Consider the following 114,894-nt stretch of genomic DNA (forward strand, 5'->3'; position numbering starts at 1 on the left):
CGCCTCGAAATCGCGGAACGGCTGATAGAGATCGATCGTGAGGCCGAGGCCGGCGCACAGCCGCCGAACCTCCGACGGCGTCCGCCGGGACGCGATCAGGTCGTTCTCGAAGATTTCGACGCCGTGGAAACCGGCCGCGGCGGCCGCGGCGAGCTTGTCCTCCAGCGTGCCGGAAAGGCAGACGGTCGCGATGGCGGTGTCACCGGGCATGGGCGGGTTTCCCTTCCAGCGCTTCGAAATGCCGGAGCATCCGGTCCGCGTCCGGTTCCGCGCCGGTGAACAGGCGGAACGAATCCGCAGCCTGGAAGACCACCATCCCGCCGCCGTGCAGCGTCCGGCAACCCCGCTCCCGCGCCTGCTTGAGCAGCGTGGTCTCCAGCGGCCGGTAGACGATGTCGGCCACCCACATCCCCGGGCGCAGCGACTCGGCGGGAACGGGCGATCCCGGATACGCGGCCATCCCGGTCGGCGTGGCGTGGACGAGGCCGTCGGCGACACGGACGTCGTCGAGGGAACCGGTCAGGGCCCGGCCGTCGCCGAACCGCCGTCGCAGCGCGGTGACCAGGGTTCCGGCACGCGCGGCGTCGACGTCGTGGACGATCAGCCGCCCGGCTCCCAAGGAAAGCAGGGCGTGGGCCACTGCCGCGCCCGCCCCGCCCGCGCCGAGGAGCACGACCGTGTCCATTTCGGCGTCCGGGAGGCCCTGGATGAGGTTGCGGGCGAAACCGGTCGCGTCGGTGTTGTGCCCGGTCGCCAGTCCTTCGCGGAACACCACCGTGTTCACCGCGCCGAGCGCCGCGGCGTCCGGAGCGACCTCGTCGAGGTACGGCATCACCTGTTGTTTCACCGGATGGGTGATGTTGAGACCGTCGAAGCCCGCGATCCGCGCGGCGGCCAGCACCTCGCCGATCGGCAGCCTCAGCACGTCGAGGTCGAGCCGCCGGTAGAGATAGCGCAGCCCGAGCTCGTCGGCCTCCTGTTCGTGCAGCGCCGGGCTCAGCGACGGCCCGATACCGGTACCGGCCAGGCCGATGAGGTAGCTGGTCACCAAGATCCTCCGTTAATGTACGAACTAGTGAGTTCACTGTAGCGCGGACCGGTCGGCACGAGAAGGGCTGCGCTAGAGTGGGGCCTCCACCAGCGGTTCGGAGGGAGTCAGGTGGCCGCACCGTCGTCCGAGGTCGAGCGCCAGCGCGACAAGGAACGCACCCGCGCCGAAATCCTCGCGGTGGCCACCAGGGAGTTCGCCGACAAGGGCTACGCCGGCGCCAGAGTGGACGAGATCGCCGCTCGCACGAGCACCACGAAGCGGATGATCTATTACTACTTCGGCGGCAAGGAGCAGCTCTACGTCGCCGCGCTCGAACGGGCGTACGCGACCATCCGCGCCCTCGAACAGGACCTCGACGTCGACCACCTCGAACCCGAGGACGCGATCCGCCAGCTCGCCGAGCTCACCTTCGACCACCATGAGGCGAACCCGGACTTCATCCGGCTCGTGAGCATCGAGAACATCCACCACGGCGAGCACATCGCCCGCTCGGAAGCCTTGTCCGGCATGGCCAATCCGGCCCTCGACGTGCTCACCCGCATCCTCGGCCGCGGCCGCGAAGCCGGCCGGTTCCGCGACGACGTCGACGCGCTCGACGTGCACATGGTGATCAGCTCGTTCTGCGTGTTCCGCCTCGCGAACCGGCATACCTTCTCGGCGATCTTCGGCCGCGACATGCTCGATCCGGCGCGCCGTGAGCACTATCGCCTGATGCTGGGCGACCTGGTGATCGAGTACCTGACGGCCTGAACCCCCGGCACTTGACAACCCGGGCATCGTCTCGCACGCTGTATTAACTAACTAGATCGTACATTACTCGATCGTACCCTGGAGCGTCGACGTGGCCTCTCCCTCCCCTGTCACGCAAGGCATGCCCCGTAAGGCCGCATTGGCGGCCTGGATCGGCAGTGCCTTGGAGTACTACGACTTCTTCATCTACGGAACCGCCGCCGCACTGGTGTTCAACAAGGTCTTCTTCCCCGCTTCCTCCCCCGCCACCGGAACGCTGCTCGCGCTGGCCACCTTCGGCGTCGGCTACCTCGCCCGTCCGGTCGGCGCGTTCGTGCTCGGGCACGTCGGCGACCGGCTGGGCCGCAAAAAGGTCCTGGTGTTCACGCTGGTGCTGATGGGTGTCACGACTTTCCTGGTCGGCTGCTTGCCCACGTACGCCTCCGTCGGCGTGCTCGCGCCGGTCCTGCTGGTGATACTTCGCCTCCTGCAAGGACTTTCGGCCGCCGGTGAGCAGGCGGGCGCCAATTCGATGTCGCTGGAGCACGCGCCGTCCCACCGGCGCGGTTACTACACGAGCTTCACCCTCAGCGGCACCCAAGCCGGCCAGATCCTGGCCACCGCGGTGTTCCTGCCGATCGCCGCGCTCCCCCAGGAGCAGCTGCTCACCTGGGGCTGGCGGATCCCGTTCTGGTGCAGCGCCGTCGTGGTGGTGGTCGGCTTCGTGATCCGCCGCAAGATCGACGAGACCCCGGTGTTCCAACAGAACCGGGCCGACGTCGCCAAACTGCCGGTCGCCGTGCTGTTCCGGACGCACTGGAAGGACGTGCTCCGCGTGGTCGTCGCGGCCACCATCGCCTCCGTCAGCACGATCTTCACCGTCTACGCGCTGAGCTACGCGGTCAACACGGTCGGACTGGAACGCGGGCCGATCCTGTGGGTCGGCGTACTGGCCAATGTCGCCGCGCTGCTCGCGATCCCTTTCCTGGCCGGGCTTTCCGACCGGATCGGCCGCAAACCGGTGTTCATCGCGGGCTGCCTCGCCTGCGCGGTGCTGATCTTCCCCTATCTGTGGTCCATTTCGGACGGTTCCTATCCGCTGATCCTCACTCTCGGCATCTTGCTCTTCGGTGTCGCCTACAGCGCCGTCAACGGGGTGTGGCCGTCGTTCTACGGTGAGATGTTCAGCGCCAGGGTCCGCCTTTCGGGGATGGCGATCGGCACGCAGATCGGGTTCGCCGTCGCCGGGTTCGCCCCGAGCGTGGTCGCCGCCATCGGTTCGGGGAAGGACGACTGGCTCGGCGTCGCCGTCTTCACCGCCGCCGTCTGCCTGCTCAGCGCCGCGGCCGCGCTCACCGCGCGCGAAACACATCGCGTCCCGACCGAGGACCTCGGTGTGCCGCACGTTCGGTGGGTGAAAGAGCCCACTTCGGCGACGCGTGGCGGGTGAATCCCCGCGGCCGGGGCGGCCGGAATCGATGGCGGATCCTCCCCCCGAGCCAGGCGCGCGACCGATGACGTACGCGTACGACCCCGAGATCACCCGGCCGTCCCGCTGTTGCCCAAGCCGGACCTCACCGACCCGCCCGGCACGCGGGAACAGCTGAAGGCGGTGTTCGCCGAGCGGCAGGGTTCGCACCACGCCACCCTTTGCTTAATCCTCGTCAGAACCCTGGCCAGCCTCGCCGCAGGAACACGAACGCGGCCTCCAGCGCGGCGGCGGGATCCGCCTCGACCCCGGCCAGATCCGGGACCTCCAGGACGTAGCGCGCCAGCAACCGCACGGAGAAGTCGTCCTGGCCCGATTCCTCGGCGATGACCTTCGTCAGCGCGTCCTCGCAGCCCGTCCACAGTGTCCTGGCGTAGGCGCGCAGCGCCGGGGTGGCGACCACCAGGCCGGCGACACGACGCGTCTGCGCGTCCGGATTCGGATCGAACGGGCCGCGGGTCGCGAGGAAGTCGCGCAACGCCTCGAGGATCGAGGTGCCCTCCGCCCGGTCACGCACCGCGGCGGCCAAGGCCGCTTCGCGTTCGTCACCGTGGCCGAGGATCAGCGCCTCCTTGCCCCCCGGGAAGTGCGCGAACAGCGTCGACACGGCCGTGTCCGCGGCGTCCGCGATCTCGGCGACGGTGACGTTGTCGAAGCCCCGTTTCAGGAACAGTTCTCGCGCCGCCGCCGACAGGGCCTGGCGTGTCGCCGCCTTCTTGCGTTCGCGCCTGCCCGGCTCGGTCGCTCCCATGCGTCCACCTTACATCGAAGTCACTCCGAATTCGTATTGAGTGTATCTTCGGAATGACTTCGACTTTCCGGGAGAGTGCCGTGAGCCATTGGGACGTCCACCACCTGCCGCGTGCCGACGGCAAGACCTTCCTGGTCACCGGCGGCAACGCGGGGATCGGCTATTTCGTCGCCGAACAGCTCGCCGGAACCGGCGCCACCGTGCTCCTCGGCAGCCGGGACACCACCAAGGCGGAGACGGCGATCGCTTCGATCCGTTCCTTGGTGCCGGACGCGAAACTCGGGCACCTGCGGCTCGATCTTTCCGACCTCAAGTCCTCTGTGGACACTCTCGGGATCGAACGGCTGGAAGCCGTCGTCTGCAACGCGGGTGTGCTCCTGGAAGACCAGCCGAGACAGGAGACCGCCGACGGCCTCGAACTGACCTTCGCCACCAACCATCTCGGGCATTTCGTGCTGGTACACCGGCTGATGCCCCTGCTCGAAGCAGCGGAAGCCGGTCGCGTCGTCACCACGGGCAGCTTCGTGGGCAAGTCCGCGGAACTCGACCTCGACGATCTCCAGAGCAAGCGGGATTACCAGCCCAAGCGCACTTATGCGCGTTCGAAGCTGGCGCAGATGTTGTTCGCCTTCGAGCTCGACAGGCGGCTGCGCGAGGCCGGGAGCACGGTCTTGAGCGTCGTCGACCATCCGGGCGGCGCGCTCGATTCCCTGACCCCGCCGAGGCCGGTGCACCCCGAGCCCGCCGGGCGGAAGTTCCCGGCCGGGCTTCTGTTGCAGGGCAAGGAAGCCGGCGCTTGGCCCGCGGTACGCGCGGTACTCGATCCTTCGGTGCGCGGCGGTGAGATGTTCGGGCCCCGCGTGTTCGGCCTGCGTGGTGAGCCGAGGCGGGAACCGGTCCGCGGGAAGCTCGCCGACTCCGCGCTCGCCGCCCGGTTGTGGGCGGCGAGCGCGGAGCTCACCCGGTGACGTCGGCGGAGTCCGGTTCGGACCGGCCACGGGACCGCAGGCCCAGCAGCAGGTCGATCACCAGGAACGCCAGCAGGCTGATGCCGAACAGCGGCACGAACCAGCCGATCGCGGCGGCGGCCACGAGGAGCCCCACCAGCAGTGCGGGCGGCGCCTTGCGCCACTGACCGCGCGGGATGGGCCGCCCGAAGGTCAGCCCGGTTGCGCGGGTCGGCCTGCGCCGCCACCACATGCGGTAGCCGAGCACGACCAGCGTGACCAGACCGGCGCCCAGCAGGAGCAGCACGATCTGGTTGGGCCAGCCGAAGAGCACGCCCATATGCGCGTCGATCCCCCAGCGGGCGAGCTTGGCCATCAGCGGATAGTCGCCGAACCGCACTTCGCCCAGGATCTGGCCGGTGGTCCCGTCGACCGCGACGGCGTCGACCTGCGTCGGCCAGCCACGCTCGATTTCCGCCACCTGCCACGGAGCGCCGGGTTCGGTGGGCAGCCCGATCTCCACCGAGGGTGCGTCGATCCCGGCGGCACGGGCCGACGCGAGCATCGCGTCCACACTGTCGGGCTTCGCGGCGGGCGCTTCACCGTGACCCGCGTGCCCGGTGTGTCCGGCGTGCTCGCCGGCGCCCGTCACCTTCAACGCCGGAGTGGCCCAGCCGAGGGACTCACGCAGCGCCGAGACGTTCTCTCCCGCATAGGTCGACCACGTCAGGCCTGTCGCGGAAAGGAACAGCGCGCCGAGCAGCACCCACAGGCCGACGGATCCGTGGCGCCGCACCGACTTCCCGCGCGCGGACTCGGCCTTCTCATTCCGGCGGGCGCGGCGGCGGCTCACCCACAGTACGAGACCGCCCAGCGCGACCACCCACAACCAGGAGGCGGCCAGTTCGCTGTAGAGCCGTCCGGGTTCACCGAGCAGCAGGTTGCGGTGCAACTGGTCGAGCGTCGTCCGGAACGGCAAGGCACCGCTGGAGCCGTACGCGACGAGATCCCCGCGCACCTGCGCGGTGGCGGGGTCGACGAAGATCGCGCGTCGTTCGGATTCACCGAGCCCGTCCTCGGCGAACAGCACGCGAGTGGTGTCGCCCGGCTCGGGGGCGGGCCGGACGGCGACCAGGGCACCGCCGGGGTTCGCGGCTTGAGCCGCTTTGACCTGGTCGGCCAGTGAGACCTGGTTCAGTCCGACGGGTGCCCGGAGCTGATCGGCGTAGATCCAGGACTCCATCTGCGGAGTCGCCGCGTACAGAACGCCGGTGAGCGCGGCGATGAGGACGAACGGTCCGACGAGAACGCCGGCGTAGAAGTGGAGACGGAGGAACAGTCCGCGCCAGCCGGACGCGCGTGGCGGGCTGGTGGTCGATTCGATTCGCGTTGCCATGGGGAACTCCTCAGGCGTCGGTGGGGAGGCGTGCGCCTGCGCCGCGCGCCGGAGTGGTCACGGCACGCGTGCTGAGCCCTACCGCGACATGGGTCTCGGCAGGGTTTCGGGGATCAGGCGAACGTCACCGGCGGACCGCGCCGCGAAAGCACATCTCGCAGGAGCGCCTCGGTCGCGGGGAACTTCACCGCGAGCGGGACGTGGATGCGCAGCGGTGCCGTCGCGGGCCGCGGTGACAGACGGCGCGGAAGGACCGCGGCGATCAGTGCCGCGAGCGCGAACAGGACACGCTCGGCGCCCGCGAGCACCATCGCCACCACGAGCGTCGCGGCGGCGTGCCCGGCCGCCATGGCCGGGCCGTTGCCGGGGGTTTCGGCGTGCTGGGCGTGCGACTGCCAGGTCAGGAAGGTCAGACAGGCGTGCATCGCCAGTTGCCCGCCCGCCACCAGGCAAAGGATGGCGAGCGGACCGCGACGACGACCCGCGAACGCGTACGCCACCCAGCTCAGCAGGAGGACGAGCAGCACGACCACGCCCAAGTCGGGGACGCGTCCGCTGGTCCCGGCGTGGGCGCCGGTCGCCAAAGTGCCGGTCAGGACCCCCACGGCCCCGCCGCGGAGGCGCCTGGCCGGGCCCCGGGCCGAGGTCGGCGTGCGCACGGAGGCAGAGTAGAGCGCGAGAGGGCCTGCTGTCTCTCCTTGCTATCGTCACCCCGGTGTTCCGCAGCCTGCCCTTCCTCCGGCTCTGGACCGGGAACACCGCCTCCGGGCTGGCGACCTGGGCCCTGCCGTTCATCCTCGGGCTCGCGGTGCTGGAACGGTCGCTTTCGGCAGTGGACCTCGGCATCGTGCTCGCCGCGCGGACCGCGGGGTTCCTCGTGGCCGTACCGGTGGCGGGCGTACTGGCCGACCGGTACTCACGGCGCGGGGTCGTGCTCTGGGCGGGTCTCGTCGCCGGCCTCGCCACTCCCCTGATCGCCGTCGGAATGGGCCGATCGGTTCTGGTGACGGCCGTCGCGGCCGCCGTCGTCGGCGTCGGGCAGGGCGCGTGCCGTCCGGCGTTCCAGGCGCTGACCGCCGAAGTGATCGCCGAAGATCGCCGCCAGCAGGCCAACGCCGCGATGACGCTCGCCGTGCGGGTCACGACCTTGGTCGCGCCCGGGCTCACCGCCTTGCTCTCGCAGTTCGCCTCGACGTCGGCCCTGGTGATCGGGACCGGCGTGCTGTGGCTCGGCGCGGCGCTGATCCCGCCGCCAGGCTCTTTCGTGCCCGCCCCGGCCACGTCCAGGGTCCGCTTCTTCGGCGAATTCGCCGACGGCCTCCGTGAGGCCCGCCGTCACCCGTGGTTCCTGGCCGGGCTCGGCGCACTGACCGCCGTGATCGCGACCGGCTATTCCGCCACCGGCGTGGTGCTGCCCTTGGTCAGCCGCGACCGCTACGACACCGAAGCGGTCCTGGCCGCCGGGCTCACCGCGTACACGGTCGGCGCCCTCGTGGGCGCGGTCGTCATCGCGCGCCGGCGGCCGAAACGGCAGGGTTGGGCGGCGCTCATCGGGCTCGGCTGCTACGGCTTCGCCCCACTGAGCCTGCTGTTCCCGGTGCATCCCGCTTTCGTCGTCGCCGCCTACGCCGTCGCGGGGCTGGGCATCGAACTGTTCAACGTCCCGTGGTTCACCGCGACCCAGCGGGAGGTCGAGCCGGGGAAGCTCGCGCGGGTGTCCTCTTTGGACTTCCTGTTCTCCTATGGCCTGGCGCCCGCCGGGCTCGCGCTCATCGCCCCCGCGATCGACCTGTTCGGGGCGGCACCGGTGCTGGCGACATGCGCGGTCGTCTGCTTCGCCGCACCGGCGGCCGCTGCTCTGGTTCCCTCTTCGCGGGATTTCCGGACCGCCGCACCGATCAAGAGTGTCTAGTTCTTGCGCTCACTTGCGGTAATGTTTCAGCCATGACGCGTCGTCTTGCCGAAGTCGCCCGCAAGGTCGGGGTCAGTGAAGCCACGGTCAGCCGGGTGCTCAACGGCCGGTCCGGGGTCTCCGCCAGCACCCGGGCCGCCGTCCTCACCGCACTGGACGTGATGGGGTACGAACGGCCGACCCAGCTGCGCGGGGATCGAGCCCGCCTGGTCGGACTGGTCCTTCCCGAACTCCAGAACCCCATCTTCCCGGCGCTGGCCGAAATCATGGGCAACGCACTCGCCCAGCAGGGGTTCACCCCGGTCCTGTGCACCCGCACCGCGGGCGGCGTCTCCGAAGCGGAGTACGTCGAACTGCTGTTGCAACAGCAGGTTTCCGGTGTCGTGTTCGCCGGCGGGCTCTACGCCCAGGCCGACGCGGTGCACTCCCACTACCACCATCTCGCCGAGCGCCGCCTGCCGACGGTGCTGATCAACGCCGCCGTCGACCACCTCGGGCTGCCGCAGATCTCGTGCGACGACGCGGTCGCCGTCGAGCAGGTCGTCGGGCACCTGAGCTCACTCGGCCACGAGAAGATCGGCCTCGTCCTCGGCCCGAACGACCACGTGCCGTCGCAGCGCAAACTCGAGGCCTTCCGCTCCTACGCGGCGAAACTCGGGCTCCCGGTCTTGGACGAGCTCGTCGAACACGGCATGTTCTCCATCGAAGGCGGGCATGCGGCCGCGGCCAGGCTGTACCCGCGCGGCGCGACGGCCGTTCTGTGTGCGAGCGACCTCCTGGCACTGGGCGCGATCCGCGCGGCCCGGAGGCAGGGTCTGTCGGTCCCCGAAGACATCTCAGTGGTCGGCTACGACGATTCGGCCCTGATGAACTGCACCGATCCGCCACTGACCACGACCCGCCAGCCGATCGAGGCGATGGGCCGCGCCGTGGTGGAATTGCTGGTCAAGCGCATAAACGGCGGGGAGGTCGCGGCCGAGGAACTGCTGTTCGCCCCCGAACTCGTCGTCCGCGGCTCCACCGCCCGCCGCAATTAGCCGGCCACTTGCGGGGCCAATGAGCCCTCGAGTACGTGAAGGCCCCCTTCATTGCGCTAGACGCAATGAAGGGGGCCTTCACGTACTCGGGGAACTTGACGGCACGACCTGTCGCAAAGTTGCAAGTTCTCATCCAGTTATTGCGTTGATCCGGGGCTTCACTTTAGAGTGACCGCAATCACGTGACAGCCGTCGCGATCCCGAGATGAGGCTTGAAGATGAGCAGCACTTGGTCCCCCACCGTGCGCCGCCGGATGTTCTGCCTGCTCCTCGCGGGTGGACTCACCCTGGGGGTGGCCGCCTGCGGTTCCGGTTCCGGTGAAGGCGCGGGAGGCAAGGTCAAGATCACCGTGACCGGCCAGCCCCCGACGAGTCAGCCGTTCGAGCGCGGCGTGTTCGACGCAGACGTCAAGGAGTTCGAGGAGTCCCACCCGGACATCGACATCGAGCCCCACGAAGGGTTCATGGATCCGAAGACGTTCTCCGCCAAGCTCGCCGGCGGCCAGCTCGAAGACGTCTACTACGTCTACTTCACCGACCCTGCGCAGATCATCGCGCGCCGCCAGGCCGCCGACATCACCGAAGCGGCCAAGGGCCTGAAGAACTTCGGCGACATCAAACCGGAATTACTGGACAACTTCCGGGATGCCGACGGCAAGCTCTACGGCCTGCCGACGATGAACTACAGCATGGGCCTGGTCTACAGCCGCCCGCTGTTCCAGAAGGCCGGGCTGGACCCGAACAAGCCGCCGCAGACCTGGGACCAGGTCCGCGAAGCCGCGAAGAAGATCGCCGCGCTGGGCAACGGCACGGTCGGGTACGCCGACTACAGCAAGAACAACCAGGGCGGCTGGCACCTGACCGCCTGGCTCTACTCGATGGGCAGTGAGGTCGCCCGCAAGGACGGCGACAACTGGGTCGCCGCGTTCGACAACGACAAGGCCAAGGCCGCCCTGAACCAGCTGCGCGCCATGCGGTGGGAAGACGACACCATGGGCAGCAAGCAACTCCTTGAAGCACAGGACGTCCAACGCATGATGGGCGCCGGCCAGCTCGGCATGTACATGGCGGCCCCGGACAACGTCCCGGTGCTGGTCAAGCAGTTCAACGGCAAGTACGAGGACTACGGCGTCGCCGGGATGCCGGGCGGGCAGGGCACGCTGCTCGGCGGCGAGGGCTACATGATCAACCCCAAGGCCTCGCCGGAGAAGATCAAGGCCGGCCTGGAATGGGTCCGCTGGAAGTACCTCAACCCGGAGCGCTTCGAGAAGCACGTCCAGCAGTACGTCGACGGCAAACAGCCGGTGGGGCTTCCCGCCGAGCCGACCCCGGACGTCTGGCAGGGCGCGATCCGTGACCAGCAGCTCGCGATCAAGGCCAAGCACGCCAACGTTCCCGCCGAGAACTACCAGTCCTATGTGGACTCAAGCTCGCGGATCAAGGGCAGTATCGAACCGCCGAACGCGCAGCAGGTCTACGCCATTCTCGACAGTGTGATGCAGGCGGTGCTCACCGATCGGAACGCGGATATCGATCAGCAGCTGTCGTCGGCCGTGTCGAAGGTCAACAGTGTCCTCGCCCAGGTCAAGTAGCGTCCTCGACTGGCCCGCGACGACGTCGTCGCGGGCCCGTCGCCCGGTCGCTTCGGCCGCCGGACGCCGCCGGACCCGGTTGCGCCGCAAGCTCAAGGAGAATCTCACCGCGTACGGCCTGTTGTGCGCCGCGCTCGTGGTGTTCGCGCTGTTCTCCTGGTATCCGATCGTGCGCGGGGTACTGCTGAGCTTTCAGCAGGTCGACTTCGTCAACCCGCCGACGTGGGTCGGTTTCGACAACTTCAGCCGCCTGTTCGAAGACCCGCTGTTCGGCGTCGCCTGGCGTAACACGCTGTTGTTCACCGTGCTCGCCCTGGTCTTCGGGTTCGTGGTGCCGTTCGCGACCGCGGTGCTGCTCAACGAGCTACGCCACGCCAAGGCGTTCTTCCGGCTCGCGGTCTACCTGCCGGTGATGCTGCCGCCGGTGGTCACCGCACTGATGTGGAAATGGTTCTACGACCCGGGCGCCGGTCTGTTCAACTCCGCGCTCGGCGCCGTGGGCCTGCCCGGCGGCCCATGGCTCGATTCGAGCGACACGTCGATGCTGTCGCTGGTGTTCGTGTCGACGTGGGCGAACATGGGCAGCACCACGCTGATCTACCTCGCCGCGCTCGGCACCATCCCCGGTGAGCTCTACGAGGCGGCGGAACTGGACGGCGCCGGACTGTGGAAACGCCTGATCCACGTCACGCTGCCGCAGACCCGGTTCGTGTTGCTGGTGCTGCTGTTGCTGCAGGTCGTCGCGACCATGCAGGTGTTCACCGAGCCGTACGTGATGACCGGCGGCGGCCCGGACGACTCGACCGTCACCGTGCTCCTGCTGCTGTACCGCTACGCCTTCGTCTACAACGACTTCGGCTCGGCCAGCGCGTTGAGCCTGCTGCTGTTCGCCGCGCTCGGGGTGTTCTCCGCGTTGTACGTGCGCCTGACCCGGAAGGCGGATCAGTCATGAGGACGCTCGTCTCCCCCAGCACGCTCCGCAGTCCCGGCGGCAAGATCGGGTATGCCGTGATCTTCGGCTGCACCCTGCTCCTGTTCGTCATCGCGTTCCTGTTCCCGCTGTACTGGGCGGTGACCGGCGCGATGAAGTCACCGCAGGAACTGGCGCAGACCCCGGCGACGTTCATCCCGGACGAATGGCATCCGGGGACCTTCGCCGACGCGTGGGACCAGCTGAGTCTCGGCAAGTACTTCCTCAACACCGTCGTCGTGGCGGGCGGCGCCTGGCTGGCCCAGCTGGCCATCGACGTCCCCGCGGCGTTCGCGTTGTCGAAGCTGAGGCCGAAGTTCGGCAACGTCGTGCTCGGGCTGATGCTCGTGACGTTGATGCTCCCGGCGGCGGCGCTGCTGGTGCCCACCTACGTGACGATCACCGACCTGCCGCTGCTGAACGTCAATCTGATCAACTCGCCGACGGCGGTCTGGCTGCCCGCCGCGGCGAACGCGTTCAACATCTACCTGCTGAAACGGTTCTTCGACCAGATCCCGGACGAGCTGATCGAGGCCGCGCGGCTCGACGGCGCGGGACCGGTGCGCACGCTGTGGCGCATCATCCTGCCGATCTCCCGGCCGATCCTCGCCGTGGTCTCGATCCTCGCGGTGGTGGCCGCGTGGAAGGACTTCATCTGGCCGCTGCTGGTGTTCCCGGACACCGAGAAGCAGACGCTGTCGGTGATGCTGCAGCGGGTGGCCATCGACATGCCGCTGAACGTGCTCGTCGCGGGCATGGTGCTGGCCAGTCTGCCGATGGTGGCGCTGTTCCTGGCCTTCCAGCGGCACATTCTCGCCGGGCTCACGGCCGGCAGCGTCAAAGGCTGAATTCTTCGCCGCATTCGGGGTATCCACGAACGACTGAGGAGGGCACTTCCGTGACCGCATTGGGGCAGTCCGCCGGATGGTGGCGGAGCGCGGCGATCTACCAGGTCTACATCCGCAGTTTCGCCGATGGGAACGGCGACGGCGTCGGCGATCTCGCCGGGGTCCGCGCGCGGCTGGACTATCTTGCCGAGCTGGGGATCGACGCGATCTGGTTCACCCCGTGGTATCCGTCGCCGATGGACGACGGCGGCTACGACGTCGCCGACTTCCGGGACATCGACCCGCTCTTCGGCACCCTCGCCGAAGCGGAGGACCTGATCGCCGCGGCCCACGCCAAAGGGATCCGCGTGATCATCGACATCGTGCCGAACCACTGCTCCGACGAGCACCGCTGGTTCGCCGACGCACTCGCGGCGGAGCCGGGATCACCGGAACGGCAACGGTTCTGGTTCCGGCCGGGTCGCGGACCGGACGGCTCCGAGCCGCCGAACAACTGGCAGTCGCGCTTCGGCGGCTCCGCGTGGACCCGGGTTCCGGACGGCGAGTGGTACCTGCATCTCTACAGCTCGCGCCAGCCGGACTTCAACTGGGACAACCAGGACATCCGGGCCGATTTCGAGGACGTGCTGCGGTTCTGGTTCGACCGCGGGGTCGACGGCTTCCGCATCGACGTCGCCGACGGGCTGGTGAAGGACCCGCGCCTGCCCGACGTCGATCCCGGCGACGAGACGCCGTTCTCCGATCAGGAGGGGCTGCACGAGATCTACCGGTCGTGGCGCAAGATCGCCGACAGCTACCCGGGCGACCGGGTGATGGTCGGCGAGATGTGGCTGCCGGCCATGTCGCGGGCCGCGCGGTACCTGCGCCGCGACGAACTGCATGCGGCGTTCAACTTCGATTTCCTGGTGTGCCCGTGGGATTCCACCCGCTTCCGGGGCGTGATCGAGCGGACGCTGGCGGCGCACGAGGAGGTCGGCGCGCCCGCGGCCTGGGTGCTCTCGAACCACGACGTCACCCGGCATGTGACCCGGTACGGCCGCGAAGGCGACACCGGCTTCGCGTTCGCCGACCGGCTGCACGGAACCCCGGTGGACCGCGAACTCGGGACCCGGCGGGCGCGGGCGGCGGCGTTGCTGACCATGGCACTGCCCGGTGGTCTGTACGTCTATCAGGGGGAGGAGCTCGGCCTGTGGGAGATCGAGGACATCCCGGACGGGCTGCGCCAGGATCCGGTGTGGGCCCGCACGAACGGCGCCGATCCCGGCCGTGACGGCTGCCGCGTCCCGCTCCCCTGGTCCGGTGACGCGCCGCCGTTCGGTTTCGGCACCGGCGGGACGTGGCTGCCCCAGCCTGCGGAATGGCGCTCCAGCACGGTGGAGGTGCAGGCGGCCGAACCGGCGTCGATGCTCCGGCTCTACCGCTCCGGTCTGCGCCTGCGGACCGAACTTCCCGCGCTCGGCCCCGGCGAGCTGGAATGGCTGGCACTGGGCGACGGCGTGCTGGCGTTCACCCGGGAGCCGGGTTTCACCTTCGTGCTGAACTTCTCGGACAAGCCGGTGGCGTTGCCGCCGCACCGCGAAGTGCTCATGGCCAGCGGTCCCGTCGAGGGTGAACTCCCGACGGACACGGCGGTGTGGCTGCGCACCTGATCACCGACGGGCCGTGACCCGGCCGATCCGGCCGCGCATCCGTGCGCGGCCCGCCGGGTCACGCCACCGGAGGTGCCTGTCGAGCACCTCGCGGAGCACACCGCCGAGGACGAGGCCGTGGGTGGCGGTCTCGACGCAGGGGTGGTCGCGGAGCCAGTCGAACAGCTCCGACGATCGTCCTCCCGGCAGCACCGACCGGAGGAGGTCTTCGGTGGTGTGCTCCGCTTGCGCGCACACGTACAACGCCCACCGGTGTGCCTCCGTCGGCGGATCACCGGCCAGATGCGCGTAAACGGTGTCCACCACGTAGCGCTCCGCGTCGGACCGCGGTGACCTGCTCACCTCGGCGGCCAACGAGAGCGCGAACGGGTTGCCCGCCGCGAAGTCCACAATGGACTTCCGCAGGACCGCGCCGACACCCCGTGCTTCGAGCAGCGCCAAGGACTCGTTCTCGCTCAAGGCTTCGAGCTTCCGGATCCGGATCCTCCCGGACCACACCGGATCGACCAGCAGCTTGGCGTCCGGCCCCGTCCGGCAGGCGATCACGACCGTGGCGTCTTCGGGCAGGCGGCGCAGGACACCCGCCGGGTCGTCGAGCCCGTCGAACAGCCGCACGGGTTTGCCCATGGCCGCCGCGTCGCCGGCGAACTTCCGCAGCAAGGTCGACTTCCCGATGCCGGGCGGTCCGGTGAGGAAGAGGACCTCGGCACCGTTGGCCGGATCTCTCGTGAGCAGCCGCCGGAATTCCGCGCGTTCGCGCTCGCGGCCGACGAACAGCGGCGCCGGGTCGCGGAGCCTGGGCGCCGGATCGTCCTCGGCGCGTAGCACCTTCTCGTGCAGCGCCCGCAGTTTCGGCCCCGGCCGGACTCCGAGTTCTTCGTCGAACAGTTCGTGGATCGAGCGGTAGAGTTCGAGCGCCTCGGCCCGGCGCCCGCCGCGATGAAGGGCGAGAAGATAGATCTCGTACAGCGGCTCCTCGAGCCGGTTCCGCTCGATCAGCACGGGTACTTCGGCCATCACCTCGTCGTGTTCCCCGAGTTCGAGGCGCAGCCGGAGCAACTCCTGGGTCGCGGTCAGTTTCAGTCGCTCCAGGCGCGAGCGCTCCTGTTCGGCCGCTTCGCCGGGGACGCCGGCCAGCGCCGTTCCGGTCCAGAGGCCGAGCGCGCGTTCCAGCAGCTTCGCCGCCGTGTCCACGTTGTGCGCCTGCCGAGCACTCTCGATCAGCCCGGCGAATTCGACGGCGTCCACCTCGAAACGATCGGGGTCCAGCCGGTAGCCGCCGGACCGCGAAACGATCGCCGAGCCAAGACCCTGCAAGGAGAGCAGCCGCCGGAGGCGGGAGATGTAGGTGCGGATGACCGCCTCGCCGGTGGCCGGCGCCCGCTCGCCCCAGAGCCCGTCGATCAGCTCACCGGTGCGGACGAAGCTGCCCGCGTTGGCCAGCAACAGCATCAAGACCGCCTGCTGCTGCGGCGAGCCGAGGTCGAGGCGGGTACCGCCGCTGGTGAAACCGGGCGGGCCGAGCACGGTGAAGCGGTACCGGGCTTCCTGCGGAAGGCTGGACATGAGCGGAAAGGTAGGCGAGCCCGCGCGACGGCCGCGAGCGTCGGACGACGCCATCGGCGTACGTCGTCCACCCATGACGTACAGGGGTGACGTCATCCGACGGTCGCCGCCGTCGGGGCGGGATTCCTACGGTTGCGGCATGTCTGAAACCACGTACACCGCCGTCGCCACTTCGACCGCGGAAGGCCGCAACGGCGGCCGGGCGACCTCCGACGACGGAGTGCTCGACGTCGGCCTCGCCGTCCCCAAGGCCTTCGGCGGCTCCGGCGACGGCACGAACCCCGAGCAGCTGTTCGCCGCGGGCTGGGCGTCGTGCTTCGTCGGCGCCGTCCGCCGCGTCGCGGGCGTCAAGAAGGTGAAGCTGGAGGACCTCGCCGTCGTCGCCGAGGTGACGCTGCATCACGACACCGAAGCGGGCGAATTCCACCTGAGCGCCGCACTGCACCTGGAGGCCACCGGCATCGATCAGGCCACCGCCGACGAGCTGGTCCAGGGCGCGCACCAGGTATGCCCGTACTCCAAGGCGACGCGGGGGAACGTGGAGGTCACCCTCGACGCGACGGTCGCCTGACCCATCGCTCTCGTGAGTGGTAAAGACGGTTCTAACCGTCCTTACCACTCACGAGGCCCAAGGCTTTCTTGAGTTCCGCCCGCGAACTCACCCCGAGCTTGGGGAAGATCCGGTGCAGATGCGTGCCGACCGTCCGGTGCGACAGGTAGAGCCGCTGCCCGATCTCCCGGTTCGTCAGGCCCTCCGCGGCCAGCTGCACGATGCTCAGCTCGTGCGGGGTCAGCTTCTCCCGCGCGTCGGGGCCGCGGTGGGGGCTCGACTCCCCCGCGCTCCGCAGTTCACGGCGCGCGCGTTCGGCCCATGCGGTCATGCCGAGCGCGTCGAACGTCTCCCGCGCGGTGCGCAGATGCGCCCGCGAGTCCACGGCGCGCCGCTGCCGCCGCAGCCATTCGCCGTAAGCCAGGTGCAGCCGCCCGCGTTCGGCGGGCCAGCCGTCCAGCTCCGCCCCCAGCGCGGTCTCGAACAGCTCGTCACCCGGTTCCAGGACGGCGCGGGCGAAGCGCAAGCCGATGTGCAGCGCGGGCGCCGGCGTCTTCAGCGCAAGCTGTTCCATCTCCGCGACGATCTCGCGCAACGCGTCGACCTGACCGGCCCGGACCGCCACCTCGGCGAGTTCCGCGATGAAGTAGACGCGCAGCGCCGGCTGGCAGGCGGGATCGGCGGGGTCGAACAGGCGCCGCAGGTCGGCGAACGCGTCGTCGAAGCGGCCCTCGCTCGACGCGGCGATCCCCTTGGCGAGTTGCACGGTCGCCAGCACCGGTCGGGCACCGGCGGCGAGCGCGGTCCGTTCGGCCTCGACGGCCAGCGCCTTGGCCTGTTTGTGGTCACCACGCAGTGCGGCGATCTCGGCCTGGACCGCGGTGGCGAGGCCGTACATGAACGGCTGCCCGGTCTCCTTGGCGAATTGGGCGGCTTCCGCCGCGACCGGCACGGCCGCGGCGAGGTCGCCGAGCCGGACCCGGCTCCACGCCAGCACCGCCAGCGCTCGTGGCAACAGACCGAGCCTGCCTTGTGCCCGCAGCCCCGGCGCCGCGGCCGCCGAGAACCGGGCCGCCAGATCGACCGCACCGATCTGGAGCGACGCGCTGCCGAGAAACCGGTCGACCTCGGGGTCGGCACCGGTGGCGGCGGCGAGTTCGCGCAGCTCGCGGAGGACCGACCCGGCCCGGTCGAACGGCGCCACGTAGGCGGCGACGGCGACCAGGCGCGGATCCGAGTCCTCGACCGGGAGCCGGTCCGCGACGCCCAGCAGCGTTCGCCGCGTGTCCTCGCCGGGCTCGGCCCAGAAACAGCGCATGGCGGCACCCCACAGGATCCGCATCGCCGGATCCGGCTGACCGTCCTCCGCGACCGACTCGGCCAGCCGTGCCAGTTCCGCGATCCGCGACAGGTCCTCGCGGACACCGTCCTCGAACCCGCTGAGCAACCAGCTCGCCGTCGCTCGTTGCCGTGGCGTCAGCTCTCCCGCGCGGGCGTCCCGGACGAGTCGTTCCGCCGTCTCGCGGCCACCGGATTCGACGGCCAGCTCGGCCGCGCGCAGCAACCGGTCCGCCCGTCGTTCCGGATCGGCGCTCACCAGCGCCGCTTGCTCCAGCGCGGCGACGGCGGCCGTCGCTCCGCCGCGATGCCGGGCGCGATCGGCGGCGTGTTCCAGTTCGCGGGCCACCTCCTCGTCGGCACCGGTCGCGGCGGCCGCCCGATGCCAGGCGCTGCGATCCGGCTGCCCACGGAAGACCTCGGCGAGGCTCAGGTGCGCGCGGCGCCGTTCCTCGGCGGACACCGAGGCGGGGATGGCCGACCGCATCAGCGGATGCCGGAAAGTGACGACGCGGGCTTCGAGGTCGATCAACCGGGTTTCGACGGCGGGTGCCAACACCGACGGTTCGAGGACCTCGCCAACGAGCGAGCCTGCCGCCGCGAGGGTCTCGGCGAGCGAGCCTGCCTCGTTGAGGGCGGCGACCAGCGAAGTCGTCCGAGCCGGTTCCGGCAGCCCGGCGAACCGGGCCCCGAACGTTCGCTCGAGCCGTTCGGTCAGCGGCAGCACGGGTTCGGGCGCCTCGGTCACGGCCGACGGCAGCTCGGTCAGGGCCAGCGGATTCCCGGCGGCCTCGGCGAGCACCCGGGACCGGGCCGTCGAAGAAAGACCCGGGGCGACGGAGTCGACCAACTCGGCCGACACGTCGCCGGGAAGGCGTCCCAGGTCCATTGAGGACAGTCCCGCGTCTCGCAGCGGCGACGGCTCCCCGTCCCGGACGGTCGCGATCAGCACGATCGGCTCCGTCTCGATCCGCCTGGCGACGAACGCGAGCGCGTCGGCGCTCTCACGGTCCATCCAGTGGACGTCCTCGGCGACGATCAGCAACGGCTTGGCCGCCGCTTCGTCCGAAAGCAGCGTCAACGCGGCGAGCCCGACCAGATACGCGTTGGGCTCGCCCGCTTCGGCGAGCCCCAGCGCCGCCCAGAGCGCGGAACGCTGCGGCGCGGGCAGAGTGTCGGCACCGGCCCGCACCGGACGGAGCAGCTGGTGCAGCGCGGCGTACGCGAAGTTCCGTTCGGCCTCGGCGCCGGTCGCGCGCAACACCCGCAGGCCACCGAGGGCCGCGGCGGCCACCGCCTCCGCCACGAGGGCGGACTTGCCGACGCCCGGTTCGCCCTGGACGAGAACACCGCCGCAGCCCGCGGCGGGCCCGTCGACGAGCTCGGACAGATCCTTCAGTTCGGCTTCCCGTCCGAAAAGCGGCATGGTGCGGCATTCCTCCCGTCGGCCGTGGGCGGCCGCCCGTCCGACGATACCCAAACGGTCCGGTTAGGACTCCCGGCGCCGTCCACAGGATGTAGACGGCGTGTCGACACGATCCGCCTAGCGTCGGTCGCATGCACAAGGCTTCCCGGTTCGCCCTTGCCCTGGCGCTCACCGGTCTCTCCGTGGGGCTCGTCCCCGCGACCGCGAACGCCACCCCTGGCCGCGGCGTCAGCGCGGTGACGCTCTTCGACCACGTGGTCGGCGACACCCAGTACGTGCTGAAGGAGATCACCCTGGCGCCCGGCGGCAGCACGGGCTGGCATTTTCACCCCGGTCCGGTGTCCGGCGTGGTCGAACGCGGCGTCCTGAGCCACCACGACGCGACCTGCGCGAGCGACGGCGTCTATCGCGCCGGGCAGGCGATCACCGAGGAGAGCGGCCCCGGCTACGTCCACATCGGACGGAACCTGGGCACCGGACCGGTCGTGCTCGAGGTGCTCTACCGGGTGCCCGTGGGCCAGGCCCTGGCCGTCGACGTGCCCGACCCCGGCTGTTCGTTCGACTGAATCCCCGAAGGAAAGTGATGAGACGCAAGAAGTTGTTCCTGGCGGCGGCACCGCTGGCCGCCCTGCTGCCGCTGGTGCTGACCTCGGTCACCCAGACGGCGCCCGCCGAAGCGGCGGCGACGTCGTGCGCGGCGGTCCCGGTTTCGGCGCCCGACGGCGCGCGAATCGAGTCCGTCCGGGCCGAGCCGAAGCCCGGCGGGACGGTCACGTTCCCGCCCACCCCGTTCTCGGCCCCCGCCGCGATCACGGACGTGCCCGCGTACTGCGAAATCACCGTCACGCTGACCCACGGCAAGGCGGGCGACCACGTCAAGGTCGCCGTCGCGCTGCCCCGGACCGGGTGGACCGGCAGGCTCCAGGCGGTCGGCGGCAGCGCCTACACCGCCGGTGACTTCGGTGCCCCACTGGTCCAGGCCGTCAAGGACGGCTACAGCGGCGTGACGACCGACGCCGGTGTCCCGTTGACCTTCCTCGACACCTCGTGGGCACTCACGCCCCAAGGCGAGATCGACAAGACCCTGGTGACGAACTTCGCCACCCGTTCCGTGCACGAAGCCGCTCTCGTCGGCAAGGACGTGACACAGAAGTTCTACCAGCGCGAAGTCGCCTACTCGTACTGGAACGGCTGCTCGACCGGTGGCCGTCAGGGCTACTCGGAAGCGCAGCGGTACCCGGGAGACTTCGACGGCGTCCTGGCGAACGCTCCCGCCGTGCACTGGGCGGAGTTCGCGGTCGCGACCCTCTGGCCGCGCGTCGTGATGAACCAGGAGAAGACCTTCCCGGCGGCCTGCGTCTTCACCGCTTTCCAGCAGGCGGCGATCAAGGCCTGTGACGGCCGGGACGGGGTCACCAACGGCATCGTGGACCGGCCCGACGAATGCGGTTACGACCCTCGATCGCTCATCGGCACGAAGGTGCTCTGCGGCGACAGGGAGGTCATCGTCACCGCGGCGGACGCCGAAGTCGTCCGCAAGATCTGGGCCGGACCGACCGACGAGCACGGGCGACGGCTCTGGGCGGGTCTCCCCAAGGGCGCGGACTTCGGCCCGGTGACGAACGCTCCCGGTTTCCCGGTGGCCGTGGGGTGGGTTCGGACGTTCCTGAAGAAGCAGCCCGGATTCGACACCGAGAAGATCACCTATCGCCAGTTCGCCGACCTGTTCCGCCAGTCGGTGCGGGAGTACGACGACGTCATCGGGACCTCGGACGCCGATCTGTCGGCGTTCCGCCGGGCAGGCGGCAAGCTGATCACCTTCGTCGGCTCCGACGACCAGCTGATCCCACCGGGCGGCACGCTGCAGTACCGCCGCGAGGTCGAGCGCGAGATGGGCGGCCCGAAGCGGGTCAACGACTTCTACCGGCTGTTCCTCGCGCCGGGTGTCGCGCACTGCTCCGGCGGCGCGGGCGCCGCACCGACGAACGCGCTGGGCGCGCTCGTCGACTGGGTCGAACGCGGCAAGGCGCCGTCGACCCTGTCCGCGGCGAACGGCGACAAGACCCTCACCCGCGATCTCTGCCCGTATCCGCAGGTCTCGCGCTACCGCGGCCACGGTGATCCCGCGGTGGCCACCAGCTACCGCTGCACCGGCCACTGAGGCCACCCACACCAGTGCCCGTCGTGCCGTCGCCCCCTCCGGCACGACGGGCACTTCCCCACACTGTGAGAAGTTCCGGCGTTCCCTTTGCCATACCCCTCAAAAGTACGGTATTGACGACAATGGACACCGGATCGCGAGCCGGTGCCACCTCTCTCCCGGCAGCGACTGAACCGTTGCACCGCAACGAAAACGCCTGCCGGATCCGCACGGACCACCGCCATATCACCCCACGTTCCAGCCGGGCGATATGACCCAAATGGTATGTACCAGTTGCGTGATCCGCCTCGTACGGTCGGGGACGAATCCCCCTCCCCCGCCCGTTTCGAGGAAAGCGTTGAAATGAACAGAAAGATCTTAGCCGCCACAGCCGCGGCCATAGCCGGGGCAGGCCTGGTCACCGCCATCGCCCTCACCCCCAACGCGAGCGCCGGTCAGCAGGCCACCGCCGGTGACCGGTCCCAGTCCGAAATGCTGGAAGCGATGGCCCGCGACCTGAAGATCAGCCCGGAACAGGCCAAGCTCCGCCTCGCGAGCGAACAGCGCGCCGCGGTCGCCGACAACACGCTGAAGAAGCAGCTCGGCACGTCGTACGCCGGATCATGGCTGGACGGTTCCGGGACCACGCTGACCGTCGCGGTCACCGACGCCGCCGTGGGCGACCTCGTGCGTGCCGCGGGCGCCACCCCGAAGACCGTCGCCCGCAGTGCCGCCGAGCTCGACGCGGCGAAGCTGCGGCTCGACGCCAAGTCCGCCAAGGCACCGAAGACCGTGCCGGGCTGGTTCACCGACGTCACCACCAACTCGATCGTCGTGCTCGCCAACGCCGGCGGCGAAGGCGCCGCGAAGTCGTGGGCGGCCGAGGCCGGTGTCCCGTCCGACCTGGTCCGGGTCGAGGCCAGCACCGAACAGCCGCGCCCGCTGATCGACATCATCGGCGGCAACGCCTACACCTTCGGCTCGGGCCGCTGCTCCATCGGTTTCGCGGTCGACGGCGGCTTCGTGACCGCCGGGCACTGCGGCAGGACCGGCACCCGCACCTCGAACCCCAGCGGCTCCGTCGCCGGCTCCAGCTTCCCCGGCAACGACTACGCCTGGGTCCGCGCGGACGCGGGCAACACCCCGCGCCCGCTGGTGAACCGGTACCCCGGCACCGTTCCGGTCGCCGGCTCGACGGAGGCCCCGGTCAACTCCTCGGTGTGCCGCTCCGGCTCCACCACCGGCTGGCGCTGCGGCACCATCCTCCAGAAGAACACCTCGGTCACCTACCCCGAAGGCACCATCACCGGCCTGACCCGGACCAACGCCTGCGCAGAGCCCGGTGACTCCGGCGGTTCGTGGCTCACCGGCGATCAGGCACAGGGCGTCACCTCCGGTGGCTCCGGCAACTGCACCTCCGGCGGCACCATCTACTTCCAGCCGATCTCGGAGATCTTGAGCGTCTACAACCTGCGGCTGACGGTCAGCGGCAACCCGCCGTCCAGCACCACCACGACGCCGACCACGCCCACTACCCCGACCACCCCGACCAGCCCGACGACGTCGAACCCGCCGGGCGGCACCTGGGCGCCGTACACGTACTACGGCTCCGGCGCGACCGCCAGCTACGGCGGCAGCAACTACCGGGTCATCCAGCCGCACACCTCCATGCCCGGCTGGGAACCGCCGAACGTGCCCGCGCTTTGGGAACTCGCCTGACCTGGACCGCCCCCGGCGACCTCACCTCGCCGGGGGCGGCTCCTCCCCCCGACGACGGCGCGCTGACGGCGGATCTCGAATCCCTCGTCCCCCGCGCCCGCCGCGGTGACCCCGCGGCGACGAGCGAGCTGATGAACATCGTCCAGCCGGTGGTCGCGGACTACTGCCGGAGCAGGATGAACGGAACGGACGCGCGCGAGATCGCCGCGGACGACGTCGCGCAGGAGACCTGCCTCGCCGTCCTCACCGCACTGCCCACCGCGCGGACGTCCGGCGGTTCCTTTCTCGCCGCCGTCCTGGGGATCGCCGCCCGGAAGGTCGCCGCTGCCTTCCGGAGGCGAGCCCGGGACCGGTCGGAACCCACGCCCGACCCGCCCGACCACGCGACGCCCGAACCCAACGAACCCGAATGGCGGGCCCTGGCGGCCGACGGTCACGACCGGTTGACACGGCTGATGAGCACCCTGCCCGATCTCCAGCAGGAAATCCTCCGGCTGCGGATCACGGTCGGCCTGACGGCGCCCGAAGCCGGCGCGGTCCTGCGGGTGAGCCCCGGCCTGGTCCGGGTCGCCCAGCATCGCGCCCTGCACAAACTCCGCACGATCATCAGCGAGGACGACCTGTGATCAGCCCCCTGATCGGTCCTGGGGACGGCCACACCTGGCCGGTGGAGATCGATGTCCGGCATCTGCGGCTCCTCGACGCGATCGCGTCGGCGGGCAGCATGGCGAAGGCCGCGACCGCGCTCGGCCTCTCCCAGCCCGCGTTGAGCACACAGCTCCACCGCGTCGAGCGGGCGCTGGAACGGACGGTGTTCGAACGCGACCGGCACGGCGTGCGGCCCACCGCGCTGGGCGAGGTGCTGCTGGACCACGCGCGCCGGGTACTGGCCGCGGCGGACGACCTCGAACTGGCGATCCGCCGGTTCCACAGCGCGCCTTCCGGGGAACCGCTCCGGATCGGCGCGCTTCCGACCGTCTTCGCCGAGGCGCTGAGCGGTGTGGTCGCCGCGGCTGCCCCTGGCCGTCCGGTCGAACTACTGACGCTGACCAACCGGACGGAGGTGTTCTCGGCTCTGCGCGACGGCACGGTGGAATTGGCGCTGTACGTGGACCACCCCGGGCAGGAGATCGTTCCGCCCGACGGCGTCCACCTGCTTCCCGTCGGCACGGAGCCGGTCTTCGTGGCCGTGTCCCCGGAGCATCCCGCCGCCGCACGCGGCGAGGTGTCCCTGGCCGACCTCGACGGCTCGGTCTGGCTGCTGCCGTCGGACGAGACCGACGAGTTCCCCGAGCACCTGGCCGACCAGTGCGCCCGCGCCGGCCTCGGGGCGATCACCGTCCGCAAGCTGGACCCGATGGTGGTGCGCCGGACCGTCCAGCACGAACCTCGCGCGGTGGCACCCACCCGCTCCCTGGATTCCGGTTCCGCGATTCCAGGACCGGTGGTGGCGCTGCGCGGTGTGCCGCTGCGGACGCGGCATCTGCTGCTGTGGCGGGACGGCTCGTCCATCGACGTCCCCGCTGTCCGAAGTGGACTGATGCACGCGATCGCCGAGCCCGGCGTGATCCGGCATCGGCTTCCCGCATGGGCGGCGGCCAACCCAGGTTGGCTGGGCACCTGAGCGGATTCAGCGCTGGATGCAGTCGAGACCGACGCCGAAGGCCGTGAGCACGTACTGACAGATGTGCGTCGCGTGCTCTTCGTCGGTCTCAAGGCAGCTCACCGGCACACCCAGCAGATCGACCGCGCAGGACGCGTAGAACCGGTTCGGGCTGCCGGGCACCGGGTCCGCGATGGCGGGCGAGGCGGTGACGGCGCCCACGAACGTGACCGCGGCCGCCAAGGCGGCGATTCGAGTCTTCATCGTGCACTCCCTTCCGTCGATGTCCCCGGGTCCGGCCGGTTCACTGGGTGATCACCGGAAAGTGTCACGGTGACGTACACCGATGACGTCGTCCGACGGGCGCCGCGGCCCCTTCGGCCGTCCTAGCGTGAATTCATGCCCGCACTTGGGAAAGCCGCTCTCACCGCCGCCGTTCTGCTCACCGCCGCCTGTAGTGCTCCCCCGCCCGCTCCGCCGGTCGCCGCTCCCCCTGCCGCCGCGGCCGCCGCCGGCTGGTCGCCCGCTCCCGTGGTGCCGCTGCCGTCGCAGCCTCCGCCGTCGCTGGTCGTGGACGAGCCGCTGCCCGAGCAGCTCGCGATGGGCCTGGTCGTGCTGCGGTACCGAGCGGAAAACCTCCGGATCGTCCCGGTGTACGGCCCCGCCGCACTGGACGTCTCACCCCGGATCGGCCATATCCACGTGACCGTCGACGACGCGGCGTGGCACTGGGCGGACGGCAGCGGGGAACCGCTGATCATCCAGTCGCTGCCCCCGGGACCGCACAAGGTGTGGATCGGTCTCGCCGACCCGACGCACAAGATCCTCGACCAGAAGACGGTGAACTTCGTCGTTCCCGACCACGGCGGACACCACTGAGGAGACGCTTCCAGGCCCCTGGATCGGTACTGCTTGCTCGGCCGCTCCGGCTGCGCGTCAGCCGAGTCGCGCTCGGAACGGGCGGCTTGAGTCTCATCGCCGAAGGTGCGCGACCGGGTCGTGCGCACCACCAGCGTCGAGCCCCGGGGTGAAGGTCGGGCAGGATACGCGCCCGCGGTGCGGAACTGGCGACTTGACCCGCTGGTGCGTCCTGGGTCTGTCGCCGTTTCGTGGCGACGGTGCTGGGTTGCGGAGGGCCTCATGCCGCCGCTCGGTGTCGCCGGTTGTCGGCAACGGGCCGCCAGTGACCATGTCGCGTGGCCGACCCATCCCGCCGCCATCCGTGGCCGTCGCCGTTTTGCGGCAACGGGGCAGGGTCACCTGGAACGTCGCCGATTCGCGGCAATGGGTCGAAGGCGTTGCGAAGCGACCTTCCCCTTACTGCTCGGCGTCGCCGATGACCATGCCGCATGGCAGCCCGCTCCCGCCGCCATCTGTGACCCGTCGCCGTTTTCCGGCAACGACCCACGGCCGGTCCCCGGCGCAACCCGACCACATACGTCGCCAAACCCAGCTCGTCGCCGTTTTGGGGCAACAGACCGCAGGCGTTACGAAGCGACCTTCACCTCACCGCCGATGAACGTCGCCCTCTCTCCCTCCGCTGCGCTCGTCGCCGTTTCGCGGCAACGACCCACACTTGCCATGCCGGCCGATGACACGCGGTATAGGCCGTTATACGGCGCTATTCGCGAGATCGCCGGCAGGCCCAAGGCGTGCAGCAGGACCACGGACCCCCGGCCCCGTCTCCCGAACGGCGAGCATCACGCCCGCAAGTGTGCCCGGTCCGGCGCGACGGCGTGCTGAAGTGGCTCCCCGAGCACGAACCGCCGCAGCTCCCGCGCGACGAGTTCGCCCATCCGAGCCCGTTCGGCGCCCAGCGCGCCCGCCAGATGCGGGGTGAGCACCACGTTCGGCAACGTGTACAGCGGCGAGTCCGGCTCGGGCGGTTCGGGCCAGGTGACGTCGAGGATCGCCGTGAGATCGGGGCGCTCGCGCAGCACGGGGACGACCGACGGTTCGTCGACGACGGCGCCCCGAGCGGTGTTGATCAGGGTCGCGCCGACGCCCATCCTGGCCACCAGCTCCCCATTGACCAGCCCTTCGGTCTCCGGGAGCAGCGGCGCGTGCAGGCTGACCACGGGACACGTGGCGAACAGTTCGTCCAGGCCCACCAGTCGCACGCCGAGACCGTCGGCCGTCGCCGGGTCGACGACGGGGTCGCTGGCGAGCACATCCACGTCGAAACCGCGCAGATGCGACGCGACGAGAGCACCGATCTCGCCCAGGCCGAGCAGCCCGACCCGCGACCGGTAGGCACCCGCGACCCTCGGATCCGGCGGATAGGCCCGCCGCTCCCGGATCTCCCGGGAGATCCGGTGCACCTGCTTGAGTCCTAACAGGACCTGGGCGAGGGTGAACTCGGCGACCGGGACGGCGTTCGCGGCCGCGGCCGACACGATCGGCAGCTCGCGCGCCCAGAACTCGGGTGTGGTCAGCGGCCGGACCGAGCCGGCGGCGACGAGCACGGCCCGCAGGTCCCGCGCGTGTCCCAGGAGGACGGAGTCCAGCACCGGGGCGCCCCAGCCGGACAGCAGGATTTCGACGCCGTCCAGTGCCGCCGGGTCCTCCGCCAGCCGCTCACGGGTGAGCGGCTCACGCAGGTCCACGAGCGTTTCGATCTCCTTCAGCACCGCCTCGGGATAAACGTCGTCGCGGCGGCGTTCCTCCATCACGAGAAGTGCCGTCGGCCGGTGTCGCAGCTGGATCATTCCTACCTCCGCGGCGACCATACATCGGATGCTTGACCCGGTCCACGCGCGGCGACTCCACCGCACAGGCAAACCGTGCTGATTGAGATTCGTAATCATCGGACCATTGACCGGACCCCGGGAAAGCGCTTACCGTCCCCTGCGAAGTAGACAGCGTGGTCCACAGTGAACAGGAGATGCGATGCGGAAATCGCGGTGGATCGGCGTGGGACTCACCGTCTCAGCGCTGGTCCTTTCGGGCTGCTCGGCAGGCCCCGCCGGAACGAACGTCGCGCAGGACACCAAGGCACCCTTGGAACTGTGGACCCGGACGACCCCCGGCGGCGCCGGCGAGCAGGCCACCAAACGGCTCGCGGAGGCCTTCGAGAAGGCCACGGGGTTCAAGGTGCAGGTCACCGCGATCTTCGACGACTTCGAGACGAAGCTGGCCCAGCGCGCCGCCCAGCGCGACCTGCCGGACATCGTGATGAACGACGTCACGCAGCTGGGCACGCTGAAGAGCCAGGGCCTCGTCCGCGAGGTCGAACCGGGCAAGATCAAGCACACCGCGGAGCTCACCGAGCAGGCGCTGAAGTCGAACCAGACCGCGGACGGCAAGCTGTACGGCCTGCCCTACAGCGCGCAGGCCTCGGCGCTGCTCATCCGCAAGGACTGGCGGGAGAAGCTCGGCAAGAGCGTCCCGCAGAGCTGGGCCGAACTGGCGGACCTCGCCAAGGCCTTCACCACCGGCGACCCCGACGGCAACGGCAAGGCCGACACCGCGGGCCTGAACGCGACGCTGTCGACCAAGCGGGGCTATGCCTCCTGGTACTTCTCGAACTTCCTCTGGGCCGGGGGCGGCGACTTCATCTCCGAGACCGGCGGCGGCAAGTACAAACCGGCGATGAGCACGCCCGAATCCGTGGCCGCGGTGCAGTGGTTCCGCGACCTCGGCTGCAAGGACAACGTCATCCAGCCCGGTGCGGTCACCATGCCGACCCCGGCGACCAACGAGACCTTCGAAGCGGGCAAGGCCGGGATGTACGTCGTCGGCCCGTACCTGCTGCCGCGGTTCGACAAGTCGCTCGGCAAGGACAAGTACGAGGTCGTCCCGATGCCGAAGGGCGCCAAGAACGCCGACGTCCTCGCCGAGGGCCTGTCGATCTACATGATGGCCGGTTCGCCGAACCAGGCGGGGCAGGACGCCTTCGGTGACTACGCGATCTCGGCCGACGGCCAGAAGATCGGCATGGAAGGCGAATCGGCCTTCATCGTCCAGCTTCCGGTGAACAAGAACGTCGACATCACCCAGGTCCGCTCCGACCCGCGCTGGAAGACCTACGCCGAGATCTACACCAAGTCCGGCCACTACGCGCCGACCATCCCGAACTGGACGCCGGTCCGCCAGGACACCGCCGACACGATCAGCGCGCTCGTCGCCGACTGCAAGCTCGACCTCAAGGCGGAACTGTCCAAACTCGACACCAAGCTCACCGCGACCTTGCAGCAACAGGGGATCAGCGCCTCATGACCGTAGATCACGCCAAGCCGGCGGCCGTCGGCGCGGACCGTCCCGCAGTCAAGCGGACGCCCGCGCCGAAGGCCCGCAGGCGCAGCGACCGCGACGGGAAGTGGTGGACGCCGTGGCTGTTCCTGGCCCCCGCCCTGATCCTGTTCGTGTACTTCAAGTTCATCCCGATGTTCACCGCGGTGACGATGTCCTTCCAGGACGTCCAGCCGTACCTGGGCAACACGTGGGTCGGCGGGCAGAACTACAGCACCGTCCTCGGTGACGAGGCTTTCCACTCCGCGATCTGGCACACCATCGTGATCGCGGTCGGGCAGACCGCGGGGTCGATGATCATCGGCCTCGCCCTCGCCCTGCTGATGGAGGGTCAGAGCAAGCGGCTGAAGTTCCTGCGGTCGGCGGCGTTCCTGCCGGTGGTCGTGCCGATCGCGGTGGTCGCCGAACTCTGGCGGATCATGTACCACCCGACCGAGGACGGGATGCTGAACTCCATCCTCGGCCTGGTCGGGATGGGCCCGTCGGGCTTCATCAACGATCCCGACAGCTCGATGCTCTCGGTCATCGTCACCGGGATCTGGCGCGGTGCTCCATACGACATGATGATCTTCCTCGCGGGCCTCGCCGGGATCGACAGGGGGCTCTACGAAGCGGCCACTGTGGACGGTGCCTCGCGCTGGCGCAAGATCCTCCACGTGACGCTGCCGGGCCTGCGGTCGGTGTTCTCGATCCTGTTCGTCCTCGCGGCGATCCGCGGCCTGCGGGTGTTCACCGAGGTGTTCCTGCTGACCAACGGCGGGCCGAACGGCTCGACCGAGGTGGCGATGACCCTGATCTACAAACTCGGCCTGGAACAGAACCGGCTGGGCGTGGGCGCGGCGGGCGCGGTCCTGCTGTTCCTCGCGACGCTCGTGCTGACCTTGTTCGTCCAGGTGCTCCGACGGAGGCGAGACGCATGACCGCGGCCAACGATTCCGCACTCGGCCTCGACGCCGTCAAATCGCCGGGCGGGCGGATCCTGAAGTTCGTCCTGTACGCCCTGCTGCTCCTGGTGTTCGCCGGACCGCTGCTGGCGTTGCTGGTCAGCGCGTTCAACGACGTCTCCGATCCGACGGCGCTGAGCGTCATCCCGTCCAGCCCGACCCTGGACAACTTCGGCATCGCCTTCGACCTGGGTGTGGGGATGTACCTCCTCAACTCGTTCCTGGTGGTCGGCTTCGGCTTGCTGCTGCAGGTCGTGATCTCGGTGCTGGCCGGCTACGCGCTGGCGCGCAAGAAGTTCCGGTTCATGACCTTCGTGCTGGTCGCGATCCTGGCGACGCTGATGCTGCCGGAGGAGATCCTCGCGATCCCGCTGTCGCTGATCCTGTCGGATCTGCCGGTGGTGCATCTGAACCTGATCGGCAGCCTCGCCGGCATGATCGTGCCCCTGGGCGCGTGGGCCTTCTCGATCCTGGTGATGACCGAGTTCATGAAGGACGTCCCCCGCGAACTCGAAGAGGCCGCGCGGATCGACGGGGCGGGCGACCTGCGGATCTTCGCGCAAATCATCCTCCCGATGTGCAAGCCCGCGCTCGGCGTGATCGGCGTCTTCGGCTTCACGATGATCTGGGACCAGTACCTGCTGCCGTTGCTGGTGTCGACCGATGCTTCGACCTACACCCTGCCGCTGGCCCTGCGGACCCTGCGCATCGACACGAACGTCACGCCCGGCGTGATCATGGCCGCGTCGCTGCTGGCGCTGCTCCCGTCGGTCGCCGCGTTCCTGCTCTTCCAGCGTTCGTTCGTCCGCGGCCTCGCCTCGGGCGCGCTCAAGGGCTGACCCACCATCACAGCACCCTGCCGAGGTTCGATCGCGGTCGCCGGTTCACCAACGACAAGCAAGGAGCGATCCTGCAGTGAGTTCCACCGCCTGGTTCACCCACGACCGGTTCGGGATGTTCGTCCACTGGGGACTGTATTCCCTCGCCGCCCGGCACGAATGGGTGCAGAACCGCGAAAAGCTGACCGACGAGCAGTACCGGGTGTACTTCGACCACTTCGAACCGGACAAGTACGACCCGCGTTCCTGGGCGCGCGCCGCGAAGGCCGCGGGCATGACCTACGTCGTGCTCACCACCAAGCACCACGACGGTTTCTGCCTGTGGGACAGCGACCTCACCGACTTCAAGGTGACGAACACGCCCTACGGCAAGGATCTGCTCGGCCCGTTCGTCGACGCCTGCCGCGAAGAGGGCTTGAAGGTCGGTTTCTATCACTCGCTGATCGACTGGCACCACCCGGCTTTCCCCGTCGACGGCACCCATCCCCGCCGTGACGACGCGGAGTACATCGCGGCGCACCAGTACGCCGACATCGCCGAATACCAGCTCTATCTGCACGGTCAGGTGCGCGAACTGCTCACCCGGTTCGGCACGATCGACTACCTTTTCTTCGACTTCTCGTACAAGGGCCGCAAGGAATGGTGGGGCGGCAAGGGGCCGGACGACTGGGACTCCCCCGGCCTGCTCGCGCTGGTCCGCGAACTGCAGCCCGGCATCCTGGTCAACGACCGCACCGGGATCCCCGGCGACTTCATCACCCCGGAGCAGTACCAGCCGTCCGGCCCGATGACCCGCGACGGTGTCCCGGTGGTGTGGGAGGCGTGCCAGACGCTGAACGGCAGCTGGGGTTACGACCGCGACAACCTCGACTACAAGAGCCCGGAGCTGCTGATCCGGATGCTGGTCGACGGCGTGTCCAAGGACGGAAACCTGCTGCTCAACGTCGGGCCGAACGGCCGCGGCGAGATCGACCCGCGGGCGCTCGAGGTGCTCGCCGAACTCGGCCGCTGGATGGACCGGCACGAACGCTCCATCCGCGGCTGCGGTCCCGCTGAGTTCACCGCGCCCGCCGACGGCCGCTACACCCAGCGCGGTGACCGGCTGTACCTGCACCTGTTCAGCTGGCCGATGAACCACGTCCACCTGCCGGGGCTCGCCGGGCGCGTGCGCTACGCCCAGCTGCTCGACGACGCCTCGGAAATCCGGCAGGTGCACACGGATCCCGGACAGACCGCACAGAACACCCAGATGGGCGGGCAGCCGGAAGGCACTCTCACCCTCAAGCTCCCCATCCGGAAACCGGACACCCCGGTCCCGGTGATCGAACTGTTCCTGAACGAACAAAGCCCCGCCGCCGAAACCCGCCCCACCGATTGAGCACGGAGGCATCATGGATCGCAGAAGGTTCCTCAGCGGCGCCACCCTCGGCGCCGCGCTGGTCACCGTCCCCTGGGTCACCGCGGGCACGGCGTCGGCCAAACCGCAGGGGCTTTGCGCGCTGAACGTCAGTTCGCTGTCCGAACTGCAGAACGCGATCAACAAGGCGGGCCCCGGTGCCGTCATCACCGTGAACAACGGCACGTACACCGTGCCGACGGGCAAGCCGATCAGCATCAAGGGCAGGCGCGGCACGAAGGACCAGCCCATCACCATCGTCGCCCAGTCCCGCGGCGGGGTGACGTTCAACGGTGAGCAGAGCTTCGTCTTCGACGACTCCACCGGCGTCACGATCAGCGGGTTCAAGTTCCGCCAGAGCACCACGCTGGAGATCCCGGCGAACTGCTCGCGGATCCGGTTGACCCGCAACGATCTCCAGTTCGCCGACCTCCCCGATCTGCACTGGGTGATGGTCCGCGCCGACAACAGCAAGATCGACCGCAACCACTTCCACCACAAGACGACCCTCGGCGTCATGCTCTGTATCGAGGGCGCGGACGAAGACAAGATGGCCGCGGACGTCGAGGTCTTCCGGAACTACTTCTCCGACCACACCTTCCCCGGTGACAACGGCGGCGAGCCGATCCGGCTCGGAGTCAGCCCGCGTGCGCTGAGCACCGCCGGAGCCAAGATCGAGTTCAACCTCTTCGAACGCGCGAACGGCGACCCGGAGGCGATCTCGGTCAAGTCGTCGGGCAACTTCATCCGCAACAACACCATCCGGAACAGCCGCGGCGGCATCGTGCTGCGCCACGGCAACAAGTCCGTCGTCGAATCCAACTTCATCCTCGGCGGTAAGGAGGGCATCCGGATCTACGGCAACGACCACAAGATCGTCAACAACTACGTCGCCGGAGTCTCCGGCACCGCGCTGGTCGTCGGCAGCGGCTCCGTCCGGGACCACTTCCCGGGTGAATCGAAGGAATCACGGCGCGGCAACGACGCGGCGGACCGCGTGCTCATCGCGCACAACACGCTGCTGAACAACAGCGGCACGCTGTCCGGCGAGACCAAACGGACGATCGAACCGCGCGACTGCACGATCTCCGACAACATCTTCGTCGGCGGCAACGGCGACCTGGTCACGATGAGCACCACGGGCAACTTCACCTGGTCGGGCAACATCCTGTGGGGTTCGGGCGGGAACGGGAACATCCCCGCGGGCACCTTCCGCCGGGTCGACCCGAAGCTCGTGCAGGGCACCGACGGGGTCTCGCGGCTCGCCGCGGGCAGCCCCGCCATCGACGCGGCGAGCCTGTCGACCGCGCCGGTCACGCTGGACCTCGACGGTCAGGCCCGCGGCAGCCTGCGTGACGTCGGCGCCGACGAGTACTCGACGGCCGCCATCGCCAACCGGCCGCTCACCACCGCGGACGTCGGCCCCGGCGCTCCGTAGCCAGGCGGTCGGCATCAGAGCCGGGCTCACGCCGGTGTCAGCCCACACCGGCGTGAGCCCACCGCACCCCCGAGGAGGAAGCATGGCGCAGCGCGCCGCGGGTTCGGCCACCTTGGCCGACGTCGCCCGCGAGGCCGGAGTGTCGCTCGCGACGGCGTCGAGGGCGCTCAACGGCGGGACCAGACAGGTCAGCGTGACTCTGCGCGAATCGGTGCTTCGGGCCGCGGAACGGCTTCAGTACACGGCGAACGTGCCCGCGCAGGCGATGGCGCGCGGCCGCGGCAACGTCGTCGGGCTGCTGGTGCACGACATCGTCGACCCGTACTTCTCCTCGATCGCGTCCGGCGTGATGCGCGTGGCGGCCCGGCACGGGCTGACGGTCACCATCGCGAGCACCGAGAACCATCCGGAGAAGGAACTCGAGTACGTCACGACGTTGCGCGGGCAACGGGCACGAGCGGTCATCCTCGCCGGGTCGCGAAACGAAGACAGCGCCCTGCAACGGAATCTGACCAAGGAGCTCAAGGCGTTCGAGGCCGCCGACGGTCAGGTCGTGGTGATCGGGCAGCGGAAGCTGCCGTTCGACACCGTCATGCTGGAGAACCGGGCCGGAGCGGCGGATCTGGCGGAGAACCTCGCCGCGCTCGGGCACCGGGACTTCCTCGTGCTCGCCGGCCCGCCCGGCCTGCTGACCTCGCGGGATCGTGTCCTCGGTTTCCGTGACGGACTGGCCCGGCACGGTCTCCCGCTGCCCGAGAACCACGTCCTGCGCGCGGAATTCACCCGCGACGGCGGCTACGCGGCGATGGTGCGAGCGATCGAGAACGGCTTCCGCGGCTGCGTTTTCGCGGTCAACGACGTGATGGCCGTCGGCGCGATGGCCGCCTGCCGCGACCGCGGGCTGCTGGTCCCCGCGCAGATCGCGATCGCCGGGTTCGACGACATTATTACGTTGCGGGACATCAGGCCTTCGCTGTCGACTGTGCGTGTGCCGATCGAGCGCATGGGCGAACAGGCCCTTGACTTCATCCTCGACGCCCGCGCGGCCGCTCCCCGGGTCAAGCCGATCACCGGGGAGGTCGTGCTGCGCGAAAGTACCCGACCGTTGGAGGGAAAATGATCCGCCCGGGACTGTGTTCGGTGACGCTGCGGCGGCTGGACGCCGACGAAGTCGCCAGCCGCGCCGAGAAGGCGGGCCTGCAGGTGATCGAGTGGGGCGCCGACGTCCATGTGCGCCCCGGCGACGACTGGGCGGCCGAGCGCGCGTTCGAGGCCATGGCACGGCACGGCCTGACGTGCGACTCCTACGGTTCCTACTTCCGCGCCACCCCGGTCGAGGCCGGGAAGTTCGGCGAGATCGCCGCCACCGCGGTCCGGCTCGGTGCCTCACGGATCCGGGTCTGGGCGGGCAAAGCGGGCTCCGCCGACGTCGACCCCGACGAACGCGAGCAGGTCGTCGCCGGTCTCCGCGAGGCCGCCGACGTCGCGAACGAACACGGTCTGGAGGTCGCGCTGGAGTTCCACGGCGGGACGCTGACCGACACCGCGGAATCGACCGTCCGGCTGCTCGAAGAGGTCGGCCGCGACAATCTCGGCACCTACTGGCAACCGCCGCAGGACCTGCCGGACGACCAGGCGCTGGCGGGGCTGGAACTGGTGCTCGACCGGGTGCGCGCGGTGCACGTCTTCTCGTGGTGGCCCAGCAACGAGCGGCATCCGCTGATGTTCCGGACGGAGCTGTGGACGCGGGCGTTCAGCCTCCTCGCCAAGACCGGCCGGCCGCTCGACGCGCTGCTGGAGTTCGTCCCGGACAACGATCCGGACCTGCTGCCCGGCGAGGCCGACTCGCTGCGGAAGCTGATCGAGGCGGGCGCATGAGGTTCACCGAAGCCGACAAGCTGCTCTTCGCCGGTGACTCCATCACCGACTCCAGCCGTGACCGCACGGATCCCGCGTCGCTGGGCAAGGGGTACGTCCGCGAGATCGCGGATCTCCTCGGCGACGGGCCGGAAGTGGTCAACCGGGGGATCAACGGCAACCGGATCTACGACCTCGAAGCCCGGTGGGCCACCGACGTCCTCGCGGCGAGCCCGACGGTGCTGACGGTGAAGATCGGCATCAACGACACCTGGCGGACCTTCGATCGCGGCCTGTCGAGCCCGATCGGCAAGTTCCGTGCCGCGTACTCCCGGCTACTGGCCGGTGCGCGGGAGCACCTTCCGGCCGAGTTGTACGTGATCACGCCGTTCCTGCTGCCGGTGGAACCGGAACAACAGGAGTGGCTCGGCGATCTGGCACCCCGCGTCGAGGCGGCGATCGACGTGGCGAACGAGTTCGGCGCGCGGCTGGTGCGCGCGGACCTGTTCATGCCGCGTGCGGCGGCCGAGCACGGGGCGGCGACGCTGGCCCCGGACGGTGTCCACCCCAGCCCGCTGGGGCACCGGCTGCTCGCCGAAGCCTGGCTCGCGACGGCCGGTGCTCCGGCCGAGGAGGCCAAGCTCCCGTAGCGGATACAGTTGTCCGCGTGACCCGGAACGCCATCATCGCCGGCCGTTACCGGCTGGAGCACAAGGTCGGCCGGGGCGCGATGGGCGTGGTGTGGCAGGCGCGGGACGAGCGGCTCGACCGCACGGTCGCGGTCAAGCAGTTGCTGCCGGACACTTCGCCGGGCGACGCGCCGTTCCGGTCGATCGTGCGCGCGATGCGGGAGGCCCGGGTCGCCGCACGGCTCAAGCATCCGCACGCCGTGACCGTCTACGACGTCGTGGAACAGGACGGAACCCCGTACCTGATCATGGAGTTCCTGTCGTCGCGGCCGCTGACGGAACTCCTCGCCGACGACGGCCCGCTCCCCGCGGGCCGCGTCGCGGAAATCGGCGCGCAGATCGCCGCCGCGCTGGCGGCCGCCCACGAGGACGGCATCCTGCACCGGGACGTCACGCCCAACAACATCCTGATCACCGAGGACGGCCGAGCGAAGATCGCCGACTTCGGCCTGTCCCACGCCACGGGTGAAGGGACGATGACCGGTGACGGTCTCGTCGTCGGCACACCGGCGTACCTCTCCCCCGAGGTCGCCGACGGCGAGGAACCCGGCTACCCGTCGGACGTGTTCTCGCTCGGCTCCACGCTCTACACCGTGCTGGAGGGCGCGCCGCCGTTCGGCACCGACGGCAACCAGATCGCCCTCCTCAAACGGGTCGCCCGCGCTGAGATCGTCCCGCCGCGGTCCACCGGCCCGCTCACGGACGTCCTGCTGCGGTTGCTCCGGCGCGATCCGCGGGAACGGCCGGACATGGCCGAGGCCGAGCGGATGCTCGCCGCCGTCGCCGACGGTCGCCCGGCGTTCCTGTCCGGGACCGAACGGCTTCCCGCGCCCACCCGCCGTTCGCGGTTGCCGTTCGCCATCGCGGGCGGCGTGGTCGTGGCGGGTGGTGTCCTGGCGGGGATCCTGCTGTCCGACGGCGACCCGCCCGGCGCCGCCGCTCCGGTGGCGGTACCGGTGCCTTCGGCCGCGATACCGGTGTGCGAAGCGCGGTACGAGGTCGCCAATCGCTGGCCCGGCGGCTCGGAGATCCGCGTTTCCGTCCGGAACACCCAGGACACCCGCCTCACCGGCTGGGAGGTCAGCTGGACCCTGCCGCCCGGCACCCGCATCGCCACTCTGTGGAACGGTTCCCTGGCACAGGACGGCGACCGCGTGCGAGTGTCCGAAGTGGACTGGAACGCGGTACTGCCCGTCGGCGGGACGACCACCTTCGGCTTCATCGCGACCACCGAGGACGACGGCGGGGTCACGCCGGTCGCGACGTGCCGGAGCTCCTGGCCGGGCTGAAGGGGACTTTCCCGCATCGCACGCGGTGAGGGGCGCTTTCGTCGCATCGCATGCGGTGAAAGCGCCTTTCAGCTAGCGAGAGGTCGAATCCCGCGCGTTCAGCCGCACCGGAACCTCGATCCGGTGCGGCCGGTCCCCGGCCACCCCCTCGACGAGATCCATCAACGCCGTCGCCGCTCGGCCGCCCACGTCGCGGGGATGCACGAACATCCCGGTCACCTGCGGCGAAACGAGCCGTAGCGAACCGCTGTCCACCGCGCTGCAGATCCCGAGCACGCCGGGTACCTCCAGCCGTCGGCGGCGGGCCTCGTGAAGGACACCGAGAGCGAGGTTCTCCGATGTCGTGAAGACTGCGTCCGGGCACACCCGCCGGTCGAGGAGCCTGCCCAGTGCCGCCGCCGTGCCTTCGGTGGTGGGCGGTTCGTCGATCTCGACCACCACCGGCTCCAGGCCCCGGTCCGCCATCCAGCCGGTGTACCCCGCGACCAGATCGGCCGCGTACGAGCGGGCCGTGTCGGTGGTGATCATCGACGGCCGCTCGAAACCGTTGTCCGCCAAGTGATCCAGCATCAGCCGGGCGGCCGCGACCAGATCGTTGTCGACGACGACGGGCACCGGGCACGGCGCCGCCATCGGACGTCCGACGGTCACCAGCGGCCGGTCCTGGCACCAGCCGGTCGCGAAGAAAGGCTCGTCTCCGCGGGGATCCACCAGGATCGCGCCGTCGACGGCGAAGGCGTTCAGCCGGTCGAGGTCGGCGTCCGCCGGAGTCAGGAGCAGGGCGTACGAACGTTTCGACGCGGCCTCGGCCGCGCCGTTGAGGACTTCGAGGAAGTAGTCCGAATTGGGCACGAGCGCGCAGGCGCTGCTCGCGTCGACCGAATTCGCGAGCTGGATCGCCAAGGTACGGCTGCGCCGGGTGACCAACTGCTGCGCGTGCACGCTGGCCTGATAACCGAGTTCGGCCGCCGCCCGCGCGACGCGCCGCCGGGTCTCCTCGGAGATGCGGCCCTGCCCGCTGAGCACATGGGAAACGGTGGTGATCGAAACTCCCGCGGCGGCGGCGACGTCACGGATGGTCGGCGACACTCAGGCCTCCACGGGCGGTCCCCAAACGCGGTTCGGCCGGTCGGTGTCCAGCCGATAGTCGGTGACATGGGCGTCGCCCAGCCTACGGCCGAGGTCCGCCGCCGCCTCCAGCGGCCGCGCCGGATCGCGCTCCACCTCGCCCCGGCTGTTGCCGACGCCGACCACGATCCCGGCGAGGTCCTGACGCAGATAGCGCGTGAGTTCCTGGAACTGGGCCTCCAGGCCGAGCGTCGCGCCGCGGTAGCTCTCCTCGCACGAGATCAGCACCGCGGCGCGTTTGTGCATCAACCCCGGCACGACCTCCGAGGTATGCGGAGAACTGCCGGAGGTGTAGCAGAAAAGCCGGTCGAAGAAGGATTTGAGGCGCCCGGTCATGCCGTACCAGTGCAGCGGTGTCGCGTAGACGATCGCGTCCGCCGGGAGCACGTGGTCGAACAGCAGGCGCTCGTAGCCGTCCCCGATGCCGCAGGAGCGGTCGCTCGACCGGCACTCGCGGCAGTCACCCAGCGGCGACTCGACGAAATCGGAGAGGCGGACGAAGCCGACCGCGTGTCCTGCTTCTTCCGCCCCCTTGGCCAGTGCCTGCGCGAGCGCCCAGGAGTTGCCTTCCCGACGCGGGCTCGAATCGAGCACCAAGACCTTCATGCGGTTCTCCCCGGAGAGACTGCCAAAACGTTTTAGCAGTCTCTCCGGGGAGGGTTTCCCCTGTCAAGCGACCTTGGCGGCCGCCGCGAGGACGATCTCCGCGACGACGTCCGGCCGCGAGACCGAGACAGCGTGCGAAGCAGCGACAGTCGTGACTTCCGAACCGGCACGCTCGGCCATGAACGCCTGCGCGGCGGCGGGGATCGCGTGGTCCTGCTCGGCGACCAGCGCCCACGACGGCAGGTTCTTCCACGCCGGCTCGCCGTCGAACGGAGTGGCGAGCGCGCGCTCGGTGACCGGGCGCTGGGTGACCGCCATGACGTCGGCGGTCTCCACGGGGACGTCGGCCGCGAACACGTCCGAGAAGTTCTCGGGCTTGATCGACAACTCACCCTGGGCGGCCAGGACGTTCGTGGTGTCCGGGCCGAGCTTGCCGCCTTCGAACCGGCCGGACAGCTCGAACACGCTCTCCCCTGCCTCCGGCTGGAAGGCGGCGATGTAGACGAGCGCCTTGACATTCGGCGCGGCGGTGGCCGCGCGGCTGATCACCACGCCGCCGTAGGAGTGCCCGGCCAGCACCACAGGGCCGTCCACGCCGTTGACGACGTCGGCGACGTAGTCCGCGTCGGACTCGATCCCGCGCAGCGGGTTCGCGGCGGCCAGCACGCGATAGCCCTGCTCACGCAGCTTCGGGACGACGCCGTTCCAGCTGGACGAGTCGGCGAAAGCGCCGTGGACCAGGACGATGGTGGGCTTCTGGTTGCTCATGGTGACTCCTTCAAATTCAGGGAGAACGATCGGTCTTTCTGCCTGAACAATGCTCGCTCGAGAGGTCTTCCGCAACGTGACGAAGCCGACCTGGTGGAATGACCGTTCTTTCTCTAAAGTTGGGGAATGCCGACTGTCGACCGGGACGTCCACCCGAAGATCCGGCTGCTCGAGACAGCGTCACGGCTGTTCTACGCCGAAGGCATCCATGCCGTCGGCGTAGAGCGCCTGGTCTCCGAAGCGGCCGTGACCAGGGCGACGTTCTACCGCCACTACCCCACCAAGGACGACCTCGTCGCCGCCTACCTGAGCACCACGAGCGAGCGGATCCGCGCGGGCGTCGACGCGGTGACACAAGGGAAGCCCGCCCGCGAAGCACTGCTCGCCGCACTGGGCATCATCGGCGACCGGACGCTCGACGACGACTTCCGCGGCTGCCAGTTCCTCAACGCGGCGGCCGAATACCCCGACCCCGCGCACCAGGTGCGCCAGGTCATCGCCGACCACCGGGACTGGTTCTTCGGCGTGCTTCGCGATTTGGCGCGCGACGCGGGCCATGCCGATCCCGAGCACGCCGCCCGCACCCTCGTCCTCCTCCGCGACGGCGCGCTTCACGGCGGGAACCTCGACGACGCCGAGACCGTGCGCGCCACTTTGCGCCGAGCCGTGGCCGACCTCGTCCCCTGACCTTCATCGCGTCTTCTCGACGGTCGTAACAAGTGCTACCTTCGCGGAAGGGGGCACAGCCGGACCGAGGAGCGGCGACGATGAGGCTTTCTCCCAGCGCGCACGTCGACCCGTTCTGCCGCGACCGGCTGCCGCCCGCCGAGCAGTGGCCGGAGTTCGTGTTCGACCTGCCGGAACTCCGGTACCCCGACAGGCTGAACGCCGCGACCGCGCTGCTCGACGACACCGCCGCGCGGCTCGGCCACGACAGGCCATGCCTGCTCTCCCCCGCCGAAACGTGGACATACGGCGAAGTCCTGGCCCGCGCGAACCGCGTCGCCCACGTCCTGGTCACCGAATTCGGGGTCGTTCCCGGAGACCGAGTGCTGATGCGGGGCACCAACACCCCATGGCTCGCGACCGTTTGGCTGGCCGTGCTCAAGGCGGGCGCGGTGGCCGTCACGACCATGCCGATGCTGCGGCGCACCGAACTCGACAAGATCGCCGTCCGCGCGAAGCCCGCGGTCGCGGTCTGCGACGAGCGGTTGCTGGACGAACTCCCGCCCGATCTCCCCGTCGTGTCCTACGGAACCGAACTCGCCACCCGCGCGGACCGATATCCGGCGACGTTCGCCGACGTCCCGACCGCGGCCGACGACGTCGCCCTGCTGGCCTTCACCTCCGGCACGACGGGATCCCCGAAGGCGACGATGCACTTCCATCGTGACCTGCTCGCCATCGCCGACACGTTCTCCCGCCACGTCGTGCGCCCGGTGTCCGACGATCTCTTCTGCGGTACGCCACCCCTGGCCTTCACCTTCGGCCTCGGCGGTCTGCTGGTCTTCCCCCTGCGCGTGGGCGCGGCGACGCTGCTCGTCGAGCGCGCCACCCCGGCGGAACTCGCCGCCATCGTCGCCGAAAGGAACGTCACCGTCCTCTTCACCGCCCCGACCGCCTACCGGGCGATCCTCAACGCCGGCGACGGACATTCGCTGGCCGGAGTACGCCGGGCCGTCTCGGCGGGCGAGTCACTTCCCGCCCCCGTGGCCGAGCAGTACCGGGAAACCGTCGGACGGCCGCTCATCGACGGGCTCGGCAGTACCGAAATGCTGCACGTGTTCATCTCCGCCGCCGACGGCGACGTGCGTCCCGGCGCCACCGGAAAGGTCGTGCCCGGCTACCAGGCGGCCGTTCTCGACACCGACGGTTCGCCCGTTCCCGACGGCACTCCCGGTTTCCTGGCGGTGCGAGGGCCCACCGGTTGCCGCTACCTCGAAGACCCGCGCCAGCAGGACTACGTCCGCGACGGCTGGAACTTCACCGGTGACACCTACGTCCGCGACGCCCACGGCTACTTCCGCTTCGTCGCGCGCAGCGACGACATGATCATCTCTTCCGGATACAACATCGCCGCCCCCGAGGTCGAGGAGGTCCTGCTCACGCACCCGGACGTGGACGAATGCGCCGTGATCGGCACACCGGATCCCGATCGAGGCTCGGTCGTGACGGCGTTCGTCGTCCCCCGGCCCGGTATCGAGCCGGGCGCGGATCTGGTGCGAGCACTACAGGATCACGCCAAGGCGACCGCGGCGCCGTACAAATACCCCCGGCGTGTGCGGTTCATCGAGGCGTTGCCGCGCAACCCGAGCGGGAAACTGCAGCGATATCTGCTGCGGGAGCTGTGACTTCTGTCCACATCGGACTCGTCATAAGTTGTCATGGGACAGGAAGAGGCGGTCGACAAGGTAGCAAAGGTCCCTCCCTACCTGCAGGGCCAGGCAAGCAGACGGTGCGAAAAGGGGGTTTGCCCCCGCCTCGCTTTCCTTGCCTCTCAACAATTTCTGGCACGCCCAGGTTACCCCGCCCACATCGCCAGAATGCGAAAACAATTCCGGAGTACTCTTCACATTCGTACACTTGTTCGATTCCTGGTATTCTTGTGGGGTGTCCAGTCAACGCATCCTCGAACCGCCACAGGAGCTGTGGCGCGCCGGTGCGCGCGAACTCGCGCACGGCGTGATCGAGCGATTGTCGGTGGCACGACAGGCTTTGGCGGAGGTCGGGCAGTTCCTGGTCGAGATCGAATCCCGCGGCCCGATGGAACTCTTCGGGCATGGTTCGACCGCGGGCTGGTTCGCCGAAACCGCCCGCATCAGCCCCAAAGAAGCCAGCGACGCCGTCGCGCGAGCGCTGGCGTTGAACGAGAGCCGAAATCTCGATGGCACTCCCGCCCCGGCGTCCGCGCCGATCGCCGGGGCCGCGGCCGCGGAGGGCGACCTCGGGCACCAGCAACTCGACCCGATCCTCGCCGTGCTGAAGAAAATCCCCGCCGACGCCACAGACGACGACCGGACCGGCGCCGAACAGATCCTGGTGACCCTGGCCCGCCACGCCGGACCACAGGAGATCACCAACGTCGGCGCGGAACTCCTCGCCCACCTCGACCCCGACGGCAATGAACCGAAGGACGAGGACCTGACACCACCGTCACGTGAGGTGTCCCTCCGCAAACGTGACGACGGCTGGTGGCGCCTCAACGGCCTGCTGGACCCCGAATTCGGAGCCCGCGCCAACGCGTTGTTCGAAACCTGGGGACAACGAAGACCCGTCGACGAGGACGGCAACCGCGACCCCCGCACTCCCGGCGAACGTCATGGTGACGCGCTCTTCGACGCCATCCATTACGCCATGACCAACGACAAAGCCCCGACCCTGTCCGGAGATCGCACCACCATCGTCGTCACCATCCCCCTGGAGTCTTTGACCTCCGGACTGGGATCCGCCTGCATCGACGAGGTTTCCCAGATCACCGCACGGCATGCGCGGATGCTGGCCTGCGACGCGAAGATCATCCCCGCAGTCCTCGGCTCCGAGAGCGAACCCCTCGACATCGGCCGCGCCACCCGGTCCATCAGTCCCGCACAACGCCGGGCGCTGAACCTCCGTGACCACGGCTGCGCCTTTCCGGGATGTCATCGACGACCCAAACACTGCGAAGCCCACCACATATTGCCGTGGGGCCAGCTCGGCGATACCGACCTCGACAATCTCTGTCTGCTCTGCCGCTACCACCACATGGTCATCCACGGCCAATCCGGCTGGAAAGTCCAGATGACCAACGGACGACCCGAATTCATCCCACCCCAATACCTCGACCCACTACAAACACCCCGCCACAACCACCGCTGAAACCCGAAGAGCCTGCCGCCCACACCGGCGACGGGCCCTTCGGCGTGCCCGGAGCGGACACGATCGGTTTCGGCACTCGCAGCGCCCGGTGCGACGACCTGGCGCCAAGGCGCGTCGCGAAGCCGCTTTCGCGACGCTATTGAGAGGTAACGCAAATACGTCGTGATCGTCTCACTGCCGTGAAGGCCTCACAGGCCGGCGGCGGGCATGGGACTCACAGCCGAGGCCGGGCGGGGACTACGACCGTGGGGTCGTGAGTGATAAGGACGGTTAGAACGCCCCTTACCACTCACGACCTCTTCGGCGAATCCCGCTCCTGTCACCAACTCCGGCACGCCAGGTTGCCTTCGCCCCGCAACAGATGTCCCGAAAGGGGCTTTCACGACACCCTCGCCAACCGCGGCCACACCGCCTGGCTTCAGCGAATCCCGCGCCGCCGATTCGCCGCGACCAGCGCGACGATGCTCAGCGATGCCGTCGCCAAAAGATAGTAACCAGGCGAAACAGGCGATCCGGTGGCCGCGATCATCGCGGTCGCGATGGTCGGCGTGAACCCGCCGAAGATCCCGACAGTGGCGTTGTAGGCGAACGAAAGTCCCGTCGCCCGGGTGTGCGCCGGGAACACGTCCGCCATCACCGACGGAAGCGCGCCGAAGTAGGTGGCCTTCAGCAGCCCCAGGATCGTCATCGTGATCGTGAGGGTCAGGAACGACGGCGAGGTGGTGACCCACAGGTACAGCGGCACCACGCCGGCCCCGATCACCGCGGCGGCCCCGATCATGATCCTGATGCGGCCGTGCCGGTCGGTGAGCAGCCCGACGATCGGTGTCACGACGGTCAGGATGGCGGCGGTGATCATCAAGGCGACGAACGACAGCGAGTCGTCCAGGCCGAGGTTCTTGATCGCGAACGTCGGCAGCGACTGAAGGATGAAGTTCAGCGAGGTCGAGACGACCAGCGCTCCACCGGCGATCAGGAGCCCGCCCCACTGGAAGCGGAACAGCGTCCGGACCGGCGTGGACTTCGGCTGATCCTCCTTCGCAGCCTCGGGTTCGTCGACGTGGCGCCGGATGTAGTAACCGACCGGGCCGACGAGCAGCCCGAAGACGAACGGGATCCGCCAGCCCCAGGACGTCATCGCGTCGGCGCTGAGCGAAGCGGTCAGCCCGGCGGCGAATCCGGCGGACATCAGTGTCGCGAAACCCTGGCTGGCGAACTGGAAACTGCCGAGGAAGCCTTTGCGGCGATCGTCCTGTTCGATCAGGAACGACGTGGCCGCCCCGAATTCCCCGCCCGCGGCGAAGCCTTGGATCAGCCGCGCGACGATCACGCCGACCGGAGCGAGGAAGCCGATCGTCGCGTAGCTCGGCATCACCGCGAGCAGGAACGTCCCGGCGACCATCAGCCAGATGGTCAGCACCAGCGCCTTCTTGCGGCCGAACCGGTCGGCGTAGGCGCCGAGCACGAGACCGCCGAGCGGACGCACGAGGAACGTGATGCCGAAGACCGCGTACGCCTGCACGAGCTGGACGGCGGCGTTCCCGCCAGGGAAGAAGGTCTTGCCGATGTAGGCCGCCATGAGCGCGTACACGCCGAGGTCGAACCATTCGAGCGCGTTGCCGATGGTCGCGGCGGCGATCGCGCGCCGTGTGGAGGGCGGCGTGCGCGGCCTGGCCACCGTCCGCTCGCTCATCATGCCTCCCCGCCGCGCCGTCCGAGCGCGTGGAACAGTGCCGCGGCGAGGACGATTCCCTCACGGGCGATCGGCGCGAGCAGATGTTCGTCGGGCGCGTGTTGCAGGCATCCGGGATAGGAGTGCGGCAGCCACAGCGTCGGAAGGCCGAGAAGGTCGGTGAACACGTGGTTCGGCAATCCCCCGCCGAAGCTCGGCAGGATCGCCACTCGCCGGTCGGCAACCTCGTCGAGGACGCCCTTCGCCCAGCCGACCCACGGGTCGTCGACAGGAGTACGGCTGGCACGGAAGCTGCCCTCGGCGGTGACATCGACCATGGAAAACCCTTGTGCGGAAAGATGTTCCCTGATCGCCTCGCCCACCCTGTCGACGTCGGTGCCCGCGACGTAGCGCAGTTGCAGCATCGCGCGTGCGCGGCCGGGGATGGCGTTGACCGGCCGGTCTATGTCCGCGGCGCCGAGCGACAGGACTTCGAGGGTGTTCCAGCCGTACAGCCGCTCCGCCGCGGTCAGACCGGTGTCGCCCCAGCCCGCGTCCAGCGCCGGATCGCCCGGTTTGGTCCCGATCTCGAGTTCGGCGAGCGCCGCGCGGACGCTGTCCGGGAGGTCGGGCGGCAGGAGTTCCGGCACCTGGACGCGGCCGTGCCCGTCGACGAGACAGGCGATCGCCCCGGCGAGGGTGGTGGCGGGGTTGCGCAGCACGCCGCCCCAGTTCCCCGAGTGGTAGGCGTCAGGTCGGAGGTCGACGTCGAGGGCGATCCGGACACTGCCCCGCGCGCCGAGGAACAGCGTCGGCGTCGCCGCGTCCAGGCGCGGGCCGTCGGACGCGATGAGGACGTCGGCGCTCAGTGCCTCCCGGTGCGCCGAGACGAACTCGTCCAGGCCCGGCGAGCCGATCTCCTCCCCTGTCTCGAACAGGAACTTGAGGTTGAACCCGAGCGAACCCGTCTCGGCGAGGAGCAGCCTGAGCGCGGTCAGGTTGATCAGGTGCTGCCCCTTGTTGTCCGCCGAACCGCGGCCGTACCAGCGTTCGCCGTCGGCGGTGAGCGTCCACGGGTCTCGGCCGTCACTCCACCGGCCTTCGTGCCCGTCGACGACGTCGGCATGGCCGTAGCACAGGAGTGTCGGCAACTCTGGCGACTCGATCCGGGTACCGATCAGGAACGGGCCGCCGCCGGGATCCGGATTGGGATGGATCGCCACGGAACAGCCGAGCGCGGTGAGCGCCGGGGCCAGCACCTCGTCGAGGTATGCCTTGATGGCAACGCGGCCGTTTGGATGATCACTCACAGTCGGATACCGGACGAGCTCGGCGAGTTCGGCGAAGAACGCTCCCGAGTCGACGTGCTCGTGGGCCTTCGCGACCAATTCCGCGGGGATCACTGTGTTGTCTCCCGATTCGCTCGTCGAGTGTCGCAGAGGAGCGTAAGTCGGTTTGCGGATCCGGACCATTGCCGTTTACCGTGCTCCGCGTTCTCATTGCGGCAAACCTGCGGAGACCTGATGCGACTACTGCCGATCGCGTTGACGTACTTCCTCGAAGTCGCCCGCACCGGCTCGGTGTCCGAGGCGGCGACGGAACTGACGGTGGCGCCCTCGGCGATCAGCCGCCAGATCGCCAAACTCGAAGCGGGGCTCGGGGTGCCGTTGTTCGTCCGCCATCCGCGCGGCATGGTGCCGACCGAGGCCGGCACCCGGCTGCTCGACCACGTCCGGCGCAGCGAGGCCGAATCGGCCGTTCTCGTCGACGAACTCCGCACCGGCCGCGGACTGCACGCCCGGTCCCTGACGGTCGCCTGTTCCGAGGGGTTCGCCCGCCGCGTGGTCCCGCAGGCGGTCGCCGCCTTCCGGCGCGAACACGACGTCACCTTCCACATCGACGTCGTCACCCGAGAAGAAGCGACTCGACGTGTGCTCGAAGGCGCGGCCGACGTCGCCGTCACGTTCGCGACCGGGCCGCAGCACGGGGTGCGTGTCGAGAGCGCGGTCGTCGTCCCGGTGTACGCGATCGTCCCGCTCGGTCATCCGCTGACCGGTCGCGACTCCGTCGAACTCGCCGAACTGTGCCGTCATCCGCTCGCGCTCCCGGCGCCCGGGCAGAGTCTGCGCGACCTGTTCGACATCGCCGCCCGGATCGAGAATCTCGCGGCGCATCCGGTGCTGGAGTGCAACGAACTGAGCCCGAAGTACGAGTTCGTCCGGTGCGGCGGCGGGATCGCGCTCGTCGGGGGCTTGGGTGACATCGAGCAGGACGCGGCCACCGAAGGCGTCGCCTACGTGTTGCTCGACAACGCCGTGTTCCGCAAACGCGAGGCCCAGGTGCAGACCATGGCGGGCCGGACCTTGTCCTTGGCGGCCTTGCGGTTCACCGCGCTGCTGACCTCGTTCGTCCGCCCGCCGGTCAGCCGATCAGCACCCCCGGATTGAGGATCCCGGCCGGGTCGAGCGCGGCCTTCGCGGCGGCGAACGCGGCGGCGAAGGGGCCGGGACGCTGCCTGTCGTACCAGGGCCGGTGATCGCGGCCGACGGCGTGGTGATGGGTGATCGTGCCGCCGTGGCCCGCGATCGCCTCGGAGACCGCGGCCTTGATCTCGTCCCACTGGGCGACGGTGCTGCCCCAGCGCCCGGCGGCGTAGATCCCGTAGTAGGGCGCGGGACCGTCGGGGTACACGTGGCTGAACCGGCACGTGACGACCCCGGCGCCGCCGCACACCTCGTCGATCGCGGCGCGCGCCGCCGAGGTGATCGCGTCGTGGAACTCCGGGAAACCATCCCAGGTGCACGCGGTCTCGAAGGTCTCCACGATCAGCGACCGGCGGGCGAGCGCGTCGCGTTGATAGGGCATCCGCAGGAAGGACGACCGCCACGTCGAAGCGCTGTCCTGACCGGCGGAATTCTTGCTGCGCCTGGCTTTCACGACACCACCGTGACCGGCGGCCAGCTCCAGCGCTCGGTCGAGCCAGGGGTCGACCGGGTGGTCGGCGGATTCGAACGCGACCAGCAGGAGACCTCCGCCCACACTCGCGCCCGCGTTGATGAGCGCCTCCGCCGGGTCGAGCAGCCGGCAGTTCGACGGATGGAGCCCGGACTGCGCGATCACGCGGGTGGCGGCGACCGCGTCCTCCTGCCGTTCGAAGGTGACGGACGCGGTCACCTGCCACACCGGCCGGTCCTGCAGGCGCATCCAGGCTTCGGTGATCACGCCGAGTGTGCCCTCGGAGCCGAGGAACATCCGGTCCGGCGAAGGACCGGCACCCGAGCCCGGCAGGCGTCGCGATTCACTGATTCCGGCGGGCGTGACGACGCGCAGCGCTTCGGTGAGATCGTCGATATGCGTCGCGAGAGTGGCGTAGTGCCCGCCCGCGCGGGTGGCGAGCCAGCCACCGAGCGTCGAATGGGCGAATGACTGCGGGAAATGCCGCAGGGTCAGCCCCAGCGGACGAAGGCGGTCTTCCAGCGCCGGCCCGAAGATCCCGGCCTGGATCCGCGCCGCTCGGCTGACCGTGTCCACTTCGAGCACGTCGCCGAGGCCCGCCAGATCCATCGAGACCGCCGGGCCGTCGAACCGCGGTTCGACCCCGCCGACCACGGAACTGCCTCCACCGTAGGGAATCAGCGGGGTACCGGACGCGGCGCACCAGTCGAGGAGGTCGACGACGTCCTGCTCCGTGCGCGGGCGGGCGACCAGATCCGGGACGTGGTGGACCTGCCCGAGCAGATTGCGGACGACGTCGCGGAACGCCTTGCCGCGGGCGTGGGACAGCCGGTCGGCCGGTCCGTCACTGCACAGCGAGGCGAGTGTCGCGGGCGGGCGGATCCGCGAGGCCGGGACGCCGAGCTCCGCCGGGTCGGGCGGGGCGTGGTCGGTGAAGTCGTGGCCGGGCAGCACACCCGCGGTGCGGGCGACCAGCGCGTCGGACTCCTCTCGGGACAGTTCGCCGTCGAGGGTGCCCCAGCCCCACCAAGACCGCTCTTCGGTCGGCATCGTCGCCCTCCGGTTGATCTGACTCCCCAGTAAGTTACTTATCGGTCAGTTACCGTGTCAACGAATACCGATAACGTGTGCCGCCGTGGCACCAGGTCCGCTGATCTACCTCGATGTCGATGGCCCGCTCATTCCGTTCGGACTGGAGCCTTCCCGCTACCCGCTGTTCGCGCCCTCGCCACTAGAGGACGAGAACCCGCTTCTGGGCAGGCTCGATCCCTCGCGCGGGGTGCAGCTGAAAGCACTCCCCGGAGAACTCGTCTGGGCCACGACGTGGCTCCACGACGCCAACGACTCCCTCGCCCCGAGGCTCGGACTGCCCCGCTTGCCGGTGCTGGACTGGCCCGAGTCCTCGGACACCGACGATGCCGACGCCCGCATCGGTCTGCACTGGAAGACCCGGCCCCTGCTGGAGCACGCCCGGGGCCGCCCGTTCGCTTGGGTCGACGACGAGATCTCCGAGATCGATCGCGACTGGGTGTCCGGCCACCACGCCGGACAGGCCCTGCTGCACCGCGTCGATCCCCGACATGGTCTGACCGGCGCCGACTACCGCGTAGTCGGCGAGTGGCTGCGGGAATCCCGCCACTCCTGACACGCAGGACAGCTTTCCCGTCCAGGACCGATTCGAGGCCTTCGACGGTTTACAACGTTGTATCAACGATGTAAAAACATCTGACGGCCAGCCGTGGCCCGGCTCACACCGGTTCCCCCGGCCACGGGGTCGTGGTTTCACGCCTGCACAAGTCCAGCGGGAGGCGCACCTCCGCCGAGGCGGCCGCCCCCGGAGAAGGGTGTCGAGCAGATGTTGCCAACGTTGTCACAACGTCCCCGGAGGCCGAGACGCTTCCGGAAGTCCCTGACCGCCGCGGTGGTCGCCATAACCGCCCTGGCGTTGACGCCGGGGGCCGCGACGGCCGCGGAAAGCGGCTGGAAGATGGGCAAGCCCCGCCTGACCACCCCGTGGACGAACCAGGTGTCGACCACCAACGCGTTGCCCGAGTACCCCCGGCCGCAACTGGTCCGCGAGAACTGGCAGAACCTCAACGGGGTCTGGGAGTTCGCCGGGGCCGCGCCCGGCGAGGTCCCGCCCTTCGGCGAGAAGCTCGCCGAGAAGATCCTGGTCCCCTACCCCACCGAATCGGCGCTTTCCGGGATCCAGCGGCACGAGGACTTCATGTGGTACCGGCGCACGTTCACCGTGCCCCGGCACTGGAACGTCGGCAGGGACAACACGCTCCGGATCAACTTCGGCGCCGTCGACTACAAGGCGAAGGTCTACGTCAACGGCAAGGAGGTCGCCGCGCACCAAGGCGGCTATGGCGCGTTCTCCGCGGACGTGACCTCAGCGCTGAAACCCCATGGCGAACAAGAGATCATCGTCGGCGTCGAGGATCGCGCCGACGCCACCTGGCAACCGGTCGGCAAGCAGCGACTGGTCCCCGACCGCGGGATCTTCTACGAGGGCGCCTCGGGCATCTGGCAGACGGTCTGGATGGAGCCGGTCGCGGCGAAGCACGTCGGCACGCTCGGCATGGTCCCCGACCTCAAATCCTCCACGCTCAAGCTCACCGTGGACACCGGCGGGAACTCAGGGCTCACCGTCGAGGCCGTGGTCCGCGACGGCAGGAAGGTGGTCAGCCGCAGCAAGGCGTCCGCCTCCGGGACGATCTCCCTGCCGGTGCCCAAAGCGAAGCTCTGGTCGCCGGACTCGCCTTTCCTCTACGACCTCGACGTCGAATTGAAGGACGGCCGCCGCACCGTGGACAAGGTGTCGTCCTACTTCGGCATGCGCGAATTCGGCACCGCCAAGGGCGCCGACGGCAAACTCCGGTTCACCCTCAACGGCAAGATCCTCTTCCTCCAGTCCACTTTGGACCAGGGTTACTGGCCGGACGGCATCTACACCGCGCCGACCGACCAGGCGCTGCGCTTCGACCTCGAACAGCACAAGGTGCTCGGCTTCAACACGGTCCGCAAGCACATCAAGACCGAACCCGACCGCTGGTACCACCACGCCGACAAACTCGGATTGCTCGTCTGGCAGGACATGCCGTCGATGCGCACCGGCGGACGTCCGCCCGCCGACGCCCAGCGGCAGTTCCAGGTCGAGCTGAAGGAACTGGTGGAGCAGAAGAAGAACTGGACTTCGATCGTCGGCTACGTGCCGTTCAACGAGGGCTGGGGCGAGTGGTCGCGCGAGATCACCGGCAAGATCGCCGACGACGTCAAGGCCCAGGACCCGACCCGGCTGGTCAACGCGCACAGCGGCGTCAACTGCTGTGACTCCCTCGGCGACTCCGGCAAGGGCGACGTCATCGACTGGCACGCCTACCCCGGCCCCGCTAAACCGATGCCCGACGGCAAGCGGATCTCGATCGACGGCGAACACGGCGGCTACGGCATCGAGGTCGAGAACCACATGTGGTTCGGCGAAGGACACGCCTACGAGATGGTGAAGGACCAGGCGACCCTGAACAGCCGCTACGTCCAGAACCAGCGCGATGTGCTCGCGTCCGCGCAGAGTTGCGGGATCAGCGGCTCGATCTACACGCAGATCACCGACGTCGAGCACGAGGTCAACGGCTTCTTCACCTACGACAGGCAGGTGAAGAAGATGGACTTCGCCCAGGTGCGGGCGGTCAACCAGGCGATCATCCGCAACGCCGACGGCAGCGGCTCCGGCGCTCCCGACCCGGGCCCCGGCACCCCCGGGATCGACGGCGTACACGCCTACAAGTTCGACGAGGGCACCGGATCCAGCGCCAAGGACTCGGTCGGCACCGCGCACGCCACGCTGACCAACGCGCAGTGGGCAGGCGGCGTCCAGGGCGGCGGGCTGGCCTTCGCGGGCAACGGGCAGGCCGGCACCGGGGCGAATCTCGTGAACACGGCCGGCAGCTACTCGGTTTCGGCGTGGGCCAAGCTCGACGAGGCGAGCGGCGCGTTCCAGACCGTCGTCAGCCAGGACACCGGCCGCGACAGCGCGTTCTTCCTGCAGTACTCCGGACAGGACCAGCGGTGGGCGATGAGCTTCGTCGGCCTCCGTGCCCTGTCGCCGGAGAAGCCGGAAGTCGGCCGCTGGTACCACCTGACCGGCGTCCGCGACGCCAAGGCGGGCACGTTGTCGCTCTACGTCGACGGCAAGAAGGTCGCCGCGCAGAACGCCTGCTCCGCCGCACCGAGCACCGGGCACACGGTGATCGGCCGCGGCCAGTACGGCGGTCAGCAGGTCGACTTCCTGCGCGGCGCGGTCGACGACGTCCGGCTCTACGACCGGCCGCTGACCGACGCCGAAGTCGCGACGCTCGCGAAGCGCGACTGAGCCCGGACACGCGGCGCCGGGGTCACTCCCGGCGCCGCGTGCCGTCCACCCACTCCCGCACGATGTCGCCGAGCACGGGCAGCGGCACCTGCCCGTGCCTCAGCACGACGTCGTGGAAATCCCGGATATCGAAGGACTTGCCCAGCCGTTCCTCGGCGAAGGCGCGTAACCGCTGGATTTCCAGCCTGCCCGTCATGTACGACAGTGCCTGACCGGGCCATTCGATGTACCGGTCGGTCTCGGACTGCACTTCGACGTCGCTCAGTACGCAATGCTCGGCAAGGTAATCCACGCATTGCCGCCGGGTCCAGCCCAGGGCGTGCAGCCCGGTGTCGACGACGAGCCGCGCCGCGCGCAACGAGTCCTCGGCGACCATGCCCAGCCGCATGACGTCGTCGGAGTACAGGCCCATCTCGTCGGCGAGCCGCTCGGTGTAGAGCGCCCAGCCCTCGTCGAACGCCGAGAGCGGGACGAGCTTGCGCAGCCGGGGCACGGCCTCCAGCTCGTAGGACACGCAAGCCTGGAAATGGTGCCCTGGAACGGCTTCGTGGAAAGCGACCGACTCGGCGATGAACCGGAACCGTTCGGTCACCCGGTAGGTGTTGGTGGAGTAGACACCGGGACGGCTGCCGTCGCCCGAAGGCGGCATGTAATACGCCTGCGCGGCGGAGGGCCCGTCGGCTTCCGGCACGGCGCGCACCACGCATCCGGCCGACGGCACCCGGCGGAACCAGCCGGGCGCGGCGGCTGTGGCCCTCGCGACCGCTTCCGTCGCGGTCGCGATCATCTCGTCCGCGTCCCGCCAGCACAGCGACGGATCGGTGCGCATCCGCCGCCGGACCGCGACGGGGTCGTCCTCGCCGAAGACGGCCGCACCGAGCCGCCGGTACTCCTCGTCCAGCGCCCGGCCGAGTTCGAGGCCGGTCTGGTGCAGTTCCTCCGGCGAGACCCCGGTGGTGGTGTGCGTCTTGACCAGGCCCGCGTAACTCTCCTTGCCGCCGTCCAGCCAGCAGAGACCCGGCCGATCGTCGGAACGGCCATGACCGGCGATCTCACGGGCGAGCACTTCGCGATAGGCGACGAGCGCCGGGCGGACCTTCTCGGTGAACAGCCGCTGCCGTCGTTCCGCGCGGTCACCGGTCAGCGGCGGGACGAGCAGCGGATTGGGTTCGGTGGCCAGAAACCGGTCGACGTGGTCGATCGCGCCGCGCACCGCCCGTTCCACCGGGGTCCGGCCCGCCGCGACCCCGGCGCGATGGCGGTCGGCCAGGGCCGCGAAGAAGTCCGGGAACTCCGCCAGCCTGGCCAGGTAGTCCTCTTCAGCCTGCTCCCCCGACGGCTCGAGCTGCGGAAGCCAGGACAGCACTCCGGTCCCCTCGGCCGCCATCTGATCGGCGAGGGTGAACTCGATCTTCCGCGAGTCGAGCCTGGCCAGCAGCGATTCCGCGTGATGGGCGACGACACCGAGGGTGATCCGATCCGGATCCGTGGAGCGGGCGGCGTCCCCGGCGATACGGACGGCGCGCTCCCTCAGCAGGGCGTCACCCGCCTCCGAGACGTCCCGCAACTCGTGATCGTGTCCCGGGATATTGTCGAAGGTCGCCATCAAGGGCATCTCGGTCGCGAGGACGTCGAGGAGGTCGTCGGCAAGCTGCACCGCTGTGGGCTCATCGCTCATACCCGATGACTACCAGAATCCGAGCGGCGTCCGCTGGCGGTTATGAGGCTTAGGCCACAAGCGCCACATGGTCGGACGCCCTACTTTTAGGGTGACTACGTGAATGACGTCCAGTTCCTCGTCGGGAGCGGAATCGGCCGGATCACGCTGAACCGGCCGCGTGCGCTGAACTCGCTGAACCACGGCATGGTCCTCGCCATGCTCGACCACCTCGAAGCTTGGCGCGCCGACCCGGGTGTCCGCGCCGTGCTGATCGACGGCGCCGGCGATCGCGGGCTCTGCGCGGGCGGCGACATCCGCGCCATCTACGAGGACGCCCGCGGCGGAGGCACCGCGTCCCCGCGGTTCTGGGCCGACGAGTATCGCCTCAACACCGTGATCTCGCGCTATCCGAAACCCTACCTCGCGCTGATGGACGGCCTCGTCATGGGTGGCGGGGTCGGCGTCTCCGCGCACGGCAGCCACCGGGTCGTCACCGAACGCTCCCGGGTCGGCATGCCGGAGACCGGGATCGGCTTCGTCCCGGACGTCGGCGGCACGTATCTGTTGTCCCGCACGCCCGGCGAACTCGGGACGCATATCGCGCTCACCGCCGGGGCGATCTCGGGGCCCGACGCGATCCACTGTGGACTCGCCGACCATTTCGTGCCCAGCGAACGAATCCCGGATCTGCTCGACGCGCTGACGACCCGAACACCGGACGACGCGCTGGAACTGATCGCCGACCCCGCGCCGCCGAGCGCGCTCGCCGTGGACGCCGCCTGGATCGACCGGTGCTACGCGGCGGACACCGTCGAGGAGATCCTGGCCAGGCTCCACACCGAGGGTGACGCCGCGGCCACCGCCGCCAAGGAGATCGAGGCGAAGTCGCCGACCGCGCTGAAGGTGACCCTGCGGGCACTCCGGTCGGCCGCCGCGATGCCCGATCTGGAAACCGCGCTGGCGCAGGAGCTCCGGATCTCGACCCACGCGCTCTCGACCGCCGAGTTCGCCGAGGGGATCCGAGCACAGATCATCGACAAGGACCGTTCCCCGAAGTGGTCCCCCGCCACACTGTCCGAAGTGGATGACGAGCTCGTCGACGCCTACTTCGCCTGACCGGTGATCGTGCGGTAGAGCGGCCGCAGCAGGGCGGTGATCGAGGTTCCGTCCACCGTGGCCGTGAGCGGCGGGACCTCGTCGAGCAGTCCCAGCGGGTCCCCAGCCCGCGGCCGTCGCATGTTCGTGACGTCGCCTGCCGGGCCCCAGCCGAAGAAGTCGTCCATCACCTCGTCGAGTCCGGGGGGCTCGGCTTCCGCTGACGAGGCGGTCACCCGAGCCCCTGCCTGCCGCCCGATCTCACCGAGCAAGGCCGTACGGTCGCGGCCACGGAGCGTGAAGATCGCGAACGGGTCCTCCTCGTCTTCGAGCGCGATCAGCGCGGCGACGAGGTGATCGCAGGGGACGCGGGTGCCGGGGCAGGTGCAGTCCAGCGACAGTTCCCAGGCCGCCTCGGGGAACAGCGGCACCTGCTCGGCCGCGAAGAAGCGTTCGATGTCGTCCGGGATACGGCCGTCGAGCAAGGCCGTCCTCGCGGTCTCGTCCGCGGCCACGGCGGCGATGACCGCCGTCCACACCTGCTTGCCGAACGTCGGAAGACCGATGCGGACCTCGTAGAACCGCTGCCGGGTCACCCGGACACCGGCGACCGCGGCCCCGGGCCCGATCGTGAGAGTGTCGACCCGGCAGGGCGGAACAAGTCCTTTGTGGACACCCAATTCGTCGAGTGCCCGGCGGAATCCGTCAGTCATCGCCCGCCTCCCGCCCGAGCGCGAAGACCTCGCGCAGGGAATCGGTGGACAGCTCCGTGAGCCAGTCCTCCCCATCGGTGACGACGAGATCGGCCAGCGCTTCCTTCTTGGTGATGACGGCGTCGATCCGCTCCTCGATGGTGCCGGGGCAGACGAACTTCCGCACCTGGACGCTGTGCCGCTGGCCGATGCGGAAGGCGCGGTCGGTGGCCTGTTCCTCGACCGCCGGATTCCACCACCGGTCGAGATGCAGGACATGGGTGGCGGCGGTGAGCGTCAGCCCCGCTCCGCCGGTCTTCAGTGACGCGAGCAGGATCGACGGTCCCTCGCCCGACTGGAAATGCTCGACGATCGAATCGCGGCGCCGCTGCGACAGGCCACCGTGCAGGAAGGCGATCTTCGCGTTCAGCCGGTGCGAAAGATGCGGTACGAGCAGGTGCCCGAATTCGGCGAACTGGGTGAAGCACAACGCGCGATCACCGGCGTCCAGGATCTCCGCCAGGAGCTCTTCGAGCCGGTTGACCTTGCCGGAGCGGTGCCCGATCGGCGAGCCGTCGTGCAGCAGATGCGCGGGATGGTTGCAGATCTGCTTGAGCTTGGTGATCGCGGCGAGGATGTTGCCGCGCCGTTTGACCCCGGCGCTGTCGGCGATCTTCGTCATCATCTCGTCCACGGTGGCGCGGTACAGCGTCACCTGTTCGCGGGTGAGGCGGTACTCCTGGAGGATCTCGATCTTCTCGGGAAGGTCGGCGAGCACGGTGGGATCGGTTTTGAGGCGCCGCAACAGGAACGGCCGGGTCAGCCGGCGCAGCTCGGTGGCCGCGCGAAGGTCGCCCCGGCGCTCGATGGGCACCTCGAACCGCTCGCGGAACTCCTGCCTGCCCCCGAGCACGCCGGGGTTGAGCAGATCCGAAAGCGACCACAGATCGGCGAGCCGGTTCTCCACCGGCGTCCCGGTCAGCGCGATCCGGTGCCCGGCGGGAATCCGGCGCAGGGCTTGCGCGGGCCCGGTGTTCTGGTTCTTCACCGCCTGCGCCTCGTCGAGCACGAGCCGGTGCCAGCGGATGGCCGCGAGCTCGTCGGCGTCGCGGGCGGCGGTCGAGTAGGTGGTGACGACCAGGTCCGCGCCCTCGGTCCGGACGCGGCCGCGATCGGCGCCGTGATGGAGGTGAACGCGCAGTTCCGGCGCGAATTTGGCCGTTTCCCGTTGCCATGTCCCGAGCAGCGACATCGGGCAGACCAGAAGGGTCGGCCGTTTGTCGTCCTGTGCCCGCTCGATCGCTTCGAGCGCGAGCAGCTGGACGGTCTTGCCCAGCCCCATGTCGTCGGCGAGGCACGCCCCGAGCCCGATCGACGTCATGAACGAAAGCCACGCCACACCGCGCCTCTGGTACGGCCGCAGGGTCGCCAGGAACGTCGGCGGCGGCTCGACCGGCTCGATCGTGCGCTGGACACGACCGGTGAGGAAGTCGTCGATCCAGCCGTCGGTGGTGACCTCGGTGACCGGCAGCGGCGTTTCGAAGCCGCCGCGGAGCAACGCCAGCAGGTCCGCCGGGGTGGGCAGCGGAGGTTTCTCGCGGTCCGGGTCGCGGCGGAGGTACTCCAGACCGGCGCGCAGCAGTTCGGGGTCCACGCTCACCCAGCGGCCGCGCAGCCGGATGAGTGACGACTTCGCGGCCGCGAGCCCGGCGAGCTCTTCGTCGGTCAGCGCGTCCTCGCCGACGGCGAGCGCCCAGCGGTAGGAGGCGAGCTGGTGACGGCCGAGCCGGTGCACGGCGGCCTGGTCGACCGGCGCGCCGCGGACGGACAACTTGAGCGCGAGCTTGCGCCTGCCGCCCCAGCTCGCCGGGAGCTGGACGTCGAATCCGGCCGCCGCCAGCCGTTCCGCGCCGCCGTCGAGGAACTCCACGGTTTCGGCGACGGTCAGGTCGTAGATACCCGGCTTCTCGGCGTCGACCGCGGGGCCGAGCAACGGCAACACACCGGCGGCGCGTTCCAGCTCGGCGACGAACAGGCCCTCGGGGTCGGTGAATTTCGCGCCCGCCTTGCCGGACCAGACGTCTTCCGCCGGAAGCAGGAGACTGGGATCGGCCGTGGAGCGCAGGAAGAACCGCAGCTGCCACTTGGTCCCGTCGCCCGTCTGGTCGTCGGGGTCGTCGGCCGGGCCATGCAGGGTGGGGACCTCGTCGAGCCGGAAGCAGACGGTGCCCTCGGTCAGGTCCGTGTCGCCGACCGCGTCCCAGGCGGCGATGCCCTCGGCGACGATCCCCATGCGCCCCGGCGCCTGGCCGGTCCGGTCGTCGGCGCTCTTCAGCGCGTGGAGCCACGACCCGAACGGGCCCTCGCGGCCATCGCTCTCCGTGGCATGTCCGGCGGCGGCGAGGCGATCGCGGACCGCGGCGTCGACCAGCGTGTGGAGCGCGTCGGTGACGAGCGCCGCCGGATCCGGCCCGGGATGTTCGGCCCGGCCGACCGGCGGCGTGGCCGCGATCAGCGCCCGGACCGCGACCGCGTCACCGCCCCTGGCCACGGGCCGCCAGCGTGCCCGCGCCACGATTTCGTTCCGCACGAGCGTGGGCAGCACGCGGCCGCGGCGCACCAGATCGTCCGCCAGCCGGACGACGGCGCGGAGATGGCGGACCGAGGTGCCGTAGCCGACCGTCTCGGCCAGGTCTTCCAGCTCCGAGGGGTCGATCAGGAGAGCGGGCACCGACCAGGGTTCCAGGGTCAGTTCCTGCTGCGGGCGGCTCCGGGAGCCCAGTTCGGGCGAGGCGACCGGGCCGCCGCGACGCGACGGGAGGACAAGGACGGCCGACGCCGGTTTGCCGGGGTGCAAGGCGGTCAGATCCGCGACCGAGGCGGCGAACGGATGCGGCCGGGCAGCGCTCGACGGCCGCATCGACGTCGTCGCCGGGCGGTCGCCGTGCTCGCCCCAGAGCACGATCCCGCGGCCCCGGGACCACAGGCCGTGCACGACGAGTGGCGACATGGTCCTCCTTCCGCAGTCTGTTCCCTCCAGCATGCCCGGGACTGATCAGCGTCCGGTCAGCGAGGCGCTTTAGGGTTCGCGGGTGACCGTTCTGAACGCGATCGAGCCGCGTGACAGCCTGATCGTCCTCGGCCCCTCGAAGGCCAAGATCCGAGGCGGCGACGCCCATGCGGGGTCTGGCGCGCCTTGGCCCGAGCCGATGCTTCGCGCGCGGGCCGGGGTCCTGACGCGGTCCAAGGTCGACGGCGGCGGGCTGCGGCCCGCGTGGCTCCGCTACAGCGGGAACTTCTATCGGAACGTCGGCGGCGCCCTCGCCGAGGCCGCCGTGTCAGGGCGGTTGCTGATCCTCAGCGGTGGCTACGGAATCCTGCGCGCCGACGAGCCGATCGCCTACTACGACCGGAAACTCAAGCTCGGCGACTGGCCGCCGGGGGTGCTCGAAGACGCCGTGCTCGGGGAGGCCCGCCGGCTCGGGGCGGCGAACGTGGTCACGTTCGTGTCCGCCAGCGCCGACTACGCGAAACTGATCCGCCGAATCCCCTGGGAGACCTCGGAAATCGGCGGCGTACTGGTCACGATCGACTTCCACGGCGGCGGCGCGCAGGTCGAGGTGCCCCGGCGGCTGGCTCAGTCCTTCGGCGCATGGTGGCGCCGCTCGCCGTCGGACTACCCGCCGGGCATGGTCACAGAAGTACTCGGGTGAACCCCGTCACGGCCACTCGGCTTCGGACAACAGGCGCGCCGCGCGGAGGAACGCCGCCCGGTCGCCCGCGGGCAGCCGTCCGAGCAAGCGTTCTTCCTGCTCCTGGATCTTCGACTGAGCCGACCTTCGCGCGGCTCGGCCGGCTTCGGTGATCCCCAGCAGCCGGACCCGACGGTCCTTTGGGTCCGGCTCGCGAGTGATCAGCCCGTCCTCTTGAAGGGTATCGAGGGTGCCGATGATCCGGGTCTTGTCCGCGCCGATCGCCTTCGCGAGGGCGGCCTGCGTGCGGACGGGCCCGTCGTCGAGCGCGCTCAGCACCACGTAGCCCCACATGGTCAACCCGTGCTCGGCCAGCACCGGCGTCTCGGCGTTCATCAGCCGTCGCATCAGCCCGCCGAGCATCGCCGCGAGATCCGGCCTCCCCTGCTCCGCCATGCGCAGAACCATACCGACCTCGTCGGCGAACCCAGTTGACGAACTCGTACGCGCATGTAGATGATATGCGTATGCATACCAATGAACTCCGCATCCTCGATGCCCTCGTGACCCGGATCAGCCTCGACCTCGTCAGCAAGATCACCCCCGCGGACTTGAGCAAACCGACCCCGTGCAGCGCCTGGACCTTGCACGGCCTGCTGGCGCATATGACCACCCAGCACCACGGGTTCGCCGCCGCGGCCGAGGGCGAGAGCCACCTCGACCACTGGCGGCTGCTCCCCCTGGGCGACGATCCCATCGCCACCTACCGCGCCTCGGTGAACCGGGTCCTGAACGCCTTCGTCCCCCACGACCTCGCCGACCGGAAGTTCACCCTTCCCGAGTTCTCCACCGAAATCACCTTCACCGCGGAGCAGGCGCTGGGCTTCCATTTCGTCGACTACCTGGTGCACTCCTGGGACGTGGCCAAAACCCTGGGCCTGCCGCTCAAGTTCCAGCAGGAGGTACTCGATGCCGGACTGCGGTTCGCCAAGGCGATCCCGGACGGGAAGAACCGGACGGCTCCGGGCGCCGCCTTCGGCCCGGCCGTCGACACGCGAAGCCAGTCCGATTTGGACACGATCGTCGCCCTGCTGGGCCGTTCGCCGTCATGGCCGGATCAGGTGGCCGCGGCGTGACGCACCGCCTCGAGGATCCGGGCGGTGACCAGCTCCGGTTTCTCCAGGGACAATCCATGCGTGGTCTTGGGCACGACCTCGACCTCGATGTGCGGATTCAGTGAGTCGAGCCGGGCCGCCACCTCGCGGGCGCGGAGGATGACGCTGCGTTCGGCGACGATGATCCGGGTGGGCACGTCGATCGCCGACAATTCCCCATCGCTGAACAGGTGCATCTCAGGCAGCCGCTGCTTGTACTTGAGCGCGGCGAACAACAGAGGCCGCACGGTGTGCCGCACGTCCGGATCGCCGGACGCCACCAGCCGGAGAAGCCACTTGGGCAGGAACCAGAGGAAGATCTCCCGGAAGCTCCACCAGATGAAGCTCCGGTCGATCACGCCGAACCCCGCGGCTTCGATGGTGACGACACCGGCGATCCGGTCGGTCGTCCGGGAAGCCAGGTTCAGCGCCAGCCAGCCACCTCGCGAAACGCCTGCCAGGTGGACCTTTTCGTGACCGGTTCCCGCGAGGACCCCCTCGACGACCTCGGTGAGCCAGTCCGCGCAGTCCTCTGTGGACTCGATGGGCGCGGTCTGGATCGACCGTCCCGGCTCGCCGATCGAGTCGACGGCGTGGATCCGGTGCCGGGCGGCGAGTTCGGCGATATGCGGATACCAGGACAGCGACGTGCCCATTCCTCCGGAAAGCAGCACGATCGGCGGACCGTCTTCCGGCCCGCAACTCCGAACCCGGGTCGGGCCGAATCTCGTCGCGATATCCCGTTCTTCGGCGGGAACCGGCCACTTCCGCAAGATCACGTCATAGGTCGCGAAGAAGCGCTCCTCGGCCTTCTTGTCGGTGAACTCCCCCAGCATCGGACCTCCTCGAAATTTTTATGGTGCACTTGCACCATAACAGTGGGTGGCCGCTCCGGCCAGCCCTCGCCGACATGGCAGAGTGATCTCGTGCCGAAACGTGTCGACCACCAAGAGCGCAGGCGCGAAATCGCCGAGGCCCTCTTCCGGATCGCCGCCGCCCAAGGCCTGCAGGCGGTCACCCTGCGTGCGGTGGCCGCGGAGGCGGGCATCTCGATGAACCTGGTCCAGTACTACTTCCCGACCAAGGAAGCGATGCTGCGGTTCGCCTGGCAGCGGGTCGTCGAATTGACCGGCGAGATCGCCGGGAAGACCATCGGCGAGGCGATGAAGACGGGGGACGAACGCGCCATCGTGCGCGCCTACCTGACCGCCGTCCTGCCGGACGGCGAGCGACGACGCATGCTGGCCGCGGTCCAGATCGCGTACTTCGCCGTCGACGTCACACGCGGGAGCCAGGATCCCGATCAGGAACCCCTTCTGCCCCACCTGGTCCACGCGATCGCCGGCCTGCTCCGGGCGGCACAGGAGAAGGGCGCCGTCCCCGCCCGCCTCGACCCTCTGCTCGAAGCGGACGCCCTCGCGACGATGTCCGCCGGCCTGGTCACGGGGATCATGGTCGACGCCTACACGGCCGAACGCGCGTCGGAGATCGTCGACTACCGGCTCGACGGAGTGTTCACCGGCGTTCGATGAGCGCCTCGATGCCGTCCAGAATGCGACCGAGGCCGAACTCGACGTCGGCTTCCTCCATACCTTCCTCGCCGTACGCCTCACCGGAAATCACGGCGGCGACGCGCGCATAGCCCCGCCCTTCGAGGCGCGGGCCGAGGAACGCGCTCAGCGCCCGGACCCGATCAGGCGGGCTCGCGTTCACGTCCTGGAGCAAGGAAGCGGTACTGCGGACCCAGCCGTCGACCAGTACGGCGCAGCCGGTCACGTCCTGCGCGCTCAGGCCCGAGTCGGCCATCCCCTCAAGGAAATTTTCCAGCCACCCCAGGAGATTCGGCGTACTCGGCACGCTCCGGACCGGCAGGTCGATCAGCCACGGATGGCGACGGCAGCGTTCGAGGAGCGCACGCGCCCAGGCGGTGACCGCCGCGCGCCAGTCGCCGGAGACCCGCTCCGGCGGCGGCCCCCAAGCCGCCTCGGCCACCAGGACGAGCAGTTCCTCCTTGGAGCTCAGATACCGATAGAGCGCGTTCGCGGTGATACCGAGCCGTTTGGCGATCGACGGCATGGACAGTGCGGCGTAGCCCTCCGCGTCCGCCTGAGCGATGGCCGCGTCGACGATCTGTTCGAGGCTGTATCCCGGCTTCGGTCCGCGGCGGGGCGCCGGGGCGTGACCCCACGCCAGCGCGGTGCCCGGCGGCAGCGACTCGATCTCCACGTCGTCCATGGCCGCATTGTTGCACCTGAAACAGGTAAAACCATACACTGTTCATTGCTTACACAGTTACTTCACGAGTTGGGGGATCAACCATGAACGAACCGACCAGGCGCAACGTGCTCCGCGGGGCGGCCGCGCTGGCCATCGGCGGAGCCGCCGCGACCATCGGGACCAGCGGATCCGCCTTCGCCGAGCAGAATCCGCGCTACCCGTTCGTCGAAGGAGCGTTCGCGCCGGTGCGGGAGGAGGTGACCGCGTTCGGCCTGCCGGTCACCGGCCGCATTCCCCGGGATCTCTGCGGGCGATACCTGCGCACCGGGCCGAATGTGCTCGGGCTCGAAGATCCGCGCGCCCACCACTGGATGCTGGGCGAGGGCATGGTGCACGGCGTCCGGCTGCGGGACGGGAAGGCCGAGTGGTACCGCAACCGCTGGGTGCGTTCGTCCGGTGTCGCGGCGAAACTCGGCGAGCGGTACCCGTGGCCGGTGCCCGCCGAGGACTTCGCGCCCAACACGCACGTGATCAGCCATCACGGCCGCATCCTCACCCTGCAGGAGTCCGGCGCGCCGCCGTACGAGCTCGACGGCGATCTGAACACGTTGGGGCCGTTCGACTTCGGCGGTTCGCTGGAGGGCTCCTACACCGCGCACACCAAGTTCGACGCCCGCGCCGACGAGCTGCACGCGGTGACCTATCACCCGACGTGGGATCACGTACGGCACCTGATGGTCGACCGCACCGGCCGCGTCGTGCGGACCACCCGGATCCCGGTCGCCGGCAGTCCGATGATGCACGACTTCGGGCTCACCGAGAACTACGTGGTCGTCTTCGACGTGCCGGTCACCTTCGATCCGCAGCCGGGCAAGGTCGTGCCCTACAAGTGGAACACGGACCATCCGGCCAGGGTCGGTGTGATGAACCGCGACGGCGGCCCGGTCCGCTGGTTCGGGGTGGATCCGGTGTTCTATTCGCATACGCTCAACGCGTACGAACAGGGCTCCACGGTGGTGGTCGACCTGACCACGATGCCTGCTCCGTTCGAGGTGGCGGGCAAGCAGGGCTTCGGCGGCCCGTCGGCTTCGGGCCCGCCGGTGCTGGAGCGCTGGACGATCGACCTCGCGCAAGGACGGGTCCGGCGCCGTGTCCTCGATGACCGGCCGCAGGAGTTCCCACGGGTCAACGAAAGCCTGGTGTCGCGGCGGCACAGGTACGGCTACTCGGCCTCGCCCGGCGAATTGTTCGACGTCTACCTGGACAAGCCCTCCGATTCCTTCGGCAACGCCCTGATCAAGCACGATCTGCGGAACGGGCGTTCGGAGGTGCACCGCTTCGGCCGGGGCGCCGACGCGAGCGAAGCGGTGTTCGTACCATCTTCCCGCAGCAAGTCCGAGGACGACGGTTACGCCCTCGCCTACGTGAACAACCCCGACCGCAACGCCTCGGATCTGGTGATCCTCGCGGCGCAGGACTTCACCGCGAAGCCTCTGGCCCGTATCCACCTGCCGAGGCCCGTGCCGCTGGGCTTCCACGGCAGCTGGGTCGCCGACTGACGGATCGGGCGGTCGCCGGACGTCCGGCGACCGCCCTCCGGTTCACCCCCCGGTGAGCACCTCCTCCAACGCCGTGGCGGAGTCCGGATACCGCTCGAGCAGCGCCAAGCCGGTGGACACCGAGCCGCTCCACGGCTCCTCGCAACCCAGCAAGCTCGCCACGGCGTCGCAGGTCGCCGGATGCGCCGCCAGCAACGCGAGGCCACCTCCCCCGGCCTTCCTCGTCACCGCGAGGGACTCCGGTTGCTCCTTCCACGGCGGGACCCATTCGTCGAGCGCCGCGAGCCTGCCGGGGAAGATCCGCCCCGCCTCACGTACGAGCAGCGGCACCAGCTCCGCGCCGCGAGACCGCAGCGTGGTGATCAACGTCGGCAACCACGGCAGCAGCAGCCTGTCCGGTAGCTCGGCGAAAGCGTTCGACACCGCCTCGACGACGAAGTCGGCCAATCCCGGCGCCGGTTCCAACGCGTGGACGAAACCACTCAGATACCGCGGATAAGCGGGCAGCACCATCGGGTTCGCCAGCAGTCCGGCGCAGCGCTCACGCAGTTCCGCACGCGAGAGACGGCCGAGCTGGACCTGCGCCGCCCACAGCAGCGCCACCTTCGACGGCTCCTCCGGATGCGATCCGGCGATCGCCAGCTCCAGCTGCGTCCGGTCGCACCCCAGGGACAACGCGAGCGCCTCCATGCTGAACAGGAAGCCCAGCATCGCGGCGACCTGCTCGACACCGGCCTCCTCGTCCGAGAAAGCCGCCGGGAGCAACGTGCAGTAGTGCGCGTACCCCGTCCGCACGAAGTCCTCGATCCACCGCGGCAGCACCGGCTCGCTGGTCCGGTAATGCGCCAGCAGCCTCCGCACCCGCCGAAGCACTTCCGGGGCGCCGTCGACGGTACGTTCGGTGGCCAGCACCTCCAGAGCACGGGTGCCCAGCTCCCCGGCCAGCCGGGCGCTGCGAAGGTAGAGCGTCGCGTCCTCGACCGCGCCGAGTACCTTCGCGGCGGTGGCCTGCGGATGGTAGGCCGCTCGCCGAAGCCGTTGCTCCAGCACCTGTTCGACGCTGACGCCCTCGTAACCCAGCTCGATGAGGGCCCGCTGGTGGGTGCCCAGCGCCAGATCCCACGACTCCTGGATCGGCCGTTCGCCGAGCCGCCGCTCCCCCATGATCGGCCGTGCCGCGCCGCGCGGCATCAGGTAGCGCAGCATCCACAGGAGATCGGAGCAGGGCTCCAGCTCCGGCCTCGACGCGATGTCGAGCAGCGCCCGTTGCACCCCTCTTTGCTGCAGCTTGAGGTTCAGGGGTTCGAGCCGGTCGTGCACGTCGCGCGCCAGCGGTGGCAACGCGTCGTAGCCGACCTGGCCGATCCGGTCCCCGCCCATCATGATCTCGACGAGGCGGCGCACGTCGCGCCTGCCGGGCACGACGTCCTTTTCGATACAGGTGACCGCCGCGTCCTGGAAGTCGTACGGCGTCGGCTTGGCCCGGTCGCGCAGCCCCGCCAGCAGGATCGAGGTCTCGAACACCGCGATGGCGTCGGCGGTCGAGGCCAGGTACCCGTTGCGGCGCGCCGCGCGGACGATCTCGACCGACCACCCCAGCAGCTCCGCCTCGTCCAGCCGGTCGAGCACCGGAGGTCGTTGCAGGAAGCCGGAAAGCTGGTCCGATGGATCCACTGCCACTGGATCCGGCGTCGGCGCGGGCAGCTCCGCGGCTTTCTTCCGCTTCGGTCCTCCTACCTGCCCTTCCAGCTGGAACTGCTTCACCTTGGTGCGCTTCAGGTTCTTCGCCCACTCGGTCGCGGCGATCGACACCGATCCCCCGGCGAGCCCGAACTGCGCCTCGATCGAGGCGTGGCTCGACGGGATGAGCCCGTACTGCCAGGTGCTCTCGCTGCGCGGGCTGATCACGAACCCGTCCGTGCCGTCGACGCCGAACTCCGCGACCCGGCTGGCCGCGTGGAACGCGCCGCAGATGTAGAGACAGTCCGCGGGATCCGCGCCCGAGGCGGCGAGGTGCTCGCGCATGCGGGTCCACATGTAGCGCTCGCGGTCTTCGTCCACTCGGACGCGCTTGGTGTCGCCCGGCGCGAGACGGCGGAACAGGCTGCCGATCAGGAACATGACCTGGCGGTAGGTGTCGTGATCGCTGTCGCCGAGCGGCAGCTCGACGTACTGGTGCCACCATTCCGACCAGTGCCGCACCCGGCCGTGCCGCAGCAGGTGTTCCTCGAGTTCGGCGAACCGGGGCCGGAGATCACCGATCTCGACGCCGACCGCGTCACCGTGCAGCGCCGCCTCCTCCTCGGCGGGCGGCGCGTCCGTCTCCGGCGACGGTTCGCGTTCGTCCCACTGGAAGACGTGGTCCGCCGACCGGTCGACGAGGACGAGCTCGACGCCCGGGGTGTCGAGGGCGTACGCGATCGCCTGGTACTCGGCCGAAGCCTCGGTGATCGGCGCGACCACGGACAGCGGCGCCCACTCCGCGGGGAATCCCTTCACCTCTGTCGCGAAGGCCTGAACCGCCACCGGGAGACGGCAGTTGCGCAGTTCGGTCAGCAACGGCGCCATGTCTTCGCACAGTTCGAGGTAGACCACCTTCGGCTGCTTTTCCCGCAGCCGCCGTGCCATCGCCACCGCCGAAGCCGGGGAATGGTGGCAGACCGGGAAGATCTCCAAAGGCTCTCGCACCGCGCGATCGACGTCGTCGACGAGCCCGAGCAGGATGCCCTCCAGTGCGCCGGGCCCGTCGGCGAAGGCGGCCGCGGCCTCCTGCAACTGGCCGCGCAACGCCTCGAAGGCGCCGCTCACGAGAGGGAGGCGATCGCGTCGCGGCCGCCGTCGAGGAACTCGGGCCAGTCCCCGCCCTCGTCCTTGCTGCGCGGCTCGACGACACCGTGCAGGTACTTGTTGAGGATCGCCAGATCCTCCGGCTCGCGACGGGCGAGCGAACCGACCAGCGAGGACGCCAGCGCGCGGGCGGTGAGCTCGCGTTCGCCGAAGAAGTTGCTGTGCAGCACCGCGTCTTCGAGCACGCCGATCTGCTCGGCCGTGGACAACGCGGACTCCAGCTTCTCGTCATCGCTGCCCGCCGACGCCGCCGCGGCTCGCAGGTCGCCGAAGCTGCGCAGCAGCACGTCGAGCAGCGTGGGCGGCACGTCCAGCTCGATCTGGTGGCGGCGCAGGAGTTCCTCGGTGCGGAAGCGGACGATCTCCGCCTCGCTCTTCTTGTTGGTCACCACCGGGATGCGGACGAAGTTGAACCGGCGCTTGAGCGCGGACGACAGGTCGTTGACGCCGCGGTCACGGCTGTTGGCGGTGGCGATCACGGAGAAACCGGGCTTGGCGAAGACGATGCCGTCATTGTCCAGTTCCGGTACCGAGATGTACTTCTCCGACAGGATCGAGATCAGCGCGTCCTGCACGTCGCTGGTGGACCGGGTCAACTCCTCGAAACGGCCGATCGACCCCGCCTCCATCGCGGTCATGATCGGTGACGGGATCATCGACTCGCGGGACTGGCCCTTGGCGATGACCATGGAGACGTTCCACGAGTACTTGATGTGGTCCTCGGTGGTGCCGGCGGTGCCCTGCACGACGAGTGTGGAGTTGCGGGAGATGGCCGCGGCCAGCAGTTCGGCGAGCCAGCTCTTGCCGGTGCCGGGGTCGCCGATCAGCAGCAGCCCGCGGTCCGAGGCGAGCGTGACGATGGCCCGCTCGACGATGTTCCGGTCGCCGAACCATTTCTGCGAGATCTCGCGGTCGAGGCCGTCGGCGCGCTCGGAGCCGAGGATGAACAGGCGCAGCATCTTCGGGGACAGGCGCCAGGCGAACGGCTTGGGGTTGTCGTCGACCGACTCCAGCCAGTCCAGCTCGTCGGCGTACTTGATCTCGGCGGGGGCGCGCAACAGGTCGGACATGTCTTGCCTTTCGGGAGGTTCAGGAGGTGAGGAAGGTCTTGAGTTCGTGCACGAGCTTGGTGATGTGGCCGGAGATCACCGGTGTGCCGAGATCCTTGAAACGTTCGCGGAACCACGGGTTCACGCTGCCCCGGCCGGCGCTGGTGACCGAGCCGACCGGGATGAACTTCGCCCCCGACCGGTGGATCGCGGCCATGCTTTCGAAGAGCTGCTCGACGCGGGTCTCGTAGAAGTCGGAGATCCACACCACCACGGTGTTCGCGGGTTCGGCGATCTTCGGCTGGGTCAGCGCCATCGCGACCATGCCGTCGTTGCCGCCGCCCAGGTTGGTGCGCAACAGGGTTTCGAAGGGATCGTGCACCCATGGCGTGAGGTCGAGCGCCTGCGTGTCGTAGGCGATCAGGTGAACGTCCACTTTGGGCAATCCGGCGAAGATCGAGGCCAGCACCGCGCAGTTGACCATCGAGTCCACCATGGAGCCCGACTGGTCGACGACCGCGATGAGCCGTTGCGGTGTGGTCTTCTTCGCCGTCTGCTTGTAGTAGAGGCGATCGACGTAAAGCCGTTCCTCGTCGGGGCTCCAGTTGGTGAGGTTCTTCCAGATGGTGCGATCGAGGTCGAGGTTGCGGAACACGCGTTTCGGCGGGACCGAACGGTCCACCTTGCCCGTCGAAGCCTTCTCGACCTGGGTCCGCAGGACCTCCGCGATCTCGTCGACGTAGCGGCGGATGAGTGATTTGGCGTTGGCCAACGCCACTCCGGACAGGTTGTCCTTGTCCCGCAACAGCTGTTCGATGAGCGACATGCTCGGGCTCAGCTTCGCCGCGAGCGCCGGATCGGCGAGGACCTCGCGCAGCTGCATCCGTTTGACGAGGTCCGCCTCGATGCCGCCGAGTTCCGGGCCGATCGCCGGGAGCAGGGTGCTCAAGTCCGGCGTGGCGCCACCGCCGGTGCCGCCGAGGCCGGTCGGGGCGCCGCCGCGACGACCTCCGCGCAACTCGCCCGGACGGCAGCCCAAAGCGCGCTCCAGCCAGCCCGCGTCGGCCTGCCAGCGGGACAGCTGCCCCGCCGTCACCGTGGGCGGCGCCGGAGCGAAGACGTTGAGCAGCACCTTCGACACCAGCGCCGCGCGCCGCACTTCCGCGGCCTTGTCCCGGCTGTCCTCGGCTTCGGGGACCATCAGCCCGTCGAACTCGGCCGCCAGCTCCGGATGACGCTGGACGACCGAGTCGACCGCGACGTTCGGATCCAGCACGGCGGACGGCAGGCCGATGTCCTCGACCACGGCCACACTCGCCGATTCGAGCGCGGCCTGCTCCTCGGCGTCGAAGAGCCGGGCGAGCAGCCGCCAGTACAGGACCTGGCGGCGGTTGTCCTCGGGTTCGGTCATTTCCGCAACAGCCTTCCGGCGCGCTCGCGCAGTACGGCCGCGGCGTCGGTGGCCGCCTTCTCGGCTTTCACCCCGGCCTTGTCCGTGGTGCCGCCGGCCCAGGCTCCGGCGTGCACGGCGGTGGTCTTCTTGCGCACGGTGGTCTCGACGGCGAGCGGCTGGAGGCGGAATCCGCCGTCCCACCGGATCAGGCCGATGCACGCGCTGGAACCCGCGACCGCCTTCGGTGTCAGCGGGCCGGCGGCCGGGATGCGATCGGTCTCGACGGAGAGCCGGTTCCCGGCGAAGGCGAACGTGAGCGCATCCTCGTCGCCCTCGATGCCATAGCCCTCGAGGAAAACAGGAACGGCGAGCCGCGCCGGGTGCCGATCCAGCGGCGCGACCGGCGGCATGACGGCCCTCGGCAAAGCGACGCGCGCCGTGGAGAACGCGTCCGCGGGCTCTCCGAGCCGAGCATGGTCGTCTCGCCAGAGGAGGTCGCCCTCCGCGGTGACCGGCATGCCGGCGAGGTCCATCGAGCGGCCCTCGCTGATCGCCGTGAGCAGGGAAAGGTGCGGGCGCAGCAACTGCCAGATCCCGGCGCCGATGATCGTGTCCGGCTTCGGCGCGGTCACGTTCGCGCGCACGAGCCGCGGAGCGGTGCCGTCTTCGGGCTCGAAGACCGCATGGACCTGGGCCTGCGCGGCCGTCGCATGTTCCAGCAGGTCGACCCCGAGGGGCAACAAACGGCCGGTGACCGTGCCGATCGACGGCGACGCCGCCGCCCCGGGCAGGGTCAGCAGCATTCCGCGCGACCACAGGTCGCCCCAGCGCCGGGCGGGGATCCGCTCCAGCGCCGCACCGGGACAGGACGCCGCGAGTTCCGCGGCGAAGCCGTCGAGCAGGACGGCCAACCTGCGCAGGCTCGGTTCCGCGAGCAACGCGGAGATCACTTGCGCCGAAGCCGAGATCAAGTCGTGGTCGATACCCTGCCAGCCCGCGCGGGCGAGGTCGGCCAGCCAGGATCGTGCGGCGACCAGAAGATTGAGCGGTTCCGCCTCGGCGGCCTGCCCGGCGGAGTCTTCGCCCAGTGGACGGCCGGTCGCTTCGACAAGCCGCGCGAGAATCGCGTCGTGTACGGAGCCGAACACCGCGATCCTCGCCGCCGCAAGGGAAACGAAGTGCTCCTCCCCCGCGGCACCGGCCGCGGTCTTCTCCGCTGCCTCCGCGACCCGCGTCGCGAGCGGCGACCCCGCGACGGCATCGGCCAGCTCGGTCAAGCCCGCGATCTTCTGGGGACGGAGCAGACCTGCGGCGAGCACGGCGTCGAAGGCATCGACAACCGCCAGCGCCTCGTCGAGACCGGCGATGGGATCGGTGAGCAGATCGACGCGCATCAGGCCACCACCCTCGTCGGCGGGAACCACTGCAGCTCCGGTACCGGCGCGGTGGACGGCTCGAATTCGAGGTAGGCCAAGTGCCGCAAGAACTGGCTGAACACGGAAGCGGCGGCGGTGTTGTCACCTTGCGACGGCCGCGTCGCGCTCATGGTCTGCGAAATGGCCTGCGCGGTCGGCTCTGGAACCTCGACGCGCAAGTACCGCGCGACCCGCTCGGCGCCGTACTGCAGGGTGGATTCGTTGATCAGGGCGAGAATATGGTTGCAGAACATGCCCCGAGCCCCGCCGCAGGGCCGGTTGTTGTTGGTACTGCAGGCGAACTCGTACGTGCTCGCCGCGACCGACGAGACATACACGCGGCCGATGTCCGATCCACTGGACACCACGCCCTGCACCCGTCCGTCGGCCAATTCGACGAACGGTACCTTCGCGAGCTTGCGCGGGCGGGCAGGTGGCAACACCCTGGCCGTGCTTGCTCTTTCCCAGTCTGACAACGCATCTTCTCCTTGCGGGGGTGCCTCGGTGGGGACTGGGATGAACCTAGCGGCAGGCACCGACAGTTTTGATCACAGCTGAAGTTCTCCGAGCTGAGCCGCCAAATCGGCGAGGCCGTCGGCATGGAAGTCGAAGCGATCCGTGGCCTTCGGCGGGTCCCCGACAGGCCTGGCGACGTAGGCGGTCCGGAGACCGGCACTCTGCGCGCCCCGCAGGTCCCACGCGTGGGTCGCGACCATCAGCAGCCGCTCCGGCGGTGCGCCTGAGGCTTCGACGGCCAGTTCGTAGACAGCCGGGTCCGGCTTGCAGGTTCGCACCTCCTCGGCGGAGAGCGCTTGATGCCACCGGAGGCCCGCGTGGGCGTTGATGCGAAGCAGGCTCGTCCGGCTGGCGTTGGAGAGCCCGATCAGCGGGTAGTGCTCGGCGAGCCTCGCCAGCCCGTCGGGGGTGTCAGGCCATGGCGGGAGCTTCGGCACCACGTCCGTCTTGGTGACCGACTGGGCCGCTTCGCGGTCGAGAACATCGCTCGGTGCGTACGGACGCTGCCCTGCGACGATGCGCCGCTGCTCGGTCTCGACGTGGCTCAGCCATTGGTCGACCAGCTCGTCCACGTCGGCGTCCGGCACGGCTTGCCGCACCGCCTCGCGGATCCCGGCCGGCTCGTCGACGAGCGTGCCGAGTATGTCGAACACCAACGCGTCGATCTCCACGGACAACCTCCCGGTAAGGGTTAAAGTAACGATTAACCGTGAACGTACGAGAGGCCGGTAAGGGATGCAAGTAGCGTTAGACGATTACGTCCAGGCAGCAGGCGTCGCTACCGACCTGGTCAACACCGCCCCGGAGGTCTGGCACGGCGAAGACAAGCTTCCCGACCTGGGGTCCCTTACCGCCTTCGCCGGGCTTCACTCACTACCCGAGCCATCCCGTCCCGGTGATCTGCGCGCCGTTCACCGGCTACGCGCCACAGTGCGGGAGCTGATCGACCGCCCGGACCGGGCGCGCCTCATCACCGGCGCCACCGCGCTCACCTCTTCGATCGGCGACGTCACCCTTCTGGCCGGCAGCGCACGATGGGCTGTTTCGGCCCGGCCCGGCGCGACGGCCGCGGACTCCCTCGCCCTGGTCTGCGGCGTCGGAATACTCGGCGTCGTCCAGTCTCTCGGCGCGGAACGGTTCCGGACCTGTGGCGCACCTGCCTGCCGAGGTGCGTTCATCGACACAACGCGTCCCGGACGGCGTCGCTATTGCATGCCAGGATTATGCGGGAATCGCGTCAACGTCGCGAACCACCGGGCACGCAAGCGTTCTCGAGATGGATTTTTCGAGGCGCCGTAGGCGAAATGCCGTAACAGCGGTTCACGAATTCGGCCTATCAAAGAACAGGGCTCGTATCGCAGTATGATGCACGCGAGTGAACTTTCTCGACAGCGGCCGGGTCATGTCGGAAAATCAGATGCGCGCGACGCCTTGGAGTCGACTCTCGTCGCGTTCAGTTCCCTTACTCCCATCATTTGGCGAAAAGGAACCTCATGCATGACGATGATGAGCCAGTAGGCCGGGTACTCGGCAGGCGACAGGCGCTGATTCTCCTCGGCGCCGCCGGTGCGACACTCGCCGTCGCCGGATCCACCACCGCGAGTGCCACCACCTCCAGCCCGGGCGCGCCCGATATCTGCACGCTGGATTGCGTGGTCAAGCCCGAACAAATGGAGGGCCCGTACTTCGTCGACGAACGGCTCAACCGCTCCGACATCCGCAGTGAGCCCTCCACCGGGCAACTGGTTCCCGGCACCGCGCTGGCGATCAATTTCACCGTCCAGCAAATCCGCCAGCAGCAGTGCACGCCGCTACCGGGCGCCATGGTCGATCTCTGGCAGTGCGACGCGTTCGGCCTGTACTCCGACATTCCGTCCCAGGGCAGCCGAGGTCGCCGTTTCCTGCGCGGGTATCAGAACACCGACCAAACGGGAGCGGCTCGCTTCACCACCATTCTGCCAGGATGGTACACGGGCCGCACGCTCCATATCCACATCAAAATCCGCACCACCGGCACCAATGGCCGTCCGTACGAGTTCACCTCGCAGCTTTATTTCACCCCCGAGTTCGGCGCGGCCTATCTGCGGACCGAACCGTACCGGCGGAAAGGACCGGCCGACACGACCAACAGCCGGGACTCCATCTACCGCAACGGCGGGGCACAGATGCTTTTGCGTCCCCAGCAGACCGGAAGCGGCTACACGGCGGACTTCGCGATCGGTCTCGACCTGTCGAACACCCAAGTCGGCCGTCCCGACTAGAGCAGACGACAGGGCCCTCCCCGGCGAGTGCCGGGGAGGGCCCTGTTCAGGCGTCAGACGCCGGCGATCTGCTGGATCCAGGGCCGGTACCGCGTGATGTTCGTGTATGCGGTGGTCGTCTGCCGGTCGCTCGTCGAGGCGACGCCGACCTGACGGCCGGAGGCGAACATCGGGCCACCCGAGTCCCCACCGGCGGTGATGCCGTCACCGCGGCGCGCGCACACCGCGATGCCGCCGTTGTAGTCACGGCAGGAGACCGACGTGACCGAGACGTTGGCGACCTTCAGGTAGCGGGACTGGCAGTTGATCTCCGAGCCGCACTGGCTGGTCGCGCCCCAGCCGTAGACCTGGACGGTCTGCCCGACGGAGACGTTGGCCGTGGTGCCCAGCGGTGAGTAGGTGGCGTTGACCGACGTCGTCAGCTTCACGATCGCGAGGTCCGCACTCGGGTGACGGGTGACGGTGGAGCCGGTGGCCATGGTGCCGCCGCTCTGCTGGTCGAGGCTGCCGATCCGGAAGGTGAAGGTGCCACTGCTCGCGACGCAGTGCTTCGCGGTCAGGATGTACTGCGGCGCGATGATCGTCGAGGTACAGGTCTGCCTGCCGTTGGCGAAGAGCCTGGCCGCCCACGGGCCGCTCGTCGCGTTCTGGCCGCCGATGATCATCGGCTGGACGTCGGAGGACGGTTCCGCGGCGGACGCCACGGGGGCGGTGACGCCGAGCAGCGCCGCGAAGGCGGTGCCGGCGATCAGGGCGAAGGAGCGCAGTCGCATGGTTCCGACTCATTTCTGCGGCCCGGGTTCGGCCGCGCGATGGGGACGGGTGTGCTGATTCTGGTGCGCGGCAAGAGAAACCTGACACCGACGAAAGTCGTGCAGTGGATACCTATCTCTACGCCGCGAAGACCGCTAAGTGGCGCTCTAGGTACCGGGGCCGCCCACCGGTTACGACGACCGGCGTCCGTCCACTTGAGACAGACGGCGGCATAACTCCAAGGACATAACCTCGCTCCGGGGGTAGCCGAAGTGTCCCTTCGGAGTGGGCGGTACAGGCGGAGGGTCGTGAGTGACAAGTGTCGTTCTAACGCTCTTTACCACTCACGACCCCCGCGCGAAGCTGCCCACGGCGGGGCCGACGGCCCGCACGTCGCCACGAAGGCCTCCGTGCGCATGATCCCGCCCACGACGCTTTGCCTTGCGCCTCACGAACCTCGCTCCGGGGGTTCCCGAAAACCGGGTCCGCCGCCAGAATCGCCATCATGACCACAGCACAGTGGACCCCGACCTACGGCGACCCCTTCGAGCCGGTGCCCTACCGCCCGGCGCGCGTACCCGCGGAAGAAGCGCTGGCCACCGCCGCCGACCTGCGCCGCCGCATGGACACCCGCCGCACCGTGCGGATGTTCTCGACGGACCCCGTGCCCGAGCAGGTGGTGGTGGACGCCATCGCGGTGGCGGCGACGGCGCCCAGCGGCGCGCATCAGCAACCGTGGACGTTCGTGCTCATCGAAGACGCCGAGACGAAACAGCGGATCCGCGAGGCCGCCGAAGAGGAAGAACGCGTTTCGTACGAGGGCAGGCTCGGCGAGGAGTGGCTCTCCGCGTTGCGCCCGCTGGGCACCGACGCCGTCAAGACCCATCTCACCGACGCCCCGTACCTCATCGTGGTCTTCCAGCAGCGCTACTTCCTCGACGAGGACGGCACCAAGCACAAGCACTACTACGTCGACGAGTCGGTGGGCATCGCGGTCGGCATGCTGCTCACGGCGTTGCATCTGTCCGGGCTGGCCGCGTTGACGCATACGCCGTCGCCGATGCGGTTCCTCGGCGAGCTGCTCGAGCGGCCGCAGAACGAGAAGGCGTTCGCCGTCATCCCGGTCGGTTATCCGGCGGACGACTGCGTGGTGCCGAACCTGGTGCGCAAGTCGATCGACCAGGTGCTGATCCGCCGGTGACCGTCCGCGCGGCCCGGGTGTATACGCGCACCCGGGTTGCGCGAAACCCGGCCAAGCACGCACTCAAATTGATCAATAGTGCAGTTTATTGCACACTTTGGCGCATCTCTTGACATATCCGATGGCGATTGGACAAGGTCTGGGCACCGAAGGCGACACGAAGGAGTGTTCTTCATGGCCGACCTGCCCTCTGTCTCCCGGCGGACACTGTTCGGCGGCGCGCTCGCCGCCGGGGCGCTCGCCGCGATCCCGACGAGCGCGACCGCGGCGGAAGAGGCGGAAAGCGCGCCCCGCCGTCCTGGTCAGCGCAGCATGATCGGGGTCCCGTTCGAGCGGCACCAGACCGTCCGGATCGCGCTCATCGGTCTCGGCAACCGCGGTAAGTCCATGATCGGCGGGTGGAGCGCCGTCCCGGGCGCCGTCGTCACCGCGGTCTGCGACATCCGCGCGGAGCGCGCGAAGGCCGCCGCGGACAAACTCGCCGCCGCCGGGCGTCCGCGCCCGGCCGAGTACGGCGGATCCGCCGACGCCTATAAGAAGATGCTCTCCCGGGACGACATCGACCTCGTCTACATCGCCACGCCGTGGGAGTTCCATTACGCGCAGGGCAAGGCCGCGCTGCTGGCAGGCAAGCACGTCGGCGTCGAGCTCCCGATCGCCACCGAGCTCGACCAGTTGTGGGACCTCGTCAACACCAGCGAGCAGACCCGCAAACACCTGTTCCTCGCCGAGAACTGCAGCTACGGCCGCAACGAGCTGGCCATCCTCAAGATGGCGCACGAGGGTGTCTTCGGCGAGGTCACCAACGGGCACGGCGGCTACCTGCACGACCTTCGCGAACTGCTGTTCTCCGACACTTACTACACCGACGCGTGGCGCCGGAAGTGGCACACCCGCAGCACCGCCAGCTTCTACCCGATGCACGGCCTCGCGCCGATCGCCGCCTGCATGGACGTGAACCGCGGCGACCGGTTCGCCACCTTGCGCGCCACGGCGACCGAGCCGAAGGGCCTCGCCGACTACCGCGAACGCCACATGCCGCCGGGCCACCCGTCGTGGAAAGAGACCTACATCAACGGTGACCTGGTGACCTGCCTGATCGAAACCGAGCAGGGCCGGATCATCCGCGCCGAGCACGACGTCAGCTCGCCGCGGCCGTACAGCCGCATCAACAGTCTCGCCGGCAGCCGCGGCATCGTGGAGGACTATCCCGCCCGCATCTACGTCGAGCCTGACCACAGCGGCCACGCGTGGAAGGACTTCGGGCCGTACCGCGAACGCCACGACCACTGGCTGTGGAAGAAACTGAAGGACGACCCGAACCTCGGCGGGCACGGCGGCATGGACTACGTGCTGCAGTGGCGGATCGTGCAGCAGATGCGCGCCGGGCTGGTGCCGGACATCGACGTCTACGACTCGGCGGCCTGGTGCTCCCCCGTGCCGTTGAGCGTGGTCTCCCTGGCACGCGGCGGGAAACCGGTCGCGGTGCCGGACTTCACGCGTGGCGGCTGGACGAAACCGCGGGCGGGACTGGACTCGCAGCCTTCGGAGATGCCGGGCTAGGGCGCGCGGCTCTTTGCGGGGTAAGAACAAAGGTGGCACGTTACGAAAGCCACTTTCGCAACGTTGAAGGTTGCGAAAGTGGCTTTCGCAACGTCTGCGGGGACCGTGGGAGGGTGGGTGGAGGGCCCGGTCAGGGCGCGGGTCGCGACAGCCACTTTCCCGACCCGGCGCGTTTGCCTTACCCCTCAAGAGAACATGACGGCGACTCACGAGGAGTACCGAGGCACGACCCGGTAGACACGGAGGTCCTTCGGGGTCCCCTTGGCGCGGAAGCTCCGGCGCGGTCGCACGGTCACCGCGCCGGGGTCCAGCTCGTCGACGACGCTTCCGCTGGCCAGGACCTCGTCGCCGTCGGCGGCGGCCATGATGCGGGCGGCGATGTTCACGTCGACACCGAGGTAGTCGTTGCCGACCCGCCGAGGATTCCCTCGATGCAGCCCCGCGCGCAGGTGCGGGAGATAGCCCTCGGCCTTGATCACACTCACGGCGGAGCACGTCTCGTAGGCGGCGTTCACCGCCTCGCCGGGGTCGGCGAACACGGCCATCACGCCGTCGCCGAGGCCTTTCACGATGCTGCCGCGATGCCCGGTGACGATCGATTCGGTCACCTCGGCGACCGAACGCAGCAGCTCCAGCACCCGCTCGTCGCCCGCCTGCAACGCCCAGGTCGAGAAGCCGACCAGATCGGTGAACAGCACCGTGATGCCGTCCGCGGACACCGGCGGCGCGCCGGACCGGCGGACGGCCTGCCAGGCCTGCACGGCGGCCAGCCCCAGCTCACGGGTGGCGCTGGGCCGGTCCGCGCCCGCCTCGGCGAGCAGCCGGGCGAGCCGGTCGGACGAGCGGCCCGTCGACGGAGCCAGCGGGTCACCCGGGACCAGCCTGCGGAGGAACCGCGCCCCGCGCACCAGCTCGCCGCGCTGATCCGTCGCGCGCAGGAACCTGCGGGTCCGGAGATGCCACGGCTCGGGTCGTTCGGTCACGATCAAGACCCTAGCCCGCTCGCCCCGGGTCCGGCGCACCTGTCACCGAGGTGACAAGAATGCGGGCGCCGTTTCCCCTTTACTCCACCGCATGACAATTCACGAACTCGCCATTCCGCATACGCGTGACAAGATCGAAGCGTAAAGAAAACGCGAGAGATCTTTTCCTTTCCTCGTTGGTGACTTTCCACCTACATTCGCTTTCGAGCCCATTCAACGACGAAAGGACCTGACATGACGGAAACCCTCGTACGGAAGGGTGTTCGGCGGTTCTGCGCGGCCGGGATCGCGGCCGCGGTCGCCGGAACGGTCATGCTCGCCGCGGCGGGAACCGCTGCCGCCGTCGAAAAGAATCTCACGTACAAGGGCGGCTTCCCCATCATCGGCGACCAGAAGGTGGCGGTGGTCGTCAAGGCGGAAATCCCGGCGGCCGCGAAAGCCGGGGAGCCGGTTTCGGTACCGTTCACCCTCGACGTCGACGCCGGTCAGGCCGCGGGCGACGGGCTCCGGCTGGTCGGCGCCAAGAAGCTCTCCGGCACGATCGGCTCGAAGGTGAACATCGCGCTCGGTGAGCAGAAGATCTCGATCCCCATCGAGCTGCCGATCCCGGACACCGAGGTGCCCGCCGAAGGACCGCTCAAGTTCACCGCGGAAGGCAAGGTCGACTTCACCATCCCCGCGGGCACCCCCGCCGGTGAGGCGACCAGCAGCGTGGACGCCGCGGCGACCTCGCATATCGTCACCGACAGCTCGCTCGGCGAGTTCGACGTCCAGCTCGCGCTCGACCCGCCCGACCAGGACGCCGTCCTCGGCAAGACGACCGTCAGCTGAACCCCCGTCTTCCCCCGGCTCGCCGAGCCGGGGGAAGACGCGTCTTGACCTCCAGCGCACTGGAGGTCGCAAGCTGTCGATCATGTGGATTTGCGACAGGTGCGGTATCGAACATCCCGCCACCCCCGAGCCTCCCCGGTGCGTTCTCGACCGCGGCGAGGTCGGCATCGAAGAAGCAGGCGATCTCGGCGCGCACACCGGCCGCTGGTGGACGCACGAGGAACTGATCTCCGTGCCGCACAAGACCTTGCACCGGGATCACGGACGTGGCCTGCACAGCATCAAGCGGGAGCCGAACTTCGCGATCGGGCACTGGTCGTTCGTCGCGGTGACCCCGGCGGGCACCCTGCTCTGGGATCCGCCGTCCTGGTTGGACACGGAAGTGCTCGACGTCGTGCGCGGGCTCGGCGACGTCGCCGTGATCGCCACCAGCCACCCGCACATGTTCGGCGCCCAGCTCGGCTGGAGCCGCGCGCTGGGCGGGGTTCCGGTGCTGGTCAACGAACGCAACCGCGAATGGCTGCCCGCCCCCGATCCGGCGTTCGAGTTCTGGGACGAGCACGTGGAACCCTTGCCCGGCCTCGAACTCGTCCGGCTCGGCGGGCATATGCGGGGCAGCGCCGTGGCCAGGACACCGGACGGCAGCATCCTGGCCGGGGACACGATCTCGGGTGGGCTCGCGCCGAACTGGGTGTCGTTCCAGCGCAACTTCCCCAAGCACATCCCGCTGTCGGGCGCCGTGGTCCGCCGCATCGTCGACCGGCTCGACGAATTCTCCTACGACCGGCTCTACACCCTCGGCGGCGACACCATCGACCAGGATGCCCGCGCGGTGGTGCGCCGAAGCGCCGAAACCCATATCCGGTGGGTGAACGGCGACTTCGACCACCTCACTTGATCGCGCGTTTGTCCTTGCCGCGGAAGGTCAACGCGATGGCCCCCGCCATCGCCATGAAGAACGCGACGGCCCACATCCCGGCGCGGAAGCTCCCGGTCACCCCCTGCAGCCAGCCGGTGAGATAGGGGCCGACGAAGCCCGACAGGTTACCGAAGGAGTTGATCAGGCCGATCCCGGCGGCGGCACCGACTCCGGTCAGGAAGGCGTTGGGCAGCTGCCAGAACACCGGGATCGCGGTGAACACGCCGACCGCGCAGAGGGTCACCGCGACCATCACCCACAGCGGCGAACCGAGATACAGCGCGGCGGCGATCGCGACCGCGCCGACGAACGCGGCGATGGCGACGTGCCCCGCCCGTTCGCCGGTGCGGTCGGAATGCCGCGCCCACAACACCATGGCGACGGCGGCCACGGCGTACGGGATCGCGGTGATCAGCCCGATCTCCACGATGGTGTAGTTGGTCTGGAACTGTTCCTGGAAGCCCTTGATCACCTGCGGAAGGAAGAACGCGAGCACGTAGAGGCCGAAGATGATCCCGAAGTAGACGGCGCTCAGCGCGAGCACACGCGGATCGGTCAGCGCCGATCGCGTGCTCACCTCCTTGCCGACCTCGCGGACGTCTTCCGCGTCGATGGCCGACTGCAACGCCGTGCGTTCCCGCGGCGTCAGCCATTTCGCGTCCTTCGGCTTGCTCGGCAGCAGGAAGAACACCGCCACCCCGAGCAGGATCGAAGGCACCCCTTCGGCGAAGAACATGAACCGCCAGCCCGCGTCGAAGCCCAGCACACCGTCACCGTGCTTGATGAGCAGGGAGGAGACCGGGCTGCCGATGACCGAAGAGAGCGGCACCGCGAGGAAGAACAGCGCGACGATCTTGGCTCGCTGCTTTCGCGGGAACCAGTAGGTCAAGTACAGGATGATGCCGGGGAAGAACCCGGCCTCGGCGATCCCGAGCAGCACCCGGACGATGTAGAAGCTGACCTCGCCCTGGATGAACGCGGTGGCCGAGGCGACGATGCCCCAGGTGACCATGATCCGCGCGATCCAGATCCGGGCGCCGACCTTGTGCAGGATCACGTTGCTGGGCACTTCGAAGAAGAAGTACCCGACGAAGAACAGGCCCGCGCCGAGTCCGTAGGCGGCCGAGCTGATGCCGAGGTCCGCGTTCATGGTGAGCGCCGCGAACCCGACGTTGACCCGGTCCAGATAGTTGAGCAGATAGAGCAGCCCGAGTAACGGGACCAGCCGGATCATCGCCTTGCGCACCGCCGGGGCGGTGGACACCTCTGCCGTCTGTTCGTCCATCCGCGGGAGTGTAGAGGGCGATCAGAACAGCGGAGGCAGGAACGCACCGAAGTTTCCGCCGGCGGCCCGATCGGCCGGATCCGGGTCCACCTGAACCGAGTCGGGGTTCCGCGGGTCGTAGGTGACCTTCACCGTCGAGCCGCGGGCGGGGGCCTGCAGCGGCGGAGTGATCATCGTCGTGATGACGGTCCGCTCGCCGTCGTCCGTGGGGAACCGGACCTGCACGGTGAACCTGGGATTCCCCATCACCCAGATGTTCGTGAACTCGACGCCGAGCACCTCTCCGAGCACCTGCCTGCCGGTCTGAGCGAGTGCCTGCGCGCGGTCGTCCGCCTCCGCCTTGGTGACGAACGCCCGTCCCAGCACCATGATCATGACCAGCGCGGTCACCCCGGCCACCGCCGGAACGAGGTACGGCTCGTAGTAGACGATCCAGTCCACCTCGGTCCACGGTTCGGACGGCAGCCGCTTCCCCACCGCCTCGGGCGGCGTCCAGGACGGGATCGCGACGCCGCTGCCCAGCGCGATGCCGAGGGACGCGGCGAGACTGCTCGCCCGGAAGCCGATGCCCATCCCGCGCAACGACATCCCGCCGCCCCACAGCATCGCGAACCCGAGTGACGAGGCCACCGTGATCGAGACGCTGAAGAACAGGACGAGCGAAACCGCCGGGCCCGCGTCGGGCCCCCACGCGTCGACGCGGTTCAGCGACATCAACCGGAAGCCGTCCAGCAGCCCGAGGGCGCCCGACCAGCCCACCGCCGCCCAGGCGAGCGTCGTCGGCACGCCGAGCAGCCAGAGCCGCAGACCGGGGCGGCGGGCCTGCCGGGGGTCTCCCGGCAGGCCGAACTCGAAGGTCCCGAACATCGCCTGCCGCCTAACCGATCGGGCCGAACACGGCGATCTTCGCCGGGTCGGCGGGGTCGACGCGGGCTTCGTGGCGGGTGCCCGGCGCGTACTGCTGAATCGTCGCCAGCGGCGCGATCAGCTGCGTCACCGTCCGGTAGGTGGTGCCGTCGGCGCGGGTGACCTCGAGCGTCGCGGTGTACTGCGCCTGCCCGGCGATCCTCCGGCCGGTCGGCTCCAGCTCGCGGACCACCAGGGTGGCGGGCTCGCAGGTGTCGTAGAGCCGCCGCAGTTCGGTGCCGTAGGCCTGGAGTTCCTGCTGCTGACGCAGTTGCTCGTCCATCGGCAGCGCCAGGAACGCCGCCATGTCCGGGTCGGCGTTGAGGCTCCGGAAGGCCTGCGCGGCCAGCTGCGGCGTCGGCAGCTGCGGGGTGATGTCGTGCCCCTGCGCGGCGGCGGCCTGCCGGAACTGTTCCGCGTGGCGGTGGAAGTCCTGCTCACCCCGCGCCATGCCCTGCTGTGTCGCGTCGTTGATCTTGTCGCGGATCTTCTTGAACATCGGGTGCCGCCTTTCGCCGTGTCGTTCGTGCTGGACACAGCTTCGGCGGGCCGTCCCGCTACCGAACCCAGGTTTTCCCGTCGTCGGTCGCGTCGAGGCAGGTCAGCGGCGCCCAGAAGACCGGTGAGGCCGCCGGTTCGGGCTGTTCGCGCCAGCGAGCGAGCCGGGTCCGCTGCCAGGCGCACAGTTCGGTGACCGGATCGTCCCCGGCGAGCGCGGTGTCGACGGCGATGACGAGTTCGGACATCGGGTCCGAACCGGGCACCGCGGCCGAAGTCGGCAACGCCCAGACCGTGGCGGCGACCAGTCCCGCTCCGGCCGCGACCGCGGCGAGCAGCACACCGAACGGTTCGGCGAGACCGAAATCGCTCGCGCTGGCGCAGCCGATCAGCGCCACCCGCGCGGGCATGCTGTCCATTTCGGACAGTGCGAGGTCGGCGGCGGTGAACGGCCGGTGCGTTCCGATCGGCGCGGCCGTGCCGGGAAGATCGGCGGAACAGGACAGATGCAGCGCGGTCTGCGCGCCGTACTCGTCGCGGACCCGGCTGACGTGCCCGACGAACACCAACCGGGAACAGGGGCCCGCGAGCAGTTCGGCGAGCAGACGGCGGTCGGTGTCGGTGCGGCGGACCAGCTCGAGCCCGGTGGCGGCGGCGGGCAGGACCGGGCCTTCGGCGAGCCGCTCGTCGAGATGGCGGATCAGCGGCGACGACGGATCCTGTTTGCCCAGTACGGAACCCAGCTCGCCGAACGCGCTTTGACCCGGGATACGCGGGTCGAGCAGGTAGACGGGCGGGCCGTCGGCGGCGGGCGGACGGCGCGGGATCGCGGCCGGGGCGAGCAACGAGACGTCGGCGACATCGAGAACGCGCTCGTCACTGTCGAAACAGCTGCCGATCTCGTCGATCTCGAGGACGTGATCGGCCCGCCTGTCGGGCAGCGCCAGCAGTCCCCACGGAACACCGGCCAGGCTCGGGGACGGCTGGATCCGCAGGAGCGGGCGGGTTCCATCGTCGGCGGCGCGCCGGAGCCGCTCGACCAGATCCGCGGGCAGGAGGTTGAGGGCGAGGACGCGGGCCAGGCGTTGTTCGCCATCGAAGCTGCCGAAGGCGTCCGCGCTCAGTGAGCGACGGACGGCGTCGGCCGCGCTCTCGCCTTCGCGTGGTGTGGGCGACGCGGCGTCCAAGAACTGGCGAGCGGTCCCGACCAGGGCGAATTCGATCGGATGGGTGTGGACGGTGTCGAGGTCCTCGGTGGTCCGCCAGGTGAGGAAGGTGTGGCCGGCGTCGGCGTAGCGCAGGAGGAACGTCTCGCGTCCGGGCTTCGCGGACGGCCAGGTCTCGACGGTTTCGGCGACCGTGCCGGGCAGCTGATACCGCTCGGCGGCGAGGCGGAGCCACGGGTCCAGCTCCATGGGCGACGAGGGTGACCAGCGCAGCGCGGGCGGCGGGGCGAGCCGCAGCGGAAGCGACGACGTCACGGAACCCAGCGCCGCCAACGGAAGCCCTTCGGCGACCGGACGCACTTCGAGGGTGGGCAGCGAGCCGGTGAGATCCAGCGAGCGCCCCTCCGCGCCCGTGTACGCCCCGACGGCGCAGGTGCGCTCGATCAGTTCCGCCGCCAGCCTCGGCTCTTGGAGCTGCCCCAGCAGCGCCATCAGCATTTCCGTCGCCGGACCGGCGACTTCGCGCGCCCAGGCCGTGCGTGCCTGCGGCGAAGTGAACTCGAACCGGTACTCCGCCGCCGCGAGGGCGAGCGGGAGCAGCAGATCCAGCACCGAGCGCAGATCTTCGCCGTGGGCGAAGCCGATCGTGGCCGCCACGAAATCCGTGTGCAGACGGTCCGACCAATCCCCCGATGTCCGCGCCGACTCCCGGGCGCGGGTCACGTGGTCCCTCGCCGTCGCCCAGTCACCTTCGGCCATCGCGCACCGGGCCAGCGCCACGTCGAGACGCCGCAGGCCCGGAACGTCGGCGTTGGCCGTCCAGATCTTCCCCGCGTGCTCGAACTGGTCCCTCGCCTGCGCGACATCCCCCGCGAACAGCAGCAGGGTGCCCAGCGCGTGACTCGCCTCCGCGACATCGCCGTTCAGTCCCGCTTCGACGAGTTCGTCACGGGCGGCGACGATCGTGGCGACCGCACCGGGGAAGTCGCCGCCGAACGCCCGGTCCGCCGCCAGCTCGATGCTCGCCCAGGCGGCCAGTGGACGGCCTTCGTGCTGGGCGCTCAGCCGCAGCAGATCCGCGCGCGCGTCGGCGTCTTCACCACCCGTCTGGCGGACGCGGGCCCGCTCGGCGCGCGCCATCGCTTGCAGGGCCGCCACTTGCCCGCGGATCTCGTCGATCTCCGCGAGGGCGTCCAACGCCGTCAGGATCTCCTCGATCGCGGCCCGCGCGCCCGCCATGTCCCCGGCGGCGATCTGGACGCGCACGTCGAAGATCCGCAGTTCCAGCTCGTCCGCGCCGTACACGTCGAGCAGCTCGGGCGGGTACTGGTCCGGCCCCTCTTGCTTGCGCAGCGCCGCCCGGCGGCGTTGCCCGGCGATCAGCTCACGTGCCTTGGCGATGTCGCCTTCCTCCGTGTGCAAGGAGATGAGCACGCGCTCGGCGACCTCCCGGGAGCCTTCGATCATCCGGATTTCGGTGTACTGTCCGTAGTGGACGATGGCGGCCGTGCTCACCTTGAAGGCCTGAAGCACGGCTTCGGCGCATTGTCTCGCGTTGCGCAGATCGCCCGCGGAATAGCAGACGGTGGCCAGATCGCTGACCGCGGCGAGGTCCAGATCCGTCCGGTCGAGCCGCTGCGCGATCTCCCGCATCTTGCCGTACGTCCGATGCGCGCCGGCGACGTCCCGGGTGACGGCGAGCCGTTTGGCCTTGTCCTGGAGCTTGACCGCGTCGGCGAGCAGCTTCCGGTACTGGCGTTCGGACAGCGAGCACGCGTGCAGTTCGCCGTACGGCGCCGGATCGAGGCCGAAATACCGTGCGACACAACGACAGTTGTAACCATGCGAGGTCGCGGGCCCCAATTCGGGCGGAAGCGGCCGGTCCGGTCGATTCCGGGGCGGTGGCATGCCGACGAGCACGTCAGAACTCCTCATCGGCGGAAGCGGCCGCCGCCCGTTCGGCGAGCGTCCTGGCCTCCGGCGGGCGGGCCCGCACGAGCGCGACCACTTCCGCCCGGTCTCCCGCCGTCGTGCCGGCGACGCCTTCCCCCGCAACGCCGACGACGACGGCTAGCTGTCCACTGTGGACACGAGCGGTGAGCCTGGTCGCGGTCTCGTCCAGCTCCGCCGTACCGGAGAACCGTCCGGCGCCCAGTTCGAGCGGCACCTCCGCGAACGGCTCGCCCGCGTGACTCGCGAACGCCGCGATGGCCGCGTCGGCGAACGCGCCCGCGACGACGACTTCGAGTCTCGTGGCGGCCGCGGCCGCGACGATCCGCCAGGTCACCGTGTCCTCACCGGCGTCCAGGATTCCCGGTGGCACGCGCGCCCAGTCGACACTCGCGCGTCCGGTCGCCAGTACGCCTTCGCCGGGTGCGAGCGGATCGAGGCCCGCGGCCAGCGCGTACTCACGTTGGCCGGGTGTCGCCATTTCAAGCCGTGCCGACACTTCGGCCGCCGCCTCGGCGCGCACGACGTCGTCCTGATCGTCGAACCAAGCCGCGAGACGAGTGCACGATTCCCGGGCGTCGCCGGCGACCGGGACCGCGGCCGCCAGAAGGGCGCCGTCCGCGATCGCCGCGTCGAACAGCTCGGCCGGGGAGGCTTCGAAACCGTCGAGAAGGCCTTCGGCCACGCTCTCGACATCGGCCGTCGCGACCGCCGTTTCGAGGTCCAGCAACGCCGGATCCAGCGAAGGGATTCCGAGTGACGGGCCCGCGGGCCACCAGCGACGGAGCCACAGCAGCAAGGCGAGCCTGCCGAGTTCCGCCCGGGCGGCGACTTCCGCTTGGCCTTGGCCGAGTGCGAGGAGAGTGGCTTCCGCGCCGACGAGCCGGGTCAGCCACGGTTCGGCGGCTCCGGCGTCGGTGAGTTCGATGTGCATCGTCGTCGTCCGGCCGGCGAGGAGATCGGCCAGGGCGAAGCGGACGAGCGCACCGTCGGCCGCGATGACGGGAGTGTGCACCGGATGCGTCACGACACGGCCTCCAGCTCCGGCAGACGGGCCACGAGCGCACGCCGCACCTTCGTCCTCAGGTCCAATGAGGTCGAACGGACCACCCCGGTGACGAGGTCGCGTACGTCGGCGGCGTCGGCGGGCAGATCGCCGCGGACGTCGAAGCCGTGCAGCCGGACCCACAGCCTGCTGAGGAAATGCTTGGCGAACTCTCGAAGATCGCGCAGGAGTTCGGCGTCGGGCCGCGGAGTGAGCGGCGTGGCACCGGCCAGGGCCCGGCGAGCGTGCAGGACGTAACCCTCGCGGGCGACCTGCGCGTTGAGCTGCCGCGCGAATTCGGGAACACCGGCGGGCGCCGCGCCGTCGAGTGGCCGCAGCGCGGGCGCGAGGACGACACCAAGCGCGAAACACGCGGCCAGCGCGGGCAGGCCGAGCCCGAAGCCGGCGGCGACCCGGGTCAGTTCGTCGTCGACGAGCTCGGCGACAGGAGTCCGCTCGTCCGGAGGCAGCCGGCGCAGGGTCGCGCGCACCCGCCGCTCGACACTGCGTTCGAGGAGTTCGGAACCCGTTTCGTCGCCCCGGTTCAGCGGCGGGACGGCGGTGCGATCCCCGCGCTGCAGGCCGAGATCCGGTGCGCGAAGCCCTGAAATCTCTCGGACGACTTCGCTCAAGGCTCGGGCCCCGCCAGGCTCTCGCAGCATCAGCCCGAGAGCGTGCCCGGTCGCCGAATCGGCGAGAGCTCGCCAAGTGGAATCGGAAAGGCCGTCGACGAACGCCCGGAGCGCGGTGATGTCCTGCGATACGGCGGTTTCGGCGTGCCAGCGACGCCGCAATTCGGCGGTCAGCTCGGCCGAGTGCCGCGGATCCGAGAGATAGGAGGTGAGCTGATCGACGCCCACCGCGCCGCCCTCACCGTGCAGCTCCCGCAACGCCGCCGCGGCCGCCTCCGCCGCGTCCGGACCTGGCGAGCCGAAACCCGTCGCCAACTCGTATGCCAGCGGGAAACACACGTCCTGGACGTTGCCCGCGGTGATACGCAGGGCGCGGCGCTGCCGTTTGAGGTGGGTGAACCACGCGGCCGTCGCGCGCAGCCTGTCGGCATCGGCCAGCAGCACTTCCGTCAACTCCACCGCCGTGACCGCGTCCAGCACGGGACGACCGAGCCGGGGGCGCGCCGCGGTGCGGACGACCAGCGGGTCGATGATCTTCTTGATCGTCCGGGTCAGCGGGCCGCCGTCGGCCGAGGACAGGACTTCCACACCGGGGATGCTCGCCCATGCCTGCGCGAGAACGGCCGACCGCAGCCGGGACTCGCCCGATCCCCTCGTCACTCGCCCTCCCCGTCTCCGGCCGCAACTCTATCCGAGAGACCGTTCGGCCTAACTTTTGTCCATTCTGTACATACTTTCGTTGACTTCGTCCGAAAGTCCTCTTAGGTTCAGCGTCGTCACAGAGGTGCTCCGCCGCCGACCCGAGGAGCAACGATGCTTCCGTCCGTCCGCAAGCGCTTCAACCGGACCATCGTCGCCTCGTTGGCGCTGGTCACGGCAGTGTCCGGGCTGGTCACAGCCCCGGCAGAAGCGGCCATTCCACCCCAGCAACCCGGTGTCACGCTCCGCACGTACGACCTGCAACGCGAGCTCACCAAGCTCTGCGCGATCAAATCCGGCCAGACTCCCAACGTCGACAAGCTGATGCCGACGATCAACTGGACCACCACCGCCGACTTCGGGCTCAACGAGCAGTTCGTCTCCGAGGTCATCGGCAACATCAACGTCACCACCGCCGGGCAGTACGAATTCCGGCTCACCAGCGACGACGGCTCCCGGCTCCGGATCGACGGCCAGACGGTGATCAACCACGACGGCTTGCACGGGGCGACTCCCGCGACCGGTTCGGTCCAGTTGAGCACCGGCTATCACGCGCTGCGGATCGACCATTTCGACAATCTCCACGACCAGCAGGTCACCCTCGAATGGCGGCCGCCGGGCGCGACGGACTTCGCGCTCGTCCCGAATTCGGTGCTCAGCACCGACGCCGACGTCGTCCGGGTGACCTCGCCGGGGCGCAAGGATTGCGAGGGCGCCACGGACTCGCCCGGTGACGGCTTGCCGCTCAACGGCGTCCACCCCGGCTTCACGCTGACGAACCTGCGTCCCGACGGATTCCAGCCGCAGGTCACCGGCATGGATTGGCTGCCGGGCGGACGGCTCGCCATCGCCACCTGGGGCGGTTCCGACAAGACTCTCGGCGAGGTCCACCTGCTGAGCAACGTCAGCGGGAACACCGACCCGAGCAAGGTCCGCACCCAGCGCGTCGCCAGCGGGCTGAAGGAACCCATGGGCGTCAAGTACGTCGACGGCAAGCTGTACGTGTCGGAGAAGACGCGGCTCGTCGAACTGAACGACACCACCGGTGACGGCGTGACCGACGACTACCGCACCGTGGCCACGTGGCCGTTCGGCGGCAACTTCCACGAGTTCGCGTTCGGCCTGCTGTACAAGGACGGCTTCTTCTACGCCAACCTTTCCGTGTCCATCAACTACGGCGGCGCCACGACCGATCCGCAGCCCGCGCCGAACCGCGGCACCACGATCAAGGTCGAAAAGGCCACCGGCAAGGTTTCCTACGTCGCCGGCGGGTTGCGCACCCCGCACGGCATCGGCTGGGGACCGGAAGGCGACGTCTTCGTCACGGACAACCAGGGCGGCTGGCTGCCGGCGAACAAGCTGGTGCGGGTCAAACAGGACCGGTTCTTCAATCACTACACCAATCCCCCGGGCCCGTTCGACTCGAAGCCCGTCACCGCGCCCGTGTTGTGGTTGCCGCACAACGAGATCGCGAACTCACCGAGCAATATGGTGATGCTGTCGCAGGGCCCGTTCGCCGGGCAGATGGTGTACGGCGACGTGACCTACGGCGGGCTTCAGCGAGCGTTCCTGGAGAAGGTCAACGGCGAGTACCAGGGCGCCGTTTTCCGCCTCACGCAAGGACTCGAGTCGGGTGTCAGCCGGATCAGCCTCGGCCCCGACGGCGCGATCTACACCGGCGGGATCGACGGCGGCGGGAACTGGGGCCAGCCCGGCAAACTCGCCTACGGCCTCCAGAAGGTGACGCCCAACGGCACGAACGCCTTCGACATCCGGGCCATGCGGGCCGTCGCGGGCGGATTCGAGCTGGAGTACACCCAGCCGCTGTCGGCCGAGACCGCGCAGAACCTCGCGGCGAAGTACCAGGCTCAGCAGTGGCGCTACCAGCCGACTCCCGCGTACGGCGGACCGAAGATCGACGAGCAGACCCTGTCCGTCACGTCCGCGAGCCTGTCGGCCGACCGCAAGAAGGTCACCCTGCAGGTGGCGGGGCTGAAGGCCGGGCACGTGGTCCACGTGCGGTCACCGCGGCCGTTCGCGGCGGAGTCCGGTGCGGCGCTGTGGAGCACCGAAGCCTGGTACACGTTGAACTCGCTGGTCGGTGGGCCTGCGGCGAGCACCACCTACGAGGCCGAGCGGGCCGCGCTGACCGGTGGCGCCGGGACGAACGCGAACCACGCCGGCTACACGGGCACCGGGTTCGTCGACGGCTACTGGAACCAGGGCGCCGCGACGACGTTCACCGTGAACGCGCCGAAGTCCGGCGCCTACAACGCGGCCTTGCGCTACTCGAACGGCCCGGATCCGGCGCCGGGGACCAAATCGGTGACCGTCTACGTCAACGGGACGAAGGTGAAACAGGTCCGGCTCGCCAGTACCGGCAACTGGGATACCTGGAACACTCAACCCGAGACGCTGAACCTGAAAGCCGGGTCGAACACGATCTCCTACCGTTACGACACGGGCGACGCGGGCAACGTCAATCTCGACAGTCTCACCCTGACCGAGTCGAAGCGTGTCCAGTTGTTCAAGGGGACCGATCTGAACGCGTGGGAGAAACGCGCGGGCGGTGCGGCGACCTGGCCGGTGACCGGCGGTGCGATGGAGTCGAACGGCGGGGACATCCGCACGAAACAGCAGTTCGGTGATTTCCGGCTGCACGTCGAGTGGAACGAGCCGAACTATCCGCCCGAGGTCACCGGACAGGCCAGGGGCAACAGCGGCGTCTATCTCCAGGAACGCTACGAACTGCAGGTGCTCGAATCCTTCGGGGACACCACGCTCGCCGACAACGAAGCGGGCGCGATCTACTCGAAGAAGGCACCTGACCGGAACATGGCGACGGCTCCCGGCACCTGGCAGACCTACGACGTCACGTTCCGCGCGGCACGGTTCGACGGTGCCGGGAACAAGACCGACAACGCCCGCGTGACCGTGGTCTGGAACGGCGTCGTCGTCCACAACGACGTCGCGATCGACGGCGGGACGGGCGACAGCATCCCGGAAAGCGCGGCGCCGGGCGCCATCCGGTTGCAGGACCACGGGGATCCCGGTGAGAACCCGCGGTTCCGCAACATCTGGATCGAGCCCATCGGCTAGGACGGCGCTGTCCCGAGTACATGAAGGCCCCCTTCCTTGCGCCCAGGTACAGGAAGGGGGCCTTCATATACCTGGGTGGGCAAGGGGGTCTTAGGTACGTACTGCCGGTGCGCGAACGGCGGTTTCGCGTGATTGGACGGACGACACCCGTGTTGGGATGGACGACACGCGTGATTGGACGGACGACACGCGGCGGCGCCCGGCCGCGCGTCGTGTCGTCCGTCCAGTCACGCGTGTCGTCCGGTCGGTCACGGGACAACGCCTGCTGGACTCGTGAGTGATCCGGGTCGTCGGAACGACCTGGATCGCTCACGATCAACCTGCCTCAGCGGTGGCAGGGGCCGAGGTCCACTCCGCCGGTGGCCTGCCCGGTGGTGACCGGAATCGGTGTGGCGGAAGCGAAATCGGCCGCGTCGCGATACCAGCACTCGGAAGTGGTGTAGTACCTGATCTTGACTTTCCCCGTGGTGAGGCCGTTGACGGTGTACTGCCCGTTCGAGTCCGGCGTGGTCCAGTCGACGATGTCTCCGGTGCGCGCGTTGTAGGTGTACACGTACCCGAAGGTGGGCCTGCCGTCCGCGCCGAGGATCCGTCCGGTGACCGAGCCGTTCGGCACGAGCGCGGCGTTCTCGGTCACCGTCGCGCCGGGCCGCACCCGCACCGGACGGGCGGCGAACCGGTCCGCGGCTCCTCCCGACCACTGCCACGCGTAGTCGCCTCGGGACGAGGCGAACTCGAGCGGCCACTGGTACGGACCGAGGCCCTTGATCGTGTAGGTGCCGTCGTTCCGGCTGCAGTTCACGTCGAAGCGGAAGCCGATCCGGGGATCGACCGCGTACGGGTAGACGCAGACGCCGCCCACCGCGGCCGACGTGGCGCGATCGGTGACCTTGCCGGTGATCGTCCCGGCGGGATCCATCTTGATGTCCGGCGTCGTGACCACCTTGCCGAGTTCGGCGGTGACCGTGCGGGCCTGCCCGATGTCGCCGGTGCCGCCGTCCGGCCCGGCCCACTGCATGCCGTAACGCTCGTCCAACGACTTGACCAGCAGCTTGTACGCGCCGGGCTCGATCGGCCCGATCACCAGCTTCCCGTTCTCGTCACTGCAGTGGTACAGGTAGTCGGCGTCGAGGACACCGACGACCGGAAGGGCGTAGGTGTCGACGCAGACCCGCGCCAGCGGTGCCTTGGTCTTCGCGTCCCGCACGGTGGTCACGATCGAAGCGGCGGGTTTCATCGACGCCCGGAATTCGGTGGTCTCTCCCGGAGTCAGGTGCACCCGCTCCCAGTTCACCGGTCGATAGGAACCGTCCGGCCCCCAGACGCTCAACGAGTAGTAGCCGAACGGCGGCATGTCCTCGTAGAGCATGACGCCGTCCGCGCCGGCGCATTTCCGCAACTGCGGCGGATGCCCTTGCTCGACCTGCGAGCACGCACCCGCGACGGGCGCGCCGGTTTTCTCGTCCGTCGCGACCACCCGGAGCTTCCCGTACGGCGCGATGGCCTCGTCGACGACGGCGACCTGCTCATCGGCGACGGCGAAGGTCTCCGCCTCCGGGAAGCTCGCCTTCTGCCGGATCCATTGCGTGCGATCGCCGTAGGTGATCGCCATCGTGTAGGTATCCGCTTTCACGCCGTCGAACGAGTAGGTGCCGTCCGCCGCGGTGAGGACCGTCGACCACCACCGCTGGTTCTGGTCGGTGAGGCTCACCGACGCCCCCGCGGCGGGTTTTCCCTGGTCGGTGATCTGCCCGCGGACGGTCGCCGTGCCGTTCCGCAACCCGAAGTCCAGTCCGTGCGGCAGGTCCACTACCTCGGCGGCGAGCGCGCTTCCCCTGTTGTACGCCCAAAGCTCGGCGTATCCGGCGGCGGTCGCGCGTGCCTTGTACTTGCCGGGCACGACGCCGGTGATCTCGTAGCGGCCGTTCGTGCCCGCGCACCCCGACCCCGTCTCCTTCAGGTCGAGATCGAACAGCGTCACGCACGCTCCGGCGATCGGCTCTCCGGAGTCCGCGGCTTTGACCACCCCGGACACGATTCCCTCGTCGGCGACCGCCGGTCCCGTCGTCAGCAGGGCCGCGATCGGTATGGCGGCGGCCAGGAACAGTGCTCTCTTCATCGGAAGCTCCCCTCAGTGTCGCGCCAACGATGGCGCCGGGGAGCCGCGGTGTCTGCGTCATCTGACACAGACGAAGCTCAGGCCGCCTCCGCCGCCAGGACCTCGCGGGCGACGAGCACACCGCCGACGAAGCCCACCGGCATCACGATCAGCGCGGCGAACGGGATCAGGCACAGCAGCGACACGGGCAGCCCCAGCCCGAGGGCGAGCGCTCTGTGCCGGCGCAGCAGCGGCCGGCGCTGCTTCAAGCCCATCCCGCGCCGGTAGAACGGCACGGCGATCAGCTCCAGCGCCAGGAACCACGCCGTCACCAAGGCCAGCAGGACCGGCACGACCGTTTGCCCCACCACCGGAATGAAGCCCGCGAACAGGAGCGGGATCGTGAACATCAGCGAACGGAACACGAGAGCGAGACCGTCTTTCAGGCCCAGCACCAGCAACCGCCACGCCGAGAGGTCCACCGCTCCGGGCACGCCACCGAGGTCGTCCTCGACCTTCTCGGCGATGTGCTCGTAGAACGGCCCGCCGACGGCGAGGGTGATCGCCGTGAACCCGATCATCGCGATGGCCAGCGCGACCCCGAACACCGCGATACCGGCCGCCACCCGGGTCGTCGTCCGCCAGCCCGGCGACCAGTCGTCGGCGAACGGGGTGATCAGCAGCGAGAGATCATCGATCCAGAACGCCAGCGCGACGATGCCGCCGATCAGCAACAGCGTGGTCAGCAACGCGGGCAGCGCGCCGATCAGCAGCAGTCTCGGCGACCGCAGAAGGATGCCCAGGCCTTGCCCGAACATCCGGAAACCCTTGAAGAAATCCCGCATCGGACATTTCTACCAGTGGCCCCGGCCCTCAGGGCACCCGCAGGCACTGGCCGGGGTTGAGCAGGTTCCCCGGCGCGTACCGGGCCTTGGCGTCGGCGAGTTTCGGCCAGGCGTCGCCGAAGTGCGCGCGCCAGTCCTCTGTGGACATCGGCAGCGCGTTCGACGGGTAGACCTTTCCGTCCAGCTCGCGTGCCTTCCGGTAGAGGTCCACATTGAGCTCCAGCAGGCGGGCGTTGTGCAGCGGATCGCGGGGCGAACCGACGCGCAGCGGCGAGAACAGCCAGGAGATCTCCCCCGGCGGCACGGTGAACAGCGGAGTCTTCAGTCGGTCGTTGCGCACCGGGTAGAGCAGCACCAGCCCCGTGGCACCCAGTTCGGGTTCGCCGGTGGCGGCGAGGGTTTCGGCGACGAACCGCTCGACCGTGTCGTCGGTGAGGAACACGTTCAGCCACGGATGCGGATGGAACCAGCTTCCTTCCGCCCGCAGGGCCGCCTCCCCGTCGGCCATCCGGTTCAGGAAGTCGAAATACCCCGTGTCCTCGTCTTCGGACTCGCCGAAACCGAGCGAGTCCAGCAACGCGTCCTCGTCCGGCCCGGCGGGCGGCGAGTAGTAGGCCACCGCCTCCAGCATGTACCTCCACCCGTCGCCGACGGGGATCAGCTGACCCTCCACGTAGTCGAAACGGCCGTCACGGACAACGGCGCGCTGGTCCGCCAAGAACGCCGGAAGCGAGTCGTAGTAAAGCTTCCACCGCCGGGCGCGTGCCGGGGCCGGGCTCAGCCGCAGCGTCGCGCGAGTGATCACCGCGCATTGCCCCAGGCCGCCGAGGACGGCGTCGAACAGGTCCTCTTCGTTCTCGCGTGAGCAGGTGAGCACCTCTCCGGCACCGGTGACGACCTCCAGTTCCACCACGCCGTCGGTCTGCGTGCCGTGGTGGTGAGTGGCGCCGCCGATCCCGCCGACCACCAGGGTGCCGGCGACGGTCAGCTCGAGATAGTCGGTGAGCACCGGAGGCGCCAGCCCGTGCGGCAAGGTCGTCTCCAGCACCTCCCGCCAGCGGGCGCCCGCGTCCACCGACACCACGTCACCGGTGACCACCCTGCGCGGCGGCAGTGAGGTCATGTCCAGCAGGATCCCGCCCTCGACCTGCCCCTGCCCGTACGGCGAATGCCCGGCCCCGCGGGCGGCGACCGGCAGTTCTCGCGCGGCGGCGAACCTGAGCACAACGGCGACGTCGGTCACCGAGGCCGGCCTCACGACCAGCCCCGGCCTGGTGTGGATCAGGTTCCCCCAGTCCTTTCCCGCGACGGACAAGGCGGCTTCTCCGGTGAGGATCTCTCCGGCGATGGCGGGCAGGATCTCGTCGGTCATGCCCGCACGCTACCGAGCGCGGGCGGACATAGGCGATTTTCACCGACGCGAACCCCGGTGTCCCGCTGCGAGATTGGTGGCGTGACGAACACCTTGGCACCGACGCGGCGAGCCCGCGGCACCGTGCTGGCCGCGGCACCGCTGACCATCATGGCCGCGGCGATCATCGCGCCCAGCCTGCCCGCGATGCGGGAGGTCTTCTCCGGTACACCCGGCTCCGATCTTCTCGTGCGGCTGACGCTGACCGTGACCTCCCTCGCGATCGCGATCAGCGCGCCGCTGTCCGGCATCGTCGCCGACCGCGCCGGACGCCGCCCTCTGCTCTTGACGGGCCTCGGCCTCTACGCGATTTCGGGTACGGCCGGATTCTTCGTCGACGACCTCTTTCTGCTGTTGGTCACCCGGGTGGGGCTCGGCTTCGCCGTCGGCGGGATCATGACGGCGGTCAGCACCCTGATCACCGACTGGTTCTCCGGCGAGCGCCGCGCCTCGTTCCTCGGGTTGCAGCAGGCTTTCGCGAGTCTCGGCGGGGTCGTCTTCCTCCCCTTGGCGGGAGTGCTGGCCACCGTGAGCTGGCAGGCGCCGTTCTGGATCTATTCGGTCTCGGTGATCGTGGCGATCTTCGCGATCACGTCCCTTCGAGAGCCGGTCCGGAGCAGTCCAGCGGCCGGTGAGAGCGAGCGGACCCGGCTGCCCGCTCGCGTCGTCGGCGTCTACGTCCTCGCGTTGGTGGTGACGCTCGCCTTCTACATGGCGCCGACGCAGTTGCCCTTCCTGCTGGAGGGGTTCGGCAGCGGTCCCGCGGTCGTCGGGGCCGTGGTCGCCGGGAGCACGCTGACCAGCGTCGCCGGTGCGCTGGTGTTCCCCCGCCTGCGTGAGCGCTTGAGCCCCACGGCGATCACCACCGCGAGCGTCGCGCTCATGGGCGCGGGCTGGCTGGTGATCGGCACGGCGGGCACCGTCGCCCAGGTCGTGGCCGGGTTGCTCGTCGGAGGATTCGGGGTCGGCCTCGTCGTCCCGAACCTCAACCTGCGCCTGGCCGACCTCGCCCATCCCGCGCATCGCGGCCGCGTGCTCAGCGGCCTGGTCGCCGGGATCTTCCTCGGGCAGTTCCTGTCCCCTCTCGTCGTCCAGCCACTCGTCCAGGGCATCGGCATCGCCGGCGCGTTCACCTGGACCGGTGTCGCCCTGGGCGCTGGAGCGGCACTCGCCGCTCTCCTCCCGAACCGGAACAACGGAAAGGAATCACGATGATCTACCACGGCAACCGTTTCACTCTGCGCCCCGAAGCCTCCCCGGAGCAGGTCGAAGAAGCCTTGGAAAGCCTCCGCAACCAGGGCCGGGTCATCCCGTCGGTGAAGTCCTTCGTCGTCGGCCGCGATTTCGGCGGTGACTACGAATGGGGCGCCGTCTTCGCGATCGAAGACCTCGACGGGTACTGGGAGTACCTCATGCACCCGGCGCACCGGAACACCGACCGGGTCGGGCTGCCGCTGGTCGACCGGTTCGCGTCCTTCGACGTCACCGACGACCCGGATCCCGAGATGGGCGCGAAGATCGCCGAACTGCACCAGCGTCGCTACGACAACGACGCCGAACTCACCTCGCTGATCTCCGATCTCGGCGAGTACTCGGGCAGCGCGGCGCCGGGAAAGCACGGATCGGCTTCAGCCACCGTCCGCGAGTGAGCCACTGCCGTCGGGGCCGGTCACGATCACCCGGGTGCTCACAGCGGTGCCGAACGGGACGATCGTGACCTGCCACGTCTGCGGTTCCCCGACTTCGATGGTCGCCTTCGCCCGCCGCACCAGGGCGGGGACGCGGTCGACCTCCAGCGCGCGGAGGTCGAACCGCGGCACCTGGGCGCCCGTCGGCGCGAAGACCACGGTCAACCGCCGGTCCTCGACGACCACGGTGATCACCTGCGAAACGTCCGCGGCCTGCGCCAGTGAGTCGATCGCCCGGCGCAACTCCCCTTCGCCCAGCAGGGATCTGTCGACGTCGACGGTCGCGGAGCCCGAGGAGGACGTGGTCACGCTGGACTGGGTCTCTTCCGTCCGGGCAGGTGCTTCGGGCGCGAACAGTTCCGCGCGGAACAGGAACAGCACGAGCCCCGCGCCGAGCAGGAACCCGAGGACGGCGAGCGCGGAGAACCCGCAGCCCTCCGGCGGTTCCTGCACCAGGCTGGACTCCGGAGCGGAGTCGATCGTGGCTTCGGCCGCGCGGCGTTCCCACGACGGCGGCGGCCGGTCCACGACCTCCGCCTTCCACGGCCGGTCCGGCGGGTACCGGACGACGAGGACGTCGCCCGGCCGGTAGTTCGGGATGTCGACCAGGTTGATGTGGTGGGCGACCTTCAGCCGGAACGTGGCCATACCGTCGGGGGCGACGGTGAAGACGAAGTCGACCGGGATGTCCCCGGTCTCGGTTCCCCCGGCGCGAAGGCTTTCGATCTTGGCGAGCGCGGCCACCGGAACGATCTTCGCCTCACCGGCACGTCGCGGTGCCCCGGCGAGGTGGAGCAGGATCCCGTAGACGATCGGGAGCCCGACACCGGTGACGATCAGCGGGACGTACTCGATGACGATGCCGGTGATGAACGCGCACAAGGTCGTCCCGCTGATGATCCCGGTCAGGAACCCGCGGACAAGGGTGAGCGGCATGGACACTCCAGAGCTCAGTTCGCGGACAGCCAGTCGCTGAGGGCGGGATGACGCCGCAGCGCCACGAAGATCTTCTTGTCATCGGCGGGTGAAGCCGGGTCGAACAGCACTTCCGCGCCGGCGATCGCGGTGTCGCCGGTGCGGCGGGTCACCCAGTGCCGGACGCCCGAGAGGTCGACGAAGGACACCGTCACATCCGCGCCGACGACCCGGGTGCCCGACTCGTCCCCGCCCATGCGCACCTTCACTTCGACGAGCTCGGCGGGCACCCGGCGGCCGTGCCGCAGCAACTGGTCCCTGGTGCGCGCCAGTTCGGCTTGGTGCCGGGAAACTCCGACGGCGTACCACAGGGCCAGCACCGTCAGGACGAGCAGGAACGCGGGCGCCCACAGGTCGGCGTAGTACAGGAACCACCCCCAGAACCCCCACTTTTCGTCCTCGTGGAAGACGGGGTCGACCGCCGTGCCGACGGCGAGCGGCGGAAGCCACGCTCGTGACGATTCCCAGAGGCCGAGCGTACTGGCCGCGAAAGCCAGCACGACCGGGAACGCCGGTCCCGGCCGCCGTCCTTGGTAGCGCCGCATCGCGGCTCGCGCGAGGTTGCCCGCGGCAAGACATCCGAGGAAGCCGAAAGTCCCCCAGACCGAGCTGTACGGCGGCTCGCCGTCACCGCGGTCGTCGAAAATACTGTCGATCGCCATCGTGCGGAACTCCTCGAGGAGTGCGCCGAATCCGTACCCGGTCAGGAAGCCGCAGACCAGGGTGACCAGCGAAGCCAGGATCGCGACCGCGAGCAGGCGGCGATCTCCGCGCCACCGCTCGATCCGGTCGTGCCGGGCCTTGGCCGGGTCCACCGTGTTCATCACGTCCACCTCCGTTCGTACCGCGCCCAGCCTCCGCCGGGCCCAGCGCTACCGAACCCAGGTTTCGACTTCCTAATCTCATTAGGCAATTTCCAAATGGACTATGGTACGGTGGCGACCATGGTGCGAGCGGGGCTGACGACGGAACGGGTGATCCGGGCGGGCGCGGAGCTTGCCGATGAGATCGGCTTCGAGCACGTGACCCCGACCGAGCTCGCGAAACGGTGCGGCGTCAAGACCGCGAGCTTGTACTCGCACGTGAAGAACGCCCACGAACTGAAGACCGAGATCGCCCTGCTGGCCTTGGCCGAACTCGCCGACCTCGCCGCCACCGCGGTGGCGGGCCTGGCGGGCAAGGACGCGCTGATCGCCTTGGCGAACGTCCACCGCGACTACGCCCTCGAACACCCGGGCCGGTTCACGGCAGCGAGGTTCCGGCTCGCCCCGGACAAGGCGGTCACCAGCGCCGGCGTCCGCCACGCCGAACTGACACGGGCGATCCTGCGTGGCTACGACCTCGCCGAACCGCATCAGACACACGCGGTCCGGCTGCTGGGCAGTGTGTTCAGCGGTTTCGTCGGCCTGGAGGCCGCCGGAGGTTTCAGCCACAGCACCCCCGGCTCACAGGAGAGCTGGACCGAAATCCTCGACGCGCTCGACGTCCTGCTGCGCGCCTGGCCCCGAACGAAATGAACGGAAGAATGCTCACGACCCCGATCACCGCCGGCCTCGTCCGCGGCGCGCTCGACCTCGAGTCCACCGAGCGCGGTGTACTCCCCCACCGGCTGCCCGCGCGGGCCAGGCGGCAGATCCCCGACGGCCAGCTGACCATGGCGGAATCACAGCCGTCCGGCGTGCGGCTGGTCTTCCGCACCGCGGCATCCTTCGTCGAACTCGACGTCCTGGCCACCAAACGGGTCTTCGTCGGCACCCCGCCTCGGCCCGACGGCGTCTACGAACTGTTCGTCGACGGCAGGCGCTCAGGGCAGGCGAGCGTGCCCGACGGCGACACGATCAGCGTCGACCTGGCGACCGGTGCCGCCCGGCACGAGCCCGGCCCCGTGCGCACCCTGCGGTTCGACGGCCTGCCCGGCCACGAGAAGACCGTCGAAATCTGGCTGCCGCACAACGAGACGACCCGCCTGGTCGCCCTGCGCACCGACGAGTCCGTCCACAGTGCACAGTCGAGCGACCGGAAGACCTGGCTGCACCACGGCAGCTCGATCAGTCACGGCTCCAACGCGACGACCCCGACCGGCACGTGGCCTGCCACGGCCGCGGCCCTCGCCGGGGTGGACCTGGTCAACCTGGGCTTCAGCGGCAGCGCGCTGCTCGACCCGTTCACCGCCCGCGCGATGCGGGACACGGCCGCCGACGTCATCAGCGTCAAGATCGGCATCAACGTCGTCAACGCCGACCTGATGCGGCTGCGCGCGTTCGGGCCGGCGGTGCACGGTTTCCTCGACACGATCAGGGAAGGCCATCCCGCCACGCCGCTGCTGGTCGTCTCGCCGATCCATTGCCCCATCCACGAACACACGCCGGGGCCGGGCGAGTTCGACCCGGACGCCCTGCGCGAGGGGAAAGTGCGCTTCAGGGCCACCGGTGATCCCGCGGAAACCGCCTCGGGAAAGCTGACCCTCACCGTGATCCGCGACGAACTCGCCCGCATCGTCAAGGAACGGAGCGTGACCGATCCGAACCTGCGCTACCTCGACGGCCTGGAACTGTACGGCGAGGCGGACCACGCCGAACTGCCGCTGCCCGACGCCCTCCACCCGGACGCGGCCACGCACCGGCTCATCGGAGAGCGCTTCGCGCGCCTGGCCTTCGACGCCGCGCTCACGTGATCACCGTTTGCTGTGCGCGTATCCGTCGGTAGCCCGAACGGCGGGTACCTATTTTTCTTCCTGTCCAACGAAAGTCGGTATCCGCCCCCGGTGCGGCGGATCACCATGATCGGCACCGGATCACCGGTGCCGGGTCACCTTGGCCGTGCCCGGCTACCCCACCGTGTCCAGTGCGGCCACCCCTCGCGCTGGATGTCCCCTCGCGAAAGTGAGACACCGGTATGCGCACAAACCCCTTAGCCCGTACCGCCACGACACTGGTGGCCGCGGCCGCGGTCGTCGGCTTCCTCGCCCCGTCCACGGCCACCGCCACCACCATCGCGGGCTACTCCCCCACGGTGCAGCACGAGGCGGTGACGTCCCTCGCCGCCGAAGCCGGGATCAGCCAGGCCGCCGCCGTCGAGTTCCTCCGGACGCAGACGGCGAGCGTCGAGAAGCTGCAGCAGGTCACCGCGTCGCTCGGCGCGCGTGCCGCCGACGGGTATCTCGACGACGCCGCCAAGCCGGTCGTGAACGTGCTCGACCAGGCCGCCGCGGACCAGGTGACCGCGACCGGGGCGCAGGCCCGGATCGTCAAGCACTCCAGTGCCGCGCTGGCGGGGGCGCAGAACGCCCTGCAGGCGCTGCCGTCGGTCACGCACACCTCGATCGGTCTCGACCCGAAGGCCAACCAGGTCGTGCTGACCATCTCCGACGCGGCGAAGGGCACCGAAGCCCTTGTGAAGGCCGCCGAAGCGCTCGGCGACCGCGTCCGCGTGGAGCGGACCACCGGCGAGATGCACACCGCGATCTACAACGGCGAGGCCATCACCGGCGGCGGCACCCGGTGCTCGGTCGGGTTCAACACCAACCGCGGCGGCCAGAACTACATCCTCGACGCCGGCCACTGCACCCGTGCGGTGTCGCAGTGGAACGTCGGGCCGTCGCAGGGCGCCAGCTTCCCGACCAACGACTACGGCCTGATCCGCAACACCACCGGCAGCGCGCCCGGCGCGGTCACCCTGTGGAACGGCTCCACTCAGCGGATCGCCTCCGCCGGTACCGCCACCGTCGGGCAGCGGATCAGCAAGAGCGGCAGCACCACCCGCCTCACCTCGGGTTCGGTGCAGCGGCTGAACGTCACGGTGAACTACGCCGAAGGCGCGGTGCACCAGCTGATCCAGACCAACGCGCTGGCCAACCCCGGCGACTCGGGCGGCTGCCTGTTCTCCGGCAGCGTCGGCCTCGGCATCACCTCCGGCAAGGGCAGTGGTACTTCGTACTACCAGCCGATCGGCGAGGCACTGAGCGCCTACAGCGTCACGCTCAACCCGTAAGCGCCTCCCGCCGGGCCCCGGTCACCCCGACCGGGGCTCGGCCCGCGCGTGGAAGTGGCCGACCAGATGGTCGCGAAATCTTTGGGCGGCAACGGAAAGGTACGTATCCTCGCGCCACGCGACGCTGAGCACGCGCCGGCATTCGGGGTCGTCGACGTCGAGCCAGACCACCGCCGAACCGGTGACGGCGCGCAGCCCCAGAGCAGGCACCAACGCGATGCCGAGACCCGCGTCGATGAGCTGAAAGAGCACCGCGGCTTCGTCTCCCTCGCAGACGACGTGCAGATCGAGCCCGGCTTTCGCGAAAAGACGATCGACGAGCGCACGCTGCCAGTAACCGGGGCGCGTGGTGAGGAACGGCTCACCCTCGAGATCCGCCAGGCCGACCCTGCCGCGCCCGGCGAGCCGGTGCCCGGCGGGCACGCAGAGCATCACCGCTTCGTCGAGGAGCACGCGACTACGGATGTCGTCGCCCGTCAAGGGTTGCGACGTGACGCACAGGTCGACGTCGCCGGCTTTCAGCTTCTCCGCCATCCCCTCCCCAGACGCCTGGGAAAGCCGTAGGTCCACCAGCGGGTGACCGGGGACGAAGGTGCGAAGCGGTTCGGTGAGGACGAGCAGGCTTTCGGCCGCGACGGCGACGGTGCCGCGTTCCAGCCCGGCGGCATCGTCGAGTTCCTGACGGGCGTCGTCGAGTTCGGCCAGCGCCCGGTCGACGCGGCGGAGGAACGCGGTGCCGAACCGGTTGAGCCGGATCCGGCGGCCGTGCCGGTCGAACAGCGGTACGCCGAGGTCGTTCTCCAGCCTGGCCAAGGTCCGGCTGAGCGAGGGTTGCGCGACACGCAGCTTTTCGGCGGCGCGGCCGACGTGTTCGAGCCGGGCGACCGTCTGGAAGTACCGGAGCGCCAGAAGATCCACTGCTGATACCTCGCCTGTTATGAGCAGATAACCGATCTTGTCTTGGACAGCATAAGGCGTCGGCTCCTACGTTCGAGCACGTGAGTGAAACCCTGACCAGCCCGAGCCGGACGGCGCACGGCACGCTGGTGGTGAACCGGGTGCTGGTGAGCGCCCACGCCGTCGCGATCATCGGCCAGCCGGTGTTCGCCGGCGGCTATCTCGGCGGTGACTACGACATGCTCTGGCTGCACCGCTGGGGCGCCGACGCCGTTTCGTACCTGGCGTACGCGCAGATCCTCGCGGCACTGGTCCTGTGGCTGGTCCGCGGACCGCGCTGGCTGTTCTGGATCAGCCTGCTGCTCGCGCTGGGCGAGACCGGGCAGTATCTCGCCGGAATGAAGGGCGCGCTCGATCTGCACGTCCCGCTCGGCGTCGCTCTCGTCACCGCGACGGTGCTGACGACCGTCGCCGTCTGGCGGCCGCAGACCTGGCGGGCCGACCGATGACTCGGCGACTGCCCCGCAGGGCCTTCCTCGGGCTCGCCGGCGGGGCCGGTGTCCTCGTCGCCGCGGGGATCACGGCTCCCCGCCTGCTCGCGCAGGGCGCTCCGGGGACCGGCGAGTTGCTGCGCAGCGGCCTCCCGTTGCCAGAGCCCTTCCGTGTTCCGCTGCCGATCCCGCCGGTCCTGCGTCCACAAAGGACCGCCGACGCCGATCACTACACGATCACCCAGCGGGCGGCGACGGCCGAGATCCTGCCCGGCGTCCGGACACCGATCTGGGGCTACGACGGGATCTTTCCCGGCCCGACGATCGAGTCGCGGCGGGGCCGGACGGTGGTGGCGCGCCACCGCAACGAACTTCCCGTGCCGACCGTGGTCCATCTGCACGGCGGGCACACCCCCGCCGACTCCGACGGCTATCCGACCGATCTCGTCCTGCCGCGATCCGGCTGGAGCATCGCGCATACCGGGCACGGAATGGCCGACGCTCGCGCCCGGATCTCGAACGGGGAGCGTGACTACGTCTTCCCGCTGCGGCAACGGGCCGCGACCCTCTGGTACCACGACCATCGCATGGATTTCACCGGTCCGGCCGTGTACCGGGGCCTGGCCGGCTTCCATCTGGTCCGCGACGACGAGGAAGACTCGCTGGGGCTCCCGTCCGGAGACCGCGAGCTGCCACTGATGATCGCCGATCGGTCTTTCGACGAGGACGGCGCCTTCGCCTATCCCTCGCTCGACCGGTCGCTGCGGACCACACCGGGCGTCGAAAGTGCTTATGTGGAAGGCGTTTTCGGTGACGTCATCCTGGTCAACGGCGCGCCTTGGCCAGTGCACGAGGTGGCGGCCGTCAAGTACCGCCTGCGTGTCCTCAACGGCTCCAACGCCCGGCGCTACGACCTGGCGCTGGACCCGCCGCCGCCCGGCGGAGGCGGTTTCGTGCAGATCGGCGCCGACCAAGGCCTCCTGGACGCGCCGCGCGAACACGACCACCTCCCCATCGCGCCGGCGGAACGGTACGACCTCGTCGTCGACTTCGGCCGGTATCCGGTCGGCACCGAGGTCACCCTCGTGAACCGGCTCGGCACCGGTTCGACCGCCAAGGTCATGCGGTTCGTCGTCGCACGCCGCGCGGCGGACGACAGCCGCGTTCCGGCGAAACTCGGCGAAATCCCGCCGCTCGGTCGCGACCAGGCCACGACCACGCGGGATTTCTCGTTCCGGGCGGGCACCGTCCACGGCCGCGCGGGCTGGGTGATCGGCGGAGAACCGTTCTCGCCGGACGTGATGTCGGCGAGCCCGCGCCTCGGCGACACGGAGATCTGGCGGTTCGTCGCCGACATCCACCATCCCGTGCACCTGCACCTGGTGGGCTTCCGGATCCTCTCGCGGGGCGGGCGGCCACCGGGGCCGTTCGACGGCGGTATCAAGGACACCGTGGACCTGGCCCCTGGCGAGTCGGTCGAGGTCATCGCGCGGTTCGACGGCTATCGCGGCCGCTACGTCTTCCATTGCCACAACGCCGAACACGAGGACATGGCGATGATGGCGAACTTCGAGGTGGTCTGAGGGTGCCGGGAAAGGGTCGCTCAGGACGAACGACCCTTTCCCGGCACATCCGGCCAGGGCTCAGCTCACGCCGAGCAAGGCCGCGAGTGCCTGGACCAAGGACGCGGACAGCCCCGCGATCGTGCTGTCGAGGTATTCGGCGATCGGGGTCAGTTCCGCCGCGGAGGCCGAGCCGCCGAAGACGGCCAGCATCGGCACCGCCAGCAGGCCGGCGGCCAGGCCGCGTTTCGCCCACCGGCGGGTGGTGCTCCGGGTGTCGCTCATGGTGTTCGTCCTCTCGACTGGTGAGTGCGCGGACAGGGGACCGCACGCCGAGGAGGATGGCTTGATCATCGAAGGCCGGACAAGGCGTTTCACCTCCCTTTGATGATCAGGAAACAGCCGTCGCTCGTTCGAGTGAAACCCGTTAACACAGCCGCCTACCGGCGAGTAACACGCCGTTCACCCCCGTGAGCGGCAGGTCACTTCTTATTCTGTTGGACTTTTCGTCCAACACTTATACAGTCAGTCTCGTGACCAACGAGCATCCGTACCCGCCCGCCTTCCGCAGCGGCGATCTGGTTTCCGTGTCCGGGCGGCTCGGCGTGACCGAGACCGGCGCACTGGTACCCGGCGGATTCGACGCCGAATGCCCGCAGGCCTTCGCCAACCTCGACGCCGCGCTGCGTTCGGTGGACGCGACCCGGGCCGACGTGGTGAAGGTCGTCGTGTACCTGACCGACATCACCGACCGCGACGGCCTCAACCGGGTCTACGAAGAGTTCTTCGCCGAACCCCGGCCCGCTCGGACCTGCGTCGGGGTCGCGTCCCTGCCCTACGGCGGCGTCGTCGAGGTCGAGGCCCTCGCCCGAGTACGCGATGTCTGAGCAGGACGCGATCCTCGACGCGCTCGCCCCGGTCGCCGACGGCATCGCCGCGACACTCGGCTCGTTCTGCGAAGTCGTGGTGCACGACTTCCGCCGTCCGGAGAAATCGGTGGTCGCGATCGCCGGCTCGGTCACCGACCGCACCGTGGGCGGGTCGATGAGCGAGATCGGCATGGGCCTGCTCGCCCGCGGAGACGACGCCGAAGACCAGCTGAACTACGTGACCAGGACAGCGTCCGGGAAGCTCGTGAAGTCGTCGACCATGCTGCTGCGCGACAGCGGCGGCTCGGTGTTCGGCGCCTTGTGCGTGAATCTCGACGTCACCGCGCTGAGCCAGCTCAAGACCCTGGTCGGCGAACTCGCCGACGTCGGTGCCGTCACCGAAACGCCGACCACCACCTTCGGCGACGACGTCGACGCCGTGGTGGACGCGATCGTCGACGAGCACCAACTCCGGCTGAACAAACCCTGGACCGCGCTCAGCCGCGAAGAACGCCTCGACCTGTTCCGCAGCCTCCACGCGCGCGGCGTCTTCGCGGTGCGGCGGGCCGTGCCCCAGGTCGCCTCCCGCATCGGGATCTCCCGTGCCTCCGCTTACAACTATCTCGCCGAAATCCGTGATCAAGGAGCATCATGACCACCCCCGTGACCATCGACGACATCCGTGACGCCGCCGCCCGTCTGGCCGGTGTCGCGCACCGGACCCCGGTCGTGCGTTCCCGGACCCTCGACGACCTCGTCGGCGCCGAGGTCTTCATCAAGTGCGAAAACCTCCAGCGCGTCGGGGCCTTCAAGTTCCGTGGCGCGTACAACGCCGCTTCGCGACTTTCGCCGGAACAGCTGGCCAAGGGCATCGCCGCCTACTCGTCGGGGAACCACGCCCAGGCCGTCGCGCTCGCCGCGCGGGAACTCGGGAGCAGCGCGGTCATCCTGATCCCGGAGGACACCCCGCAGTCCAAAAAGGACGCCACCGCGGGCTACGGCGCCGAGATCGTCACCTACGACCGGTACACCGGCGACCGCGTCGCGATCGGCGAGGCGCTGGCGGCCGACCGCGGTCTCGCGCTCATCCCGCCGTACGAACACCCGCACGTGATCGCCGGCCAGGGCACCGCGGCGCTGGAACTGCTGGAGGACACCGAATCACTGGACACGCTCGTCGTCCCCGTCGGCGGTGGCGGTCTGATCGCGGGCAGTTCGACCGCCGCGAAGGCGGTGCGGCCCGGTATCCGGGTCGTCGGTGTCGAACCTGCCGCGGGCGACGACACCAAACGCTCACTGGAGGCCGGGGAGCGCGTGTCGATCCCGGTGCCGCGGACCATCGCCGACGGCCAGGCCGCCTCCATTCCCGGTGAACTGACCTTCTCGATCAACCAGCGGCTCGTCGACGACATCGCGCTGGTCACCGACGACCAGGTCCGGGACGCGATGCGGTTCGCGTTCGAACGGCTGAAGCTCGTCATCGAGCCGAGCGGGGCGACCGGGCTCGCGGCGCTCCTCAGTGGCCAGGTGCCCGCCTCGGGCCGGGTCGGGGTGATCCTCAGCGGCGGGAACGTGAGCCCGGAACGCTTCGCCGAACTGATCGCCGGCTGACCCTTCGCAATTAGTCCTCTCAATGCGAGCGCTCGTGAACGACCTGCGGTGTGCATGCGTCGCGAAAGCCACTTTCGGGACGTCTGATGTCCCGAAAGTGGCTTTCGCGACGCATCCGGCAGGCGCTGACATCTCGTTTCACCGCCGCGCCCACCGGCCGACGTTGCGAAAGCCACTTTCGCAACGTTGAAGGTTGCGAAAGTGGCTTTCGCAACGCCTTGACTAGGGTCTAGCGCGTGACTCGCGTGATCGGACACGGCACTCACGTGATTGAACGCGTATCTCACGTGATTGGAGGCGTAACTCGATGTGCGGCCGCTGATCACGCGAGTTACGCCTTCAATCACGCGAGATACGGGTCTGATCACGCGAGTTCGGCGTTCGGTCACATCACAGGCCGAGCCCACCCGCCAGCACCGGCCAGGAGTTCCGCAGCGCCCGTTGCCAGTACGGCCAGCTGTGCGTGCCGTCGCCGTAGTAGTCGACGGTCGCCGGAATCCCCTTGGCCTTCAACCGGTCCGTGAAGCTCACCGAGGAAGCCAGCGCCTGCGGTTCGAAGATGTCGGACTGCCCCGGCGGGTCGAGCGGACCGGTCTTCCCGTTCCCGCAGGAGATGTACAGCGCCGTGCCGCGCAGGCCGTCGACGTTGTCGTACGGGTTGTTCGCCGTCCAGAGCGGCCGCATCCCCCAGGAGTCGCCCCAGAGTTCGAGGTAGTTGAAGATCCCCGCGCGCGCCAGGATCCCCTGGATGAACAGCGGGGCTCCCTGGTTGAGAGTGTTCGGCACCCCGCTGTAGGACGCCGCCGCGGCGAACATCCCCTTGTGCTTGTACGAGTACGCGAGCGCGCCGTAGCCGCCGATCGACAGTCCGGCGATCGCCCGGCGCGGACCCGCCCGGTAGCCGCGTTCGACGATCTGCCGCACCTCCAGGGTGTGGAAGGTGTCCCAGTCGGGAGTGCTCCGGAGCCCGAAGTTCCACCACTTGGTGTACATCCCGGCGGGCCCGCCGGTCGGCATGACGACGAGGGCGTCCTTGTCCGCCATGAACGCCTTGACGTCGGTGAACTGGTCCCACGAGCGGTAGTCGACCGGTTCGCAGCAGCCGTGCAGCAGGAACAACGTCGGCCAGGTCCGCGTGGGTTGCGCGGCCCAGCCCGCCGGGACCAGCAGGCGGACCATGCCGGTGGTGCCGAGCGCGGGCGAACTGATCTTCAGGTCGACGGTGCGCGCGTCCAGCCAGGTCTCCTCGACGAGCTTCGCGCCGTTGTCGGCGGTGACCGGCGCGGGCGCCGCGCTCGCGGGGACCGGGCTTCCGAGCAGGGTCGCCATGGCCAGTGCCAGCAGACCCCACCGCCGGGTTCGCTTCATCGTTTCTCCTTGCTCACAACGGGATGTTTCCGTGCTTCTTGGCCGGAAGGGTCTGCCGTTTGGTCCGCAGCGCGTGCAGCGCCCTCGCCACCTGAAGGCGGGTTTGCGACGGCGCGATGACCTGGTCGACGTAGCCGCGTTCGGCCGCCAGGTAAGGGTTCGAATGCCGCTCGCGGTACGCGTCGGTGAGCCGTCGCTGTTCGGCCGACCGTCGTTCCGACGGCAGGGCCGCCAGTTCGTGCCGGTGCAGCACCCGCACCGCGCCCTCGGCGCCCATCACCGCTATCTCCGCGGTGGGCCAGGCCAGGTTGACGTCCGCACCGAGATGTTTCGACCCCATCACCGCGTAGCCGCCGCCGTAGGCCTTGCGGATCACCACGGTCACCTTCGGCACCGTCGCTTCGGCGTAGGCGTAAATGAGTTTGGCGCCGCGCCGAATGATCCCGTGCCGTTCCTGCGCCTCGCCGGGCAGATAGCCGGGCACGTCGGCGAGGGTGAGGATCGGGATGCCGAAGGCGTCACAGAACCGGACGAACCGCGCGGCCTTCTCCGAGGCGTCGATGTCGATCACGCCCGCTCGATGGCGTGGCTGGTTCGCCACGACACCGACCGTGCGGCCCCGGATCCGGCCGAACGCGCAGATCATGTTCGGCGCGAAGCCGCTGTGCACCTCCATGAAGTCGCCGTCGTCGACGAGACGCGAGATCACCTCGGCCATGTCGTACGCCTGGTTCAGCGAATCGGGCACCAGCCGGTCGAGTTCGAGGTCGGCGGCGGTGAGTTCGGGCGCGGTCTCGTCGGCGTATTCCGGGACGGCGTCGAGGTTGTTGGACGGCAGGTACCCGAGCAGAGTCCGCACCCAGTCGATGGCGTCGTGCTCGTCGGCGGCACGGTGGTGGGCGTTCCCGGAGACCTCGCTGTTCACCGCGGCGCCGCCGAGGCGCTGGGCGGTGACCCGTTCACCGCTGACGGCGTGGACGACGTCCGGCCCGGTGACGAACATGTGCGCGGTCTCGTCGACCATCACGGTGAAGTCGGTGATCGCCGGCGAGTAGACCGCCCCGCCCGCGCAGGGGCCCATGATCAGCGAGATCTGCGGGATCACACCGGACGCCAGCGTGTTGCGCCTGCCGAGTTCGGCGTAATAGGCGAGCGAGACGACGCCTTCCTGGATGCGGGCGCCGCCGGAGTCGTTGATCCCGACCACGGGACAGCCCAGCGTCATCGCCAGGTCCATCACCTTGAGGACCTTCTCGCCGAAGACCTCGCCCATGCTGCCGCCGAAGATGGTGAAATCCTGGGAGAACACGCAGATCTGCCTGCCGTCGACGGTGCCGTGCCCGGTCACCACGCCATCGCCGTAGGGCCGGTTGGCGTCCATCCCGAATTCGGTGCACCGGTGCCGGGCGAACTGGTCGAGTTCGACGAAGGAACCCTGGTCCAGCAACAACTCGACACGTTCGCGTGCGGTCAGCTTGCCCTTGGCGTGCTGCCGGTCGACGGCCCGCTTCTCCGCGGTCCGCAGATCCTCCCGGCGGGCGGCGAGGTCGGCGATCCGGAACGCCGTCGTGTCGGTCATGGCCGCGCCGCCTTGGGTGCCCCGAGCCGGGCCGCGAGGGCCGCGGCGACCGTCTCGACATGCGGCGGGTCGATCATCGAAAGGTGGTCACCCGGCACCCGCACGACCTCCAGATCGGGGCAGAAGGTGTCCCAGCCCAGAGCGTCGTCGGTGCGCAGGTACCGCGGATCGAGGGAGGTGGTCAGCGGATGCGGCTCCTGCGCGCGCAGCAGCAATACCGGCCCGGCATAGGATTCCGGCTCGTACCGTTCGGCGACCCGTGCGTCCATATAGGACTCGTACTGATGCCGCAGCACGCCGTGTCCCAGCTCGGGCACCTGAGCGGCCAGCCTGCCGATCACCAGCCGGATCTGTTCCTCGTCGCCGAGCCGGGCGAGCTCTTCACGCGGGATGTCCAGCGGGACACCGTAGGTGCGCTCGATATGCTCCGCAAACCGCTCGAACCGGTCCAGCAGAATCTCCTGAGCCGGTTTCCCCGGCGCGGGCAGCGGCAGGATGCTGTCGATCAGGAACACGAGAGCGACCCGCTCCCCTGCCGCGGTCAGCCGCCGAGCGGTCTCGTAGGCGAGGCAGCCGCCGAACGACCACCCGCCCAGCCGGTACGGGCCCTGCGGCTGGATTTCCCGGATCAGCTCGACGTAGCACTCGGCTTTGTCCTCGACGGTGTCTTCGTCGTCGATCCGTTCGAGCCCGTAGACGGCTCTGTCCTCGGGCAGCAGGCGGACCAGCCCCTCGTAGACGCTCGTCGGACCGCCCGCCGGATGGAACAGGAACACCGGATCCGTACCGCCTTCGCGCAGCGGCCGGACAGGACAGCCTCCGCGTCCTTCGATCTCGTCGCGCAGCAGGTCGGCCATCGCGGCGATCGTCGGTGTGGCGAAGAGCCGCTCGGGAACGGCTCCCAGCCGCCCGGCGATCACATCCCGCAGCCGCTCCGCCGCTTCGGCGTCGCCACCGGCGGCGAAGAAGTCCTCGTGGACGCCGGGCTCCGCGCCACCGAGTTCGGCCTGCCAGTGCCGGGCGATCCAGCGTTCGGCCGGATCGCGTGGCCCGACGGCCGTGACCGGGCCGGCGGGCCGGGTGCCTGTCTCACCGAACCCCGCCTGATCGGCGAGATGGCCGGCGACCTCGGCGAGGCCCGCACCCCGCAGCAGCAGCGGGATCGGCAGTTCCAGGCCGAAGTCTCGTTCCACGACTCCCTTGGCACGCAGGGCGGCGAGCGAGTCCAAGCCGAGCCGGGTGAGCGGCGTCCGCCGGTCGATCTCGTCCGCGGCGAGGCCGAGCATCCCGCCGACGAGCCCGGCGAGGTAATCGGCCAGCATCTCGCGGGCGGCTTCCGGGAGGACCGCCCGCAGCGCGTCCAGCCCGTCCCAAGTGGACGGTCCGGCGGCCTGCTCCTCCCCCGGTACCAACATCTCGAAGAACGGCCGTCCGGCCAGCCGGGGGAACAGGGCGAGCACGGTCCCGGCATCGACCCTGGCGATCCCGGTCGACGCGCGGTCACGGCGCAGCACGGCCTCCATCGCCGCCAGCGCCTCCTCGGTGCCGAGCGGCTCGAGCACGGGGTTGCGGCTGCCGACGGCCGCTCCGGCTTCGCCCCACGCTCCCCAGCCGATGGTCGCCGCCGGCAATCCCGCGGCGCGGCGCCACGCGACGAGCGCGTCCACCCACGCGTTCGCGGTGGCGTAGGCGGTCTGTCCCGGTGACCCGAACAACGCCGCGGCCGACGAATACGTCAGCCACCAGTCGAGTTCGTGTCCGGCTGTCGCCTCGTGCACTCGCCACGCCCCCAGCGCTTTCGCGCGCCAGACAGCCTCGACGGCGTCGGCGTCGAGGCTGACGGCGGCGCCGTCGGACAGCACACCGGCCGCGTGAAGCACCCCGCGCAACGGCAGGCCGCCTTCGGTCGCGGCCGCGACCAGCGCTTCGGCCGTACCCGGCTCGGCGATGTCACCCGTCACCACGCGGACGTCGACGCCCTGATCTCGCAGATCCGCCAGAAGCGGCTCGACGGAAGGGCGCGCACCACGCCGTCCGGAAAGGACGAGCCTGGTCGCGCCGCGCGCCGCCAACCAGTCCGCCGCGACCAGGCCGAGGCCGCCGAGACCACCGGTGATGACGTAAGCGCCGTCGCACACCACGGTTTCGTGGCGAGGTTCGCCGAGTGTCGGGCGGGCCAGCGACCGCGTGTACCGGACGCCCTCGCGCCAGGCGATCTCGTCGTCCGGCGCGTCCGCGCGGATCTCCGCCACCAGCCTGCCGACCCACAGGTGGGCGGGGTCCGGCTCGGCATCGAAGTCGATCTGGCTCGCCCGCAGTTCGGGGTGTTCGAAGGCGAGGACGCGGACCAGCCCACGCAGCCAGGCCTGACCGGGGTCGCCGCGCTCGCCGGGTTCGATGGCCCAGGCACCCGTGCTGACGAGCCACAACCGCGGCGCGGCTTCGGCCAGTTCGGCGAGGACGCCGGAGAACTCGGCGACCCTCGCCGCCGCGCTCATCGGATCGGGCCCGTCCGAAATCCCGGCGCAGACGAGGACTCCCGCCACCTCGCGGGATCTCAGGACTTCCGCGAGCGCCTTCCGGTCCCCCGGCCGGACCGTCACCAGCTCGTCCCCGGCTTCGGTGAGCCGCTCGCGCAACGCCGTCAGCCACGGCGCGTCTTCGTGCAGCACGGCCCAGCGGCGCGAGCCCGGCGCCGCCACCGGCAGGTCCGCCTCCCGCCAGACCGTTTCGAACAGCAGCTCCGCCATGGGCACCGGAAGCGCCGAACGCTGGAACCGGCGGCAGTAGACCTCGCGGAACTCGACCAGCACGACATCGTCGGCGTCGACCAGCTGGACACCGCCCACCAGGCCGTCGCCGGCCGGATCAACCGACTCGAGGACCGCGTCGACCCGGACACCGCGGCGCGGATCACCGGCGAGGACGACCTCGCCCAAGGTCAGCGGCAGGAACACGCCGTCGGCTTCGCGCAGCGCGTCCCCGGCCGCGGCGGCCAGCGCGTGCAGGCAGGCGTCGGCGATCACCGGATGCAGGATGAAGGCCGGATCGTCGGCGGGCAGGGTGATCGACGCCGAGGCACGGCCCGGCGCCGCCAGAACGTCGCGTAGCCCACGGAAAGCGGGACCGTAGCTCTGCCCGGCCCTGGCCAGCGACTGGTAGAGGTCGACCGGCCGGGCGTCGTCGCCGACCGGGCCGAACGGCACCACCGGGGTGACCCCGTCGCGGACGCGGGCGGTGGCATGCCGCACCCAGCCGCCGTCCGCGGACCGCGCGTAGACGTCCACGCTTCCGTCGCTCAGGCTGGTCGTCACCTCGGTGTGGGCGGCGAGTGGAAGGACCCGGTGCAGTTCGAGACCGCCGATGCGCACTCGCCCGGCGGGACGCAGGACCGTTTTCGCCGCCGCGAGCGCGAGTTCGAGGAATCCGGCGGCGGGGAACAGCGGGACACCCATCGCCGCGTGGTCGGCCAGCCACGGCAGCACCTCGGTCCCCACGTCCGCGCGCCACAGGTGCCCGCCGGTCGGCTGTTCGATGTGGACACCCAGCAACGGATGCGCGCCGGCGGCCCGGGCCGCCGGGCGCCGCGGCCAGAACCGCCGGTGCCGCCAGCGCGGACCCGGCAGTTCCACCGGAAGCGGACGGGGGCCGCCGT

The 114,894-nt window shown here is 69.4% G+C and carries 97 protein-coding genes and 1 pseudogene (2 of these 98 running past the window's edge); 53 read left to right on the forward strand and 45 right to left on the reverse strand.

The annotated features are described in order from the left end of the window. A protein-coding gene (locus tag BLW75_RS06380; protein WP_034316457.1) for a bifunctional sugar phosphate isomerase/epimerase/4-hydroxyphenylpyruvate dioxygenase family protein crosses the window boundary here: on the reverse strand, nucleotides 1–210 show its start. 1,554 nt of this gene lie to the left of the window's left edge; 210 of the gene's 1,764 nt are visible here — the first part of the coding sequence; its start codon is at nucleotides 208–210; its stop codon lies off the left edge, out of view. After that, nucleotides 200–1,048 (reverse strand): shikimate dehydrogenase, encoded by an 849-nt coding sequence (locus tag BLW75_RS06385; protein ID WP_034316458.1) that lies wholly within the window; start codon nucleotides 1,046–1,048, stop codon nucleotides 200–202. The genes BLW75_RS06380 and BLW75_RS06385 overlap by 11 nt, the downstream gene beginning before the upstream one ends. Nucleotides 1,049–1,159: 111 nt before the next feature. Here BLW75_RS06385 and BLW75_RS06390 point away from each other — a divergent pair, with 111 nt between their 5' ends. Beyond that, nucleotides 1,160–1,801: a TetR/AcrR family transcriptional regulator gene (locus BLW75_RS06390; protein ID WP_034316459.1), complete on the forward strand. Its 642-nt coding sequence runs from the start codon at nucleotides 1,160–1,162 to the stop codon at nucleotides 1,799–1,801. Between the two features lie 121 nt (nucleotides 1,802–1,922). Next, a complete protein-coding gene (locus BLW75_RS06395; protein ID WP_034316460.1) occupies nucleotides 1,923–3,230 on the forward strand; it encodes an MFS transporter in 1,308 nt (435 codons plus the stop codon). 214 nt (nucleotides 3,231–3,444) lie between these two features. Here BLW75_RS06395 and BLW75_RS06400 read toward each other — a convergent pair whose 3' ends face one another. After that, entirely contained in the window at nucleotides 3,445–4,020 is a 576-nt protein-coding gene (locus BLW75_RS06400; protein ID WP_034316461.1) for a TetR/AcrR family transcriptional regulator, read from the reverse strand. Between the two features lie 80 nt (nucleotides 4,021–4,100). Here BLW75_RS06400 and BLW75_RS06405 point away from each other — a divergent pair, with 80 nt between their 5' ends. Next, complete coding sequence (locus BLW75_RS06405) at nucleotides 4,101–4,988, forward strand: SDR family NAD(P)-dependent oxidoreductase (RefSeq protein WP_198935782.1); 888 nt, start codon at nucleotides 4,101–4,103, stop codon at nucleotides 4,986–4,988. Here the strand turns inward: BLW75_RS06405 and BLW75_RS06410 are convergent. After that, nucleotides 4,978–6,363 carry a PepSY-associated TM helix domain-containing protein gene (locus BLW75_RS06410; protein WP_034316463.1) on the reverse strand — a complete coding sequence of 462 codons (1,386 nt, stop codon included), beginning with the start codon at nucleotides 6,361–6,363 and terminating at the stop codon, nucleotides 4,978–4,980. The genes BLW75_RS06405 and BLW75_RS06410 overlap by 11 nt on opposite strands. 113 nt (nucleotides 6,364–6,476) lie before the next feature. Beyond that, on the reverse strand, nucleotides 6,477–7,022 hold the full coding sequence (locus BLW75_RS06415; RefSeq protein ID WP_241783811.1) for a hypothetical protein: 546 nt from the start codon (nucleotides 7,020–7,022) through the stop codon (nucleotides 6,477–6,479). A gap of 56 nt (nucleotides 7,023–7,078) precedes the next feature. Here BLW75_RS06415 and BLW75_RS06420 point away from each other — a divergent pair, with 56 nt between their 5' ends. The 6 genes from BLW75_RS06420 (at nucleotide 7,079) to BLW75_RS06445 (ending at nucleotide 14,371) form a co-directional block, all read left to right on the forward strand. Continuing rightward, nucleotides 7,079–8,275, forward strand: coding sequence for an MFS transporter (locus BLW75_RS06420; protein WP_091596966.1), 1,197 nt, complete (start codon nucleotides 7,079–7,081; stop codon nucleotides 8,273–8,275). Between the two features lie 32 nt (nucleotides 8,276–8,307). After that, entirely contained in the window at nucleotides 8,308–9,312 is a 1,005-nt protein-coding gene (locus BLW75_RS06425; protein WP_034316464.1) for a LacI family DNA-binding transcriptional regulator, read from the forward strand. Between the two features lie 218 nt (nucleotides 9,313–9,530). After that, nucleotides 9,531–10,904: an ABC transporter substrate-binding protein gene (locus BLW75_RS06430; protein WP_034316578.1), complete on the forward strand. Its 1,374-nt coding sequence runs from the start codon at nucleotides 9,531–9,533 to the stop codon at nucleotides 10,902–10,904. After that, nucleotides 10,882–11,856 (forward strand): carbohydrate ABC transporter permease, encoded by a 975-nt coding sequence (locus BLW75_RS06435; RefSeq protein ID WP_034316465.1) that lies wholly within the window; start codon nucleotides 10,882–10,884, stop codon nucleotides 11,854–11,856. The genes BLW75_RS06430 and BLW75_RS06435 overlap by 23 nt, the downstream gene beginning before the upstream one ends. Next, nucleotides 11,853–12,722, forward strand: coding sequence for a carbohydrate ABC transporter permease (locus tag BLW75_RS06440; RefSeq protein ID WP_034316466.1), 870 nt, complete (start codon nucleotides 11,853–11,855; stop codon nucleotides 12,720–12,722). The genes BLW75_RS06435 and BLW75_RS06440 overlap by 4 nt, the downstream gene beginning before the upstream one ends. A gap of 50 nt (nucleotides 12,723–12,772) precedes the next feature. Further along, nucleotides 12,773–14,371: a glycoside hydrolase family 13 protein gene (locus BLW75_RS06445; RefSeq protein WP_198935783.1), complete on the forward strand. Its 1,599-nt coding sequence runs from the start codon at nucleotides 12,773–12,775 to the stop codon at nucleotides 14,369–14,371. Here the strand turns inward: BLW75_RS06445 and BLW75_RS06450 are convergent, their stop codons facing one another. After that, nucleotides 14,372–15,937 carry a BTAD domain-containing putative transcriptional regulator gene (locus tag BLW75_RS06450; protein WP_034316468.1) on the reverse strand — a complete coding sequence of 522 codons (1,566 nt, stop codon included), beginning with the start codon at nucleotides 15,935–15,937 and terminating at the stop codon, nucleotides 14,372–14,374. A 139-nt stretch (nucleotides 15,938–16,076) separates the two neighbouring features. On the opposite strand from BLW75_RS06450, the gene BLW75_RS06455 reads away from it, so the two are divergent. Then, nucleotides 16,077–16,508 carry an organic hydroperoxide resistance protein gene (locus tag BLW75_RS06455; RefSeq protein ID WP_034316469.1) on the forward strand — a complete coding sequence of 144 codons (432 nt, stop codon included), beginning with the start codon at nucleotides 16,077–16,079 and terminating at the stop codon, nucleotides 16,506–16,508. 31 nt (nucleotides 16,509–16,539) lie between these two features. On the opposite strand, the gene BLW75_RS06460 is transcribed toward BLW75_RS06455, so the two are convergent. Next, entirely contained in the window at nucleotides 16,540–19,251 is a 2,712-nt protein-coding gene (locus tag BLW75_RS06460; protein WP_034316470.1) for a helix-turn-helix transcriptional regulator, read from the reverse strand. A 131-nt stretch (nucleotides 19,252–19,382) separates the two neighbouring features. Here BLW75_RS06460 and BLW75_RS06465 point away from each other — a divergent pair, with 131 nt between their 5' ends. From BLW75_RS06465 to BLW75_RS06485, 5 genes are all read left to right on the forward strand, one after another. Beyond that, the gene (locus tag BLW75_RS06465; RefSeq protein WP_034316471.1) at nucleotides 19,383–19,817 is read left to right on the forward strand and encodes a cupin domain-containing protein; all 435 of its coding nucleotides are present in this window, start codon (nucleotides 19,383–19,385) and stop codon (nucleotides 19,815–19,817) included. A gap of 17 nt (nucleotides 19,818–19,834) precedes the next feature. Further along, on the forward strand, nucleotides 19,835–21,412 hold the full coding sequence (locus BLW75_RS06470) for a tannase/feruloyl esterase family alpha/beta hydrolase (RefSeq protein ID WP_034316472.1): 1,578 nt from the start codon (nucleotides 19,835–19,837) through the stop codon (nucleotides 21,410–21,412). A 342-nt stretch (nucleotides 21,413–21,754) separates the two neighbouring features. Next, nucleotides 21,755–23,110, forward strand: a complete 1,356-nt coding sequence (locus BLW75_RS06475) for an alpha-lytic protease prodomain-containing protein (protein ID WP_034316473.1) — start codon at nucleotides 21,755–21,757, stop codon at nucleotides 23,108–23,110. Beyond that, nucleotides 23,095–23,736, forward strand: a complete 642-nt coding sequence (locus tag BLW75_RS06480; protein WP_143055297.1) for a sigma-70 family RNA polymerase sigma factor — start codon at nucleotides 23,095–23,097, stop codon at nucleotides 23,734–23,736. Before BLW75_RS06475 ends, BLW75_RS06480 begins: the two co-directional genes overlap by 16 nt. Continuing rightward, the gene (locus BLW75_RS06485) at nucleotides 23,733–24,734 is read left to right on the forward strand and encodes a LysR family transcriptional regulator (RefSeq protein ID WP_034316474.1); all 1,002 of its coding nucleotides are present in this window, start codon (nucleotides 23,733–23,735) and stop codon (nucleotides 24,732–24,734) included. The genes BLW75_RS06480 and BLW75_RS06485 overlap by 4 nt, the downstream gene beginning before the upstream one ends. A 6-nt stretch (nucleotides 24,735–24,740) precedes the next feature. Here the strand turns inward: BLW75_RS06485 and BLW75_RS06490 are convergent, their stop codons facing one another. Continuing rightward, on the reverse strand, nucleotides 24,741–24,977 hold the full coding sequence (locus tag BLW75_RS06490; RefSeq protein WP_034316475.1) for a hypothetical protein: 237 nt from the start codon (nucleotides 24,975–24,977) through the stop codon (nucleotides 24,741–24,743). A 135-nt stretch (nucleotides 24,978–25,112) separates the two neighbouring features. On the opposite strand from BLW75_RS06490, the gene BLW75_RS06495 reads away from it, so the two are divergent. Beyond that, on the forward strand, nucleotides 25,113–25,592 hold the full coding sequence (locus BLW75_RS06495) for a DUF6130 family protein (RefSeq protein ID WP_241783813.1): 480 nt from the start codon (nucleotides 25,113–25,115) through the stop codon (nucleotides 25,590–25,592). 821 nt (nucleotides 25,593–26,413) lie between these two features. On the opposite strand, the gene BLW75_RS06500 is transcribed toward BLW75_RS06495, so the two are convergent. Then, nucleotides 26,414–27,421 (reverse strand): hydroxyacid dehydrogenase, encoded by a 1,008-nt coding sequence (locus BLW75_RS06500; protein WP_034316477.1) that lies wholly within the window; start codon nucleotides 27,419–27,421, stop codon nucleotides 26,414–26,416. Nucleotides 27,422–27,602: 181 nt separating this feature from the next. On the opposite strand from BLW75_RS06500, the gene BLW75_RS06505 reads away from it, so the two are divergent. The 9 genes and pseudogenes from BLW75_RS06505 (at nucleotide 27,603) to BLW75_RS06545 (ending at nucleotide 37,416) form a co-directional block, all read left to right on the forward strand. Beyond that, the gene (locus BLW75_RS06505) at nucleotides 27,603–28,931 is read left to right on the forward strand and encodes a sugar ABC transporter substrate-binding protein (protein ID WP_034316478.1); all 1,329 of its coding nucleotides are present in this window, start codon (nucleotides 27,603–27,605) and stop codon (nucleotides 28,929–28,931) included. Further along, a complete protein-coding gene (locus BLW75_RS06510; protein WP_034316479.1) occupies nucleotides 28,928–29,884 on the forward strand; it encodes a carbohydrate ABC transporter permease in 957 nt (318 codons plus the stop codon). Before BLW75_RS06505 ends, BLW75_RS06510 begins: the two co-directional genes overlap by 4 nt. After that, nucleotides 29,881–30,747 (forward strand): carbohydrate ABC transporter permease, encoded by an 867-nt coding sequence (locus tag BLW75_RS06515; RefSeq protein WP_034316480.1) that lies wholly within the window; start codon nucleotides 29,881–29,883, stop codon nucleotides 30,745–30,747. The genes BLW75_RS06510 and BLW75_RS06515 overlap by 4 nt, the downstream gene beginning before the upstream one ends. A 61-nt stretch (nucleotides 30,748–30,808) precedes the next feature. Next, nucleotides 30,809–32,125, forward strand: a pseudogene (locus BLW75_RS06520) (alpha-L-fucosidase); the annotation flags it as partial. A 13-nt stretch (nucleotides 32,126–32,138) separates the two neighbouring features. Continuing rightward, the gene (locus BLW75_RS06525; RefSeq protein ID WP_034316482.1) at nucleotides 32,139–33,581 is read left to right on the forward strand and encodes a polysaccharide lyase 6 family protein; all 1,443 of its coding nucleotides are present in this window, start codon (nucleotides 32,139–32,141) and stop codon (nucleotides 33,579–33,581) included. An 82-nt stretch (nucleotides 33,582–33,663) separates the two neighbouring features. Then, nucleotides 33,664–34,701, forward strand: coding sequence for a LacI family DNA-binding transcriptional regulator (locus BLW75_RS06530; RefSeq protein WP_034316483.1), 1,038 nt, complete (start codon nucleotides 33,664–33,666; stop codon nucleotides 34,699–34,701). Continuing rightward, the gene (locus BLW75_RS06535) at nucleotides 34,698–35,459 is read left to right on the forward strand and encodes a sugar phosphate isomerase/epimerase family protein (protein WP_198935784.1); all 762 of its coding nucleotides are present in this window, start codon (nucleotides 34,698–34,700) and stop codon (nucleotides 35,457–35,459) included. The genes BLW75_RS06530 and BLW75_RS06535 overlap by 4 nt, the downstream gene beginning before the upstream one ends. Next, nucleotides 35,456–36,088: an SGNH/GDSL hydrolase family protein gene (locus BLW75_RS06540; protein WP_034316484.1), complete on the forward strand. Its 633-nt coding sequence runs from the start codon at nucleotides 35,456–35,458 to the stop codon at nucleotides 36,086–36,088. Before BLW75_RS06535 ends, BLW75_RS06540 begins: the two co-directional genes overlap by 4 nt. Before the next feature lie 17 nt (nucleotides 36,089–36,105). Then, a complete protein-coding gene (locus BLW75_RS06545) occupies nucleotides 36,106–37,416 on the forward strand; it encodes a serine/threonine-protein kinase (protein ID WP_091596969.1) in 1,311 nt (436 codons plus the stop codon). A 72-nt stretch (nucleotides 37,417–37,488) separates the two neighbouring features. Here the strand turns inward: BLW75_RS06545 and BLW75_RS06550 are convergent, their stop codons facing one another. The 3 genes from BLW75_RS06550 to BLW75_RS06560 form a co-directional block, all read right to left on the reverse strand. Continuing rightward, nucleotides 37,489–38,505, reverse strand: a complete 1,017-nt coding sequence (locus tag BLW75_RS06550; RefSeq protein WP_034316486.1) for a LacI family DNA-binding transcriptional regulator — start codon at nucleotides 38,503–38,505, stop codon at nucleotides 37,489–37,491. Beyond that, complete coding sequence (locus BLW75_RS06555; RefSeq protein ID WP_034316487.1) at nucleotides 38,506–39,150, reverse strand: flavodoxin family protein; 645 nt, start codon at nucleotides 39,148–39,150, stop codon at nucleotides 38,506–38,508. Nucleotides 39,151–39,213: 63 nt separating this feature from the next. Beyond that, nucleotides 39,214–39,918: an alpha/beta fold hydrolase gene (locus BLW75_RS06560; RefSeq protein WP_034316488.1), complete on the reverse strand. Its 705-nt coding sequence runs from the start codon at nucleotides 39,916–39,918 to the stop codon at nucleotides 39,214–39,216. Between the two features lie 126 nt (nucleotides 39,919–40,044). Between BLW75_RS06560 and BLW75_RS06565 the strand changes: the two genes are divergently transcribed. From BLW75_RS06565 to BLW75_RS06575, 3 genes are all read left to right on the forward strand, one after another. Beyond that, nucleotides 40,045–40,605 carry a TetR/AcrR family transcriptional regulator gene (locus BLW75_RS06565; protein WP_034316489.1) on the forward strand — a complete coding sequence of 187 codons (561 nt, stop codon included), beginning with the start codon at nucleotides 40,045–40,047 and terminating at the stop codon, nucleotides 40,603–40,605. 80 nt (nucleotides 40,606–40,685) lie between these two features. After that, the gene (locus BLW75_RS06570) at nucleotides 40,686–42,269 is read left to right on the forward strand and encodes an AMP-binding protein (RefSeq protein WP_034316490.1); all 1,584 of its coding nucleotides are present in this window, start codon (nucleotides 40,686–40,688) and stop codon (nucleotides 42,267–42,269) included. 259 nt (nucleotides 42,270–42,528) lie between these two features. Continuing rightward, the gene (locus BLW75_RS06575) at nucleotides 42,529–43,773 is read left to right on the forward strand and encodes an HNH endonuclease signature motif containing protein (RefSeq protein WP_034316491.1); all 1,245 of its coding nucleotides are present in this window, start codon (nucleotides 42,529–42,531) and stop codon (nucleotides 43,771–43,773) included. A 418-nt stretch (nucleotides 43,774–44,191) separates the two neighbouring features. Here the strand turns inward: BLW75_RS06575 and BLW75_RS06580 are convergent, their stop codons facing one another. Then, nucleotides 44,192–45,466, reverse strand: coding sequence for an MFS transporter (locus BLW75_RS06580; protein ID WP_241783815.1), 1,275 nt, complete (start codon nucleotides 45,464–45,466; stop codon nucleotides 44,192–44,194). Continuing rightward, a complete protein-coding gene (locus tag BLW75_RS06585; RefSeq protein ID WP_034316587.1) occupies nucleotides 45,466–46,848 on the reverse strand; it encodes a M20 family metallopeptidase in 1,383 nt (460 codons plus the stop codon). The genes BLW75_RS06580 and BLW75_RS06585 overlap by 1 nt, the downstream gene beginning before the upstream one ends. Nucleotides 46,849–46,968: 120 nt before the next feature. On the opposite strand from BLW75_RS06585, the gene BLW75_RS06590 reads away from it, so the two are divergent. Continuing rightward, nucleotides 46,969–47,892: a LysR family transcriptional regulator gene (locus tag BLW75_RS06590; RefSeq protein ID WP_034316493.1), complete on the forward strand. Its 924-nt coding sequence runs from the start codon at nucleotides 46,969–46,971 to the stop codon at nucleotides 47,890–47,892. On the opposite strand, the gene BLW75_RS06595 is transcribed toward BLW75_RS06590, so the two are convergent. Continuing rightward, complete coding sequence (locus tag BLW75_RS06595) at nucleotides 47,867–49,450, reverse strand: FAD-binding oxidoreductase (RefSeq protein WP_034316494.1); 1,584 nt, start codon at nucleotides 49,448–49,450, stop codon at nucleotides 47,867–47,869. The genes BLW75_RS06590 and BLW75_RS06595 overlap by 26 nt on opposite strands. Before the next feature lie 85 nt (nucleotides 49,451–49,535). Here BLW75_RS06595 and BLW75_RS06600 point away from each other — a divergent pair, with 85 nt between their 5' ends. Further along, nucleotides 49,536–50,045 (forward strand): HAD domain-containing protein, encoded by a 510-nt coding sequence (locus tag BLW75_RS06600; protein WP_034316495.1) that lies wholly within the window; start codon nucleotides 49,536–49,538, stop codon nucleotides 50,043–50,045. Nucleotides 50,046–50,321: 276 nt separating this feature from the next. Beyond that, nucleotides 50,322–52,775: a LamG-like jellyroll fold domain-containing protein gene (locus BLW75_RS06605; protein WP_034316496.1), complete on the forward strand. Its 2,454-nt coding sequence runs from the start codon at nucleotides 50,322–50,324 to the stop codon at nucleotides 52,773–52,775. Between the two features lie 22 nt (nucleotides 52,776–52,797). Here the strand turns inward: BLW75_RS06605 and BLW75_RS06610 are convergent, their stop codons facing one another. Beyond that, on the reverse strand, nucleotides 52,798–54,453 hold the full coding sequence (locus tag BLW75_RS06610) for a DUF885 domain-containing protein (protein ID WP_034316497.1): 1,656 nt from the start codon (nucleotides 54,451–54,453) through the stop codon (nucleotides 52,798–52,800). 99 nt (nucleotides 54,454–54,552) lie between these two features. On the opposite strand from BLW75_RS06610, the gene BLW75_RS06615 reads away from it, so the two are divergent. Next, on the forward strand, nucleotides 54,553–55,551 hold the full coding sequence (locus BLW75_RS06615) for an enoyl-CoA hydratase/isomerase family protein (RefSeq protein WP_034316498.1): 999 nt from the start codon (nucleotides 54,553–54,555) through the stop codon (nucleotides 55,549–55,551). Here the strand turns inward: BLW75_RS06615 and BLW75_RS06620 are convergent. Both BLW75_RS06620 and BLW75_RS06625 read right to left on the reverse strand, forming a co-directional pair. Next, nucleotides 55,539–56,243: an SWIM zinc finger family protein gene (locus tag BLW75_RS06620; protein WP_034316499.1), complete on the reverse strand. Its 705-nt coding sequence runs from the start codon at nucleotides 56,241–56,243 to the stop codon at nucleotides 55,539–55,541. The genes BLW75_RS06615 and BLW75_RS06620 overlap by 13 nt on opposite strands. Beyond that, nucleotides 56,236–59,232, reverse strand: coding sequence for a DEAD/DEAH box helicase (locus BLW75_RS06625; RefSeq protein WP_034316500.1), 2,997 nt, complete (start codon nucleotides 59,230–59,232; stop codon nucleotides 56,236–56,238). Before BLW75_RS06625 ends, BLW75_RS06620 begins: the two co-directional genes overlap by 8 nt. Before the next feature lie 82 nt (nucleotides 59,233–59,314). Between BLW75_RS06625 and BLW75_RS06630 the strand changes: the two genes are divergently transcribed. Continuing rightward, on the forward strand, nucleotides 59,315–59,935 hold the full coding sequence (locus BLW75_RS06630) for a YaaA family protein (RefSeq protein WP_034316501.1): 621 nt from the start codon (nucleotides 59,315–59,317) through the stop codon (nucleotides 59,933–59,935). Nucleotides 59,936–59,941: 6 nt separating this feature from the next. Here the strand turns inward: BLW75_RS06630 and BLW75_RS06635 are convergent, their stop codons facing one another. Then, nucleotides 59,942–60,370 (reverse strand): MarR family winged helix-turn-helix transcriptional regulator, encoded by a 429-nt coding sequence (locus BLW75_RS06635; protein ID WP_034316590.1) that lies wholly within the window; start codon nucleotides 60,368–60,370, stop codon nucleotides 59,942–59,944. A gap of 71 nt (nucleotides 60,371–60,441) precedes the next feature. Here BLW75_RS06635 and BLW75_RS06640 point away from each other — a divergent pair, with 71 nt between their 5' ends. Continuing rightward, on the forward strand, nucleotides 60,442–61,050 hold the full coding sequence (locus BLW75_RS06640; protein WP_034316502.1) for a TIGR03086 family metal-binding protein: 609 nt from the start codon (nucleotides 60,442–60,444) through the stop codon (nucleotides 61,048–61,050). Here the strand turns inward: BLW75_RS06640 and BLW75_RS06645 are convergent. Next, nucleotides 61,032–61,904: an alpha/beta fold hydrolase gene (locus tag BLW75_RS06645; RefSeq protein ID WP_034316503.1), complete on the reverse strand. Its 873-nt coding sequence runs from the start codon at nucleotides 61,902–61,904 to the stop codon at nucleotides 61,032–61,034. The genes BLW75_RS06640 and BLW75_RS06645 overlap by 19 nt on opposite strands. Nucleotides 61,905–61,994: 90 nt before the next feature. Between BLW75_RS06645 and BLW75_RS06650 the strand changes: the two genes are divergently transcribed. After that, entirely contained in the window at nucleotides 61,995–62,600 is a 606-nt protein-coding gene (locus tag BLW75_RS06650; protein WP_034316593.1) for a TetR/AcrR family transcriptional regulator, read from the forward strand. Here the strand turns inward: BLW75_RS06650 and BLW75_RS06655 are convergent. Beyond that, a complete protein-coding gene (locus BLW75_RS06655) occupies nucleotides 62,584–63,303 on the reverse strand; it encodes a TetR/AcrR family transcriptional regulator (RefSeq protein ID WP_034316504.1) in 720 nt (239 codons plus the stop codon). The two genes, BLW75_RS06650 and BLW75_RS06655, sit on opposite strands and share 17 nt — an antisense overlap. An 83-nt stretch (nucleotides 63,304–63,386) precedes the next feature. On the opposite strand from BLW75_RS06655, the gene BLW75_RS06660 reads away from it, so the two are divergent. Beyond that, on the forward strand, nucleotides 63,387–64,844 hold the full coding sequence (locus tag BLW75_RS06660; protein WP_034316505.1) for a carotenoid oxygenase family protein: 1,458 nt from the start codon (nucleotides 63,387–63,389) through the stop codon (nucleotides 64,842–64,844). Nucleotides 64,845–64,886: 42 nt separating this feature from the next. Here BLW75_RS06660 and BLW75_RS06665 read toward each other — a convergent pair whose 3' ends face one another. The 6 genes from BLW75_RS06665 to BLW75_RS06690 all read right to left on the reverse strand — a co-directional run bounded on the left by BLW75_RS06665 (nucleotide 64,887) and on the right by BLW75_RS06690 (nucleotide 72,735). Then, entirely contained in the window at nucleotides 64,887–67,652 is a 2,766-nt protein-coding gene (locus BLW75_RS06665) for a DUF5682 family protein (protein ID WP_034316506.1), read from the reverse strand. After that, the gene (locus BLW75_RS06670; protein WP_034316507.1) at nucleotides 67,649–68,761 is read right to left on the reverse strand and encodes an ATP-binding protein; all 1,113 of its coding nucleotides are present in this window, start codon (nucleotides 68,759–68,761) and stop codon (nucleotides 67,649–67,651) included. The genes BLW75_RS06665 and BLW75_RS06670 overlap by 4 nt, the downstream gene beginning before the upstream one ends. Nucleotides 68,762–68,780: 19 nt before the next feature. Continuing rightward, a complete protein-coding gene (locus BLW75_RS06675; protein ID WP_034316508.1) occupies nucleotides 68,781–70,151 on the reverse strand; it encodes a VWA domain-containing protein in 1,371 nt (456 codons plus the stop codon). Continuing rightward, nucleotides 70,148–71,527: a hypothetical protein gene (locus BLW75_RS06680; RefSeq protein ID WP_241783817.1), complete on the reverse strand. Its 1,380-nt coding sequence runs from the start codon at nucleotides 71,525–71,527 to the stop codon at nucleotides 70,148–70,150. Before BLW75_RS06680 ends, BLW75_RS06675 begins: the two co-directional genes overlap by 4 nt. After that, nucleotides 71,527–72,024 carry a hypothetical protein gene (locus BLW75_RS06685; protein WP_167373479.1) on the reverse strand — a complete coding sequence of 166 codons (498 nt, stop codon included), beginning with the start codon at nucleotides 72,022–72,024 and terminating at the stop codon, nucleotides 71,527–71,529. Before BLW75_RS06685 ends, BLW75_RS06680 begins: the two co-directional genes overlap by 1 nt. Nucleotides 72,025–72,096: 72 nt before the next feature. After that, nucleotides 72,097–72,735 carry a haloacid dehalogenase type II gene (locus tag BLW75_RS06690; RefSeq protein ID WP_034316511.1) on the reverse strand — a complete coding sequence of 213 codons (639 nt, stop codon included), beginning with the start codon at nucleotides 72,733–72,735 and terminating at the stop codon, nucleotides 72,097–72,099. A 64-nt stretch (nucleotides 72,736–72,799) separates the two neighbouring features. Between BLW75_RS06690 and BLW75_RS06695 the strand changes: the two genes are divergently transcribed. Next, on the forward strand, nucleotides 72,800–73,363 hold the full coding sequence (locus BLW75_RS06695) for a CGNR zinc finger domain-containing protein (protein ID WP_091596972.1): 564 nt from the start codon (nucleotides 72,800–72,802) through the stop codon (nucleotides 73,361–73,363). A 194-nt stretch (nucleotides 73,364–73,557) separates the two neighbouring features. Further along, a complete protein-coding gene (locus BLW75_RS06700) occupies nucleotides 73,558–74,325 on the forward strand; it encodes a dioxygenase family protein (protein ID WP_034316512.1) in 768 nt (255 codons plus the stop codon). 53 nt (nucleotides 74,326–74,378) lie between these two features. Here BLW75_RS06700 and BLW75_RS06705 read toward each other — a convergent pair whose 3' ends face one another. Continuing rightward, nucleotides 74,379–75,098 (reverse strand): S1 family peptidase, encoded by a 720-nt coding sequence (locus tag BLW75_RS06705; protein WP_034316513.1) that lies wholly within the window; start codon nucleotides 75,096–75,098, stop codon nucleotides 74,379–74,381. A gap of 485 nt (nucleotides 75,099–75,583) precedes the next feature. Between BLW75_RS06705 and BLW75_RS06710 the strand changes: the two genes are divergently transcribed. Then, nucleotides 75,584–76,279, forward strand: a complete 696-nt coding sequence (locus BLW75_RS06710; protein ID WP_034316514.1) for a nitroreductase family protein — start codon at nucleotides 75,584–75,586, stop codon at nucleotides 76,277–76,279. A gap of 174 nt (nucleotides 76,280–76,453) precedes the next feature. After that, a complete protein-coding gene (locus BLW75_RS06715) occupies nucleotides 76,454–77,842 on the forward strand; it encodes a Gfo/Idh/MocA family protein (RefSeq protein ID WP_034316596.1) in 1,389 nt (462 codons plus the stop codon). Nucleotides 77,843–78,048: 206 nt separating this feature from the next. Here BLW75_RS06715 and BLW75_RS06720 read toward each other — a convergent pair whose 3' ends face one another. After that, nucleotides 78,049–78,831: an adenylate/guanylate cyclase domain-containing protein gene (locus BLW75_RS06720; protein WP_034316515.1), complete on the reverse strand. Its 783-nt coding sequence runs from the start codon at nucleotides 78,829–78,831 to the stop codon at nucleotides 78,049–78,051. 228 nt (nucleotides 78,832–79,059) lie between these two features. On the opposite strand from BLW75_RS06720, the gene BLW75_RS06725 reads away from it, so the two are divergent. Both BLW75_RS06725 and BLW75_RS06730 read left to right on the forward strand, forming a co-directional pair. Then, nucleotides 79,060–79,656, forward strand: coding sequence for a DUF6801 domain-containing protein (locus BLW75_RS06725; protein ID WP_034316516.1), 597 nt, complete (start codon nucleotides 79,060–79,062; stop codon nucleotides 79,654–79,656). A gap of 82 nt (nucleotides 79,657–79,738) precedes the next feature. Next, complete coding sequence (locus BLW75_RS06730) at nucleotides 79,739–80,554, forward strand: MBL fold metallo-hydrolase (RefSeq protein ID WP_241783821.1); 816 nt, start codon at nucleotides 79,739–79,741, stop codon at nucleotides 80,552–80,554. Here BLW75_RS06730 and BLW75_RS06735 read toward each other — a convergent pair. Genes BLW75_RS06735 through BLW75_RS06760 form a run of 6 tightly spaced genes read right to left on the reverse strand, consistent with a single transcriptional unit; the run spans nucleotide 80,547 to nucleotide 88,717 of the window. Next, nucleotides 80,547–81,860: an MFS transporter gene (locus tag BLW75_RS06735; protein WP_034316517.1), complete on the reverse strand. Its 1,314-nt coding sequence runs from the start codon at nucleotides 81,858–81,860 to the stop codon at nucleotides 80,547–80,549. The genes BLW75_RS06730 and BLW75_RS06735 overlap by 8 nt on opposite strands. 21 nt (nucleotides 81,861–81,881) lie before the next feature. Continuing rightward, entirely contained in the window at nucleotides 81,882–82,727 is an 846-nt protein-coding gene (locus BLW75_RS06740; RefSeq protein ID WP_034316518.1) for a DUF3592 domain-containing protein, read from the reverse strand. 10 nt (nucleotides 82,728–82,737) lie between these two features. Continuing rightward, on the reverse strand, nucleotides 82,738–83,265 hold the full coding sequence (locus BLW75_RS06745; protein ID WP_034316519.1) for a hypothetical protein: 528 nt from the start codon (nucleotides 83,263–83,265) through the stop codon (nucleotides 82,738–82,740). 58 nt (nucleotides 83,266–83,323) lie between these two features. Next, entirely contained in the window at nucleotides 83,324–86,365 is a 3,042-nt protein-coding gene (locus tag BLW75_RS06750) for a hypothetical protein (RefSeq protein WP_241783823.1), read from the reverse strand. Next, nucleotides 86,352–87,407, reverse strand: a complete 1,056-nt coding sequence (locus BLW75_RS06755) for a hypothetical protein (protein WP_034316521.1) — start codon at nucleotides 87,405–87,407, stop codon at nucleotides 86,352–86,354. Before BLW75_RS06755 ends, BLW75_RS06750 begins: the two co-directional genes overlap by 14 nt. Beyond that, complete coding sequence (locus tag BLW75_RS06760) at nucleotides 87,404–88,717, reverse strand: hypothetical protein (RefSeq protein ID WP_034316522.1); 1,314 nt, start codon at nucleotides 88,715–88,717, stop codon at nucleotides 87,404–87,406. Before BLW75_RS06760 ends, BLW75_RS06755 begins: the two co-directional genes overlap by 4 nt. Nucleotides 88,718–88,870: 153 nt before the next feature. Here BLW75_RS06760 and BLW75_RS06765 point away from each other — a divergent pair, with 153 nt between their 5' ends. Beyond that, complete coding sequence (locus tag BLW75_RS06765; RefSeq protein WP_034316523.1) at nucleotides 88,871–91,855, forward strand: 3-keto-alpha-glucoside-1,2-lyase-like domain-containing protein; 2,985 nt, start codon at nucleotides 88,871–88,873, stop codon at nucleotides 91,853–91,855. Between the two features lie 325 nt (nucleotides 91,856–92,180). Here BLW75_RS06765 and BLW75_RS06770 read toward each other — a convergent pair whose 3' ends face one another. From BLW75_RS06770 to BLW75_RS06780, 3 genes are all read right to left on the reverse strand, one after another. Further along, a complete protein-coding gene (locus BLW75_RS06770) occupies nucleotides 92,181–93,974 on the reverse strand; it encodes a carboxypeptidase regulatory-like domain-containing protein (protein WP_034316524.1) in 1,794 nt (597 codons plus the stop codon). 77 nt (nucleotides 93,975–94,051) lie between these two features. Then, nucleotides 94,052–94,798: an EI24 domain-containing protein gene (locus BLW75_RS06775; RefSeq protein ID WP_034316525.1), complete on the reverse strand. Its 747-nt coding sequence runs from the start codon at nucleotides 94,796–94,798 to the stop codon at nucleotides 94,052–94,054. A gap of 28 nt (nucleotides 94,799–94,826) precedes the next feature. After that, on the reverse strand, nucleotides 94,827–96,170 hold the full coding sequence (locus BLW75_RS06780; RefSeq protein WP_034316526.1) for an FAD-binding protein: 1,344 nt from the start codon (nucleotides 96,168–96,170) through the stop codon (nucleotides 94,827–94,829). 81 nt (nucleotides 96,171–96,251) lie between these two features. Here BLW75_RS06780 and BLW75_RS06785 point away from each other — a divergent pair, with 81 nt between their 5' ends. Next, nucleotides 96,252–97,424, forward strand: coding sequence for an MFS transporter (locus BLW75_RS06785; RefSeq protein ID WP_034316527.1), 1,173 nt, complete (start codon nucleotides 96,252–96,254; stop codon nucleotides 97,422–97,424). After that, nucleotides 97,421–97,858 carry a Dabb family protein gene (locus tag BLW75_RS06790; protein ID WP_034316528.1) on the forward strand — a complete coding sequence of 146 codons (438 nt, stop codon included), beginning with the start codon at nucleotides 97,421–97,423 and terminating at the stop codon, nucleotides 97,856–97,858. The genes BLW75_RS06785 and BLW75_RS06790 overlap by 4 nt, the downstream gene beginning before the upstream one ends. Here the strand turns inward: BLW75_RS06790 and BLW75_RS06795 are convergent. Next, nucleotides 97,838–98,833 (reverse strand): hypothetical protein, encoded by a 996-nt coding sequence (locus tag BLW75_RS06795; RefSeq protein ID WP_091596975.1) that lies wholly within the window; start codon nucleotides 98,831–98,833, stop codon nucleotides 97,838–97,840. The two genes, BLW75_RS06790 and BLW75_RS06795, sit on opposite strands and share 21 nt — an antisense overlap. 14 nt (nucleotides 98,834–98,847) lie before the next feature. Continuing rightward, nucleotides 98,848–99,696: a hypothetical protein gene (locus BLW75_RS06800; protein WP_034316602.1), complete on the reverse strand. Its 849-nt coding sequence runs from the start codon at nucleotides 99,694–99,696 to the stop codon at nucleotides 98,848–98,850. Between the two features lie 120 nt (nucleotides 99,697–99,816). Here BLW75_RS06800 and BLW75_RS06805 point away from each other — a divergent pair, with 120 nt between their 5' ends. The 3 genes from BLW75_RS06805 (at nucleotide 99,817) to BLW75_RS06815 (ending at nucleotide 102,862) form a co-directional block, all read left to right on the forward strand. Further along, nucleotides 99,817–100,389, forward strand: coding sequence for a TetR/AcrR family transcriptional regulator (locus BLW75_RS06805; protein WP_034316605.1), 573 nt, complete (start codon nucleotides 99,817–99,819; stop codon nucleotides 100,387–100,389). Nucleotides 100,390–100,397: 8 nt separating this feature from the next. Then, the gene (locus BLW75_RS06810; protein ID WP_091596978.1) at nucleotides 100,398–101,546 is read left to right on the forward strand and encodes an SGNH/GDSL hydrolase family protein; all 1,149 of its coding nucleotides are present in this window, start codon (nucleotides 100,398–100,400) and stop codon (nucleotides 101,544–101,546) included. 221 nt (nucleotides 101,547–101,767) lie between these two features. Next, nucleotides 101,768–102,862, forward strand: a complete 1,095-nt coding sequence (locus tag BLW75_RS06815; RefSeq protein ID WP_034316531.1) for a S1 family peptidase — start codon at nucleotides 101,768–101,770, stop codon at nucleotides 102,860–102,862. Between the two features lie 21 nt (nucleotides 102,863–102,883). Here the strand turns inward: BLW75_RS06815 and BLW75_RS06820 are convergent, their stop codons facing one another. Continuing rightward, nucleotides 102,884–103,780, reverse strand: a complete 897-nt coding sequence (locus BLW75_RS06820) for a LysR family transcriptional regulator (protein ID WP_034316532.1) — start codon at nucleotides 103,778–103,780, stop codon at nucleotides 102,884–102,886. 80 nt (nucleotides 103,781–103,860) lie between these two features. Between BLW75_RS06820 and BLW75_RS06825 the strand changes: the two genes are divergently transcribed. After that, complete coding sequence (locus BLW75_RS06825; protein ID WP_091596981.1) at nucleotides 103,861–104,268, forward strand: hypothetical protein; 408 nt, start codon at nucleotides 103,861–103,863, stop codon at nucleotides 104,266–104,268. Further along, entirely contained in the window at nucleotides 104,265–105,833 is a 1,569-nt protein-coding gene (locus BLW75_RS06830) for a multicopper oxidase family protein (protein ID WP_034316533.1), read from the forward strand. The genes BLW75_RS06825 and BLW75_RS06830 overlap by 4 nt, the downstream gene beginning before the upstream one ends. 60 nt (nucleotides 105,834–105,893) lie before the next feature. Here the strand turns inward: BLW75_RS06830 and BLW75_RS06835 are convergent, their stop codons facing one another. After that, complete coding sequence (locus tag BLW75_RS06835) at nucleotides 105,894–106,097, reverse strand: hypothetical protein (protein ID WP_034316534.1); 204 nt, start codon at nucleotides 106,095–106,097, stop codon at nucleotides 105,894–105,896. A 248-nt stretch (nucleotides 106,098–106,345) separates the two neighbouring features. On the opposite strand from BLW75_RS06835, the gene BLW75_RS06840 reads away from it, so the two are divergent. From BLW75_RS06840 to BLW75_RS06850, 3 genes are read left to right on the forward strand one after another with little or no spacing between them, the layout of a single operon-like run. Beyond that, nucleotides 106,346–106,699 (forward strand): RidA family protein, encoded by a 354-nt coding sequence (locus BLW75_RS06840; RefSeq protein ID WP_034316535.1) that lies wholly within the window; start codon nucleotides 106,346–106,348, stop codon nucleotides 106,697–106,699. After that, entirely contained in the window at nucleotides 106,692–107,336 is a 645-nt protein-coding gene (locus BLW75_RS06845; RefSeq protein WP_034316536.1) for a helix-turn-helix transcriptional regulator, read from the forward strand. Before BLW75_RS06840 ends, BLW75_RS06845 begins: the two co-directional genes overlap by 8 nt. Further along, nucleotides 107,333–108,292 (forward strand): pyridoxal-phosphate dependent enzyme, encoded by a 960-nt coding sequence (locus BLW75_RS06850; RefSeq protein ID WP_034316537.1) that lies wholly within the window; start codon nucleotides 107,333–107,335, stop codon nucleotides 108,290–108,292. Before BLW75_RS06845 ends, BLW75_RS06850 begins: the two co-directional genes overlap by 4 nt. Before the next feature lie 390 nt (nucleotides 108,293–108,682). Here BLW75_RS06850 and BLW75_RS06855 read toward each other — a convergent pair whose 3' ends face one another. The 3 genes in view from BLW75_RS06855 to BLW75_RS06865 are tightly spaced (at most 13 nt apart) and all read right to left on the reverse strand, a layout consistent with a single transcriptional unit that may run on beyond the window. Next, on the reverse strand, nucleotides 108,683–109,660 hold the full coding sequence (locus tag BLW75_RS06855; protein ID WP_034316538.1) for an alpha/beta hydrolase: 978 nt from the start codon (nucleotides 109,658–109,660) through the stop codon (nucleotides 108,683–108,685). Nucleotides 109,661–109,673: 13 nt separating this feature from the next. Then, nucleotides 109,674–111,239 (reverse strand): acyl-CoA carboxylase subunit beta, encoded by a 1,566-nt coding sequence (locus tag BLW75_RS06860; RefSeq protein WP_034316539.1) that lies wholly within the window; start codon nucleotides 111,237–111,239, stop codon nucleotides 109,674–109,676. Then, on the reverse strand, nucleotides 111,236–114,894 hold the 3' portion of the coding sequence (locus tag BLW75_RS06865; protein ID WP_034316540.1) for a type I polyketide synthase. It continues 2,761 nt past the right edge of the window; only the last 3,659 of its 6,420 coding nucleotides appear in the window; its start codon lies off the right edge, out of view; it ends in the stop codon at nucleotides 111,236–111,238. Before BLW75_RS06865 ends, BLW75_RS06860 begins: the two co-directional genes overlap by 4 nt.

This window comes from Amycolatopsis lurida (genome assembly GCF_900105055.1).
In the GTDB taxonomy this organism is placed as follows: Bacteria; Actinomycetota; Actinomycetes; order Mycobacteriales; family Pseudonocardiaceae; genus Amycolatopsis; species Amycolatopsis lurida.

Coding starts and splice junctions, on each gene's coding strand:
- BLW75_RS06395 (WP_034316460.1), top strand. CDS start 1,923: ATGCCCCGTAAGGCCGCATTGGCGGCCTGGATCGGCAGTGCCTTGGAG.
- BLW75_RS06400 (WP_034316461.1), bottom strand. CDS start 4,020: ATGGGAGCGACCGAGCCGGGCAGGCGCGAACGCAAGAAGGCGGCGACA.
- BLW75_RS06410 (WP_034316463.1), bottom strand. CDS start 6,363: ATGGCAACGCGAATCGAATCGACCACCAGCCCGCCACGCGCGTCCGGC.
- BLW75_RS06425 (WP_034316464.1), top strand. CDS start 8,308: ATGACGCGTCGTCTTGCCGAAGTCGCCCGCAAGGTCGGGGTCAGTGAA.
- BLW75_RS06430 (WP_034316578.1), top strand. CDS start 9,531: ATGAGCAGCACTTGGTCCCCCACCGTGCGCCGCCGGATGTTCTGCCTG.
- BLW75_RS06440 (WP_034316466.1), top strand. CDS start 11,853: ATGAGGACGCTCGTCTCCCCCAGCACGCTCCGCAGTCCCGGCGGCAAG.
- BLW75_RS06450 (WP_034316468.1), bottom strand. CDS start 15,937: ATGTCCAGCCTTCCGCAGGAAGCCCGGTACCGCTTCACCGTGCTCGGC.
- BLW75_RS06455 (WP_034316469.1), top strand. CDS start 16,077: ATGTCTGAAACCACGTACACCGCCGTCGCCACTTCGACCGCGGAAGGC.
- BLW75_RS06460 (WP_034316470.1), bottom strand. CDS start 19,251: ATGCCGCTTTTCGGACGGGAAGCCGAACTGAAGGATCTGTCCGAGCTC.
- BLW75_RS06465 (WP_034316471.1), top strand. CDS start 19,383: ATGCACAAGGCTTCCCGGTTCGCCCTTGCCCTGGCGCTCACCGGTCTC.
- BLW75_RS06470 (WP_034316472.1), top strand. CDS start 19,835: ATGAGACGCAAGAAGTTGTTCCTGGCGGCGGCACCGCTGGCCGCCCTG.
- BLW75_RS06475 (WP_034316473.1), top strand. CDS start 21,755: ATGAACAGAAAGATCTTAGCCGCCACAGCCGCGGCCATAGCCGGGGCA.
- BLW75_RS06490 (WP_034316475.1), bottom strand. CDS start 24,977: ATGAAGACTCGAATCGCCGCCTTGGCGGCCGCGGTCACGTTCGTGGGC.
- BLW75_RS06495 (WP_241783813.1), top strand. CDS start 25,113: ATGCCCGCACTTGGGAAAGCCGCTCTCACCGCCGCCGTTCTGCTCACC.
- BLW75_RS06500 (WP_034316477.1), bottom strand. CDS start 27,421: ATGATCCAGCTGCGACACCGGCCGACGGCACTTCTCGTGATGGAGGAA.
- BLW75_RS06505 (WP_034316478.1), top strand. CDS start 27,603: ATGCGGAAATCGCGGTGGATCGGCGTGGGACTCACCGTCTCAGCGCTG.
- BLW75_RS06510 (WP_034316479.1), top strand. CDS start 28,928: ATGACCGTAGATCACGCCAAGCCGGCGGCCGTCGGCGCGGACCGTCCC.
- BLW75_RS06515 (WP_034316480.1), top strand. CDS start 29,881: ATGACCGCGGCCAACGATTCCGCACTCGGCCTCGACGCCGTCAAATCG.
- BLW75_RS06525 (WP_034316482.1), top strand. CDS start 32,139: ATGGATCGCAGAAGGTTCCTCAGCGGCGCCACCCTCGGCGCCGCGCTG.
- BLW75_RS06530 (WP_034316483.1), top strand. CDS start 33,664: ATGGCGCAGCGCGCCGCGGGTTCGGCCACCTTGGCCGACGTCGCCCGC.
- BLW75_RS06535 (WP_198935784.1), top strand. CDS start 34,698: ATGATCCGCCCGGGACTGTGTTCGGTGACGCTGCGGCGGCTGGACGCC.
- BLW75_RS06540 (WP_034316484.1), top strand. CDS start 35,456: ATGAGGTTCACCGAAGCCGACAAGCTGCTCTTCGCCGGTGACTCCATC.
- BLW75_RS06555 (WP_034316487.1), bottom strand. CDS start 39,150: ATGAAGGTCTTGGTGCTCGATTCGAGCCCGCGTCGGGAAGGCAACTCC.
- BLW75_RS06560 (WP_034316488.1), bottom strand. CDS start 39,918: ATGAGCAACCAGAAGCCCACCATCGTCCTGGTCCACGGCGCTTTCGCC.
- BLW75_RS06565 (WP_034316489.1), top strand. CDS start 40,045: ATGCCGACTGTCGACCGGGACGTCCACCCGAAGATCCGGCTGCTCGAG.
- BLW75_RS06570 (WP_034316490.1), top strand. CDS start 40,686: ATGAGGCTTTCTCCCAGCGCGCACGTCGACCCGTTCTGCCGCGACCGG.
- BLW75_RS06580 (WP_241783815.1), bottom strand. CDS start 45,466: ATGAGCGAGCGGACGGTGGCCAGGCCGCGCACGCCGCCCTCCACACGG.
- BLW75_RS06590 (WP_034316493.1), top strand. CDS start 46,969: ATGCGACTACTGCCGATCGCGTTGACGTACTTCCTCGAAGTCGCCCGC.
- BLW75_RS06595 (WP_034316494.1), bottom strand. CDS start 49,450: ATGCCGACCGAAGAGCGGTCTTGGTGGGGCTGGGGCACCCTCGACGGC.
- BLW75_RS06610 (WP_034316497.1), bottom strand. CDS start 54,453: ATGAGCGATGAGCCCACAGCGGTGCAGCTTGCCGACGACCTCCTCGAC.
- BLW75_RS06620 (WP_034316499.1), bottom strand. CDS start 56,243: ATGACTGACGGATTCCGCCGGGCACTCGACGAATTGGGTGTCCACAAA.
- BLW75_RS06625 (WP_034316500.1), bottom strand. CDS start 59,232: ATGTCGCCACTCGTCGTGCACGGCCTGTGGTCCCGGGGCCGCGGGATC.
- BLW75_RS06635 (WP_034316590.1), bottom strand. CDS start 60,370: ATGGCGGAGCAGGGGAGGCCGGATCTCGCGGCGATGCTCGGCGGGCTG.
- BLW75_RS06640 (WP_034316502.1), top strand. CDS start 60,442: ATGCATACCAATGAACTCCGCATCCTCGATGCCCTCGTGACCCGGATC.
- BLW75_RS06645 (WP_034316503.1), bottom strand. CDS start 61,904: ATGCTGGGGGAGTTCACCGACAAGAAGGCCGAGGAGCGCTTCTTCGCG.
- BLW75_RS06655 (WP_034316504.1), bottom strand. CDS start 63,303: ATGGACGACGTGGAGATCGAGTCGCTGCCGCCGGGCACCGCGCTGGCG.
- BLW75_RS06660 (WP_034316505.1), top strand. CDS start 63,387: ATGAACGAACCGACCAGGCGCAACGTGCTCCGCGGGGCGGCCGCGCTG.
- BLW75_RS06670 (WP_034316507.1), bottom strand. CDS start 68,761: ATGTCCGACCTGTTGCGCGCCCCCGCCGAGATCAAGTACGCCGACGAG.
- BLW75_RS06675 (WP_034316508.1), bottom strand. CDS start 70,151: ATGACCGAACCCGAGGACAACCGCCGCCAGGTCCTGTACTGGCGGCTG.
- BLW75_RS06680 (WP_241783817.1), bottom strand. CDS start 71,527: ATGCGCGTCGATCTGCTCACCGATCCCATCGCCGGTCTCGACGAGGCG.
- BLW75_RS06695 (WP_091596972.1), top strand. CDS start 72,800: ATGCAAGTAGCGTTAGACGATTACGTCCAGGCAGCAGGCGTCGCTACC.
- BLW75_RS06700 (WP_034316512.1), top strand. CDS start 73,558: ATGCATGACGATGATGAGCCAGTAGGCCGGGTACTCGGCAGGCGACAG.
- BLW75_RS06705 (WP_034316513.1), bottom strand. CDS start 75,098: ATGCGACTGCGCTCCTTCGCCCTGATCGCCGGCACCGCCTTCGCGGCG.
- BLW75_RS06710 (WP_034316514.1), top strand. CDS start 75,584: ATGACCACAGCACAGTGGACCCCGACCTACGGCGACCCCTTCGAGCCG.
- BLW75_RS06715 (WP_034316596.1), top strand. CDS start 76,454: ATGGCCGACCTGCCCTCTGTCTCCCGGCGGACACTGTTCGGCGGCGCG.
- BLW75_RS06725 (WP_034316516.1), top strand. CDS start 79,060: ATGACGGAAACCCTCGTACGGAAGGGTGTTCGGCGGTTCTGCGCGGCC.
- BLW75_RS06730 (WP_241783821.1), top strand. CDS start 79,739: ATGTGGATTTGCGACAGGTGCGGTATCGAACATCCCGCCACCCCCGAG.
- BLW75_RS06735 (WP_034316517.1), bottom strand. CDS start 81,860: ATGGACGAACAGACGGCAGAGGTGTCCACCGCCCCGGCGGTGCGCAAG.
- BLW75_RS06740 (WP_034316518.1), bottom strand. CDS start 82,727: ATGTTCGGGACCTTCGAGTTCGGCCTGCCGGGAGACCCCCGGCAGGCC.
- BLW75_RS06745 (WP_034316519.1), bottom strand. CDS start 83,265: ATGTTCAAGAAGATCCGCGACAAGATCAACGACGCGACACAGCAGGGC.
- BLW75_RS06750 (WP_241783823.1), bottom strand. CDS start 86,365: ATGAGGAGTTCTGACGTGCTCGTCGGCATGCCACCGCCCCGGAATCGA.
- BLW75_RS06765 (WP_034316523.1), top strand. CDS start 88,871: ATGCTTCCGTCCGTCCGCAAGCGCTTCAACCGGACCATCGTCGCCTCG.
- BLW75_RS06770 (WP_034316524.1), bottom strand. CDS start 93,974: ATGAAGAGAGCACTGTTCCTGGCCGCCGCCATACCGATCGCGGCCCTG.
- BLW75_RS06775 (WP_034316525.1), bottom strand. CDS start 94,798: ATGCGGGATTTCTTCAAGGGTTTCCGGATGTTCGGGCAAGGCCTGGGC.
- BLW75_RS06780 (WP_034316526.1), bottom strand. CDS start 96,170: ATGACCGACGAGATCCTGCCCGCCATCGCCGGAGAGATCCTCACCGGA.
- BLW75_RS06790 (WP_034316528.1), top strand. CDS start 97,421: ATGATCTACCACGGCAACCGTTTCACTCTGCGCCCCGAAGCCTCCCCG.
- BLW75_RS06795 (WP_091596975.1), bottom strand. CDS start 98,833: ATGCCGCTCACCCTTGTCCGCGGGTTCCTGACCGGGATCATCAGCGGG.
- BLW75_RS06800 (WP_034316602.1), bottom strand. CDS start 99,696: ATGAACACGGTGGACCCGGCCAAGGCCCGGCACGACCGGATCGAGCGG.
- BLW75_RS06805 (WP_034316605.1), top strand. CDS start 99,817: ATGGTGCGAGCGGGGCTGACGACGGAACGGGTGATCCGGGCGGGCGCG.
- BLW75_RS06810 (WP_091596978.1), top strand. CDS start 100,398: ATGCTCACGACCCCGATCACCGCCGGCCTCGTCCGCGGCGCGCTCGAC.
- BLW75_RS06815 (WP_034316531.1), top strand. CDS start 101,768: ATGCGCACAAACCCCTTAGCCCGTACCGCCACGACACTGGTGGCCGCG.
- BLW75_RS06830 (WP_034316533.1), top strand. CDS start 104,265: ATGACTCGGCGACTGCCCCGCAGGGCCTTCCTCGGGCTCGCCGGCGGG.
- BLW75_RS06835 (WP_034316534.1), bottom strand. CDS start 106,097: ATGAGCGACACCCGGAGCACCACCCGCCGGTGGGCGAAACGCGGCCTG.
- BLW75_RS06845 (WP_034316536.1), top strand. CDS start 106,692: ATGTCTGAGCAGGACGCGATCCTCGACGCGCTCGCCCCGGTCGCCGAC.
- BLW75_RS06850 (WP_034316537.1), top strand. CDS start 107,333: ATGACCACCCCCGTGACCATCGACGACATCCGTGACGCCGCCGCCCGT.
- BLW75_RS06855 (WP_034316538.1), bottom strand. CDS start 109,660: ATGAAGCGAACCCGGCGGTGGGGTCTGCTGGCACTGGCCATGGCGACC.
- BLW75_RS06860 (WP_034316539.1), bottom strand. CDS start 111,239: ATGACCGACACGACGGCGTTCCGGATCGCCGACCTCGCCGCCCGCCGG.